Source organism: Sphingobacterium bovisgrunnientis (assembly GCF_009829085.1).
In the GTDB taxonomy this organism is placed as follows: domain Bacteria; phylum Bacteroidota; class Bacteroidia; order Sphingobacteriales; family Sphingobacteriaceae; genus Sphingobacterium; species Sphingobacterium bovisgrunnientis.
Genome location: NZ_WUQY01000010.1, coordinates 1 through 100,698 on the forward strand (window position 1 = coordinate 1; position 100,698 = coordinate 100,698).

The following is a 100,698-nucleotide window of genomic DNA, read 5'->3' on the forward strand; positions in this document are numbered from 1 at the left end:
TTGTTTTGCAACCTCAAAGTTAGCTAAAGGGTTGGTGCTTGCGCCAGCCTTTTTTAATCTTTACCGGACACTAGTGATTAATAATGTAATTTTATTAGAAATATCATCTACACATGAAGCGGCTTCTTAATTATTGGAATAAAATTAAGAACATAGGAAAGGATTCATCCTTATCTTTGTATAATATTAAGGTGCTTAATAATATTAATGCTGCGTCATTTATTTTTATACTTGTTTCATTCTCCTATGCTGTTCTAAATTTCTTTCAAGGAAGACCCTTATTGACAACGATCAATCTATCTATAACACTAAATCTTACTACAGTATTAATACTTAATCATTACAGAAAATATGATTTAGCAAAAATCGTATTATTGTTCTTCAATGCTTTTTCTCTCACTTTATCAGGATTTATTTATAAAAACCAATCAGAACTCTACTTACTAAGTGTACTGATAGCCATTACACTTATTTATAGAAATAGAAGTATCCAAATAATATCGAGTGTTATTTTAAGTGCAATATTTATTGCTATTAAATTTGTTCCGTATCCATTTGAGGTCGACTTACCCGTACAGCCCGAACGAACAATTTTAAATGTATGTGGAGGATTATTCTGTTTGATTTACATCATAATGATACAATACAATGCCCAAATTTCGACTAATAGAATAATACGCAAACAACATTTATTAGTTCAGAAAAACAATCAAAACATGAAAAAGATCCTAACGATTATCGCTCATGATGTACGTGCTCCTTTAGGATCAATTCAAAATTTGCTTTTTCTTTATAAAGAAAAGATTATTTCAAGAGAAATAGCTACTGACACTTTTGAATCTATAAATGATCGATTAACGAATCTTGACAGCACACTTGTCGAATTATTAAATTGGAGCTCCACAAGTCTGCGTCGCTCTCGGGTCGAGCCAAAAGACATTAAATTAATTGAAGCCATAGATCATTTATGTGTATTCTTAAAATCACAATTTGAAAATAAAAACTTACAAATACTGACCGATATTCCAAGTGATTTAAGTGTATTTGCAGATCCAGATCATTTAAATATTATAGTTCGAAACCTACTGAACAATGCAATTAAGTTTTCACACAATGAGGGTAAAATTGTGCTGTCTGCTAGTCAGGAAAATGATCAAATAAGATTGAAAATTCAAGATTATGGTATTGGAATTTCGGCAGAAAAAATGAAGAATTTTTTCGAAACTATTCAAACACCCAATTTAGGAACAGCAGGTGAGAGAGGCACTGGCTTTGGACTCGTACTTGTAAATGATCTTATCCAACAGAATAATGGCCATATCACTTTAAAAAGTAAATTAGGTGAAGGTTCAACTTTCATTATATTGCTACCAAAAAGTAAGGCTTTACAGCAGACAAATGTTTTAGTAACATTATAGGACACCATCTCTGTTGGAAAAAGGATCAGATAATAATAATAAAAAGAAATATAATCTACTAGATTAGTATATTTTCATTTTTTATAGCGCAATTCATACGATTTACGTATGTTTGTACTTAATTAAGAATTAATCTAAAGAGTACTTTGGGCGAAATTTTACTTCATATTCTAGTACCGCTTGTCATTTTTGGCTTCATCGCTTTGTTCACGCTATTTGCTGTGTATGCAGAGCGTAAAATTGCAGGTTTTGTACAAGATAGACTTGGCCCAATGGAAACTGGAAAATACGGCTTATTACAAACTTTTGCCGACATTCTTAAACTCCTTCAGAAAGAATTGATAAACCCTTCTGCTGCAGATAAAATATTATTTGCTGCTGCGCCAGTCGTTATTTTTGTAGCTGTATTTATTGGGTATTCCGTAGTACCTTGGGCGCCTGACTTTATTCCTGCAAATACAAACACAGGACTCTTCTTCATCATGGCTGTAGTATCTATCGATGCGTTAGGCATCTTGATGGCGGGGTGGGGTTCTAATAACAAATACTCTTTATTGGGTTCAATTCGCGCCATCGCGCAAATGGTATCGTATGAAATTCCGGTAGGATTATCTTTAATCGCTGCAGTGATGATTACACAAACCTTAAATCTAAACGCAATCGCATTCAATCAAGGAATTCTCAGTACAGAAAGTATTCATTTCCTAGGATTTTGGGATGTTTCTGAGATTGGTGGAATATTCGCTTGGAATATATTTCAAGCTCCTCATTTGATTGTTGTTTATGTCATCTTTTTTGTGGCTACACTCGCAGAATGTAATCGTGCTCCGTTTGATATTCCAGAGGCTGAATCGGAACTGATTGGTGGTTTTCATACAGAATATGGCGGTATTCGCTTTGCCTTTGTATTCTTAGCGGAATATGCCATGATGTTTTTGGTGGCTATGCTTGGTGTAGTTATATTTTTAGGCGGATGGAATACCCCCTTACCAAATATTGGTGCTTTAAAATTGGCAGATTGGACAACAGGTTTAGTTTGGGGTATTTTTTGGACTTTTGCAAAATCATTGACCATAGTAGGTATTCAAATGTGGATTCGTTGGACTTTACCTCGTTTTAGAGCAGACCAACTAATGAACTTATGTTGGAAAGTGATGATTCCAATTGCTTTTGCCTGCATGGCAATATCAGGATTGTGGCGCATATTAGTAATGAATTAAGTTGATTTTAAAAACAACAATACACGGCTTTGCGACAGCGGTAAAAGGATTACTTTTGACCGTAGGTCACCTCTTTGGAGCGAAGAAATCACGTGAAACACGCGATATTCGCCAAGCTGACTATTTTGAGAAACAAGAAGGTGTTACTACAGTGCAGTTTCCACACGAGAAAATGCCAATTCCTGAGGTAGCACGTTATCAATTAGACGTCGAAATAGATGATTGCATCGTGTGTGATTTGTGCGCAAAAGCTTGTCCTGTGGATTGTATAACTATAGAATCTATAAAATCACCTGAGGCAATAGGAAAAACATCGGACGGCAGTGTAAAACGTCTGTACGCCGCGCAGTTTGATATTGACATGGCCAAATGTATGTATTGTGGATTATGTACTGTGGTATGTCCGACAGAATGTATCACAATGACCAATCAATACGATCGAAGCACGACAAAATTAACAGATTTGATCTATGATTTCGGTGAAATGACCGATGATGAAATAACCAAACGTAAAAAAGAATGGACACGTTTCCAAGCTGACAAGGAGGCAGCGAAAAAGAAATAATGAATCTAGAAGTATTTCTTTTTTATGCTTTTGCAGCTTTAGCAATAGGTTCTTCGCTTTTAGTAGTGAGTTTGAAAAATACCGCACGTGCTTTATTCTTGTTCTTCATAATTTTATTTGCGATGGCCGGATTGTTCTTATTTGCTTTAGCGGATTTTGTGGCAATCACGCAAATTATGGTATATGTAGGGGGTGTTTTGATTTTAATGATTTTTGCTTTTATGCTGTCAAACAAAGAGCTATTGGCAGATTTACAGCAGATTTCAGGCTCTTTTATAAGTATGCCAAGTTGGCAATCCTTATTACTAGCTTTAGGATTTTTTAGCGTTATTTTACTTGGCTTGAAAGAATGGAATTATGACATGCCCGAATGGATAATGAGTAATATCAAATCCGGTGATGTCATCTCGCCCAACGATAACAATATACATCAATTGGGCATCAAGTTCATGACACAATACGTGTTGCCATTTGAGGTAATTTCTATATTCTTGTTAATGGCACTTATTGGTGCAGCACATTTATCCAGAAAGGAGGATACGCAATGATTACGTTGACACATTTTTTGGTGGTAAGTGCTTGTATTTTTTGCATCGGACTGTACACGGTTTTAGCTAAACGCAACGCTATCATGATTTTAGTCGGCATTGAATTGATGATTAATGCAGCTATTCTGAATTTTGTAGCTTTCAGCAAATACGATAAAATCAATTACGGTGGCCAAGTGTTTGCCTTATTCGCTATTGTATTAGCAGCTGCTTCTGTTGCCGTAGGATTGGCAATAATTCTCAACGTGTACAGACACTACAAAACCATTAACCCTGATAATATTACGGATCTAAGAGATTAATGCACTATCTACTTAACATATCGCCCATTACAGCAAGTATGCTAGTCGTGCTTTTGCCTTTCGTTGCCTTTATCATTCAGGGAATATTGGGTAAGAAGTCCACTTCTGGTATATTTTCATTAGTTGCTATCGTACTGAGTACAATTTTATCTGGTCTTTTTGTTTTTGCAGAGGTGTGGAATAGTACGCCCTTGCAAGCAGATTATACGTGGTTTACAATTGGTGAAAAGACATTCAGCATTGGGGTATTATTGAATAATTTGACGGTTTTAATGCAGTTTATTGTATGCATTATTGCATTGCCAGTTCATATTTATTCCAAATCCTACATGAAAGGTGATGCAGGTTTACATCGTTATTGGATGTATTTGAGCTTGTTCTGCTTTGCTATGTTGGGTTTGACCATTTCCAAAAATCTACTTGTCATGTACATTTTCTGGGAATTGGTGGGTTTTGCGTCTTACTTGTTAATTGGATTTTGGTTTACCAAGGAATCTGCCGTACAAGCAAACAAAAAAGCCTTTTTGATCAATAGAATTGGAGATTTGGGATTTTTAATCGGTCTAGCCATTCTATTCAGCACCTTTGGAACATTAGATTTAGTTGAAATATTAGGAAAAGACGGGTTATTCTTTCAAGGTATCATTGATACTAATTCGGGATTAATATCCGCAGCAGGAATTTGTTTCTTCTTAGGAGCTATGGCAAAATCAGCACAATTTCCGCTACATCTTTGGCTGCCTGATGCAATGGAAGGGCCAACTTCTGTTTCATCTTTAATTCACGCAGCGACCATGGTTGCTGCAGGGGTATTTTTATTGAGTTCGATTTTTCCATTATTCAACGGAACGGTTTTACTTATTATCACAATCATAGGCACTATAACGGCTATAACTTCCGCTATTTTTGCGTTAGCACAATACGATATCAAAAAAGTATTAGCATTCTCTACTATTTCACAATTAGGCTATATGATAGTGGCTGTAGGGATTAGCGCATGGGATGCGGGTATGTTTCACTTATCAACACACGCCTTTTTCAAATGTCTATTATTCTTGAGTGCAGGTGCAGTTATCCACGAAATGGCGCATTTGAAAGCACATAACAATCTAGATTTTGACCCACAGGATTTGCGTAATATGGGCGGACTTCGTCAATATATGCCAAAGACATTTGTGATGATGGCTATTGCTTCATTGGCATTGGCAGGATTTCCATTGACTTCAGGATTTCTGTCGAAAGACGCCATTGTGATTTCTGCTTTCGAATGGGCAATACAGCAAGGAGGAGTCGCTATTATGATTCCAATTGTTCTGGTGCTTGTCAGCATTCTAACGGCATTCTACATTGGAAGATTAATTTTCAAAGCATTCTTTGGAACCTTACGAGTTGATGTTGGTGATAAAGCACATTTGCATGAGGCGCCAAAAACAATGCTGATCCCAATGGCTTTCTTAGCTGTTTGTTCTTTATTTATTGTATTTTCTTGGAATCCCTTTTCGTATGCGAATGCTGCAATTTTAAACGGATTAGTTGTAAATTATACGTTCCCTGAGATTCACGCTTTACATACAATAATTCCAATTGTATTGACCGCTACTGCTATAATTAGTTGGTGGATTGGTTACAATTGGTATGTAAAAGGCAAGTATCCTTTGAATGCGAATAGCAGTTGGATTCATTTTACTCAAAATCAATTTGATATGAATGAATGGATGATGAAAACTTTCGTCAATCCAACGTTGAAAATCGGAAAAATCAGTTTTTGGTTTGATAAATACATCGTGGATGGCATCGTGAATGGCTCAGCTTATATTACTCGCCAAGTCAGTGCTTTGATAACATGGATTGATAAATACATTGTCGACGGTATCGTGAATGGCGTTGCTAGCTTAGCATATGAATTTGGAAATGCACTACGCACATTTCAGAATGGTCGTTTACAAAGTTACTTGGGACTCACGATGACTGTGGTTTTGATTGGAATAATTTATTTGATATTAAAATAAAATGGGATTACTCTCACTACTCATATTTTTGCCATTGCTTGCAACAGCTTTAATTTTACTGTTGCCTGCGACTATGCGCCAAAGCTATAAGTATATTGCTTTGGGAATTACGGTTGTCCAATTTGTGCTGTCGGGTTGGTTGTATAGCCAATTTGATAATGCTGCTTCAGGAATTAATCAAATAAATGGCTTTCAATTCGTGGAGCAACTTCCTTGGATACGTTTGGATTTGGGCAGTTTAGGGCAATTAGAAATTGATTATTTCCTTGGCGTAGATGGTGTATCGCTTCCATTATTGGTATTGAGTGCTTTTGTCATGCTAATGGCCATTGGGGCATCTTGGAATGTGACGAAGAGTATAAAAGGTTATTTCTCTCTGTTGATGCTGTTGAACATGGCGGTAATGGGAATTTTCTGTGCATTGGACTTCTTCCTTTTCTACATCTTCTACGAAGTAATGTTGCTTCCATTATATTTCCTAATCGGAATTTGGGGAGGTGCAAATCGTGAATATGCTGCAATTAAATTCTTTATCTATACCCTATTTGGTTCAGTATTCATGCTGTTAATCATCGTAGGTTTATATTTTTCAGTTATTAATCCAGAAACGGGCGCAAATACATTCAACATGTTGCACATGATGAATCCGAACAATTATGTGGATGGTTCATTCTTTGCTTACTTGAATAATTATTACGAAGTTTTGGGAATCCCAGCACGTATGTTGGGCTTTATTGTATTGTTTATTGCTTTTGCAATCAAAGTTCCAATCGTTCCAATGCATACATGGTTGCCGGATGCCCACGTAGAAGCGCCTACTCCAGTTTCCATTATACTTGCGGGTATTTTGTTAAAAATCGGAGGATACGGTATTATCCGTGTCTGCTTAAGTATATTTCCAGATGCAGCGGTTGACGCCAATTGGTGGTTAGGATTAATTGGTGTGATCTCTATTTTATACGGAGCACTGAATGCGTTAGCACAAAAAGATTTAAAGCGTTTAATCGCGTATTCTTCTGTTTCGCATATGGGCTTTGTACTATTGGGTGTTGCTTCCTTAACGGCGGAAGGTATTTCAGGGGCATTATTCCAAATGCTGTCACATGGATTCTTATCGGCAGCTTTATTCTTTTTAGTGGGTGTCATTTACGACCGTGTACACAACAGAAATATCTATAATTTCCGTGGATTAGCTACACATATGCCAACATATACAGGATTTGTTGCAGTAGCTTTCTTTGCCTCATTAGGCTTGCCTGGTTTCTCTGCATTCATCGGTGAAGCTTTTGTGATTATCGGAACGTTCAATGCGGAATCAGTTGGAACAGGTGTTCCACGTTGGATGGCGATTGCGGGTTCTATAGGTATTCTATTAAGTGCAGCGTATTTACTATGGACTTTGCAACGTATGTTTTTCGGACAAACACGTTTCAAAGGTGGCGAAGATTGGGCTACAGCGTTGACGGATGTCAGTGCACGTGAGCGTATCATCCTGTTCCCTACTTTGGCGTTAGCGTTATTATTAGGAATCATGCCTTCATTGGTTTTTGACAAAATGAACGCAACAGTTCTTAATTTAGTTTCATTGGTTACACAGTATCTATAATGCAAGATATCAATATACAATTACCCAGTATTCTTGACCAAGTTATCCAATCTATTCCGGCTTTCAAAGCGGAGTTGGCTTTGATATTTGCTTTCTTGGGAAGTATTATAGCGACTTTGTTTTTGGATAAAATTTGGAAGCAGAGTTCTTTTGTTATCACAATAATCGGTATTGTAACCTCATTAATTCTATCTACACAACAATTAGGAGCACCGCAGAATGGATTTTTTGGAATGCTCATAATTGATGATTTCTCGGTTTATGCACGTGGAATTATTCAAGTTGCATTATTGATTTGTGTCATTTTTATACAACAACATTTTCAGCATAAAAAATTTGGCAAAAATCTAGGTGATGTGTACAGTATATTGCTCGCAGCAGCTTTAGGGATGAATATTTTGACGACGACGAGCAATTGGTTGTTGGCGTTTATTGCTATTGAGACTGTTTCGATAAGTTCCTATATTTTGGTAGGTTATTTTTCTGAAAACAAAAAGCAATCCGAAGCTTCAATGAAATATGTACTTTTCGGATCTGTTTCCGCTGCTGTTATGCTTTACGGTCTATCCTTAATATATGGATTTACAGGAAATTTAGATTTCACCTCATTCGAACATATTCAAGGATTAATAGAAGCACCGAAAATATTATTATCTATAGCATTGCTGTTTATGTTTGTGGGAATAGGTTTCAAATTGAGTTTTGTGCCTTTCCACATGTGGGCACCAGATGTGTACGAAGGTGCACCTACTCCTATCACAACATTCTTATCTACAGTACCTAAAATTGGTGCTTTAGTTTTATTAGCACGCCTTTTTGAAGAATGGACATCTACATCATTCTTCTTCTCCGAATTGGTATTAATATTGGTAAGCGTGGCGGCAATTGTCACCATGCTAGCCGGCAATTTAATTGCCTTGCGTCAGTCGAATATCAAACGTATGATGGCGTATTCTTCCATTGGTCATACAGGTTTTCTACTGATGGCATTGGTTGGAAACTTAGCTTCGGAACCTCAAGTATTATTGTTTTACATCGCAGTGTATACGATTATGAACTTGGCAGTTTTTGGGTTAATCGATTTATTAGAACAAAAAACAGGTTCAGCACAACTGGAGAATTACCAAGGATTAGGTAAACAATTTCCTATAGTGTTTAGCATTCTTACACTATTGGGTATTTCATTAGTCGGCTTACCTCCTACTGCAGGTTTTGTCGGAAAACTATTTGTTTTTACGTCTATCTTCGATTTATTCCAATTCAACAACAATCGTTATTACTTAATTTTATTGGTTGTAGGAGCTTTAACATCGGTGATTTCGTTGTTCTATTACTTCAAAATTCCTTTATTTGCTTTCTTACGCAAAGGTGAAGAAGTAAATATATTTCCGACCACTTCTACACAAATCGTGTATATCATTTCAGTAGTTTTAGGTATTTCGACATTGGTTTTGGGCATTTTTCCTAACATCCTTTTGACATTATTTAAATAAAGACTACAGAACTTCTTAGGAATAAGTAATACATTTGTACCAACTATGATACAAAATAAAGCTATCGTCATCACCCCTGTTAAAAATTCACTAGAAAATACTTTAGTGACTATTAAAAGTATAAAAAACAGCAATCTGCATGTCGATTACTATATATATGATGATTATAGCGAGTCTGATATTTCTAAAACATTAGAAGCAAAAGCTGATGAATTAGGCTATCATTACATTCATCTGTCATCTTTGACTGACTCTCCTTCGCCAAATTATTTTACGGTTTTGAAGCATGCGCAAAAGAAAAGTATTCATCATCAACTACCACTCATTATTGTTGAGTCAGATGTAGAGGTTAACCCAGACACTTTTGAAAAATTATTGAACTATCATCAAGCAAACTCATACGCAGGAATGATCGGAGCAATAACTGTAGATTACGATGGGAAAATCAACTTTCCATATCTAAAATTTAAAGACACAAAAGAAAATATTATCGAGACGAATAGAAGTCTTAGCTTTTGCTGCACATTCCTTAGTTTAAGTTTTCTTGAGAAATTCAGTTTTGAAAATTTGGATCAAAGTAAAGATTGGTTTGATACAAGTATTTCGTATGCCTCGTTAGAAAATGGTTTTAAAAACTTTGTACTTATCAATACCCCAGTCTTACACAAACCCCATGGTAGCAGACCTTGGAAACAATTGAAATATACGAATCCATTAAAATATTATTGGTTGAAATTCACTAAAAGAAGAGATAAAATCTAACAATATGTTTATCCAATCTCCAAATGAATTAAGCTATCGACATGGAGTTCCCTTTGTCATTTGGTGCTATTGGGAGGGTGGAGAAATGTCTCAGAATAGAAAAAAATCTTTTGATTTTTTAATGCAGAATATAGAAGTTCCAATTGCATTAATCACACGTGAAAATTTGTCAAAATTTATCAAACCTGATTATCCGTTCCCGGAAGCATTCGAATATATCAGTATAGTACATCGTTCGGATTATATAAGAGCCTATCTTATGCATCACTACGGTGGTGCATGGCATGACATCAAAGCAACATTAGTGTCTTACAAATCCGTTTGGGATGAGTTTGTTGACCCGAAAATTTGGATTATCGGCCGTAAAGAAATTCAAAAAGGTGCAGCAAAAGTATTAGATGAATATGGTAATTTTATCCCAGACCATTACAAAGATTTAATAGCCGTTCCTTCTTGGGTGGCAAGGCCAAATACGCTTCTTTCAAAGGAAATTTTAGTGGGTATAGAAAATATTTTAGCGCAAAATTCAGATTGTTTAAAGGAAAACCCAGCTATTCATCCAAGAGAAAAAAAACTTCCAAAAGGCAACATTTTCAAAGAAATATTCAATATAATAAAGTTCAAATATCAGAAGAGATCAACAAAGTATCCGCTCGAATGGACTTTATTTGGTAATGTATTTCATCCTAAAATATTAAAATACAAACAACACATTTCTTTTAGCTTACCTGTAGATCAAGAAAAAAATGCGGGAATTTACCACAGAAATTAAGTAAATTAAGAAAACAAATTTATCAATTTAGATAAAGATCTATTTCTACGAAGTGGGCCATTTAAATATTTCTTGAAAAATTCGCTATGGTGCTGATTTAAATAATCTATTTCTGCCTTCTTCTTATCTGTCGACATGCTTTTGCGACGCGAAGTCGTATGTATACGATAATAGAATCCTACAAAAGGCAGTTGAATTACTTTTCCTCCATCCTTTAAAAGCTTAATCCAAAATTCCCAATCCTCGCGCACCAAAACCTTATTTTCTGTATAGCCATTTACACGCTCCCAATCCGATTTTCTAAATATGGCACTTACGTAAATTAGATTATCCATCGCAAGGTTGTATAACGAAAACTTTTTAAGACTCCAGGGCTTATTTACTTTTCCAAACTTATTGGCTTTAGCGTAAACTACTTTTAAATCGGGATCTTCGTTCAACTTACTAACAGCTTCTACTATGTAATTGTCGCTTATTAGGTCATCGGCGTCCAACGGCAAGATATATTTACCAGAGGACTGAGATATTCCAAAATTTCGCGCTACAGAAGGACCTGAATTAGCTTGAAAATAATAACTAACATTGCTAAATTTTGAACATAATAACATCGCAACTTCCTTGGAATTATCAGTGGAACCGTCATCTACTATAATTATTTCCAACTCATCATACTTTGAATTCACGACGCTTTTAACCGTTTCTTCTAAATAAAGTCCATGATTATAACAAGGAATTACGACACTTACCAACATTATTCTTCTAGATTTTGCAATTAAATATATAATAAGATTTAGTGTAGTATTTCAATTATTCCGAATGAAGCTTTATTTAAACAACCTAATACCTACAATTGATTGTAAAACTATAAATTGTTAGCGACCTTTCAAATATTTTAAATGAGTTGGATATTTTATCATAGTGATTTTAAAATAAAACACAACCTTTATTTAAGAGAGATTAATTCAATCCAATAGTAATTCAACTATTAAATATCTTTACCTTATTTGTAAGAACACTAAATACTACAAATCACCAAAACATCCCTTTTAAACACAATCCATAGCAAATTTTAATAATTGAAAATTAATAAATAAAGCAAATTATGAGTATGTTTGGAACATCATTCAATATGTTAATAAAGTACAAAATTATAAAATCCATGTAGGACAAGGTACGTGTGATTAACAAATTTGAATAAAAGTTAAATAAATTAAAAGTAGCATTATTGCCCTTCGCTGCGTTTAATATTATAAATCATGCGAATGAGAATTATATGTTATTAAGTGTACTGATTCCTAATTATAACGGAAAAGAATTATTAAAAAAAAATATACCCTCAATTCAAGCTGCATTAGAATATGCTGGAGTATCCCATGAAATAATTATAGTTGACGATTGTTCAAAAGACGACTCAATAATTTTTTTACAGCAAAATTATCCTGATATTAAGGTTGTGAAAAACGATGTTAATTTAGGATTTTCGAAAACTTGTAATAACGGAATTTCACATTGCAAAGGTAAATATTTGTTACTCTTAAATTCAGACATTGAACTTACCCCTACATATATCCAAATATGTTTGAGTCATTTTACAAATGACAGCATATTTTCTATCACAGGAATAGCTAAAGATGATAGTACTCATCCTCAAAATACAGGTATCCTTTATCGCAAAGGATTATTTACTATAAAAAAATATCCAAATCACATTAACAACGAAACGCATTTTATATCAGGCGCAAACTCAATTTATGATACGGCAAAATTGAACGAATTAAGTGGATTTAACCCCATTTATAGTCCTTATTATTTTGAAGATGATGATCTTAGTTATCGAGCGTCTCAAAAAGGTTGGAAGAGTTATTTTATAAGAGAAGCGATATCTTACCATCAAGGCTCAGTGTCGATTAAATCATCTGCCTCTAAGAAAAAAATAAAACAAATTTACTTTCGTAACAAAATGATTTTTAACCATCTACATTCTAATACCTCATATAAACTATATAACATTAAAACTCTTCTTTTCAATGTTATACCCAAAATTATTGTGGGACAATTTTGGATTTGGAAAAGCTACAACGATTACTTATTACTTACTAAAAAAAGATAATTGAATTAATTTTAATAATCTTTCACCTATGATTAAATAAATTAGAAATTAGTAATCCTTTTTTTAAAATTTAACCTTTTTTAGCATATAATGTGTAGCATTTTTGCTGATTTATACGTTGTATAATGTATAAGTAAGTAAACAAACTATAAGTATGCCGCACACTAAAGAAACAATTTTATTTGGAGCCCCTACTAACTTCGGATTTTCAGATGCTATAAAAAGTGAATTAACTTCTCTAGGATTCCTCGTAATTGATTTTTCTACGATCCAAGGCATACCTTTCAAATATAAATGTTTAGGAGATCGATTATATAATTGTTATAGAAAAACATTTTTTAATGATTATTCGCATAAAGAAAAATTAAGAGCCCAAGGTCATAAAGATCACCTAATAAGTATATTAGATACTATTCCACAATGTGATTATGGACTATTTATACGTCCTGATTTTTTTCCAATTGAGTTCATAGAAGCTTTAAAATCAAAGGTAAACACTTTGATAGGTTATCAGTGGGATGGACTTAAGCGATTCCCTTTTATTAATGACTATATACCTGTATTCGACAAATTTTATGTTTTCGATGCTGAAGATTTAAAGAATAACAGTACTTTACCTACCACAAATTTCTATTTCGATATAGCTAATCCACAAGAGTATAAACCTATAAATAATGAAGCATACTTCATTGGGAGCTACATTCCAGAAAGGATGGATCATATCATAGACTTAAAAAATGTACTGAATACTAATAATATTAAAGATAATATTATGCTATATACCAACAGCAGTAGTGAAAGAAAAGATATATTAAAGAATGGTTTAACGCATATATCCCAATTTATAAATTATAAAGAAAACCTAAATCACACACTTAAAGCATCAGTACTAATTGATATGCATAACCCTATACATCAGGGTTTAACTTTTCGGGCTTTTGAATCATTAGGTTATGGAAAAAAACTTATCACATCAAATCCAGAAATAAAGAAATATGACTTTTACCGACCTGAAAATATTTTTGTTTGGAATAGCACAAATACTAATGAATTAGAGTCCTTTCTAAATGTCCCCTATATTGATGTCGACCCTATAATTCGCGAAAAATACAGTTTTAAGAATTGGATTAGATATATACTAAATCTCGAAAATCATATCCCAATAACACTTCCTCGTAAAGAATTAGTATTTACATAATTACAAGGCTCTCATATAAAAAATTATAGCTTTATAGTGTGTACTATTTAGTCATAGTTATTTCCTTCTTTCCATCTCCAGCAATTCTTTTAATTCTTTCAATTTTTCTGGATATTTAGAAGCTAGATTATATTTTTCCCCTTGATCGATAGTCAAGTTATAAAGTTGAGGTAATTTAGAATTACCAAGCTCAATATCTGTCAATGGATTGTATTCCGAAGCATTGCTAGGCTCTATATATTTCCAATTATCTTTGATGATAGCTAAAGAATAACCTTGTTTAATATAATAAGATCTTCCCTTATCGTCTAGACCTTGCAATGTAGAAAATAATGCTTCACTATCTTTTGCGTCCATTGGATTTGGCTGCTCCAGCATTTGGGCAAATGATGCTATAAGATCAATTTGACTAAATAGCGCATTAGATACATAATTTTTTCGAATTCCCTTTCCAGCAATTATAAACGGAACACGTGTTCCCGCTTCAAAAATACTGTATTTGCCACCCCTAAAGGGTCCTGCTGATTTATGATTATTATTCTTTTCAACAGACTCATCCTGATATCCATCGTCCAATACCGGTCCATTATCACTTGTAAAAACAATAATTGTATTTTTAGAAATACCTAATTGATCCAATTGTTTTATAATCTGTCCCACAGTCCAATCTAATTGTAAGATTGCATCACCTCTGTAGCCAAGTTTGCTTTTACCTTTGAAATATGTAGCAGGCATCCTAGGCACATGTGGCTCTGTTAGGGAAAATAATAGAAAAAATGGACTTATTTTATTTTCTTCAATAAAATTTTGGGCAACATGTAAGAATGTCCCTGAGACTTCTTCGTCTACCCAACGAGCCTTGTGTCCGCCTTCCATATAGCCAATTCGACCAATTCCATTTACGATAGTATTGTTGTGTCCATGATTAGGAGATGCTTTCATTTTCAAAAGCTCGGGATTGTCTCTTCCAGTAGGATCAGCTCCTACCTCCTCAACATAGTTTACACGGATTGGATCAGATGAATCTAAACCTACTACACGATGATTTTCCAAGAAAACCGTAGGAACACGATCTGCAGTTGCAGGAAATATGAAAGAATAATCGAAACCAATTTCATTTGGTCCTGGTTTTATATCTTGATTCCAATCCTTCTCTACCGCATTTCCTAACCCCAAGTGCCACTTACCTACTATAGCAGTTTTGTATTCAGATTTTTTAAAAACTTTCGGTAATGATGTTTTATGTATTGGTACTATTAATTTAGCATCTCCAGGCAATACACCTGTTCCTTGTAATCTCCAAGGATAATTTCCTGTAATCAAAGCGAAACGAGAAGGTGTACATGTAGCAGATGTACTATGAGCATTCGTAAATCTTGTACCTTCTTTGGCCAATTTATCTAAGTTTGGAGTTTGAATATCAATCGCACCATAACTACTTAAATCCCCATATCCTAAATCATCGGCATATATAATTATAACATTTGGTTTATTACTATCAGTTTGAGCTATCAACATTTGAATTATTAACAAATTAACAATTACTAAACTTGTCCGAATAAACACCAAAATTCTTATCATATTGTGTATATAATTAAATGGTTCAATAAAAAGATTAAAACTTGTGACTTATAAATTAAAAATAGATAAAGGTTCAGGAATTTAATCAATAAGACAACCACAATGAATAACTATTATGTAAATTTATAAATATTTAAGAAATTTTATACAGATGAAAATCATTTATGCTGCAAATGCCATATATGTAATGATTTTTTTAATAGCAATGGTTACAAGATTTTTAAAAACAAAAAAGTCCAATCTAACGATTGAACTTTTATTGATGCAGAGAGGAAGGGATTCGAACCCTCGATACAGTTACCCGTATACTAGCTTTCCAGGCTAGCTCCTTCAACCACTCGGACACCTCTCTGTATAGTATATGGCGCAAAAGTAATGAAAAACGCTAAATTTCAAAGACATTATTTAAATCTATTTAGTTTCTCTTATCTTTATTAGTATGAAGACTAAAACACTCTATCTTATTCGCCATGGTAAAGCTGAAGATCATTCATTTCTGAAAAGAGATTATGAGCGAAATCTTGTACAAAAAGGGAAAGAGAGAGCTGAAATTGTAGCTAAAAAGTTAAAACAAGAACTTGTTGAAAGCAAAAGCCTAGTTATCAGTTCAAGTGCCAATCGCGCAATACAAACTGCGGAGGTATTCTGCAAGCATATAGATTATCCAATAACGTCCATTCAACAAGAGAAAGAAATATATGAAGCTTATTACAGAGAAATTTTAAAAGTAATAAATCTGATAGATGATAACATAGAAACCGTTTTGATATTCGGGCACAATCCAGGATTATCGGATTTGACAAATTATTTGTGTGATTCTTTCGTCGATCTAAAAACTTCGCATGTATCAAAAATTAGACTGCCGGAAAACTTTAATTTTAGCGAAGTCTCAGGTGGGACCTGCCATTTAGAAACTGTTATCACTGAATAATTTTCAGTACCTTCGTTAGATATGGCAAACAAACTTCAACACGAGAATTCTCCATATCTAAAGCAGCACGCACACAATCCTGTACATTGGTTTCCTTGGGGACAAGAAGCGCTCGATAAAGCAAAAAAAGAGAATAAACTCATCTTAATAAGTATCGGTTATTCAGCCTGTCATTGGTGTCATGTGATGGAACGCGAAAGTTTTGAAAATGAAGCTATCGCCGAAACAATGAATAAATTCTACGTTTCCATCAAAATCGACCGCGAAGAAAGACCCGATATCGATCAGATCTACATGATTGCAGTTCAATTGATGACGAATGCAGGAGGCTGGCCACTGAATGTGATTTGCTTGCCCGACGGAAGACCTATTTATGGTGGTACTTATTTCAAACCACACGATTGGCAAAGTGTATTATTACAAATTGCTCAAATGTGGGAAGAAACACCACAAACAGCTATTGACTATGCGGAAAGGTTGACAGCAGGAATCAACAAGGCTGAAAAACTCCCCATTGCTCCTATACCTGAAGAGTATAGCATACAAGATATTAAAACTATTATACTACCGTGGAAAGAACAATTTGATCTACGTGATGGTGGCTATCGAAGAGCCCCCAAATTTCCGCTACCAAATAATTGGCTATTTTTTCTTCGCTACGGAGTACTTGCACAAGATGATGAAACGATCAACCATGTGCATTTCACGTTAGAAAAAATTGCTAATGGTGGAATTTATGATCACATCGGTGGCGGTTTTTCACGCTATTCAGTTGATGGCAAATGGCATGTGCCTCATTTCGAAAAAATGTTATATGATAATGGTCAATTGATAGGTTTGTACAGCGAAGCTTATCAACAAAAGCCAAATTCACTTTACAAAAATGTAGTCGTTGAAACAATAGAATGGACCAAACGAGAAATGTTAGCCGACAATGGCGGATTCTACTCGGCATTAGATGCGGACAGCGAAGGCGTGGAAGGTAAATTTTATACTTTCGATTATTGTGAATTTGATGTTCTTGGCGAGAATGCAGATTTAGCACGTGAATATTATAATATTACGAAGAATGGAAATTGGTCAGAAGAGCAGATTAATATTCCATTTGTCGATTCATCAAACAACAAATTAATTCAAGATGCTGGATTTTCTGAGAAAGAATGGTATTCGTATTTAAAAGAAATTAAAGCTAAATTATTGACTTACCGAAGCCATCGCATACGTCCAGGATTAGACCACAAACAATTAACTACATGGAACGCACTTTTGCTGAAAGGACTCGTAGATGCTTACCGTGTATTTGACGATTCAGCGCATTTGGATTTAGCTTTGGGCATTGCTCATTTTATCGAAAGAGAATGCATGTCAAATGATATACTTTTGCATCAGCCCGAAGATCAGAATCGAAAAATTGAAGGATTTTTGGATGATTATGCCTTCACAATCGAAAGTTATATCGCGCTATACGAAGCTACTTTTGAAGAAAAGTGGATATACAACGCAAAAGATTTGGCTGATAAAGCCATCAAATTATTTTATGATGCTGAAGTAAAAACATTTTACTACACATCTTCTAACGCTGAAGAACTTATTGCACGCAAAAGTGAAATAATGGACAATGTAATTCCGGCTTCTTCATCCACTATTGTACGTCAATTGTACAAATTGGGTTTACTTTTAGACAATGAGGATTTCACTGCCATTGCCGATCAAGTTTTTGCTAATGTATTTCCCCACATCAAAAGCTACGGTTCGGCGTATTCCAATTGGGCTATACAGTTGTTAGAGCATCACTATGGCACAAATGAAATTGCGCTAACTGGTGACAACGCTTTAGAATGGCGTAAAGAAATAGATTCCAAGCAGTATATACCGAATAAAATTTTTCTGGGAGGAACAAAAAGTACACTTCCATTGTTAATAAATAAGGAACAATTGCTGTCAAAAGCATACCTTTGTCGAAATAAAACTTGTAGTCTTCCACAATCGTCGATTACACAACTTTTAGAATTAATCAAATAAAAACGGGATGTATAGCATCTCATAATCATTACAAAATGGCAATAGAAAACAACAACGTAGTAACGTTGAATTACATTCTTCACACAACTGAAGAAAACGGCGAAAAAACATTTGTTGAACAAACGACTACAGAAAACCCTTTAACATTTTTATACGGCGTAGGCATGATGTTACCGAAATTTGAGGAAAACATCGCAGGATTAAACGAAGGTGATAAAACATCTTTTGACTTAGCTGCAGCTGACGCATACGGCGAAAGAGACGACAAAGCGATCGCTCAATTACCTGCTGAAATGTTCCAAGAAACTGGTTTACCTCCAGTTGGCGAAGTATTACCATTACAAGATAACCAAGGAAATCAATTCCGCGCAGTAGTAGTTGAAGTAACTCCTGAGGCTGTAATTGCTGACTTAAACCACCCAATGGCTGGAAAATCTTTAAGTTTCGAAATCGAAGTATTAAACGTACGTCCTGCAACAGAAGAAGAATTGTCTCACGGACATGCGCACGGTGTTGACGGTACAGAAGGTCACTAATTAATATTGAATAGCATAAGAAAGCCGATTTTTACAAATCGGCTTTTTTGTTATTGATTATACCATAACCTACAACTTCACTGCGCGTAGCATTTCTCTTTTTCCTGGAGCACCAGGTGCTTTCTCTATCGTAAAACCTAAAGACTTCATACTTCGTTTTAGATTTCCGGTAATAGCATACGTTACAAATACCCCACCAGGCTTTAAGAATGAAGCCACATGAGCCAATGTTTCATCTGACCACATTTCGGGTTGATGAATAGCTGCAAATGCATCGAAGTAGATGACATCAAATAACTTGGAAGATGAAAACTCTAAAACCTTTGTGTGCGCAATTGCCAAAGAAATACCGTCATTTAGGTGGACTTTCTGTTTTAATCCTTGTTCATAATTTTGGATATAATTCGCCCACAGTCCTTCTGACACATATGCATTGTAACCAATATTCTCGATCACTTCTCTTTCTAATGGAAAAGCTTCTATCCCGCAATAATCCAATTTGATATTTTCAGAAATGCAAAATTCTGCTGTTAAAATAAAATTCAATCCTGTACCAAAACCTATTTCCAAAACAGCAGCTTCTGTTGCGTTTTCCCTTTCTAAATAAAACTGTAAGCCAGTTTTCAAAAACACATGTTTGCTTTCTTGTAAAGCACCGTGCTTGGAGTGGTAATTCTCTCCTATCTGTGCGTTAAAAATAGTTTTCGAACCGTCGCCTGTCGTCACAAAATCCATATTCCATATTTTTTGAGTCAAATCTAAAACAAAAAAACTATTTTAGCTTTAGATTATCTCTACATGAAAACTATTCTTAAAAGTTATAACAGTATTATATTACTTTTAGTCGGTATAACCATCGGCAGTTTGGTTGGTTTGTTCCTGCCAGATACGGTAATGTATATAAAACCTATTGGAGATATCTTCTTGAATTTACTTTTTGTTGCTGTTATTCCATTACTGTTTTTCGCAATATCGTCAGCTATCGCCAATATTGAAAGCAACGGAAAATTAGGTAAAATACTCGGCGTGATGAGTGCTGTATTTATCAGTACAATCGCTATCGCAGCGATTCTTACTATTTTCGGCTTGTGGGCATTTCCCGTAACGGCTATTAAAGACTCGAGCGCAATTACGGAAGCATTAAATTCAAATCCCGAAGACACTTGGGGCGATAAACTCGTTCGTTTTGTGAGTGTTGGTGAATTCGTAAACTTACTATCTAGACAGAATATTCTAGCCTTCGTTATATTCTCTTTGCTTATCGGTATATCAGTAAGAAAAAGTGGAGAGGCTGGGAAGCCATTTTTGAATTTCCTAATTGCAGGAAACGAAGTAATGAAAAACTTATTGACCTTAGTCATGCAACTAGGTCCAATTGGCTTGGGGGCTTATTTCGCATATCAAGTTCAATCTCTAGGTCCTGAATTATTTGGCTTTTACGCCAAACCATTAGCATTTTATTACATTTTTGGAATAGTTTTCTTTTTTAGTATTTACTCCTTGTATGCTTTTATAGCGAATGGTAATTCTGGAGTAAAAGATTATTGGCGATCCAATATTACACCATCTTTGACAGCTGTCAGCACCTGCAGTAGCTTAGCCACATTGCCAGCTAATTTGCTTGCCGCAAAGAAAATGGGTGTCCCTAATTATATTGCATCTGTAGTCGTTCCGTTAGGAAATACATTATACAAAAACGGTTCTTCTATTTCCTCTGTCCTCAAAATATATGTAGCCTTTGCTATTTTAGATTGGAATTTTTTCGAACCCACGACGATGATTACGGCAGTAGGAATTACCTTATTGGTCAGCATGGTAGCAGGTGGCATTCCCAATGGCGGATTTATTGGTGAGATGCTTATGATTTCCATTTATGGCATACCAAATGAAGCTGTCCCTGCAATTATGATTATTGGTGCGTTAGTCGATCCACTTGCTACAATACTCAATGCCACGGGGGATACAGTAGCTGCAATGCTGGTTACTAGATTTTCGGGCGACAAATTTAATAAATCGTCTATTTCAGAAGTACATTCCACAGAATTGTAAAATTGCAGCTGTATTACTATTTCAACTCAACAATATTTAATACCATACGTTAAAAAGAATAAAATCAACAGGTTACACAAAACACCCTGAGCTATTAAGAATAATTCTAAATAAATAGCTAAACTTTGTAAATTCATTCTTTCAATTACCTTTTCGTAATTTTGTAGTTGGATTAGAGAAAATTTAGTATGAAAAAAAGTTCAATCATTCTGATTGTAATTATTGCTGTAGCTATAGCAATGATTTTGGTTATCTATACAGATTCAAGTACGTATTCAACATTTTCTGAAGCAAAAGAAAAAAAGACTGAATTATACGTAGTCGGTGTATTGAATAAGGAAAAGGATTTATTCTACGATCCAGTTCAAGATGCCAACCATTTTTCATTTTACATGTACGACAACGATAGTACGGAATGTAAAGTTGTATTTAATGGTTCAAAACCCCAAGATATTGAACGTTCAGAACAAATTGTTTTGACAGGCAAAATGGAGGGAGACACATTTCATGCTTCTAAAATCTTGATGAAATGTCCTTCTAAGTACAATAAAGACGAAATGGAAATCAAAGAAGCTGTAAGCACAAGTGCTTCTTTATAGGCATATTTTTTAGCAATAATATTAATCGATGGATATCAATTACATAGGTGAAAACCTTTTGCCTGGTAAGATAGGTCAGTTCTTTGTGATTTTGTCATTTGGAGCGGCTTTATTTTCCTTAATAAGTTACTTTTTTGCGACCAAAAACCCTGATGAGAAATCATGGAAAAAAATGGGTCGTATAGGTTTTATACTCAATGCTATTTCAGTAGTTACGATAGGTTCCTTTTTGTTCTACATGATCTACAACCATATGTTCGAGTACTACTACGTGTGGTCACACTCGGATACTACGTTGCCAACACATTATATTATTTCCTCATTCTGGGAAGGTCAAGAAGGTAGTTTTTGGTTGTGGATGTTTTGGCAAATGGTTATAGGTATCGTGCTATTATTCCGTGCCAAATCTTGGGAAGCTCCTGTAATGACCTTTGTCATGCTTTGTCAGACTTTCTTAGCAAGTATGCTTATTGGAGTGGAAATATTTGGAAGCCGAATTGGTAGTTCGCCATTTATACTACTGCGTGACGCTATGGATGTGCCAATTTTTAAAGACCCCAATTATCTTTCTATGATTGATGGTAAAGGTCTTAACGCTTTGCTACAAAATTATTGGATGGTTATCCACCCTCCTACTTTATTCTTAGGCTTCGCTTCGATGATTGTTCCATTTGCCTATGCGGCAGCTGGATTGTGGACACGTCGTTACAAAGAATGGGCAACTCCAGGATTACCTTGGGCACTATTTGCTGTGATGATCTTAGGTGCGGGTATTATTATGGGCTCTTTCTGGGCATATGAAGCTTTAAACTTCGGTGGTTTCTGGGCTTGGGATCCTGTAGAAAATGTTTCTATTATTCCCTGGTTTACACTGATCGCGGCAGTACACGTTATTTTAGCTTTCAAACATTCAGGTCATGGATTTTTTACCGCTACATTATTATCGTTAGTAAGTTTTGTATTGGTAATCTATGCGTCCTACTTGACACGTTCGGGTATTTTAGGTGAAACATCTGTACACTCTTTCACCAGTTTAGGAATGTCAGGACAGTTGATAATCTTCAACTTATCGTTTCTCTTAATCATGATCGGTTTATTGATCTGGAGAAGAAAAGAACTTCCTACTACGCAAAAAGAAGAAGAAATTTACTCCAGAGAATTTTGGTTATTCATAGGCGCTTTGGTGTTGACAGTTGCCTGCGTACAAATGATTGCTACAACTTCTATCCCAGTATTTAATGCATTATTCGGAACAAAAGTAGCTCCTCCTATTGACCCTATAGCACATTATAACAAATGGCAAGGTGCTTTTGCTGTAGTCATTCTATTGTTAACCGCGATTGCACAATTCTTGAAATACAAGCGTTCTGATTCAAATAAATTCTGGGCTGCTACAATAGCTTCTTTAATTGTCTCAATTGTACTTTCTGCAGGAGCTATTTATCTGACTAAGACATACACTAACGTAATGTATATACTCATTATGTTCACAGGTATTTTCTCTGTGGTCGTTAACGTACGTATTCTTGGTGATGCCGTTAAAGGCAAATGGAAATTAACAGGCTCTGCAGTTTCACATATTGGTTTCGGTTTATTGGTTGTGGGTGCTTTAGTTGCGGCTGCAACAAACGAGGTTATCTCTGTCAATCAAAGTGGCTACATCGGCGTAAAGAATTTTGGTAAAGAAGGTGATAAGTTTACCGATCCTGGTGAAAATCTTTTCTTGACAGAAGGCGAACCTGTACAAATGGGAGAATACCGAATTACGTATACAGGAGACAGCGTATCTGCACCAAATGTGTATTACCATATCAAATACGAGAAAATTGATGAGGAAAGTGGTAAAGTGAAAGAATCATTTACACTAAGTCCATTTGCGCAAAACAATCCAGATATGGGTGGATTGATTGGTACACCTGATACACGTCACTATATTTCGCATGATATATATACTTTGATCACTGCTGCTGCGGCAGATTCACATGCTCCATTAAACAAAATTAAAAATGAAGAAAAAACTGGTTTTGAAGAATACGATGAGCCAGCAACTTATGAAGTTAATATAGGTGATACTTTACGTTACCGCAATGGAATTTTCGTAATTGAGGGTGTAAATAAAGAAGCTAAATTGGAGAATATTCCTTTGAAAGCAGACGATATCATCGTTGGGTTGAAAATCAAAGTTATTGCGGCAGATCAAAAAGAATATAAAGCGGAGCCTATCTTTTTATTAAAAGATGGTAATGCATTTGATTTTAACAAAGACGTAACAGAACAAGGTTTGAAATTCAGGTTTACGAATATAGTTCCGGACAAGGATAAATTAGAAATCATGGTTTATCAAAAACCTTTACCTGAGAAAAAGTGGATTGTATTCAAAGCGATTAAATTCCCATACATCAATTTCTTCTGGGCTGGTACTATTATTATGACTATTGGTTTCATTATGGCAATCGTAAGACGGATCAAAGAAGCCAAATCCAAACCTCAATCTGCAGAATAAAATGAATATCGTTATTATTGGTAGTGGAAATATTGCTACGCATTTAGCACAGGCGTTATATTCAGCCAATAATACGATTTTACAAGTATACAGTCGTACATTAGCCAATGCGCAAGCATTGGCTAATGTTCTAAATAGCGCAGCTACAGATGATTTAACACAAATTAATACAGAAGCGGATTTGTATATTATCGCTGTTTCCGATAGCGCTATCCATTCCGTAATAGCTGATTTACCAAAATCTTTACAAGGAATAGTTGCCCACACTTCTGGCGCAACAAACTTAGATGTGTTTGCTGATTTTATAAATTTTGGTGTTATTTATCCACCCCAAAGTATAAACAAAGCTATAGAAACAGATCTTTCCGTAATCCCATTTGGAATAGAAGGTAATTCTACACAGACTTTTGAAAAGCTTTTTTCATTAATTCAGGCAATCGCACCTAAGACATTTGCATGTACTTCGCAACAAAGGCTAGCTCTACACTTGTCTGCAGTAATCGCCAACAACTTTAGCAATGCGTTATTTTTGATGGCAAAGGAAATATTGGACAAGGAAAATTTAGACTTTGAATTGCTGAAACCTATAATTTTAGAAACAACAATAAAGGTTCAAAACCATACGCCTATTGAAACCCAAACTGGCCCTGCGCGCAGAGGCGATTTCAATATCATTGATAAGCATTTACAATTCTTAACTCAATACCCAGAGGAAAGCAAAATATATCAAGTTTTAACAGATTTTATTATTAAAAGATATACTAACTAGTCTTTTAATTACGAAATAAGCAAAAGTGCTATAAGCTGTCTGAATGCTGAAATTACTTACTAATTTTGTAGAATATTTTAAAACAAATATTAGTATATACTATAACTTCAGATTGAATCATGGCAGTTAGAAAACTAATTCTTATATCCATAATTGTAATAAACCTTATCATCATCTCCTTTGGATTAATATTCACACCAAGATGGTTTTGGTTATTAATAATTCCTATTCCATTATTAGTAGTTGCAATTTATCACAGTCTACAGACACATCATGCTATTCTTAGAAATTACCCTGTTGTAGGAGCTTTTCGCTATTTCTTTGAATCTTTTAGACCAGAGCTAAGACAGTATTTTTGGGAATCAGATACGGATGGTAGACCGTTCAATAGAAGACAACGTTCTATCGTCTATCAACGAGCTAAAAACCAACGCGAGACGGTTGCATTCGGTATGCAAACTGATCCGCAAGCAGTGGGTAATGAGTGGGTAGCACACTCCATTTTCCCTACACATATAGAAAACCACGACTTGCGCACGATGGTGGGTAATGCAGCTTGTAAGCAACCTTATAGTTTGAGTATTTTCAATATTTCTGCTATGAGTTATGGTGCATTGAGCAAAACTGCTATTACTGCATTAAACAAAGGTGCGGCATTACAGAAATTTGCGCATAATACAGGAGAAGGTGGTATTTCAAATTACCACATCAATGGTGGAGATTTGATTTGGCAGATTGGTACAGGGTATTTTGGTTGTAGAGATGAAAATGGATATTTTAATGGAGAACTTTTCGCTGAAAAAGCGAATAGACCTTACGTTAAAATGATTGAGTTGAAAATGTCGCAAGGTGCGAAGCCTGGTCACGGAGGTATCCTTCCAGCTGCTAAAAATACACCAGAAGTTGCGGCAATCCGTCACGTCATCCCGGGAACAGATGTCATGTCACCTCCAGCGCACAGTGCATTTGGCAATCCAGAGGATATGATGTATTTCATTCAAAAACTTCGCGAATTGTCGGGATATAAACCTGTAGGTTTCAAAATTTGTATAGGTGACAAACAAGAGTTTATTGACATCTGTCATGCAATGCAGAATACGCAGATCTACCCAGACTTTATCTCCATTGATGGTTCTGAAGGTGGAACAGGTGCTGCTCCGTTAGAGTTTACTGACAATATCGGTATGCCGTTATACGACGCGTTGACTTTTGTGACAACTACATTAATCAATTATGGGTTGAAAAAACATATAAAAATCATCGCTTCGAGCCGAATTGTAACAGGATTCGATTTAATGAAAGCACTAGCTTTGGGAGCAGATGCATGTTACAGTGCTCGCGGAATGATGTTCGCCTTAGGATGTATTCAAGCTTTGAAATGTAATGAAGACGTATGTCCAGTAGGAGTTGCAACGCAAAAACCGCACTTATACAAAGGACTAGATGTTGCTGATAAACATGTACGTGTTGCGCAATTTCACCGAAATACATTACGTGCAACTGTAGAAATCATGGAAGCATGTGGATTCAAAACAGTGGATGATATCAAAGCAGAAAAATTCTTCAGAAAAGTTGACGCCGTGAATACAGTAAGTTTCCACGATATATATTTCAACAAAACTGGAAAATATAATAAGAGAGAAAATTCATTCCAAAAAGAAGAATTTTTGGATGACTAAAAAAACTAAGGTCGACTTAATAGTCGACCTTAGTTTTTATTTTATATTATGAAATACTTTATCTAGAATATGTTGTGCAGCACGAAGTTCCTCCAAATTCAATCCAGCTACAGCTTCATTTAATGTAATAGTAGATTGCTTCATACCTTCCTCTTTCAGCTTACGCCCTTCTTTGGTTAAATAGATTAAGTTTGAACGACGATCCTGTTTATCATTTACACGAATAACTAACGATATTTTCTCTAAGTTATTTATTAGTCTCGTTATACTTGGTTTATCGCGAAATGTTAAATTTGCTAATTCTTGTTGCGTCAATCCTTCCTCTTGCCACAAATGATATAAAATCGTCCATTGTTCAGAAGTAATATTCAATTTTGCAAGCTTCAAGTTACGTTGAAGCCGCCGAGATATAGCGGTTGAAACTTTCCCTGTAAGGAAAGAAAAAAATTCATCTGATTGTAGTAGTTCGTCACTCATTATTTAGTAATAATTTAGGTTGCTTATGCAATTAAAGAAGAATATGTGAATTTTGCAAATTTTTATCATTTTTCAAATTAAATATTTAATATTTAATATATTTAGCTATGGAAAATTTCATTATAGTGCTAATTGCAATTGGAGGGTTAATATATAATGTATATAAAAACTATCAGAAAGAAATGGAGAAATCCAAATCTCGCAGACCGAATGTGCGTCCGCAACCCACTCCTATTCCTCCGATTCAGCAAACTATAGAAAAAGCCAAACGTCAGGAAACATATACTGCCCAAATTGAGAGAACTTATCAAGAGGAAATTCCGGCAGAAGTAATCGCTGCACAACAAAGAAGAAGGCAAAATCAAATAAAAAATCCATTACCAACACCACGTATTGAAGAGAAACAATCAGAAAAAAATGTAGTTGATTTTGATTTGAGACAAGCGGTAATTCAAGCAGCTATATTGGAAAGACCTTATAAATAAAAAATGCTCGTAATTTATTTGCGAGCATTTTTTTCAGAATATTTTTTTTTACAAAATGTTAAATTTATCGCCATCCTGCAAGAATGGAAACTGTTCTCTCGATTTTTGAAGGTCTTGCGGATTTAATGTAAAAGTATATAAATCTTCATCCTCTGGCTTGTAATATATTACATCTCCTAGTGGCGAAATACACATTGATCCGCCTGAATAATACACTTCATTGCCATCATGTCCAACACGATTTACCCCAATCACGTAAGCTTGATTTTCAATAGCACGAGCAGGAATCAACGCACGCCAATGTGACGAACGCTTGTCTGGCCAACTTGCAGTATACACCAACAAATCGTACCCATTTTCAGCATTTCTAGACCAAACTGGAAATCTTAAATCATAACAAATCATCGGACAAATTTTCCACCCCTTCAGCTGCAACATGATTCGCGATTTTCCTGCAGAAAACAAATCGCTTTCTTTCGGTGCGCCTTCTTTTGCCATGCCAAATAAATGACGTTTGTCATAGTGTACATAACTACCATCAGCAGACATCCACACAAAACGATTATAATAATTACCGCCCTCCCGTACTATAAGAGTTCCAGCTACAACACAATCAAATTTCTTTGCTGTCTCGTACAACCATCGCATCGTCATCCCGTCCATCTCTTCTGCACATTTCTCCACATTCGTCGTAAAACCAGTATTGAACATTTCGGGTAAAATAATCAAATCTGTCTTTTCACGCAAAGATGATAGGCGCAAGCTTAAATTCTGAAGGTTTTTTTCAACATTTTCCCAAAAGAGATAAGCTTGAAATATGGTGATTTTTATAGGTTCCATTAATAGGTGATTCCTTCTTTACAATTATTATATTCTAATATACTAAAATTCAACAAAAAACATAATTCTTAACCGTTATTTACTACGATTCAATAAATTATTAGACAAAATAATCAAATCTTGTTTATTTTCTGATGAAACATTTATTGCTGATAAACTATCCAAAGATTTTGACGAATACTCTCCTTTTAACGCATTTGCTTGTTCAAATATTTTATACTTGGTGTATAAATTTTTCATTCTTTCAACCTTTTCTATTCCCTCAGACTCATTCAAAGACAAAATGTTTTCAAATTCTACCAGATCATCCGAATTCAAGGCCTTTTTCAGCATAATATGTAGAATTGTCTTTTTATTCACTATAATATCTCCACCTACTTGCTTTCCAAAAGTCTCCGGATCACCGAAAGTATCTAAAATATCATCTTGAAGTTGGAATGCAATTCCGAGATTCACACCAAAATCATACAATTTTTTCCGCTCCAATGCATCTACCCTCGCAATAATCGAACCCATTTCTAAAGCACCGCCCAATAAAACTGATGTTTTTAACCGAATCATATTGATGTATTCGGACTCACTGACATCATTCCGAAGTTCAAAATCCATATCATGTTGCTGACCTTCACATACTTCCAAAGCCACACGATTGAATGTCTTTAATAATTCTGGCACCGCATGTGCTGGACATTTTGATAATTCTTCGTATGATTTAACCAATAGAGCATCTCCAGAAAGTATAGCTACACTATCATTCCACTTTTGATGTACAGTTTGCATACCACGACGAAGCGGCGCTTTGTCCATGATGTCGTCATGCATCAACGAGAAATTGTGAAAATATTCTATCGCAATAGATGCAGGAAGAACATCTTCAAGATTATCATACCCAAATAAACTTGCTCCCATAAACACCAATTGCGGACGAATACGCTTACCCGATAGAGACAGAATATAATGAATAGGATCGTAAAGATTTTTCGGTGATTCAGGTAATTGTATATTTTCTAATGCATCACTGATTTTCTCAGCATAGTACGGATTTCCAAACATATGTAGTACGTGAATATTCATACGAAGATACTATATATATTTTAACTGTTTTACAATTCCTTGTAATTTGACGGTGGTATTAATAGTATATTTGTAGAAAAAATCTCATGCGAATTTTGGTTGTCCATAATTATTACCAACATAAGGGTGGTGAAGATGTGGTGTTTCACCAAGAGGTGGAAGCTTTGAAAAAAGACCATCAAGTGGAGACTATTACTTTTCAAAATCGAAAAGGATTGCAAGGACTAGTTCAGTTTGCCTTGTATCCTTGGAACATCTTCGCCGCAGCCAAAATACTTCGAAAAGCGAGAGAATTCAGAGTAGACATTGTTCATATTCATAATTTACATTATGCGATTGGACCTTTGGTAATTCGACGATTACATCAGTCAGGATTCAAAATGGTTAATACTTTACATAACTATCGACTACTTGATCCTTCAGCAACTTTATTTGCACATGATGAAATCTTCTTGGATACGATTGACAAAGAATTCCCATGGAAGTCTGTTAAAATGAAATCTTTAGACAATTCTTTTTTCAAAACTTTTTGGGTTGCTTTCACATATTATTTACATAAGAAATTAGGAACTTGGAAGCAAATTAATAAGTATTTGGTTTTCTCCAAATTCATGAAAACCTTAATTTTAAAATCTTCCAAAAATATAGAAGAGAATCAAATTGCGTTAAAAGTTAATGCGATTGAACCAACAGCATTAAAAAATCATACTGAAAGTAATAGTTTTGTATTTATAGGTAGACTTTCTATCGAAAAAGGTATAAAAACCTTATTAGTTGCATTTGTAGATAGACCAGATTATAATCTCGAAATTTACGGAGACGGTCCTCTTATCGAAGAAGTAAAAAATACCGCAAATAATAGCAACAATATTCAATATCGGGGTTTTCAAAATAAAGAAGTATTAAATCAAGCATTAGCGTCAAGTCAAGCGTTGATTGTTCCATCCGTATGGTTTGAAGGAATGCCAATGACTGTTTTGGAGGCGTATGCAGCAGGAACTCCTGTTATTGCGAGTAAGATTGGGGTTTTAGATGAAATGATAATAAATGGGGAGACAGGCTTTCATTTCGCACCTGGAGAAGTAGAAAGCTTGATAACAATACTAGATAAATTTTCTGGTTTGTCGGATCAATCAAAACAAGTAATCAGTAAAAATTGTATAAAAGAATATAATAAAAAATATACACTGGAAAATAATATCAAATCACTTGAGATGATTTATACAACAGTCTTAAACAATAATTAAAAACGATGAGCAACATAATCATTATAGATCATTTGGGGTTGGCACCCAAAATTAGAGAAGTATTAGAAAGCATTTACGATCCAGAGTTGAAACCTGCGAATATTGTGGATTTGGGATTGGTATATGAAATAATCACGAAAGAAGGCGGTATAGCAAAAGTCGTAATGACGTTGACTGCGCCAGGCTGCCCTGTTGCGGGTGAAATCATGGACGAAGTACAACGCAAGGTAGCGGCTATTGAAGGTGTAAATGAGTCATTAGTAGAACTAACATTCGATCCACCATGGAATAGAGATATGATGAGCGAAGAAGCTAAATTAGAATTAGGTTTTCTTTAGTCTTTCTCCGCCACTGAAGCTTCCAACTCCGCTAAAGTCTTTTTGGGTTTGGGAGCTTTTTTATCTTCACCAAATAATACATTCCAAAGATTTCTTGATTCTTTAGTCAGTAATGGAGAGACAATAGATAATATCAAAACATATACTACTACGAAAGATTGAATGACAGGCAACAAACCACCTGCTTTACCAATATTTGCCATAATAATAGAAAATTCACCTCTTGCGGATAACGTTAAACCAATATCAAATGAAGCGCGCGGTTTCATTTTCGCAAAATGAGCGGCGAAATATCCAGAAGCCACATTGCAAATAACAGTAAATACTGCCGCTATAGCCGCCCAACCTACTGCACCACCTAGTGAATAAATATCTATCGAAAGTCCAAAACTAAAGAAGAACATGGCGCCAAAGAAGTCCTTATAAGGAAGAACCATTGCTTCAATCTTCTTTATATATTTTGAATCTGCAAACACTAATCCAGCCATTAACGCACCGATAGCTTCAGCAACGTGGATGGTTTCGGAAAATCCCGCTATTACAAAAAGTAAACTAAAAATGATGAGTATAAATAATTCAGATGATTTATCGTGAAGTATCTTATCGATAAAAGGAACGAGTTTTCGCCCCAATATCAAAAATGTAAGTATAAATCCAAGTGCCAGCAAAGATGTTCCTGCAACTGCCCAAACCGACGTACTTCCTGTCAAAATAAGTCCCGATAGGAACGAAATGTGCATTGCAATAAACAAATCATCAAACATAATCATACCCATGATTACTTCCGTTTCTGCATTTGCTGTACGCTTCAAATCAGTTAATACCTTGGCTACAATAGCAGTAGAAGAACTGGTCATCAGACCGCAGAGTACCATCAATTCCTTGAAAGGCAAATCCATCAACCAGCCTATAAGCAGCCCCGAAACAAAATTCAGGATTACATAAAGCGTTCCACCCGTGACAATGGATTTCCCAGATTTAATCAATCTACTTACAGAAAACTCTAATCCGAGGTAAAACAGGAGAAACAGCACACCCAGCTTACCCATAAAATCGATGAAAGGTTTACTTTCGGTAAAAGTAAGAAAAGACCAAACGCTATCCACTGTTGCCGTTACAGCCGAGATATTGATAGATGAGAGGAAATTCGCAATAAAGTCAGGATATTCCTTATTGCCTAGTAACATGCCTATAATAATAAAAAATGGAATGACAGAAAAACGTAATCTATTCGCCAGTAAACCAACTGATGCAACCAGTAAGACAGCTATTCCTATTTCTAAAATTATGATATGCGACATATTTTTACACTAATAATTCTTTGAGTAATTTGATGTTTTTTGCTTTACCTGCGATTACTAACGTTGCTCCTGGCTCGATTACATAATCTGGCCCTGGATTGATGATGGTATCCGAATCTTTGATAGCGGCAATGATAGAAGCACCTGTTTTTTGACGTACACCCAATTCACCAATGCTTTTGTTCACGCCATCATTTGAAGCTTCTACTTTATACCATTCGATGCGCAAGTCATCCAACGCGACTTCAATGGTTTCTAAAGCTTTTGGCTTGTAGGATAATCCGCCAATAATTCCAGCTACTTGACGCGATTCTTCATCGGATAATGTCATCACACAATGTGTTTCATTATCTTCGTCATCATGACGGTACAGTTCACGACGACCATCATCATGAATTACTACGACCATATTGTCACCAGCTTCTGTTTCAATCTGAAACTTTTTACCAATACCAATAAGATCACTTTCTCTAACTACTGACATAGTACTATGTTATTAGTTTTAAAACAACTGATTTATTCAAATATAATAAAAATGAGCTATTTGTTAGGATCAACTAACTTATAAGTCCCATCGTCTTTCAATTTTGGTAGTCCCATAGCCAAAGATTTGCCATGGTAAAATAAATAAATCCAACCCTCTGGAGCACCTTGTTCCCAATATTCTTTACGCTTATCGCGCGAGGCTCTTCCATCAAAATCATATTTCGCTATGAAATTTTTGAACAACTCTTCGGGCTCAGGCAATACATCTCCACCAAAGAAGAAATGTTCGCCACCCGTTTCAATATGAAAGGCTTGATGATATTCTGTGTGTCCGCCATTTATTTCGTAACGAATTTCATTATTTACAATCCCTTCTCCTTCGACTAAAGTCAAGTTTCCAGAACGTTGAATAACATCGAACACTTCCGTGCGGTAAGAAGCTGATTCCGTAGAATATGCATTCTCCCATTCGCCTCGCTGAATAATATATTCCGCCTCGGGAAATGCTACACGCCCAACTCCATCTTTAAAATCAACCAAACCTCCTGTATGATCTTTGTGCAAATGCGACATCAATACGTATTTCACATCTTCAGGTTCAAACCCCAATTTACGAATATTCTGATGAATCAATAATTCGTCCTCATCTGTACGAAATCCGAGTCCTGCGTCACACAATATTAAACCATTACTTGATTCAATCAAAAAAGGATGAACGTGAACAAATAAAGATGCTGGACGGCTTTTAGGATCATCCTTTTCAGGATCAAAAGGAACAAATTTTTTCGATGCATCAACAGAGAAGGAACCTTCGAATAAAGAATACGCTTGAATCATTCTTTTATTTTATTGTAAATATGATAGTTAGGAAACAACAATTTAATTAACAACTGCGAGTATTAGGTTACTACACCTATAAAATGTATATTTACATACAAATACTGTGCAAAGATATGCAAAAAAGGTGGGTCCTAAAACCAAAAAATAATAGCAACAAAGTTAATCATTTAAAAGCAGAACTAGGTGTCAATGACATCGTTGCAAACCTTTTGGTCAGCCGTGCTATTGACACCTTCGAACAAGCAAGACTTTATTTCAGACCTTCGTTGGATCATTTACATGATCCTTTTTTGATGAAGGATATGGACGTCGCGATAACCCGCATTGAGCAAGCAATCGGTAACAAAGAAAAAATCCTAATTTACGGAGATTACGATGTAGATGGCACTACAGCAGTCTCTGTTGTATACAGCTTTTTTCGAGCATTTCATTCCCGTATTGAATTTTATATTCCGGACCGCTACGCGGAAGGATATGGTATCTCTACGCAAGGAATAGATTATGCCGCAGAAAATGGCTTTTCGTTAATCATTGCGTTAGATTGTGGTATCAAAGCATTAGATAAAATCGATTATGCGAATAGCAAAGGCATAGATTTTATCATTGGTGACCACCATCTTCCAGGTGAAAATATTCCAAATGCTGTTGCTGTATTAGATCCAAAACGTCAAGATTGTGACTATCCGTACAAAGAACTTTCAGGATGCGGCATTGGCTTTAAAATTATCCAAGCTTTTATCAAGAAAAACAATATGGATATGGAGGCTGCTTATCAGTATTTGGATTTGGTATCCGTAAGTATTGCGTCAGATATTGTTCCCATTACTGGAGAAAATAGGACACTCACACATTTTGGTCTTAAAAAATTAAACACAAATCCGTCCGTAGGTTTTAAAGCCTTGATTGATTTATCCACCAACCGCACACGTACTTTCTCTGTAAATGATATAGTCTTTCAGATTGGGCCGCGAATCAATGCTGCTGGAAGAATTGAACATGCCAAAGACGCTGTGCGACTTTTGATTTCTAAATCTGAAGAAGAAGCTAAAAACTTTTCAATGGCTGTCGACGATCAAAACAATCTGCGTAAAGATTTTGATCTGAATATCACAAATGAAGCGCTATCCATTATAGAAGCGTCAGCAGAGAATCAATTGCGAAAATCTACCGTTTTATATAAATCAGATTGGCACAAGGGTGTAATAGGAATTGTTGCATCGAGGCTGACAGAAAAATATTACCGTCCTACTGTAATTTTAACACAGACAAATGGACACATTGCTGGTTCCGCGCGTTCAGTAATTGGCTTTGATTTATACGAAGCCTTAAGTGAATGCAGTGACTTACTCGATCAATTTGGTGGACATAAATATGCGGCTGGCTTGACCATGCGTGAAGAAAACATCAGTTTATTTCAGCAAAAATTCGAAGATGTCGTTCAAAAATCTATTAAACCAGAGATGCTTCAGCAAGAAGTAACAATCGATCTGGAAATAGAATTGAAAGATATTGATGGCAAACTTAACCGGATTTTAAAACAATTTGAACCATTTGGTCCGCAAAATGAAGCACCGGTATTCATGTCAAAAAATGTTAAAATTCTCGGCTCAGCATATATTGTTGGAAACAATCACTTAAAATTGTCTGTTCATCAAGAAGGTTCACCAAGTTTTGATTGTATAGCCTTCGGATTAGCCGAACAATTGCCATACATTCAAAATCAAAAGCCTTTCGACATTTGCTATACGATAGAAGAAAACAATTGGAGAGGCAAAAAGAATTTGCAATTAAATATCAAAGCAATCCGATATTAAAATATATTTGCAATAGCTGAAATATTAATTCATGATACTTAGAGCAGAAAATCTCATCAAAAAATACAAACAACGCACAGTTGTTAATGATGTTTCATTTCATGTGGAACAAGGTGAAATTGTTGGATTATTAGGTCCTAATGGTGCTGGCAAGACGACTTCATTTTACATGATTGTAGGTCTTATCAAACCTAATGAGGGCGCTGTATATCTGAACGATGAAGAAATTACCAAAGATGCGATGTTTCAACGAGCTCAAAAAGGCATCGGCTATTTAGCGCAAGAGGCTTCTGTATTTCGTAAGCTTTCTGTTGAAAATAATATTCTCGCTGTTCTTGAAATTCATTACCCGAATAAAGCAGAGCGAATGGCAAAATTGGAGGAGCTTCTTAGCGAATTCAGCTTGCACCGTGTACGCAAAAACCGTGGTGACTTATTATCAGGCGGTGAGCGTCGTCGTACCGAAATCGCACGTGCATTAGCCGCAAATCCAAACTTTATTCTTCTCGATGAACCTTTTGCTGGTGTCGATCCTATTGCGGTAGAAGAAATCCAGTCTATCGTTTCGAAATTGAAAGCCAAAAATATTGGCGTATTGATTACGGATCACAATGTACAGGAAACTCTTTCGATCACCGACAGAGCTTATCTCTTGACCGAGGGTAAAATCATGCTGACGGGCAAGCCAGAAGATATTGCAGAAAACGAGATGGCCCGTAAATTCTACTTAGGTCAGAATTTTGTATTACGTAGAAAAAAACTCTAACTTAAAGCTAGATTACTAACTAAGTTATGGCGCTACTCAATTCTATCTTTACTTGGATTATGCAAAAAAGAATTCATCAGATTGAACTCTTTATCAAATATCCGCACGATGTACAAGAAGAATGGTTCCAAAATTTAATTTCCGCTGCCGAAGCAACTGAATGGGGCAAAAAATACGATTACAAAAGTATTTTGACGCCTGAAGAATTTAAGAGTAGAGTACCAATAAGCGATTACGACGATTTAAAAGTCTACATCGATCGTATGATAAAAGGCGAACAAAATATTTTGTGGCCATCTGATATCAAATGGTTTGCCAAATCTTCGGGTACAACTGCAGATCGCAGCAAATTTATTCCTGTCAGTTTAGAAGCTTTAGAAGGCTGCCATTTCCAAGGTGGAAAAGACATGCTAACAATTTATTGCCATAATAAACCTAATAACAATCTTTTCACCGGAAAATCAGTTGTTATTGGTGGATCTTCGCAGATTAACAATTTTAGTCCCGATTCATATTATGGTGATTTATCATCAATTCTGTTGCGAAATCTTCCTTCTTGGGCAGAATTCATGCGTACGCCAAATTTAGAAGTCACGCTAAATCCCAATTTTGAAGAAAAAATTGAACAAATCGCTCAACTCACGATAAAAGAAAATGTGACAAGCCTTGCAGGTGTGCCGACGTGGAATATCGTGATGGCTAAACGTATTTTAGAGATAACAGGAAAAGAAAACTTATTGGAAGTATGGCCAAATCTTGAGTTTTATGGTCATGGTGGTGTAAGCTTTAAACCTTATAGGGAACAATTTAAGCAGTTGATTCCATCTGATAATATGTATTATCTGGAGAATTACAATGCTTCAGAAGGTTATTTTGGTATCCAAGATGAATCGGACTCCGAAGATTTATTGTTGATGTTGGACTATGGAGTTTATTACGAATTCCTTCCAATGGAAAATTTAGACGATGAGCATCCGAAAACTTTAGGATTGCACGAGGTGGAATTAGGTAAAAATTATGCGCTCATCATTTCTACCAATGCAGGTTTGTGGCGCTATAAAATCGGAGACACCATCAAATTCACGTCTCTATCTCCTTATCGTTTCCAAATTTCTGGACGTACCAAACAATATATTAATACTTTCGGAGAAGAAGTCATAGTAGATAATGCAGATCAAGCATTACATATAGCTTGCAATGCTACCGATGCGATTATCAAAGATTACACTGCTGGACCAGTATATTTCAGTAACAAAGATGCTGGAGCACACGAATGGATTATTGAGTTTGAAAAACAGCCTTCAGATTTCAATAAATTCTGTGAAACCCTAGACACGACATTGCGCGAAATCAACTCGGATTATGACGCCAAACGTTTTAAAAATTTAGCATTAGGTCAGCCCTTAATCCATAACGCTCCAAAGAATACTTTTTACACTTGGATGAAATCAAGAGGTAAATTGGGTGGACAAAACAAAGTGCCTAGACTAGCAAATAATAGAGATTATTTAGAGCCATTGCTGAAGCTTATTCATCAAATTTAATCTAATTTTTTTAACAATTGTTGAGCTTTTTCTCCCAGTTGTCCTTGTGCTGGAATAGTTTTTAATAGTGCAATTGCTTCCTGTTTATTGCCCAATTTTTCCAAACTTACGGCTAAATAATATTTCGCCTCATCTTTAAAAATGGAATTTCCTTCAACAATAGGTGTTAATTTTTCTTTAGATTCAGCCCAATTCTCCTCACCCAAATATGTCAAAGCTGCATAATACTGATATTGTACAACTTCGGGTTCTGCAGCAATCAGAGAATTTAATATAGCTCTAGCTTGAGAATATGATTTTTCATTATATAATTTTACAGCTTCTTCATATTGATTATTTGATTCTTGACCACGAACAATTTCAGATTGCATAACAGGCAATTCGTAAAGGGCATTGTTGGTATTGATTAAAAATAGATACCCAAATAAAAGGACACACGCAACACTTGCTACAGCTAAAAATGGTTTTATTTCTATAAAAAAACTTCTCTTCTTTTTGAAACGTACTTCTGTTTCCGCATGAAACAAAGTCTCTCTTAGATCAGTTTCATTGGATGAAAGACGTCGATTGATGATTTCATGCACTTCACTTTGCAAATGAACAAGATTTCTAAAATCAGTGTCTTTATCCATCAGCTGTTCAAATTCCAGCAACTCCTCTCCTTGCAATTGCCCTTCTATATAATCTTGTATTTTGTCTGCTAAATGTTCCATCACAATTAATTTTTAAAATAATCCGCTTTCTTTAATCTTCTTAACCAGTGATGCCATGCATTCACTTTTCTTTTTCCGAAGATAGGCATAGGATATTCCCATGGATTCAGCTATTTTCTCTTGATGTTTTTCGACCATACATCTTTTGATGATTTGCTGACAGCTTTCTCCCAAAGTGTTAAGTAAAGACATCACAGCATTCTCGCGATTTACTGTTTCCAACATCTCCTCCCAATCTCGAGTTGATTCATCTTCAACATATAATACAGTTTGTTCTAGATTTGTTACCGGCATACGTTGATTTTTCTTCAACACATTCAGCCATTTGCGTTTACATACCAAACTTAAGAAAGACCCAAAATTTGTAGTAAGCACAAAATCTTTCTTATTTACCATATGGTAAATGTCCACTAAAGATTCTTGAAAAATATCGTAACCATCATCTTCTGACCCACTATTTTGCTGAATGAGGGTAACAATTTGTTTTGAATATTTATTATATATTAATTGAATACCACTACTATTATTTTCTTTTAGGTATTGAATATATATTTGATCAATATGCATTTAATTGGCTATTACTTAGTAAATTTAATAATATTTCTAAAACTTCAATATCTTAATGAACCTAAAAATATGATGACCAAAATACTATCTATATTACTCATTTTTATTTCTAACATGTGCTATGCGCAAAATGATACTTCAACGACCCCTATCGACACATTTCAGAATAATATAGATATATACGAACAAGATGGAGTTTTTCATTTTAAGCCGATATTGAGGCCATTGGTACAAATACCTGGAGGAAGGACACCATACTACAAATATTTGTGGGATTTTGGAGACGGACATTTTAGTACGCAACCCGAACCTACGCATCAATACGCTAAACCTGGAGATTATGAAGTCTCAGTATATGCCGTCAATAATTATGATTATGGTCCAAAACCAAAAAGAACTAAGAAACCTGTTAATAATAAAAAGACAAATACAGCTATAGCTAGTGTGCAGACTAATAATTTTGAACAAAGTTTCTTTGCTTCTAATGGAATTTTTCAAATCTTCAAACTTTCGGATGCTAAACCTGGAGAAGACATTCAATTGGTTGTCGGTGTGAATACAAATGGAGAAAAAGGGAAAGTATATATTCTCTCGAATGAAAAAATAGCTGGTCTGGATGGCTTCAAACTTGTACATCAAAGCCAATATTATGCAGAAAAGATTGACACCCTATTACAGAAAGATAACCTTCACAGCATGTGGGCGTCTGTAAAGCAGTCGACTTTTACCAAAACAGGAAGTCCAGATTATGGGATTAATGAAGTTTCGAATTTCATTTCTAGCCAGCAAGCTGTTAGTTATTTTAAAGAATTGTATGGTGCATATAATTCACTTTCAGCATATGACGTGGAGCCTGCTAATGCTGAACAACAATTCTCGCTCATCAATTTGGATGTGACCGAAGATATGTTGGTCGACACGAATGCCATTGTGACTATTACAGGAGTCTTTATTCCAGAAAATGGAATAGCTAATGTACATCAAGTGGATATCCCTGTTGTAAAATCACACGATCCGAATAAAATGTCGGTAAGACCTGCGCGTATGAGCTATCGCCTACAATCGAAAAATAAGACGCTGACTTACAAAGTACAGTTTCAAAATGATGGTGAAGGTGATGCACGTCAGGTACGTTTAGAAATGTTCTTGCCACCAGAAATACGCAAAGAAACGTTCCGACTGAAATCCCTTTATCCACAATGCGATACCTGCGCGACCCCAACTGCAATGGGCTGTTACCAATATTATATCAAAGAGAATGGGGCATTAGTCTTTCATTTCAAAGACATCGCCTTACCGGGAACCGCATCTAAAACGTTAACAGATCCCGATAGCTCCAAAGGTTTTATACTTTTTGAAGTTGATATGGAAAAGAAAAAGTTCAGAAACAAATCTTTTAATTCGTACACGGATATTTATTTCGATAAGAATCCAGCTATTACGACCAATATTTCCTCTTCAAGATTTAGACAAATATGGTCACCAATTATAACCATAGGTACAGTTGCTACATTTGGTACACCAAAAGAAAACATAATGAAACAACAATTCAAACCGGGTATTCAGTTGGGGTTTGGATTAGCCCCAATGGCACCTTATAAAAAACCATTCTGGCAAGCGGAAATATACACGTCCTATTACAGTCGTAACAGTACAACAGGACGAATGGACGAAAAAGGTGTTATCTCCTTCCAAGAAAATGGACGTGATGTAAAATATGAATATCAAGCTGCTGACAGTACGGTAAATAGAGATTTTTTATCTGTACAATTACCTGTACAAATACGGTATAATATCAATTCTTGGTTTTCAATCGGCACCGGAATTGCTTTACGCAAAGATTTTAACACTAAATTCAGCAATTCAAAAAACTATTATTACGCAACCGCACAAGGAACAATTGACAATGTGTATACTGAAAATAATATCAATGTAGAAAAAGAGAATAGTGTATTAAAATATAATCCATTTTTAGATATTAATGTCGGAAGAGTTTACATGGGACCGGCGGTAGGTTTTAGACTTTCTTACGATAAGAATCAAAAAACTTATAGCGGAATTTATGGAATTTGGCGCTTTTAATCAGAATGAAGGTTAGTGTTCAAGTAAGTTTTATATTTTTTTCTTTTATTCTTTTTTGCAGGAGTTGTAAAGATGTCAACACTTCTAATAACTCATTAACCACAGCAAAGACACATATTTCTGTTGATGACTTCGAAGAAATAGCGGCGAATGAACCCTTGAAATATCTGAACAACCCCGATTCATTTTTAAATAGCCTATTTATCGATCCACAAGATGCATATGAACATGAAGCCTATTCAAATAGTTTAATTTTCATTGCTTACAACCTACGAGAGCATGGCAATATTTTTAAGAGTATTCAATATTATGAGAAAGCCTTAAATTATATAAAAAACAAGAACATACCAGACATTGATATTTCATTATACATTCTCAAGCCTCTAGCCGCACTCTATATACATGTAGATGATAATCAGAAAGCGATTACCCTCCTCGAAAATTTGTTAGATTCTTTAAAACCATCAGAGTACACTCAACATCTAGGTTTGGTCAACAATCTTGCAAACGCTTATATCTATAATGGAGAACCGCAAAAAGCAATTGATTTAATTTCCGAACAAATTAATACGATAGATTCCTCTATTACTAAGGCTTTGCTTTTTAATACACTTTCGACAGCTTATGCATTACAAGAAAAAACTCCTGAAAGCAGGACATATAATAAACATGCTCTTGCTGAATTTGATAAATATGAACTACAGGCTGACACGTTGATATGGTATTGCTCGGCGTTGAAACAGTATGCGGAACTGCATAAATCGAGTTCTGAGATTACAAAGGCTATACAAATTCTAACTCATGAATTTCCAAACACGCAATACCGTAATAAAGCAAACGCCTATTTGAGCCTTGCCGATATTTATTTTGAAAAAAATGACTTTAAAACTGCCGCCGAAACTTATAAAATCGCTTTTCAGAATTTCCAGCAGGAAAGCAAGAAATACATTTTAGATTATAAATACACCTATACATTGTTGGGACTTGCACGAAGTTTTAAAGCTGAGAATAAAGTAGATTCAGCCTTTGCGTATTACGAATGGGCGATAGAAAACGATTTCCGAACACAACAACTGATAACCAGCGATAACGATCAATTACGAAATAACATCTGGAATAAAAATATTTTGGAAGAATTGATTTCATTGTACAATAGTTCTCTAGAAATCCAAACCGAAGAAAACCGTGAAACTTTGCTGTGGTGTATTGAATTGAGTAAAGCGCGTTTGCTGATCAACGAAATCAATCGTTCTGAAAATTGGTCATTGGGGTCAGATCAAGTTAAATCCGCTATTCATCAGATTAGGCAATTGTATCAGAAGCGGGATGCAACAGATTCAGAGCAAGAGAAAAAATATATTTCAGATCAAATAACGAATTTGAAAAATGATTTTCAAATAGCCGAAAGCTATTTTGAAACAATAAATTTCAATCCTTCAAAATCTGACTTTCTCCAAAAGATAAAAGACAAAAAAAACACGTATTACAGCTTTTATATCCATCAAGATAAATCTTTAAGTATCGTCTTTACCGATCAAGGGAAATTAGCTTACAAAAGAGTAGATACTAGCATTATAGATAACTTGCTAAGCTTTAAATCCACTTATTTCGCAGATTCACCAAATGCATTCAATAACAATCCGCAAAGGTATTTGGAGAATGCTAAATACCTTAGTTTAATTTTACTCCCAAATCTTAAAAATTCAAAACAAAATATATTTCTGTCTTTGGATGGCGATTTGTACGGATTACCTTTTGATGCGTTGTACGATCAAAATTACTTAGTCCAGTCCTACAATTTTGCGTATTTGAATTCCTTTCTGTTGTTTGATTTTATCACCAATAATGCACCAACAAATGTAGAAGAGATTTCATTGCTTTATCGCACTGAGTTTCCGAATCCACTTCCATCTCTGAAGTTTGTAAATCAAGAAGTAGAGAATCTAACCACAAAATTTAAAACTTTGGCGATTTCACCTGTTAATCAAAGTGATTCAACAATTCGCAATGCCTTTGCTCGAACAAATATCATTCACATTGCCGCGCATACCATATTGGACACCGTTGAATCGCCTTATTTGTATTTGCATCAAGCCATTTCAACCGATCAATTGCGATTTTTTGAAATCAAAACACCTCTAGTATTTCTTTCTGCCTGTAATACGGGCAGTGGTATTGCCTTGCCTTCGGAAGGAACAGAAAGTATACAACGCGTTTTTATGAGTAAAAATGTGCCTTCTGTAATTTCAACCTATTGGTTTGCCAATGATGAAGTCATGTTGGAATTGACATCCAAATTTTACGATGAGTTATACACTTCCCGAAAGCCTATGTTTGCATTAGCTGAAGCCAAAAGGAATTTTATAAATCAAGCATCTCCACAACAACAAAATCCATGGTATTGGGCGAATATTAATTACACAGGTATTGGAAATGAAGTAGGCTTGAAGAAATCTTCAAACCTACTAATTGCAATTTTGGGATTTACAATTTTTACTTTTATGGGAATTATTTTATATAAAACTTATCGAGGACGAATAAAGTAAGTATATAAATAGATAAAATACCCTTTTATAAATTCAATTAATGTTATTTCATTCAAGTCTTCATCTTCCATGTCGGAAGTTATTTTTGGTGATGCTTTCATAATAGCTGGCTTTAATTATATGCTAATACTTTGATTTCCGTTCTACGATTTTCTTGATGTTGTTCTTCCGAACACTCCACACCATTTCCGCAATTGTTGACTAATCTAGTTTCTCCATAGCCTTTTGCTTCGAGTCTATTACGATTAATACCTTTAGAAACAATGTAAGCTACAGCCGCATCTGCACGACGCTGTGATAATTTTATATTATAATCGTCGTTACCTCTACTGTCAGTATGCGATGAAAGTTCAATTTTCAACGTTGGATTTTGTTGCATAATTGACACCACATTATCCAAAACAACTGCCGCGTCTTGGCGTATCGTACTCTTATCAAAGTCATATAGAATATTCTTAAGAACGAATTCCGCGTTATTTTGCAAATCGCAAACACCTAACTTTAACGTAACATAAAGCGTTTTGCTACGATCCAATCCTTTTGTTGTAACTATTTCGGTTTGCGAATAGCGCCCTTGTTGGTTTGCCACCACAGTGAAATCACTTTGTGCATTCAATTGATAAATGAATTTCCCTTCTGCATCCGATATTTGGCTCATATTTTCTTTCGACTTTGAATTTGTTAGAACAGTATTTATGTTAGAAAGGTTGCGCTCCACATTACAATCAAAAGTTTCACCTATCAATGTGAATCGTGGATCATCGTGGTATATTTCTTTGAAAATAACTTTCGAATTACCTTTAAAGTCTTCCTCACTCAAATGTAGAATAGCTGTTTTAATGCCGTTTTTCTCCCCTACTACTTCGTAATTTCCAGGTTGTACGTCTGTAATTTTTGAAGCTTGGCCATTCGCATCTGATATAGAAAGTTCGTCAAAATTTGTAGCAGTCACACGTACAGTCACACCACTCAACGCTATATTTGTCTGTTTATCTTTTACGACGATTTGTAAATCTTTAGCTTGCTCAACTGGTTTTACAATATCATCATACTTTACATTTTCTACAGTTCTCTCCGGTTTTTGGGATTTTCCAAAAACATATTTTATTCCTAAACCTGTATTGAGCGTTTGATGGACAGTATATTCCATTGTTTTAGCATCCACCATATAATGATCCACATAATCTTTTACAGCAGTTTTCGTTTCTATAGGATTAGAATCTACTGTCTCTAGCCGCTCTGAAATAAAACGACTTGGTTTGCTACCGAATTTTGTTCCGAGTGATTGAACGTAATCGATATGTGCAAATGCAGCAAAATTTGCACTAAACATATAATTAAAGCGCAGACCACCAAGACCTACCCAGGAATTTGCTTTATTGGAAGTATCATTAAGTGTTTTTTCTATTTCATGAGTTATCACTGATCCTCTTGGATCAGTGTAAGTGATTGATGACACAAATGCTGGAAAAAATTGCAGCATGATACCACCGCGTAAGTAAGCTTCCAATTGAAACTTATTTTTACGGAATTTGTAAGAAGGACCAATCGTGAACATAAAGTCTTGGAATCTGGATTTGTTCAAATAATCTGTCGACAAATATCCATTTTCAAAATGAAAAGAATCGGCCTGAGCTATCGCATTGAAAATATAACGTGCGTCCACTCCTATTCCCCAAGTGTTACCTGAGAAATATTTGTCCATAAAAAGTCCACCATGATAGCCAATTTTTGTGTTAGTATAACTTTTGTACTTGTTCAAAGGTGCGGTTGCTCCACCAAAGATTCCCATTTGAAAATCACCCTTTTCCTTTTGCTGTGCTTGTGCTAAAAATGCAAATCCAATTAACATTAATGCGAGTACAAGTTTTTTCATAATCTGATTATTTTAGTTTTATATTGTTATTGATTTCTAATGCCTTTCCTATATATCAGCAAAAAAATCACTTTGTTACCCGGCTATTTGAAATTTAAGTAAGTAGCTCTAGATTTTTTTTTTAACTTGCGTTCCAATTAAAATATATAAGAGAAAATGAGCGCGACAGAACAAATTTCAATTCGCGTAGAGCCAACAACAACATCGAGACTCTCGCAAGTAGACTTCAACAATCTTAAATTTGGACAAATCATGTCAGACAATATGCTGGTCGCTGAATACAATAATGGCAAATGGGAAGACGTCAGCATTGTGCCTTATGGTGATTTAACAATTAGTCCATCTATGTCTGCTTTGCATTATGGTCAATCAATCTTTGAAGGTATCAAAGGGTACAAATTCGAAGATGGCACTGTAAGTATTTTCAGACCAGACAAAAACTGGGAACGTTTTAATAAATCTGCATCACGTTTACAGATGCCAGAAGTTCCTGAAGAGATATTTTTAGGTGGCTTGAAACAATTATTGGATATTGACCGTGACTGGGTTCCTTCGATAGAGGGCACATCTCTCTACATCCGTCCATTTATGTTTGCGACAGAATCCGCATTAGGTGTTCATCCATCGATATCTTATAAATTTGTAATTATTACATGTCCAGTTGGTGCATATTACAGCAAACCTATTTCACTAAAAGTAGAAACGCAATATACGCGCGCTGCTGAAGGTGGTGTGGGCTTTTCGAAGAATGCTGGTAACTATGCCTTATCATTATATCCAACACAATTGGCAAATGATGAAGGTTATGACCAAATCATGTGGACTGATGCCAATGAGCATAAGTATATTGAAGAAGCTGGTACTGCAAATTTAATCTTCCGTATTGGTGACACAATTATAACGCCGCATGGAGATACGATTTTGCACGGTGTTACCAGACGTACAATCATGCAATTGGCTGAAGAATGGGGTTTCAAAGCCGAACAAAGAAAAGTTTCTGTTCAAGAATTAATTGAAGGAATAGAAGCAGGTAAAGTATCTGAAGCATTTGCTGCTGGTACCGCTGCTACCATTACACATATTGACAGAATCGGTTTTGAAGGAACAGATTATACATTGCCTGCAATTGAAGGTCGTGATTTTTCGAATAAAGTATTGGATTATTTGAATCAATTGCGCTACGGTAAGATTTCAGATCCATTTGGATGGAATTTTATTGTATAAATTGATTTTTAGCACATCATATCAAAAGTCTAGGCAAAATTGTCTAGACTTTTATGTTGTAAAGACATCGACGAAAATTCTCACCGAAAAAACCTATATTTTCACCGACTTTCCTATTTCATTGGTCTAAAAGCCATTCATGGACGTGACATTTCAACCTAACTTTGAGGTATCAAATAGAAATTAAAAGATTAAAACATAAACAACCATGAAAAGAAATTTAACAACAATCGCAACAATAGTAATGATGGTTTTATCATTAAGTTCATTCGCTAACGGTAAAGTAAATCCAAGCACGAATAACTCTTCGAAGGCAATTTTAGCAAGATATATTGACGCTTCGGTGTTAGGAAAGCAAAACATTATTAAGGAGATGTTAACAGATGATTTTGATTTCGTAAATACTTCTAGTAAAACTAAAGCTACGAAAAAAGAGTATTCAGAGTTTTTGATAAATACTGATAACTTAACTTACAATTGCGCGACTTCTTACGAAATTTTGGATCAATCGGGTAATGCTGCTATAGCTAAGGTGACAATGAAATTTGAGAACTTTACACGTGTTGATATTATCAATATGTCAAGCACAGCAAAAGGTTGGCAAATCAACCAAATAATTAGCAACTTTCTATAATTCCACAATAACAAATCGATTTAACAACAAAGGCTTCTCCGGGATGGTGAAGCCTTTTCTTTGATATAATTTAACTAACTATGGATTTTGTTTGATAATAATCCGTGTTGGAATAGGCCCAGCAATTCCTTCTTTATCGAAAGCTTTTTTAACGAGTTCTTGTGCTCCAAAATATACATCCCAATAATCAGCTTGTGTGGTATACGGACGAATCGCCAACGTCGTCATCCCATTTCCAACTTCTAATACATTAACCTCTGGAGAAGGACTTTGTAAGACTTTCGGATGCATTAACATAGCCTTGATAGCTATCTCTCTTGATCTATCAATATATGCATCTAATGCTATACCTATCTTCAAATCAACGCGAAGATTGCCATGTGTATTAAAATTTGTAATGACTCCTGTAGATAGAGCCCCTTTAGGCAATATTATAGTTTTGTTTTCTGGTGATAAAATTGTCGTACAAAAAATTCCGATTTCAGTGACAACGCCTGCTACACCTTGCGCATCGATAATATCCCCCACTTTGAAAGGTTTAAAGATCATGAGCATTACTCCTCCTGCAAGATTGCCTAATGAACCATTCAAGGCTGCTCCAATAGCTAAACCAGCACCTGCTAACAACGCTGCAAAACTTGTGATATTAACACCAAGCATACCTACAATAGCTAAGAACATCATTACCGTAAGACCAACCTTGATAAGAGAAATTAGGAATGTTTGAAGAGATACATCAAATTTGCGATGAACCATCATCTTACGACTTACACTGGCAATGCGGCTGATGATCCAACTACCAATAAGATACACCAAAATAGCCCCTAAAATTTTTGGTGCATAATCCAAGGCCATATCCTTAATTTTCAAAACATAGAGTTGACTGCTATCAAGTAATTGATTAGCATCTGGAAGATTTGTTTCTATTTGCAACAGCTTCATAATTAAAAAGTTTAATTTTTATTATAATAATCAAACTTATAGCCAAACACACACTACATAAAGTTCTGATTTATAGAAAGGTAAATTATCATCTACAATAGTGCCCTTATACGCTTATTAAACTATTTTAATCTTTACAAATTGTAGCATTTCGTCTAATTGGTGAGGTTCAAACCATGTGGTATTGCCGTATTTTTTGAACCAAGTGATTTGACGTTTAGCGTAGCGACGCGAATTTTGCTTGATTTTGTCGATAGCTTCTTGCTGAGAACAATTACCATCTAAGTAATCAAAAATTTCGGAATAGCCTACTGTGAGCATAGCAGGCTTATAACGATAGGCGGCTAAAGATTTTACCTCATCCAATAGTCCCGCTTGTATCATTTTATCTACGCGCAAATTGATACGCTCGTATAATTTCTCACGATCCATATTCAACCCAATGGTCTCAATTTCGAATCGACGCTTAGATAAATCTTTCTTTTGGTAGAAAGATATAGGATTTCCTGTAGCTTCATAGACTTCCAATGCACGAATAACACGTTGTGGATTGTCTATATCTGCAATTGCGTAGTAAGCAGGATCTATTTCTTTAAGACGGGATTTTAGAGGCTCTAAGCCGTTTTCTTCAAATTCTTTATTCAACACATCGCGAATACCATCAGGAGCCTTAGGCAAGTCATCCAAACCTTCACAAACCGCACGAACGAATAATCCTGAACCACCGACCATGATAACAACATCCTTCGTCTTGAATAATTCATCCAACAATTTTAACGCATCACGTTCAAAATCCCCCGCGGAATATTCTTCTTGGATAGAATGCGAATTAATAAAATGATGTGGTACTGCCGCTAATTCATCACTATCAGGTTTCGCTGTACCAATAGTCATTTCTCTATAAAACTGACGGGAATCAGCCGAAATGATTTCAGTATTAAAATGCTGCGCTAATAAAATAGCCGTAGCTGTTTTACCTACTGCTGTAGGACCAACCACTACGACTAAAGTTTTTTTATTTTGTTTTGTTGAAGACATCAATTAATATTCGTCTTCTCCTCCACCGAATTCTTCTTTCTCTCCTTCTTCACCCTCTTCCTCATCGTCATCCATCAAGTCGATATCATCTTCTTCATCAACACCGTATACTTCCGATGCAACATCTTCGATAATGTCATCTTCCTCGTCGTCATCATCTGTAGACACAGGAAAGTTAGCTGCTGCTGCAGATTTTGGTGCAATACCTACAGATTTGAATAATGAAGGATATTCTTTCCCATCTTCTTCTTTCAGAATTTTCACCAATTCCACATGAAAATCGTATGGTCTATCAAAATTGTAGATGTAATAAAACTTTTGGTGTGGATCATCGATAAACTTACTTAAACGAATATCTTCCATGATTAAAACACCACTTTCCTTCTTACGTGGATTTGGAAGATGCGCGATTTCTGTTCCTTTTTTCCACTGATCATTACTTACATAAAACGAGGATGAAACTTCAGCATTATAACCCGTGCTCTTATGTATCTCGTGATGTAATTCCAAAAAAGTACCTTTTGAAGGCATGTCAATATCACGATAAATGTCTTCGTAATCTTCGAAAGTAACTCTAAATCTGTAAACTGCCATATATCTTTATACGCTAAGTTAAGCTTAGTTTCTAACTATAAAATTAAAAATTATTTTGTTGTCTCTAAAGACAATATTTGCTTTGGCTCTAAATTCAATGCTTTTGCTTTGTCCAGCATAAAATTATAAGCTGCCATGCGCTCGTTAGGTATTTCACCATCCAATATCGCTTCGCGAATTGCATTTTTAATAATACCAACTTGTCTGCTCGGCCCCAAATCAAACACATGCATAATATCTTCACCCGTAACAGGAGGTTGCCAGTTACGCAAATGATCGCGCTCTTCTACATCCTTCAGTTTTTGTTTGACCAATTCAAAATTGTCACGATACTTCTTCTTTTTAAATTCGTTTTTAGTCGTCACGTCCGCATGACATAATAACATCAATGCATCGATATCATCTCCAGCTTCAAACAGCAAACGTCGAACAGCGGAATCGGTAACAATATCTTGCGCCAAAACAATTGGACGCAAATGTAGTTGAACAAGTTTTTGAACAAATTTCATCTTCTCATTCAATGGCAATTTCATCTCGGCAAACAATTTAGGCACCATACGCGCACCTTTGTCTTCGTGCCCGTGAAATGTCCAACCAATACGCTTGTCAAAACGCTTTGTGGCAGGTTTGGCAATATCGTGCATAATAGCAGCCCAACGTAACCACAGGTCATCCGACATTTCAGCTACATTATCCAATACTTCCAAAGTATGGTAAAAATTATCTTTATGACCTTTGCCATCCACATAATCTACACCATACAAATTTGCCATAGCTGGAAATACCAAGGCTAACAAACCTGTATCAAACAAATATTTGAATCCGATAGAAGGCCTTCTTGACAAAATGATTTTGTTCATTTCGTCCGTAATACGCTCTTTGGAAATAATCTGAATACGATCTTTAGTTTCTACAATCGCTTCAATCGCTTGCACATCAATCTTAAAATTCAATTGCGTTGCAAAACGAATGGCACGCATCATGCGTAATGGATCGTCTGAAAAAGTTTCGTTAGGTGCTAAAGGCGTACGTATAATACGATTTTCGATATCCGTCAATCCATCAAATGGATCTAGCAATTGACCATAAGTTTCCGAGTTCAACGAATATGCCATTGCATTGATTGTGAAATCACGGCGATTCTGATCATCTTGTAACGTACCGTCTTCCACAATAGGCTTACGAGAATCACGACGATAAGATTCTTTTCGTGCCCCAACAAACTCCACATCCAAACCATCGTACACCAACATCGCAGTTCCAAAAGATTTGTAAACCGCAACTTTAGTATGCAATCTTTCTCCTAATTTGGTTGCAAAATCTATTCCTGAACCAATTACCAAAATATCCACATCATTTTTGAATGGACGTCCCATAATTCTATCCCGCACATAACCGCCAATCACATACACTTCTGTGTTTGTCTTGTCAGCTAACTCTTTGATAATAGAAAATATCGGGTGTTGTAATTCTTCAGTCATAGCACACATATAGATCTTGCCGATCTATTTAGTTGGCAAAAATACTCAAATAAAAAGAAAAATGAGTTAAAAATATAAAGGTATTATCCCAATATGACTAATCTCTGTCTCTCGAAAGTTTGCGAAATGCCAATGGATTTTCCAATAATTCAGCTTGTTCACGACGATTTTTAACGATATGCACAGCTGTAAATATGGCCTCCATAAATGATTCATGTGATGCCAAATTTTTACCTGCAATATCATATCCCGTACCGTGGTCTGGTGAGGTGCGCACAATAGGTAATCCTGCTGTATAATTTACACCTTTGCGGCGTGCAATATGTTTAAATGGAATTAAACCTTGATCATGATACATTGCCAATACCGCATCAAATTTTTTGTAGGCGTCGCCTGCGAAAAAACCATCTGCTGGATAAGGACCAAAACAGAATATACCTTCTTCATTAGCTTTCTCCAAAGTTGGAGCTATAATAGTATCGTCTTCAGTTCCAATTACGCCATTATCACCTGCATGAGGATTTAAGCCCAACACAGCAATTTTTGGTTTTTGAACCCAGAAGTCCTTTTTCAACGATTCATTCATTAAGCGTAGTTTCTTCAGAATAGCTTCTTCCGAAATTTTACTAGCAACTTCATTTAATGGAATGTGACCTGTTACCACACCGATTCTTAATTCATCACAAACCATAAACATCAACACATCATCTGCATTGGTTTTGCTTTGCAAATATTCGGTGTGACCTGGAAAATTAAATTCCTCGCTTTGAATATTGTGTTTGTTGATAGGAGCTGTCACCAGCGCATCAATTTTTCCTGCTGTCAAATCTTCAACCGCTCTTTCTAATGAAATGAATGCATATTTACCACCAATTTCATTTTCTTCACCTAACGTGATTTTAACATCTTCTTGCCAACAGTTGATTAAGTTTGGACGCTTCGGATTTGCTTGCTCCACATCATTGATGACGTTAAAACTGAAATCATTGATATTATTTGCTTTACGATGAAATGAAGCATTCTTGGTATTGCCGTATACAATAGGTGTGAAGAAATCTAGCACACGACTATCCAAGAGCGATTTGATAATCACTTCCAGACCAATACCATTGATGTCACCTATACTAATACCAACTTTTAATTTTTCACTCATCGTTTTAGTGTTTTTCAACTCAAAAATAGAAAAAAAATAAGAAAGAAGAAGGTAAATGATTGTCAATTCAACTATAATATATGTTTCAGCCCTTATGCCGGGCAGGCAACTACTTTTTCCCTCAAAAAGTAGCCAAAAAATCGTCGCTGTACTGAGTTGCCACAATGACTCATCATCCCTGCAGTTGGCAACTCACTAAGGCGACATTTTCCGCAGAACAACTGCCATTACATTAATTTGAATAGAAACGTATCAATCCATTTTCATTTTTTTCAACTTCACGCACACACGTACTCAACATTCTATTTTTGAAAGACTACAAGAAACATAGCGAAATCTTTTTGTGGCAATGTCACAATTACTTTTTAATTTTGAGGCTTACAGGAAAATATGGGTACGGTACGCGCAAAAAAACACTTAGGACAACATTTTTTAAATGACAAAAACGCAGCTCAGCGCATTGCTGACGCGCTAGATACTTCACTTGGATTTACGCAAGTTTTGGAAGTTGGTCCTGGTATGGGCGTATTGTCTGATTTTCTACTACAGAAAGAGGATTACGAGACTTTTTTGATTGATGTCGATGACGAATCGATTGAATATCTTGCCGATAAATATCCTCAATTAGGTGACCGCTTGATTCATGGTGATTTCTTACAACTAGATTTCAGCAAATATTTCGGTGAGAAAATGGCTGTTATCGGAAACTATCCTTACAATATTTCTTCTCAGATTCTATTCAAAATCTTAGAAGAAAGAGACCGTGTGGTTCAAATGGCGGGGATGTTTCAAAAAGAAGTTGCCGAACGTTGTGTAGCCAAACCGGGAAGTAAAGAATATGGAATTCTATCTGTTTTCTTGCAAGCATATTACGATGTTGAATATTTGTTTACTGTAAAGGCTGGCGCTTTCAATCCTCCTCCAAAAGTTCTTTCGGGTGTAATGCGTATGACCCGCAATAAAGTTACTGACTTAGGTTGTGACGAAGCCATATTCTGGAAAGTAGTGAAAGCAGGTTTCAATCAAAGACGTAAAACGTTACGAAACTCCCTTTCTGGTGTTATCGCAAAAGACAAAATGAGCGACAATCCATTATATGAATTACGTGCTGAACGATTAACCGTACAGGATTTTGTAGCCTTGACGAATGAGATAACCAACACAAAATAAACATGCAAATCGAAACTGAATTCGCGATAATTGGCGGAGGCGTAGCAGGATTAACAACAGCTATCGGTCTTAGACAGTTAGGTCGTGAATTTGTAGTTTTTGAACAAGCAAAAGAGCTAAAAGGCATAGGCGCAGGTTTTGGATTAGCAGCTAATGCTATGCAAGCTCTAGATTTATTGGGTTTGAAGCAGGGTGTAGAGAAAATTGGATTTTATACCAGTTCTTTTAATATTTTGGATCAGCGTGGTAATATCTTGTTAGCACCCGACACCAAAAAACTTTCACAACAATACAATCAAGATAATTTTACGATTCATCGCGCGGATTTACATTTCTACCTACTCAACCAAATACCAAACGAAAAAATAATTCTAGGAAAAAAAGCCATACGTTTCGAACAAACTGCTGATATAATCACAGTTTCTTTTGATGATGAAAGTACTGTAAAGTGCAAATATTTACTGATAGCGGACGGCGTTAAATCACCATTACGTCAACAGCTCCTACCGCATTCTACGCCTCGTTATTCGGGTTATACTTGCTGGCGCGCTACCATTGACAATAGCAGTATAAAGTTAGACAAAGGTTCTGAAACTTGGGGAAAAGATGGTCGTTTTGGTATGACACCTTTGGTCGGTAATCGGATTTATTGGTATGCGTGCGTCAATAGCAAGGCGAATAATGCCATTTATAGAAATTATTCGGTAAAAGATTTAAAAACACATTTTCAAGATTACCATACCACGATTCCAACCATTCTCGCCGAAACCAGAGATGTAGATTTGATTTGGAATGACATCATCGACATTAAACCCTTGACACATTTGGCGTATGGTAATATTTTGCTTTTAGGTGATGCTGGACATGCTACGACGCCAAATCTTGGTCAAGGTGCTTGTCAGGCGTTGGAAGATGTTGCTGTCTTAATGGATGAATTGAAAATAACAGATTCCGTAACGCAGGCATTTCGTAAGTTTGAAAATAGGCGTTTGAAACGCACAAAATATATCACAGATACATCCAAAAGAATTGGCGAAATTTCGCAATGGGACAATCCACTTATGGTTTCTTTCAGAAATACCATTATGAAATTACTACCTGCACGCATTGCACAATCGGGATTAGCACAACTTTTGTCTGTGGATTTTATGAAAATTGGCAAATAACAATATGAATATTCTTATCGTTGACGACATACACGAGATACTTTTAGAAAAGTTTGATAAGGCTGGAATTACTTACAATTACCAACCTAATATCACTCGTCTAGAAGCGGAAAAAATCATTTCTAACTACTCGGGTTTGATTATTCGTTCCAAATTTCAAGTTGACCAAGCTTTCATTGATTTATCCCCAAGCCTACAATTGATTGGACGGTCAGGTGCAGGTATGGACAATATCGACGAAGAATATGCTATTGCAAAATCAATACAACTTTTTCCCGCCAACGAAGGAAACTGTGATGCCGTGGGTGAACATATGATTGGAATGCTCTTAAGTCTGATGAATAAACTCAATCGCGGTAATGCTGAAATTCGTCAAGGTCAATGGAAACGTGAAGAAAACCGTGGGTATGAGCTCAAGGGTCGAACTGTCGCTTTGATTGGTTATGGACATAATGGGCAAGCTATGGCAAAAAAACTTTCGGGTTTCGATGTAAAAGTCATTGCATACGATAAATACAAAACAGGATTCTCAGACCAATTTGCTACGGAAGTTTCGATGGAAGAAATCGTTAAGCAAGCTGATATAGTTAGTTTTCATATTCCGTTGACACGTGAAACCAAAGGTTTGGTGAATGAAGAATACCTTTTTCATTTCCGCAAGCCTATTTTCTTTCTGATGGGTGCAAGAGGTGGAATCGTCCATGTTCCTGCTTTGTTGAAAGCTTTGGATGCTGGTAAAATAATAGGTGCTGCTTTAGATGTACTTCCAATTGAGAAATTCCCCGCCTTAGGCGAGCAAGATTGGTATCAAGCTTTAGTTTCGCGCGATAATGTTATTCTAAGTCCACATGTAGCAGGTTGGACTTTTGAAAGCTACTTTAAGCTTTCGGATATTTTAGCGGATAAAATTATTAGCTATTTGAACACTAAATAAACAGAATAAAAACTGAATCACTAATACCAAATCCAACAAATATACATTCAAAAAACTATTCTGCTCTTTAAATATTTTGGTTTTGAAAAGTATCAACACCAAAACATCACATACTATTAAGCCTATTTTGATGTCGCTTGAAGTAGGCATGGCTAAAACCAATAAAATGTGCACCAAACCTAACATGTAGCAAAGATTCTGCGCCTTTACCTGTCCCAAAGCTAAAGGAACAGTTTTCAAATGATAGTAAGAGTCTTGCTTCATGTCCCGTATATCAAATGGTAACGTGACCAACAGAATAAATAAAAATTTACAACTCAGCACATAAAGTAAGCTTGTCCATTCTACAGCTTGTAAATTGTTGCTGTGCTCTATATTAACCAATCCTACAGTACTTAACGACCAAATTAAAGCAATATGAAAGACCTTGATATAAGGCACATGCCGAAAATTTTTCCATTGCCCATGATTTTTCAATATTGGCAACGCATAAGCCAAACTTAAAACTCCTATAAAACCTAAATATACAAAGGTATGAAAATGAATTTGCGTCAGTGTGTATAATAACAATAGTGAAGCTATTGCATTCAGCGTCCAAAACACATGCATATTTCCGAAAATCCAGCGCGTACGCTCATAAGGAGATGTCTTATGGTCATTTGGCTTTGAAATCCAAATGCTCAAATTATAAAGCAACAAAGTCGCTGAGAACTCTAAAATAACAACATTGAAATTGTAAGGAATTTGAAAAATCAAATAACTCAAGAGCACTTGTGCACCTGCTGCCAAAGCAATCAAGAGATTCGTAAATACGATAATTTTCCAAACACCCATATGTGATTTCACGACATAAATTTATTCACTTTGACACAGATAATTACTAATTATATACTGTTTTTATTCGCTTTTAATATCTAAAAAAATTAAATTAGCCTCTATATCAGGCGTTTTACCACATTGAATAAATGAATGTCTGAAATGGATAACTAAGTATAATAAGAATATAAACCTATAGAAATTTAAGCGTAAGAGAGATGAGTTTTCAATTTAAAACTTTTGAAGAGTATCAGGACACTTATAAGAGAAGTGTCGAAAATCCAGAGGAATTTTGGGGAGATGTTGCAAGCAACTTTTTTTGGAAAAGAAAATGGACTAACGTCCTAAATTGGAATTTTACAGAACCAGACATCAAATGGTTTGAAGGTGGTAAATTAAATATTACCGAAAACTGTCTTGATAGACATATTTACAAAAACGGCGATACGCCAGCTATTATTTGGGAACCTAACGACCCATCAGAGGCACATCGTATATTGACGTACAAACAACTTTTGAGTAAAGTTGAGCAATTCGCTAACGTCTTAAAAAACAACAACATCAAAAAAGGTGACCGTGTGTGTATTTATTTACCGATGGTACCTGAATTAGTTATTGCTGTATTGGCGTGTGCACGTATTGGGGCAATTCACTCTGTTGTATTTGGTGGATTCTCCGCACAGTCTATCGCAGACCGTATCAATGATGCTGAATGTAAATTGGTCATCACGGCAGATGGTGGTTTCCGTGGTAATAAAGTGTTAGAACTAAAAACTATTGTTGACGATGCATTAATGCAATGTAAATCAGTAGACAAAGTAATCGTATTGACACGTTCTCGTACGCCTATCTCGATGTTGAAAGGTCGTGATGTATGGTGGGAAGATGAAATCAAGAAAGTAGAAACACAAGGAAACCCTGCATGTCCTGCTGAAGAAATGGATGCTGAAGATACATTATTCATTCTTTATACCTCTGGCTCGACTGGCAAACCTAAGGGTGTTGTGCACACTACTGCTGGCTACATGATTTACACGGGCTATACATTTGCTAATACATTCCAATATCAACAGGGTGAAGTTTATTTTTGTACTGCTGACATAGGTTGGATTACAGGACATAGTTATATAGTATACGGACCACTTTCACAGGGGGCTACTTCATTGATGTTTGAAGGTATTCCAACTTTCCCAGATGCGGGGAGATATTGGGATATCGTGGACAAATACAAAGTAAATATTTTATATACTGCACCAACAGCTATTCGTTCGTTGATGGCTTTTGGTGATGAATATGTAGATTCAAAAGATTTATCTTCATTGCGCGTATTGGGTTCAGTGGGCGAACCGATCAATGAAGAAGCTTGGCATTGGTACAAAGACAAAGTTGGTAAAGGGAAATGTCCAATAGCAGATACGTGGTGGCAAACAGAAAATGGTGGTCATTTAATTACTCCTATTGCAGGTGTGACTCCAGAAGTACCAGGCTATGCATTATTACCTCTTCCAGGTGTACAACCATGTCTAATGGATGAGAATGGAAAAGAGATTGAAGGAAATGATGTTTCTGGAAATCTTTGCATCAAATTCCCTTGGCCAGGCATGTTGCGCACCACTTGGGGTGACCACGAACGTTGTAAACAAACTTATTTCTCTACATACGAAAACATGTATTTCACAGGAGATGGTTGTTACCGTAACCCTGAAGGCTATTACCGTATTACTGGTCGTGTAGATGATGTATTGAATGTTTCTGGACACCGTATTGGTACAGCGGAAGTTGAAAATGCGATTAATATGCACTCCGATGTTGTAGAATCTGCGATTGTAGGTTATCCGCACCCAGTAAAAGGTCAAGGAATATATGCCTATGTTATTGCAAATCATCACATCGATGCAGACAAAACACGTCAAGATATTTTGCAAACAGTGACACGTTTGATTGGCGCTATCGCAAAACCTGATATTATCCAATTCGTATCCGATTTACCAAAAACGCGTTCTGGAAAAATCATGCGTAGAATTTTGCGCAAAGTAGCTGAAAATGATTTGGGAAGTTTGGGAGATACTTCTACATTACAAGACCCTACAGTGGTTGACAAAATTATTGAAGGAGCTCAAAATTTAAAAAATAAATAAAACAGAGAGGATAGCCAAAAGCTATCCTTTTGATTTTTAAACTTTTATTAAAATAATGTATATTCGTATACATTATACCTAGTATGCAAAAAATCTTTTATCTTCTCTTTATCGTATTTCTAATTTCTTCATGTAAAGATGATGATTATGAAGCACCATTTGTTGAAACAAGTTATAAAGAAATCAAAGACACAACGTATGGGTATCATATTCGTCACAAGTTAGATTTGTACTTACCAGAGAATAGGAATATCAATACTAAAATTATTGTAATGATACATGGAGGAGCATGGATTAGTGGTGATAAATCAGAATTGAACGAATCAATCGCTTCCATAAGAGAACTAGATCCAACGATTGCAATTGCTAACATAAATTACCGCTACATCGATGGACAATCCGTTTTTATAGAAGACCAAATTACTGATGTAAGTAAGGTTATTTCTTTTATTTTAGAAAACACCGCAAAATTTAACATAAGCAATAAAATAGCATTGGTAGGTGCGAGTTCTGGCGCACATCTATCCATGATGTATGCGTATAAATATGATACATCGAAAGTTATCCGTTCTGTTGGAAATTATTTCGGACCATCACGACTTGACGCAAAGGAATGGTATGATTCTTACAATTTGGGATTATTCATTAGCGTTGAAGATTTACTTTATCCACTTTTTGGGAAACCATGGAATCAGGATTTATACAGCTCTTTTAGCCCATATGCCAGTATAAATGCAAGCAATGGAAAACCAACAATTTCATTTCATGGCGCTTTAGACCCTGTAGTTCCCAAAGACCATTCCAAAGACTTGGATGCTAAACTCAAACAATTATCTATTCCATCCGAATACCATGAATATCCAAATTCTTTCCATATTCTTTTCGATTCAGACTTGGCAGATTCATATCCAAAACTTCTCAACTTCATAAATAAACATTGGTAATTTAAGACACAAAAATTCAAAAATCGACAATTTATCGCTTCAAAAACCACGTAATTTTACTATTTTTATGGAATTCGTAAATCCATAATAAATTGTAAATGCTATTAACAGTATTATCAGGATTAATATTTTCACTTGTTTTAGTTTTTTTTGGAAGGCAATTTAAAGCCAAATGGAGTATTTTACTCCCCATACTTCCTACACTTTTATTTCTCTATTTTGCTTACCAAATCCCTTTGATCTCTAGTGGGAGCACATTGGTACAACAAATAAATTGGGTACCAAGCCTAGGTATAAATTTTAACTTTAATCTGGATGGATTATCCCTATTATTCGCTGTATTAATAACAGGAATTGGTGCTTGTATTTTCTTTTATGGGCGCGCTTATCTTAAGGGACACGCCTACTTTGATCGATTCTTTGGTTACTTGATGCTATTTATGTCCGCTATGTTGGGCGTAGTTCTTTCCGACAATATTTTATTGTTATTTGTATTTTGGGAACTCACCAGTATCAGTTCGTTTTTCTTAATAGGATTCAATAACGATAGTGCCGATTCACGAAAAAGTGCATTAACAGCGTTAGGAATTACAGGATTTGGGGGATTTTTCTTATTGCTAGCACTTGTGCTGATGGGAAATGTTGCTGGAACTTATACTATTTCAGAACTAATCGACCATCGCGACGTTATATTAAATCATCAATTATATCCTTTAATAATCGGATTATTGTTTGTTGGGGCTTTTACTAAATCAGCACAATTCCCATTCCATTTCTGGTTGCCAGGAGCGATGAAAGCACCAACTCCAGTATCTGCATACTTACATTCTGCAACGATGGTAAAAGCTGGTATTTTTATACTGGCAAGATTTACACCGATTTTGGGTGACCATGTTTATTGGAATACAACATTAATCGTAGTTGGTGGAATAACGATGCTTTATGCGGCTATTCATTCGCTATTCAGAATTGATATGAAAGCTATTTTGGCTTATTCGACGATATCAGCCTTGGGCGTATTGACCTTTTTATTGGGTTTGGGCACAAAAGAAGCGATGGTCGCAGTAGCTGTTTTTATTTTAGCACACGCACTTTACAAAGCAACTTTATTCATGGTGACGGGTATTGTTGATCACGAAACACATACACGCGATATTACCGTACTTTCGGGACTTCGGAAAGTACTTGCACCTGTGGCGTTAGCTGGAATTCTTGCAGCATTATCAAGTGCTGGATTACCCTTTATTACGTTTGGATTTATTGGCAAAGATCTAATTTACGAAGCTACTTTACATTATAGCCTACCAGAATGGGTTTGGATTTTGACAGGCTTGGCTGTAGTAACCAATATTGGTTTGGTGGCTGCAGGTTTTATGGCAGGTATAAAACCATTTGTTGGTGCTCTTCCTCAAGAGTTTGAAAAAGTCCATTTACCATACAAAGCAATGTGGATTCCACCACTGATATTGGCGATTGGTGGCATTTTCTTCGGGATTTTACCTGCATTTGCTGGTGATTACCTTACCACTGCTGCTGCAAATACTATTTGGGGACAAGACACAGAATCACACTTAAAAGTATGGCATGGGTTTAACACGGTTTTAATATTAAGTCTTATAACACTTGCGCTAGGTGCACTAATCTATTGGATTAACAAACCTAGTTTGTCAAAGCTACAAGCTGTTGAGAAATTAAATAGCATCTCCCCTCAACGTATTATTACGGGCTACGCGAATGATATATTAAGATTTTCCGAATGGTATACAAATCTATTTCACAATGGGTATTTGAGATCGTATCATCTGAAAATTATTCTTTTTGCGGAAGCATTAATCGCATATAGACTTTGGTTGAGCGGACCTATCAAACTCGATATTTGGACACTAACCTATCCAGATTGGTATGAGATAGCAATTGTTATTATATTAATTGGTGCGGTTTATATTGTGGTCACTACCCCATCCCGATTGACAGCTGTAGTAGCGATGAGTGTCATCGGGTATTGTATCTGTTTGATATTTGTGATTTATAGTGCGCCAGATTTAGCGATGACACAATTTACAATTGACACATTAAGTACTGTACTTTTTGTATTGGTATTGTATAAACTTCCTCCATTCATCAATTTAACAAGTAAAGCGGTATTGGTGAGAGATGCTTTTGTAGCAGCGGGCTTCGGTATTATTTTATCGTTAGTTGCTTTGAAAGTGTGGTCAGAACCTATTTCTGCAGAAATATCAGATTTCTATGGAGAAAATGCTTATTTATTAGCAAAAGGTAAAAACGTTGTTAATGTAATCTTAGTAGACTTTAGAGGCATTGACACGATGTTCGAAACTGTGGTATTGAGTATCGCAGCAATTGGGGTGTATAGTTTGATTCGTTTACGCTTAAAATCTACGGAGAAAGAATAATATGAAGAGTCCTATATTACAATCTGCAACAAAATACTTGCTCCCGATTTTACTTTTGTTCTCTGTGTTCTTATTACTACGTGGACACTATTATCCTGGTGGCGGATTTGTCGGTGGGCTCGTTGCGTCTATTGCTTTTGTGTTACATAGTTTCGCAAATGGTACAGAGTCTACAATGAAAATTTTAAAAAGAAAACCGCTATCACTGATCCCAATAGGATTGGGCACTTCTGCATTGAGCGTAACCATTCCTTTATTATTAGGCTATCCGCCTATGACAGGATTGTGGTTTGAAGAGCCTATTCCTTTTATAGGAATGATTGGTTCGTCTTTATTTTTTGATTTAGGGGTGTATTTGGTAGTTATTGGTGTGGTCTTAACAATCCTATTTACCATTTCCCTTAATAATTTAGAAGAGAAAAATTAATGGAGTTATTACTTATCATATTAATAGGTTTATTGTATTCCGCTGGAGTCTACCTCATTCTGCGAAGAAGTATGGTGAAACTCTTGTTGGGAATTATGTTTTTGGGAACAGGAGCTAATATCCTCATCTTTTTATTGGGAGGTATTACTAAAGGAAAGCCTCCTGTGATCGATGAAGCTGCTAAAATGTTTCAAGATAATTATGCAGATCCGATTCCTCAAGCCTTAATATTGACGGCGATTGTAATTAGTTTCGCTTTGACAGCATTTGCTATTGTATTACTCAAAAGAGTATATGCTTTGGTTGATTCAGATGATTTGGACGATTTAAATACACCGGAGGAGGAAGATATATGATTGATAACCACATTTTAGGTCCGGTATTTATACATTTATTCACCGCCATCCTACAATTAATTACGTGGCGAAAAACCGTTACACAGCGTTTCATAAGTGGAATAGGCTCATTCCTAGGTGTACTTGTTTCTATACGTTTGTTGTCAAAAGTTTACGATCAAGGCATTCTGACATTAAACGCTTCCAACTGGGATGCGCCATTCGGAATTGTCTTTGTCGCCGATTTATTAAGCAGTACCTTGGTATTAATAACCTCGATTGCGGGATTGGCCGTATCGTTATTCTCTTCAACTGGAATCAATAGACAACGAATGCTCTATGGCTACTTCCCTATTTTCCATTTCTTGGTAATGGGTTTGAACGGTGCGTTTTTAACAGGTGATATATTCAATTTATACGTGTGGTTTGAGGTTATTATTATATCTTCTTTCGTCTTAATGACTTTAGGAGGCCGTAAAACACAGCTCGAAGGTGCCGTAAAATATATGGCTCTCAATATATTAGCCTCCACATTTTTCTTAACAGGAATTGGTATTCTGTATGGAATCACAGGATCATTGAATATGGCTGACCTTTCGCAAAAGATTAAATTGGTCGATAACCAATTCTTGATTGGTATTACGTCTACATTCTTTTTAATGGGTTTTGGTATTAAATCTGCCGTATTCCCGTTATATTATTGGCTTCCATCCTCCTACCATACGCCTCCTTCAGCGGTAGCTGCTACCTTTGGGGGTTTGTTAACCAAAGTCGGAATCTATGCTATGTTGCGTGTATTCAGTTTGATCTTTATACCAGATGAATTCACTCGCAATTTGTTAATGGTATTAGCCGTGTTAACAATAATAACAGGAAGTTTGGGTGCTTTAATCAAGCTTAATATTAGACGTCTGTTTTCGTACCTTATCGTTTGTCATATTGGTTTTATGCTCGGTGGTATAGGTATGTTCACTAAAGTAGCATTGATGGGAACTATATTTTATTTGTTCCACGATATCTTAGTAAAAACAAATATGTTTTTGATAGCTGGATTGATTCGTCAAATGCGTGGCACAATGGATATGAAAGTGTTAGGAGGAATTTATGCGCAATATCCTAAAATCTCCTTACTTATCGCCCTTATACTATTTTCTTTGGTAGGCATTCCGCCATTATCGGGATTCTGGCCCAAAATATTTTTATTCAAAGAAGCGTTTAATTTAGAAGAGTATGCATTTATTGCTGCATTAGTATTGGGTAGTTTTGTGACTTTATTCGTCATTGCACGAATGTGGTCAGAGGTATTTTGGAAAGATATTCCGGCAGGTGCAGAAATCGAAGATAAATTCGAACCCATGCCTTTAGTCAGAAAAATATTATTGGTATTGCCTATTGGCTTGTTGGGTGCAATCACGATTTACGTAGGGTTAAATGCGGAGGTTATAGTTCAATTGGTCGATAAGATTTCGGATCAATTGATAGACACTTCAGCTTATGTTGAGGCAGTATTAGGTAAACAAAATTAGTAGTATGATTAAACAGTTTTTGATGAACTTACTGCTATCGTTCATTTGGGTAGCACTAACGGGATCCATGTATTATACCAATTTTGTTTTTGGTTTTATGCTAGGATTTGGGATTCTTTGGATCATGAATCGTACGGATGGCGATAGAAGTTACTTCTACAAAGTGCCGCGTATTATTAGTTTTGTGTTTTATTTTATTTGGGAAATGATCAAAGCAAATGTACAAGTTGCGTACGATGTAATGACACCTAAATATTTTATGAAGCCTGGAATTGTAAAATTTCCGCTGAATGCGAAAACCGATACAGAAATTAATTTGCTATCTACAATGATCTCACTGACACCAGGCACTTTGATTGTGGATATTAGCGATGACAAAAGGACAATGTACATCCATGTGATGTATTTGAATAATCCAGAGAAATTTGTGAGGGATATGAAAACAGGACTTGAACGTAGATTATTGGAGGCTATACGATGACATTAGAAGCATATTTCGATTATTTTATACTGCCCGTACTGACGATTTCAGTTATTCTGGTATTCATAAGACTAATCAAAGGTCCTAAAGTAGTGGATCGTGTAATTGCGCTGGATTTGATAATTACGATTGGTATAGGAATTATTACGATTTTCACAATACGTTCTAACCAGAAAGTATTATTGGATGTTGCGATAATGTTGGCGCTTATTGCATTTTTGGGAACAGTAGCCTTTTCGTTTTACATTGAAAAAAGAGAAGATGATTGATATTATAATTGGTATTCTAAGCACAATAGGTGCTTTGTCTATATTTTTTGCGTCTTTGGGTATTCTGCGTATGCCAGATTTTTACCTGAGGCTCTCTGTTACGGTAAAGGCAGCAACGATGGGCGTAGGTTTACTCCTGTTATGTGCTGCGATAATATTTCCCGACATTTCAGTAAGTACTAAAGCCATTGCCATAACTTTTTTCTTAATTATCACCTCGCCAATTGCTGCGCATATGATAGGACGTGCAGCATACTTCACAGGTACGCCATTGTGGAAAGAGACAATTATTGATGAGTTGAATGGCATGTATGACAAGGAAACTCATGAGTTGAAAAATGAAAAACAAGTAAATATGGCGGAAATATGTGGAGATGAGCCCGATCAAATCGCCGATACCGAAGAAGAAACTAAATAGAAAAGTCAAACTTAAAGTTTGACTTTTCTATTTAAACCGCAGCTCTTAAGTTTTGAATTTTAGTTTTTAACGTAGGATAAACAAATACAGCACTCAATATAATGATCGCTCCAGCGTAAAATCCAACACTCATTTTCTCTGTACTACCAATAAAAAAGAACGCAAGTACAATCCCGTAAACAGGTTCTAAATTGGTCACTAAAGCTACCGTGAAGGCAGACAATTCTTTCATGACGGCCACACCTAATACATACGCCAGCGCTGTACAAATACTACCCAATATAAACAAGTAGAAAAAGTCTTTACTTGACAGAATCATGTGCTCATTAAATTGTCCTGTAACCAACAAAACTATTGATACGCCTATAAAAGCACCAATCATTTCATATTGTGTAATAATGCTGGGACTCGTTTTTTGCACCATTTTTCCATTTAGAATAGAAAAAATACTTGCGCACAATGCTGCGCAAAGTCCTAATGATATGCCCAACCAATATTGAAATTCGAATTTGAAAATTAGATAAATACCAAAAATGATTACAATTCCCACGATAATATCACCAATAGACAATTTGCGACGATAAAATAATGGTTCAAGAATCGAAGTAAACAGTGTCAAAGATGATAAAGTAACCAGTGTAACCGAAACGGTCGACACCTTGATTGCTTGAAAAAACAATACCCAATGCAAGCCAACCAATAAGCCCACCCCCATAAACTTTAAGATATCCTTAATGGGGACTATCATCTTTTTTCGAATGATAAAATGATACCCAATCAATGTAATCGCAGCGATAAGAACGCGATACCACACCAATTGAAGTGCGGGTGTAGAAATTAAAGATCCAAGGACGCCCGTAAATCCCCAGATAAGCACCGTAAAATGTAAAATAAACAAATTACGATTGCGCGTAAAAAAAATCATAGATAAATTATTTTGGAGCTTTTTTGAGCAGAATAATCGTTAACACTAAAAATATAATGCTTGGTGTCAGGACGGCTAGTAATGGTGGAAAACCGCCTTTCAAAGCAAACATTGTGGTAAACTGATTCAATACTAAAAAGGTAAAACTCAACCCAATACCAATTCCTAAACTTAAACCAATACCTCCACGTACTTTTTTGGATGACAATGCAACCCCCATTAGTGTCAATATAAATGCAGCAAATGGACTAATCCAACGTTTGTATTTTTCCAACAACATGTCCGTCATCAATCCCGTACCCCGAGTTTCTTCCTTTTCAATTCGCTCGTTCAGTTCCTTCGTGGTCATCGCCGTAAAGGCATTCTCATAGATCTCAAAATCACGAGGAAGCATATCCAATGTGGTGTCTCTCTTATCGCCTTTCTCCATCTTCTCCTTCAGTCCTGTGATAATACGATTGGTATAATTTTCAATTCGCCATTTACTCAACGTAGAATCCCAAACCACACGATCTGCCATCAACTTTTCCGTCATTTCAATACCATCAAACTTCTCCAATACGAAATTATACCCCACAGCTGTTTTGGTATCAAAATTCTCAATGAATACATAGGTATTGCTGTCGATCTGCATGTGTGTAGAAGTCGTATTCGTACTTACTTTATGCGGTTTGACATAGACATTTTCAAAATTCACCTTGATGCGATTGGTTGCCGGAAGAATCCAGAGATTGGAAACTAGGGTAAAACCAAAGATGATTGCAGCACCATAAAGATATGGACGCAACATCCGATTGAAACTCATTCCACCATTCAAGATTGGAACTATCTCCGTTTGATCCGCCATCTTAGAAGTGAAAAATATCACTGCAATAAAATTGATTAGCGGCGTCAACATATTCAAGAAAAAGGGAACAGATCCTAATGCATAATAACGCAACAAAACATCTGCAAAAGATGCCTTGTTTTTGAGGAAATCATCCAATTTCTCCGAAATATCAAAAATCACGATAACGACAATGAATATGGCTACCGTAAAGACAAAGGTAGTCATGTACTTCTTGAAGATATAGCGATCTATAAGATTCATTGATTCAAAGTAAATAGTAAATATTGAAAACTAAAAATATTTACAGACGTTGTCCTAATATTTTCACCATTTTCTCTTTCCAATCATAGAATGTACCTTCTATGATTTTCGCACGTGCTTGTTTTACCAACCACAAGTAAAAATGCAAATTGTGTAAAGACGCAATTTGTGCACCTAATATTTCTTGCGAACGAATAAGATGTCTCAAATAAGCTTTTGTATATACTTGATCCATCATCAAGTCGCTTTCTGCTTCGATTGGCGAAAAATCATCTTTCCACTTTTCATTTTTGATATTAATAATACCATTTTGGGTGAAAAGCATTCCATTACGTGCATTACGTGTCGGCATCACACAATCAAACATATCAATACCTAATGCGATATTTTCTAAAATGTTGATTGGCGTACCTACCCCCATCAAATAACGCGGTTTCTCTTTAGGAAGAATATTCGTCACAACTTCGGTCATCGCATACATCTCTTCAGCAGGTTCACCCACCGAAAGACCGCCAATAGCGTTACCCTCGCGCTCAAATGAAGCGATTACTTCTGCTGATTTCGCACGCAAATCTTTATATACCGAACCTTGAACAATCGGAAACAATGTCTGATCGTAACCGTACAATGGATCTGTGTTATCAAAACGATCGCAACAACGCTTCAACCAACGGTGTGTCATATCCAATGAACGACGCGCGTAATTGTAATCACACGGATATGGTGTACACTCATCGAATGCCATAATAATATCCGCACCGATGACACGTTGCGTATCCATTACATTCTCTGGCGTAAATAAATGTTTTGATCCATCTACATGCGAACGAAATGTCACTCCTTCTTCACGAATTTTACGTACTTCTGTCAAGGAATAAACTTGATAACCTCCTGAATCCGTTAAAATAGGCTTATCCCATCCATTAAACTTATGCAGTCCTCCAGCTTTTTGAATTACATCCAACCCAGGTCTCAAATACAAATGATATGTATTGCCCAGAATAATTTGGGCTTGAATATCGTTAACTAATTCATGTTGATGTACAGCCTTAACTGTTCCAGCGGTACCCACAGGCATAAAAATTGGAGTTTCTATTGTTCCGTGAGCTGTCTCTAATACCCCTGCACGTGCACTGGAAAGTTTATCTTGAGCTTTAAGCGTAAATTTCATATTTGTATTAAAATCAGGTGCAAAAATACTATAAAATTCTTAGCCTACCTCATAGGTTGAATTTTATTAGTAATTCTTAACGCTTTTCTGATACTTTTAGCAAATAACGTTCTATCTTTGAATCTCCATGATGAATATTGATTTACAAAACATCGAAATTTCTTACGTTTTATACGCTATTCTTGGCATACTTTTCCTTATCCAACTGTATTACATATTATTTGTATACAGCAAGTTAGCAATGTATAAAGTAAAATCGCACAAAGAGAGCCTAAGTATGAAACCGGTATCTGTAATCATTTGCGCACATAATGAAGAAAAAAATCTAAAACAATTCTTACCAAGCATCCTAAACCAAGATTATCCAGATTTTGAAGTTATCGTTGTGAATGATTATTCGACAGATGAAACCAAATGGATTTTGGAAGATTTCAAACGTAAATATGCTCATCTCCATGTTGTCGACATCAAAGAACATATTCGTCTTAAAAATTCGAAGAAATTTGCACTTACATTAGGTATTAAAGCTGCTAAACATGAAGTATTGATCATGACGGATGCAGATTGTGAACCACAAAGTAATCAATGGTTAAAAGAGATTGCTGGAGCATATGCTGAAGGAAAAGAAATCGTTTTAGGTTATTCTCCTTATTTCAAAAAAACAGGATTTCTCAATAAATTAATTCGTTTTGAAACCGCCCACACCGCGATGAGTTACCTCTCCTACGCACTCAAACGCGACGCTTACATGGGTGTTGGACGTAATTTATCTTACCTCAAATCTTTATTCTTTAAAGGAAAGGGGTTCAATGCACATATGCATATCAAATCGGGGGATGATGATTTATTTGTCAACCAAAATGCGACACGTCACAACGTAAATATTGCTATCCATCCCGATGCGCATATTTATTCCAATCCAAAAGAAACTTGGAAAAGTTATTACAAACAAAAAGCACGTCATGCAGGAGCTTCGGTTATCTACAAAAAATCCCATCAGCGTATGTTAGGCACGCAATTGATCTCGGCATTTGCTTTTTATGTTATGCTAATAGTTTGTATCGCTTTATTTCCTTCACTGTGGTATATTGGTGTCAGTGTGTTTTTTTTACGCTATATTTGCCAATTAATCGTCTTTTCGTCGATTTACAAAAAATTAGCAGTGCGAGATTTGCTAGTTTGGCTTCTCGTTTTAGATGTCTTTTATTATTTTTACATCTGTCTCAACGGGGTTTTTAATCGTAAAAAGAAACAAAAATCTTGGTAATAGCTTTTCTTTAACAAGCTATTAAATATTCAAAATTAAATTAAGGAATCGTGAATCCATCAGTAGATATTATATTCAATTATTTCCCACGTCTTACGGAAAAACAAAAAGAGCAGTTTAGCAAATTGGCTGAAGTATACCCTTTTTGGAATGACCAAATCAATGTGATATCGCGTAAAGACATCGATAGTCTTTATTTAAAACACATTTTACACTCTTTGGGTATAGCTAAGTTTGTTCAAGAATTCACACCAGGAACCCGTATTCTAGATGTTGGTACGGGAGGAGGTTTCCCAGGTATTCCGTTGGCGATTATGTTTCCAGAAGTGCAGTTTCACTTGGTAGATTCTATTGGAAAGAAAATTAAGGTTGTTCGCGAAGTTGCTGCCGCAATTGGTTTGACAAACGTGGAAGCTGATCATATTCGTGCAGAACAGTTGGACGAAAAATATGATTTTGTGGTCTCGAGAGCTGTTACACGCTTGGCAGATTTCACGCCGTGGATTCGCAATAAATTCGAGAAGAAGGATAAAAACGGAATTCCAAATGGTATTCTTTACCTGAAAGGTGGGGACCTAAAAGAAGAAATAAAAGAATCTAAACTAAAAGCTGAATTGCATCCCCTGTCTTCGTACTTTAAAGAAGATTTCTTCGACACAAAATATGTGGTCTACGTACCGATGTAAAATAACAATAGCTTCTTAAAAAGAAGCTATTGTTATTTTACATGTTCCCATTTCGGCAATTTCATTCGTTGATGAATCTTTTCTGTTGAATCCCGATAGATACGCATACATTTTACGACATACTCTAATTTCTCATAATAAGTGGCATTTTCTAAAAAATCAGGTTCTGGAAGAAAATACATTTGAAAATAGAATAGAGAATCGCCTCTCAAATCAGTCAGTTTTACTGTTAAAGGTTTCCACAAAACTTCCGTCCTATCGATGTCGTATTCATTTTTGAATAATTTCATCAGTCGTCGAGAATTTTTTCCTTTTTTACTGAAATGGCTATATACTTTATTAATATTAATAGCTATGCCGCCAAGAGGATTTATTCCTACTGGATTTTTATTATCTCCCCACATATAGGCTGTGCGATATTGCTTCTTACGAGCTGCATATTTCTGATCTGGCGTAAGACCTTTGTTAATCCCTACAGTATCGATTTCTAACATGTCTCTCTTTACAGTGTCCTGAATTGAATATTTCATAATTGAAATACCATTTGGCTTGAAACTACTCAAAAAGAGTAAGCAAAAAGTAATAGAAGTTATAAAGATAGCCTTCATAAAAAAACGGGTTGCATCTGTTAAAGATACAACCCGTATAAACTGACTTCTAGTTATTTAACTTTAATTAACCACCCAACTCCTTAGATATCTCAACACCGATCATATTCACTTCTTCGTCCATCCCAAAAAGAGGTAGACCTGTTTCTGGATGTAACTTCAGCCAAGTGGTATCGGTATCTTTTATTATCTGAACATATTCTTTACCGTCTTTGAAAATTGTATAGGTATCTTTTTCATCTGGAAAAACAGAATAAACGATTTCTCCAACCTCTATATCAAATGGTTCTTGCATTTCCATAATTAATGTAATTTAAATAGACAAAGGTAATATTCCTGTCAAGAAAAAGAGTCAAAGGTTTGGAATAAAAAAAAACTAATCCTTATATTTAGCGCACCAGTTATGAATATTCTTGAGAAAATCGCATTGACCAAAATCAAAGGTATTGGCCCAAAATTGAGCCGTATTCTATTGGCATATAATGGATCCGTCGAAGAAATTTTCAGAAGTTCTAAAAAACAGCTTTTAGCCATCCCAACCATTGGGGAAGTCTTAGCAGAAAACATCGTTTCGAAATCCTATCTCCAAGAAGCTGAGGATGAGTACAATTTTATCCAAAAGCATGGAATCGAAATCGCTTGGATAGAAGATAAAAACTATCCAAAGCGACTAAAAAATTCTGATGATGCACCTATCTTACTTTATTATAAAGGTACAGCCGCACTAAACCCGACAAGAGCAATCAGCATAGTGGACACACGCAACTCTACATCCTACGGCAAACGAATTTGTGATAAGTTTATTCAACAACTCAAGCCCTATGATGTACAAGTTATCAGTGGTCTAGCCTATGGAATTGATAGTTTTACACACCGTGAATCCTTAAAAAATCAAATTCCAACAATTGGTATTTTAGGTCATATACTAGACAGAATTTATCCATCTACCCATCGGGAATTAGCCTCTCGCATGCTAGAAAATGGCGGATTATTAACAGAATTTCCGTCAGGAACAAATCCAGATAGACAAAACTTCCCCATGCGCAATCGCATTATTGCTGGATTGGCAGATGTGACTATAGTCGTAGAAGCAGCACTAAAAGGAGGAGCATTGATAACTGCTGAAATTGCCAATACGTACAATCGAGATGTATGCGCTTTTCCGGGTGGAATTGACCAAGAATATTCTGCCGGATGCAACTATCTGATTAAAACAAATCGCGCACACCTAATCAGAAATACAGATGATTTAGCATATTTGATGAATTGGGAAAAAGAGGATAAAAATAAAACTGCTAAACAATTGAAGCTTATCCCTGAAAACATGACCAATGATGAGAAGAAAGTCTACGATCATATAAAAGAAAATGGTCAAGCAAGCATCGACGACATTAGTCTATATTGCGATTGGCCACAAAGCAAGCTAGCAATAGTATTGCTCGAAATGGAGATGAAATCACTTATCGTCTCTCTACCTGGAAAAACATATAAATTAATCTAACCTTGTATAAACACCTATGACAACAGAAACACAACAAACCAAAGGCATTTGGAAAGTTATTGGGGCTTCCTCACTTGGAACGCTCATTGAGTGGTACGACTTTTTTATCTTTGGTAGTTTATCTATCGTAATTTCAACCAAATTTTTCCCTGCTGACAATCCTACAGCAGCCTTTCTTTCGACCTTAGCAACTTTTGCAGCAGGATTTGTAGTTAGACCGTTTGGCGCATTATTTTTTGGCCGCCTAGGTGATATTATTGGAAGAAAATACACTTTTATGGTCACATTACTGCTGATGGGTGGGGCTACTTTTCTTATTGGCTGTATTCCGAGTTATGAAACGATTGGTTTTTGGGCACCCGTACTAGTTCTTGTACTAAGATTACTTCAAGGTCTTGCTTTGGGAGGCGAATATGGTGGTGCTGCGACTTATGTAGCTGAGCATAGTCCCAAAGGTCAACGTGGGTATTGGACATCTTGGATTCAGACAACAGCAACATTTGGATTATTTGTATCCCTAATTGTTATTCTTATCACCCGAACTTTGATGAGCGAAGAGCAATTTGACGAATGGGGATGGCGTGTACCGTTTTTATTATCTATTGCAATGGTGTATGTTTCCTATTTGATTCGTAAAAATATGGATGAATCACCTGAATTCAAGAAAGTGAAAGCAGAAGGAAAAACTTCTAAAAATCCACTAAAAGAAAGTTTTGGTAATAAATACAACCTTAAGTTCGTGTTGCTGGCTTTATTTGGCGCAGCGATGGGACAAGGTGTGGTATGGTATACAGGTCAGTTTTATTCTATGAGTTTCATGAAAACCGTCATGCATTTGCATACGGATCAAGCGGATATGATATTAGGAATTGCACTCCTTTGCGGAACGCCATTTTTTATTGTATTCGGATGGCTATCAGATAAAGTTGGTCGCAAATGGATTATGCTAACTGGGATGGCGTTAGCGCTATTGACGTATCGTCCAATCTATGAGCAAATGTATCAATTGACAAATATTGAAAATAAGATAGAACTCGTTGATCAAAAAGAAGTAAGTAAAGAAACGATAGAAAAAGATGATAAGCTAGTTTCGCAAATCATTACACAGCGTGTATATAACGACGGTACAATCACGAAAGAAATCATTACTAATCAACCAGAGAGTGAAATCAAAAAAGATTTACACGGGCATCCTATTGTTCAACAAAAAACTACAGTTCATCTATCTGGAATGAACTATGTATTCTTAATTCTACTAATTTTTATTCAAATCATATACATTACATTAGTGTATGGACCAATTGCTGCCTTCTTGGTAGAAATATTCCCAGTTAAGATTCGCTATACCTCGATGTCGCTTCCTTATCATATTGGTAATGGTGTATTTGGAGGATTATTACCTGCAATATCAACCTATCTAGCCACTAACGCACAAACCATAAACGATGCTGAATATTATTTAGCAGGATTATGGTATCCAATAATTATATCAGCCGTATGTTTTATTATCGGCGCATTGTACATTAACAAGAATATTTACGCTAAAAATCAATAAAAATGGAATCTATAAAAAAGATATTAGGAATAGTTTGGATTATATTAGCCATTTTGACAGCGTATTTCTGCATTGTACAATTTGGTTTTCCTAAACTGCAGACAGGTCTCCAAGAAGATCTAGTTTTTGGGATAATAATTGTGTTTGTTTTGACACCAATAGTCTCCATTGGATTGGGAGTTTTTGGATACTTTGCCCTAAAAGGCGAATTCGACGACAACAAAATGTAATTTTTCCAACTGAACATCAGCATGATAGGAAGATAAGAGCGATTTACTTTTGAAAATCTCAAAATTTTCCTACTTTTGTGGTGGGTAAGTCCTTTACGACCAGCTCCCTTTGACTCCCCCAGGATGGGAACATAGCAAGGGTATTAGGTTGAGCGGTGCGATAAAGGGAGCTTGCCCACTTTTTGTTTCTATACTTTTCTACTTCCCCAAAATCCTTCATCACTTTTAGCCTTTTAGTTTTACTTTTAGCATATCTTTTCGTTTATTTGTAGTTCGAACAAACACGATTATATGAGTTGGTTTAAAAGAAATAAAGCAGGGATTAATACTGCAACAGCAAATAAAAAAGAGGCTCCTGATGGGATGTGGGACAAATGTCCTTCGTGTAAGAAACCTCTTTTGAATCTAGAACAAATCGAGAACAAATACGTGTGTCAATATTGTGATTACCACATCCGCATTGGTTCTGCAGCATATTTCTCTATTTTATTTGACGACAATCAGTTTACAGAATTATTCCCTAATTTGACAGCTGGTGACCCTTTACAGTTTATTGATAGCAAGCCTTATCATGAGCGATTGGTAGAAAGTCAAAAGAAAACAGGTCTTAAAGATGCTTTGCGCTCGGGACATGGTAAATTGAATGGACACGAAATCGTGATTGCTTGTATGGACTTCAACTTCATCGGTGGTTCGATGGGTTCGGTAGTCGGCGAGAAAATCGCTCGATCAATAGATTTTTGCTTGGAACATAAATTACCATTTATGTTGATTTCAAAATCTGGTGGTGCGCGTATGATGGAAGCTGCATTTTCGTTAATGCAAATGGCTAAAACTTCAGCTAAATTAGCTTTATTGAGCCAAGCTAAATTACCTTATATCTGTTTATTGACTGACCCTACTACTGGAGGTGTAACAGCTTCATATGCGATGTTAGGCGATATCAATATCGCTGAACCAGGTGCTTTAATTGGTTTTGCGGGCCCTCGGGTCATCAAAGAAACAATTAAGAAAGATCTTCCGAAAGGTTTCCAAACTTCGGAATTCGTATTAGAACACGGTTTCCTAGATTTTATCGTAGATAGAAGACAACTTAAAGAAAAAGTTTCAACTTTCTTGAAGTTGGTAAAATAACAACTTACAACAAAGGTCATTCACATGGAATGACCTTTGTCTTTTATAATAAACCTAACTCTTTCAATATTCGTTCAGGATTATTCAGAAAAAACTTAGTCAGACGGTATTGGTCAGTATCTTCATAAGCTACTTTTTGGATTCCTTTTTCATCCAATTGCCAAATTTCAGCTCCGGGATATGCCAACAAGATTGGCGAGTGTGTTGCAATGATAAACTGAGATTTTTGTGATAACAACTCCTTAAACCGTACCATCATATTCATTTGCCGAGATAAGGAAAGTGCCGATTCAGGTTCATCTAAAATATATAATCCATCACCCCAGAATCTATTGTGCAATAATGCCATAAAACTTTCCCCATGAGAACAATGGTGCAGAGAATGTCCATATGCTCTTTCTAAATAACCGTCACTATCACCATATAGTCTACTCACCTCACTCGCTACGTTATAAAAACTTTCTGCGCGCAGAAAATAACCATCCTTATTTCGCCACGCTGTACGTGTAATCTTTAAATCTTCAAATAATGCGGAATGGGAATTCATCGTTTCGAAATTAAAATTTCGACTTCCTCCTTCGGGATTAAATCCTGCTTGAATAGCTATGGCTTCTACTAATGTAGATTTGCCCATACCATTCTCGCCCACTATGAATGTAATAGGGTTCGTAAATTCTAATTCAGTAAGGTTGCGAAGAGCCTTAATATTATAAGGATAAGCCTTTCGTTCCCTTTTCGGTTTTAGGTTTCTTATTTTGGATATATAAATCATTATTTAAAAACGATATGATTTAAATATAGCTACAAAATATTATTCCACTATATGTATCTCCAAAAACTCCAAAGCTTTCTTTGTTTTAAATAGTTAATATTATTCTGATTCGCATAAGCTTCACGCTCAAAAGAAATATTACGATAAGCTTTATCAAAGTTTCTGTGTTGGAAATAACGAACAATAAATTCTGCTAAATACCAGAAATAAAAAGGAATAACTACCAATTCCAAGGCTTGAATCAAGTGAATTCGCTCGTGGTTAAGCAAAACATTATCAACTTTCAGCCCTGCTCTTCTTAAAAAAATAAAAGGAAAAATCGTAATCGCTTCAGCCTTACCAAATGAAAAAACTTTAGTCCAAAACTTACTTACAAATACTTTACCTTTCATGAACTCAATTATAGATGAAAATGTACAACAATTATTCCTAACTTTAATATTTGCGACATAGGTTGTATATTTGTTATCTTTAAGAAAAACACGTGCGGGTATGCCTTACAAAGAACGAGAAATAAATAAATTGTACTATACAATGGGAGAAGTTACTGAAATGTTCGGTGTGAACGCTTCTCAAGTTCGTTTTTATGAGCGTGAATTTGACATTCTTCAACCTAAGAAGAATAAAAAAGGAAATCGTCTTTTCACGCAAGAGGATATTGCAAACTTGAAAATCATCTTTAATTTGGTGAAAGACAAAGGCTATACACTACAAGGTGCTCGTGAATATTTGAAAACAAATAAATCCGAAGCAAAAGAGAACCAACGTGTTGTCGATTCTCTAGAGCGTCTGAAATCTTTCTTGATTGAAGTTCGCGATAGTTTGTAAACTATCTGTTTGCTAATTCAATCACTTCCAAATTTTCTATTTTTCCAGCATTTAGCTCAAAACGCATTAATGTTCTTACTGTGTGCCAACCGTGCTTTCCAGCAGCGCCAGGATTAAGGTGTAATACTTGCAATTTTTGGTCGTACTGTACTTTCAAAATATGTGAATGTCCACAGATAAAAAGTTTCGGTGGATTTTTGATAATCTCAGCTTTTATTAATGAAGAATATCGTCCTGGATAGCCTCCTATATGTGTCATCCACACATCTACCCCTTCACATTCGAACCGTAGATGTTCAGGACAGTGCAACTGAATAGTTTTGTTATCTATATTACCGTACACTCCACGGAAAGGTTTGAAAGCTTCTAATTTCTCGACTACATCGTACGAACCAAAATCTCCTGCATGCCAGACTTCATCACAATACTTGAAATGGGTAAAAACCGCATCATCCAAATAGCTGTGTGTATCGGAAATCAATCCTATTTTTTTCATAGTGTTAAAAAGCTAAAAAGAATGGTTTTAATATTGTTCGGTATGCTTCAGAATAAACACTCTTTTCTTGGTAAATCACAAACTCTTCCTTCTTAAATGCTTCTGTTGTTTGTCTACTAAGTGAGATTATATTTCTAATAACATCCGAATCCGAAAAGGATTTTATAGCAACCAACTTGATCAAATGCAATCCCTGACGCTTACCTTCATTAATGACGTATTCGGCTAATTCATTTGGTAGAATCAGATCCAACTGACCTTTGTCCGATAAATTTGTCTTAGCAAAATCTAAAAGTTTTTTAAAAAAATCAAAATCTGCGTGACGAGCTATTTTTTTTCGTGCATCCGGATTATGCAATGAATTGGTATAAAAAGGCGGATTACTTACAATTAAATCATATTTATTAGCCACTTGCAAATCTTCGAAAGACCCTAAATTTCCTTGAATACGCGAAGCAAAAGGGGAATTCTTAAAATTGTCAAGCGAAGTCTGGTATGCTTCTATATCAATTTCGACAGCGTCGATATTTGCATCCTGAAAACGCTGTGCTAACATTAGCGCAATTACACCCGTACCTGTTCCTATATCCAATATGCGATAAGGGTTATTTGCTTGTACATACGCACCCAACAATACACCATCCGTATTGATTTTCATCGCACATCCTTCCTGATTTATTTCAAACTCTTTAAACCTAAATACTGATCCCATGTCTAACAAAGGTAGCCAATTTACAATTTAAGAACTTGAATTTAATGCATACTTTAGTATAAAATAACCAATATGAAATTACAAATCATCCTTGCATACTTACTTTTTTCAATTACGTCCATTCCAGTAATTTATGGTCAAAATGCCTGTGAAAATATTATAACCATAACGGTAGAAAAATTACCTCAACTCTTGAAAAACAATGACTATCAGGAAATCGACAACAAGCTCAACACAATCGAAGCGACCTGTGGCCTTTCGGAGTTCACCCTACGAACGCGTATTATTTACCAAATCATAAACAGAGAAAACTCACAGGAAAATCGTCAAAAGTATCTTCGTAATAGATTTGATCGGATACTTATTATTCGTTGGGACGATTCCTATCTATCAGACCATCAAGAAATTTTTCTTGCGCACAAGAAAAATTATGAATATATCCCAATGAGACATCCCGTAGATTCACTCTTAAAAATCAAAGCCTCATCCATTTTAAATTCTCTAAGCTATAAGGATATTGATATCGAAGAAAAAGCTTTATTGTATCTATTCAAAGATGATATTGAGACGTATACTAGTATAACTGAAGCACAATACAACGAGAAGAAAAAAGTAGAAATGCGTTCTAAAGAGGCTGAGAACAAATATAAATCTACATTTGGTTTGCATACAGGGGTATTTATGCCTCTTGGTGAAAATGACTTTTTTGGAAAATATGTTACAGGGGGTGTTTCTTATATGGGTCCATTTTCTAATGACTTTGTTCTTGACCTACACTATAAATTTAGAGTTCACCCCAAGTCTCGTGTATTTGATTTTAGATATAAAGACAACATAAGGGAAGTAGACGCTATTACCAGTCATGTCATATCCATAGGAGCGGGATATAAATTATTGGATAAGAATAAATTTATTATTTTACCAAAGGTAAATCTTGGGCTGGGTTTTATATGGACAGGATTATCCGAAAAAGAATATGGAGAGGACGATGAAGGCAATGAAACTGAAACTCTAAGACTACGTAATGTAAATACCCTGCACTCTACTATCGGAATTACCTTTATGAGGCATGTATACGATAATATTTATTTTGGATTTGAGAGCAATTTACACTTAATTCCTTACCAATGGGATAGCCGCTTGCAATCACCTATCCCATCCAAATATGCTTCGCTAGAGTTTTTTGTACGTTTTTAGCTTTTTAATACACGTTGAATTTCGTCTAATTTCATCAATGCTTCGACTGGAGTCAATGTATTCACATCCAGATTATTCAACATGTCACGAATTTTCTCCAAAACTGGGTCATCAATTGCAAACATTTGCAATTGATGCGCTTGTTTTTGTATTTTGCGCATACTGTCTTTGATTTTCTCACCGCCTGTACGCTCTTGCTCAAGACGCTTCAATATTTCCGAAGCACGACCTATTAATTTAGGTGGCATACCTGCCAATTTAGCCACATGAATACCAAAGCTATGCTCTGAACCTCCAGGCATTAACTTGCGCAAGAAAATCACTTTGTTGTTCAACTCTTTCACGGTGACATTGAAATTCTTTATGCGTGGCATCGAATTATTCAGCTCATTCAATTCATGGTAGTGCGTAGCAAATAAGGTCTTCGCTCGTGCGGATGGATGATTGTGTAAAAATTCGGCTATAGCCCAAGCAATGGAAATACCATCATATGTGCTCGTACCACGGCCAATTTCATCCAATAAAATCAATGAGCGATCTGAAAGATTATTCATGATGCTTGCAGTCTCGTTCATCTCCACCATAAAAGTAGATTCACCAGAGGAAAGATTATCCGAAGCACCAACACGCGTAAATATCTTATCCACCAAACCAATAGAAGCTTCCTTTGCAGGTACAAAAGATCCAATTTGCGCCATCAAGACAATCAAACCAGTTTGACGAAGTAAAGCTGACTTACCCGCCATATTAGGACCTGTGATTATTATGATTTGCTGTGTATCAGGATCCAAATACGTATCATTCGTGATGTAATCCTCACCTATTGGTAAGTTTCGCTCAATCACAGGATGACGACCACCTTTAATATCCAAAATTTTAGAATCTGAAATTTCGGGCTTGACATAGTAATTTTTCTGCGCGATAGTGGCAAAATTCAAGAGCACATCTAATTTTGCAATTAATTGTGCATTGAGCTGAATGGGCTTTATGTATTCCGATATGGAAACTAGTAATTCGCCATAAATTCTATTCTCAATGACTTGAATTTTTTCTTCAGCACCTAAAATTTGATCTTCATATTCCTTTAGTTCTTCAGTAATATAACGCTCTGCATTAACTAGCGTTTGCTTACGAATCCAGCCTTCAGGAACTTTATCTTTGTGTGTATTGGTCACTTCAAGGTAGTAGCCAAACACATTATTGAATGCTATTTTTAAGGAAGGAATACCTGTTGCTTCGGCTTCACGCTTTTGGATTTCTAACAAATATCCTTTACCACCAAAAGCAACTTTTCTCAACTTATCCAAATCTGCATCTACACCATCTGCAATTACATTTCCCTTATTCAATAATACAGGTGGTTCTGCATGAATCGTATGTTCAATTTTTTCACGGATTATAGTGCAAGTATTCAACTGCTCTGAAATCATGCGTAATGATTCTGATTCAGCTACATTTGTTAACTGTTTAAGCTTTTCAATAGCATATAACGAGCGCTTCAACTGCGTAATCTCACGAGGATTGGCTTTTAATAAACCTATTTTTGAAATTAATCGTTCTAAATCACCTACTTGTTTGATTTCTCGAATTAAATCTTCGCGCAGTTGTGTATTTTTATAAAAATACTCCACCACATTTAATCGCTCTTGAATAGACTTGCGGTCTTTCAGGGGCATGACAATCCAACGTTTCAGCAGACGCGCACCCATCGGCGATGAAGTATCATCCAACACATCCGACAAAGTAATCGCATTCTCATTGGGTGAGCCAATCAATTCTAAATTTCGAATTGTAAATCGATCCAGCCACATGTAGCGATCTTCCTCAATTCTAGAAATATGAGAAATATGTTGCAGATTACGGTGTTCCGTTTCATTCAAATAATGCAATGCAACACCTGCCGCCACTATCCCAACTAGCATCCGGTCAATACCAAAACCTTTGAAGGAATTAACTTCAAAGTGTTTTAGTAAAGTTTCGGTAGCATAATCACCCGAATATGGCCATTCGTCTAAATAATAGGTATAATAAGAAGAGCCAAACTGCTCTAAGAATTCTTTAGATTGCTTTCTTGACATTATTACTTCGGTCGGTTTAAAACCTTGAAGTAATTTATCCACATAATTCACTGACCCTTGCGCAACTAAAAATTCGCCAGTTGAGATATCTAAAAATGAAACGCCGACAATAGTCTTATCAAAATATATAGATGCTAAATAATTGTTGGATTTTTGCTGAACGATATTATCACTGTACGACACACCTGGCGTAACCAATTCGGTAACTCCACGTTTCACAATAGTTTTAGTTTGCTTGGGATCTTCCAATTGATCACATATTGCTACGCGACAACCCGCACGCACTAATTTTGGCAAATAAGTTTCCAACGAGTGATGCGGAAAACCAGCGAGTGCAGTTTCAGACTCAGTACCATTTCCCCTTTTGGTTTGGACAATACCCAAAATTCCGGCAGCTTTGATCGCATCTTCACCAAAAGTTTCGTAAAAATCGCCTACACGAAATAACAATAATGCACCTGGATATTTAGCTTTGATGCTATTATATTGCTGCATTAGAGGAGTTTCTTTCTTTGCCTTTGCCAATGGAAAATAAATTTTAGTTGAAGCGTAAAAATAAGATAAAACCCGTGATTTGGCAAGCGCTAATAAAGCTTTAATTTAAGCTAAAAACCGTGGAAAAATTATTAATTCTTTTATTTTCTTAATATTTTTTCCATTTTTTTTCCCTTTGCCAATTCATCGACTACCTTATCCAAATAACGTACTTTTTGTGTCAATGGATTTACTATATCTTGAATCTTATAGCCACAGATACTTCCAGTTATCAAATGTGCATTTTCATTTAGCTTTGCAGATTCAAAAAATTGTTCAAAAGTTGATTTATCCGCTATATGTTGTTGTAATTCTTGTTCAGAAAAACCAGTCAACCAACATATTACTTCGTGCAGCTCAGCAATTGATCTATCTTTTTTTTCGACTTTAGTGACATAATGTGGATAAACAGAAGCAAAAGTCATTTTAACTATGCGTTCATCATGATGGCTCGTATCTTTCATAGGCTTTGTATTATTGAAATCAACAAATTACTAATAAGAAATTTATTACTATACAAGGTACAATTCTTCATGCAAATTGTACATTTTTTCTTTAGGTTTGCATGAAAAATACCGTATCGCATAGTTATGGCTATCAAAAGAACAAACTCCACCACAGTACGTAAAAAATCGAACAGCAGAAAATCACCAGTTAAAAATTGGTGGCAGAATACTGTCAAATGGACTTTAAGAATCATTTTAGGATTTTTCGCGCTCACTATATTTTGGGTTATTGCTCTTCGATTTATAAATCCACCAGTGACTTATTTGATGATCAAACGCGGATTTGAATGGAAAGCTGCTGGCAAAGGATTCAAAATTGAAAAGGATTGGCTGGATTATGAAGAATTGTCAACGAATCTCAAAAAGGCTGCTATTGCGGGAGAAGATGCACATTTTATGACGCATAATGGATTTGACACGAAAGCCATCATGGAAGCATTTGAAAAAAATCAAGATGGCAAGCCACTGCGAGGTGGTTCTACCATATCACAACAAACAGCTAAAAATGTATTTTTATGGCCCGAAAGATCTTGGGTACGCAAAGGTTTGGAAACCTATTTCACTGCATTGATTGAAATTTTTTGGTCTAAAAAAAGAATATTAGAAGTATATCTGAATGTTATCGAGATGGGGCAAGGTGTTTATGGAGCAGAAGCGGCAGCACAATATTATTTTAATAAATCTGGCAAAAGCTTATCCAAAAAGGAAGCGGCATTGATAATAGCTATTCTTCCAAATCCACGCAAATGGGATGCACGTAGACCTTCTCGCTATGTTAACTCTCGTGCGAATAGCATCGTGAGATATTTAAATCATTATTCGGTACCGGAGTAAAAAAAAAAGGGAGCTTTTTAGACTCCCTCTTTATACTTTATAAAATCTCTATTTCATTAACTTACATTTTTCTTAAACTTCCATAATAGAAATTTGTAGGTTTATCAACTTCTATTAATCCCCCAATATTACTCACCGATGGGTCATTACTTTGTATATAACTCAATTTAAATTTTTTACTTGTACTACCAGGAGTTATAAAAAAGTCTCGAATTGGAGCGAGCTGAGTAGCACGCGCTGAGAAATTAGAATCGTAAATTGGATTCGACAATACTATTTCCCCCTCTTCACTCATTTTGTAATCATATGTTGCGAGTCCAGTAGCATAAGTTGTTCCATTTGGCTTCACTTGATTTTGAATACCAACCTCCGCTTTTGTTGCGCTTGTTAATTTAAAATAACATTGAAGAATATGACGAGCAGGATTCATAGCATCAAATAATCCCAACGATCTTTCATATGTTGCATTGAAATCGCTTATGATTCCAAGAGGTAGCACACGATTAATATGAATCGCATTATAGGTTTTATTGTATGCAAATAGTGTTTCTATAGGAAGGATTGGTTGCGTGTGTTGACTAATTTTGAATTTTTCATTATTAATATTATAAACGTAAAAGTCCTGTCCCTCTAGTACTCCTTTGATAAAAACTTGATCTCCAACTGTGATGGGTACATTAAAATTCACCCCCCCCAATTCATAGTTAAATTTCCCTGTAACACTTACAACCGAACCATCAGTGTGTACGTATTGAAATACCACACCTTTAGTAGTAGTCAATACAAATTCCATTAAATTACTTACTCCACTAACATTCAAATAATTGTTTTGATGACTTGAAAAGTAATTATTAACAGAATTCACAGAGTTCGTATAGCCGCCTTCTAAATATTGCTTTTGCTCTGCCTCAGATAATTTTACCAATGTTAGATGATTAGAATATCGCTTTCCTTTTAAAACTATAGAATTATCTTCTATGGATACTAACTCAAATTCAACGTCACTTTGTAACCCATTACCAGAACTTCCTCCGTTTACTGATGGTGTAGGGTCCTGCAGCAAAGTGATATAATTGTATGTATCAAATATTAATGCAGCATTCATCGTCCACGTCACTCTATATGTTGATTTTTTTAGAGTATTTGATGCAGCTGTGGAAAAATCAGAAAGCATCTCTATAGTTTGATCTTCTTTGAAATTCATATAGAAACCATATCCTCCAGATGAATTTGTATTGAGCGATGCCTTCCATCCATATGGTGATGAAAGCAGCTCTGATTGTAATGCTGTTAACAGTTCGCCAACCTTTTGTTCGGGTGATTTATCAAATATATATTCTATTTCACTTTTATTACAGCTAGTAAATGCTAGTATAAAAAGCAAAAATATCCATAACTTTTTCATACAATTCAATATTTTAATTTAATACAATAGGACCATAGAAATAATTGGAAGCATCATCCTTTAATTGAAATCCAGCAAATTTTCTTAGATTGGCCAATCCAGCACTAACTGGCAACCAATCAGATACAAATTCATTTGCAGTAAAATAATCAATTAGTGGCTGCCACCCTTGAATTACAGCACGACCGTTATTATATTGTGTCTGATCGATACTATTAGGAACATAAGTAAAACGTATATTTCCATCATTTTGGTAAATGATGGTAAAATCATAATTACCTTGCAAATCAGAAGTTCCAGTAGCTGATCTATAAAAAACCTGCAAGATCATCTTATTTGCACTTTCAAATTGTATGGCAAATCTTTCAGGATATCGACCTGCTGAACCGTTGATGTTTTGTGCTAGCTTAGTTACGACATCATTCCAGACAGTTCTAAAATTTTGTGATTCACCAAACTGTATATAATGTGATCCAGTCTTTAAATCAACGGTTATTGTCTTTAGAAAACCATTTTTAAGCTGATGTAACACTGTTTCGGTAGGATCATTATAATTTTTATTTAAAGCTAAATACATCTCATATTGCAACTCTCTAAAGTCAATATTAAAAAATTGTTTAAAATAATCGACTACTATAGCCTCTTTACGCTTTAATTTTACTTTACCCTCCTCAGTGGATGAATTTGCATATCTATCATAATAAAGCTGTCCTTCCACCAGTAAATGTGCAATGGTTTCAGCAAAATCTTCAGAGAATTCGGCTCTCGCGTACGGGGAAATAAAACCTAAATTTTTTGCTTCATCTGCAGATTTACCTGTCCAATCAGATGTATAATCTCCGGGCGTAACCAATTCAAAAGAAGGAGGAATAACAAATAACTGATTCAAGATGTGCGCAAACTCATGATGTATTGTACGTAATCTTCTTTTAATATTTAAATGATCACCTTCATTTAACGTATTTAAATTATACAATACTATTCTTCTACCAGCGTCAGCTGTACCTAAAGTTTCTGTTCCATTCGAATTATAGACTGTAGATCCAAAAAATACAAATTGTTTCGGAGCATATTTACGGATGAAGGTTTTTCCTGCAACTTTTTCATACACTTTCAAAAAACCATCTAAAACCATTTCTGCGGTTGGCTGTACACGATCTACATTAGGAGGCGAAACATTTTTTGCGATATCACTCATCGACCTGTTAAATCGATAAACAATCTCAATATTATAAGGCTTAGTTAGGGTTTCATCTATCCAATGATCCAATTCCCCTCTGACAAAATTATCAGGATTATAATTTGATAAATCTACGTCTAGATTACTAGAACTTCTTGTACAAGAAGATACTATTCCTATTAATATTATTAATATAATGTGAAATGATATATTTTTCATACTTCTATTATCTAGGATTTAATTCAATATTTGACAACTTTACTTCATTTGGTAGTTGAAACATTCTTCTATTATCATCTGGACCTAAAGTTTCAAAAGTTTCGGTTCCATCGAAATCAATAAAATTGTGTACTACAGGTATACGATGTCTTAAAATATCTAACCACCTCATACCTTCGGTAATAAATGCCAATTGTTTAAACTGAAGAATAGTTTCAATTAGTGCCTTTTCACCATCATCCTCTGGCAAATTAAAATATGCTTTTGCTTTATCTATTGTCACACGATGATTGTTTGCGTTATAATTTTCAATTCTAACTGAAGCAAACTGATTGATATCTTGTAGAGCTTGAACAAAATTTTTCTTTCTGACATAAGCCTCAGCTCTATTAATTAATGCTTCATCAGCAGTAAATAGAGGCACCATGATATATGGCTGTCCTGTATTAGAAGCTGGGTTAGTAACATACCAATATTCATTGAATTTTCTCGTCCAATAATGATTACTACTAGAGTATGACGACCCATTCCATCTAAATGGAACTCCTGCCACTGTATTTCTACCAAAAAGATTTAAATAAGTTGTTCTTCCTAAACCAAATCTACTATAGTATCCTGTACCTTGCCTTTGATATATTGAATAGGTATGGGCTAATAATAAGTTATAATTCTTATCGGCTTTAGTATATTCAGTTTGTCTTATTTCTGATGCTTGATCTTTTAATGTAGTTGCTTCAGGTCTCAAATTACCAGTAAAATCTCCATTTTGAAATACTTCATTTGCATGACTTATAACTTTGTCCCAATCACCCTTGAATAGATAAAAACGAGCAGCAAAAGCATTAGCAGATGAGTATGTAAAATGATATTTAGGGACTGACCATTTTCCTCCATTTAACAATTTAATGCCATCTTCTAAATCTTTTTGAATTTGATCATATACCGACTGTACTGTTCCACGACTATATGTTTTTATCGCAATCTTTTCTGGCTCATTTACATACGGTATCCCGGGACTATCATTCTGCCCGCCGACAACATATGCCTTTGCAAAAAAAGTAACTAACATAAAATGTGAATAAGCTCTTGCAATTAAAGCTTCTCCTTTATATGGTAATACTGAGTTATTAAAATTACCTTTTTCAATTGCCTCAAGTGCTTGATTAGCTGCTGCAATTGCGGTATAACACCCATTCCAGTATTGCGTAGGTGTATTATTACCATTACCTGGAACATCTTCCCATTGATAAAGAGCAACATAAGGCTCTAATAAAGGTGCTCCAATAGATGGTCCTTTATCATTTACATTATCTGAATAGGCTTCAGCCATCGCCTGATTTCCATACATTGGATATGCAGATGCTACTAATTTTGCTACTTTCTCTACAGTATTAATCTCTGTACGCATATCTGGAGCTTGATCCAAATATTTCTCACAGGATGAAAAAAATATAGAAATCGTTATTAATATATATATATACGTTCTCATTATAATCAATTTAAAAACCTAACTTAAGTGAAAAAGTGTATTGCTTTGGAATTGGCATCGCTACACCGCCATTATTAAAAAACTCAGGATCTGCACCATTAAGCTTTCTATCAGAATAAAGTAAAGCAATATTATTACCTACAAGAGAAATCTGGGCTGAATTAAAATGAAGTTTACTTAAAAATTTAGCTGGAATTATATAAGATAGAGAAACTTGCTTCAATCGAATGAAATCTCCATTAGCGACACGTTCTGTGGAATAATTATAGTTGTTGTACGTATAAATTGCATCAACTGGAGTCCTACCATCCGAACGCAACACGAGACTATTTCTTACATATGGGTCGAGCAAAGAAGGGATATTTGTGAAAGATTCATCACCAGGAGTTAACCATCTATTTACCATATCTTTCGATATAGTTTGTAAGTCAGTATATTGCACATTGTAATCCGGCTGAAGTCTTATAAAATTTCCTTTTGAAAATGTTAACAAGCCAGATAAGGAGATATTTTTATAAGAGAATTGATTAAAGAAACCGCCAGAAAGTGTCGGGTCAACAGGTCCATGATATTTCAAATATTGAATATTCTCACTTCGTGTATCGACATATGTATCCTTAACTCCCTCTAATCCTATAAATGTTGGATAGCCATACTGAGGATTTAGACCATCAAATTGAATAGAAAATAGTCCTCTTTGCGAATATCCATTTACAGCAGCTCCTTCAGCACGCACTAAAGTCCATATATTCTGATTAACATCTAATCTTGTAATCTTGTTCGTATTGTGAGCAAAATTCAATTGTGTCCTCCATCTAAATCCATCTTCAATTTTAATTGGATTACCAGCCACCGTTACCTCCACACCATTAGACTCCATATCGGCATAATTTGTGAGTTTTGTATATTGACCTCCGATGCCTGAAGTTCTGATTAAGCCAATTAAATCAAAATTTTTGCGCTTATACCAATCAACTGTAACATCAATTTTATTATTAAATAGTGATAAATCAGACCCTATATTCAATTCATACAATTTCTCCCAAGTCAATTCTGAATTTTCCAAACTGCTTATTGCAACAAGAGATTCTTTTTCATCTTCATAAGGTCTACGAGCAACTTGATTGTAGAATATGGCAGTGGAATTTCTTGCAGCACCAAGACTTGCAACAAGACCGTACGTAGCACGAATGCTTGCGCCAGAAATAACATTATTATCTTTAAAAAACTTTTCTTGATCTATATTCCATTTTCCTGAAATATTCCATGTGGGTAACCATCTCGCTACTTTCGATTCGCCCAATAAATTCGATCCATCATAACGCGTTGTAAAATTTACAGCATATCTGTCTTTATAAGCGTACGCCCCTCTTAACATACCTGCAACAAAACGCTCATAATCATATCCCATACCAAAATATGGATCTCCACCCTCAATCATTTTCTTGAAATAACGATAATTAGGATTAACTAATCCACCATTTTCAAATTGATATCCGACCCCATCATAATCCGAATTTTGTCTATCGGTTTGTCTTATTTCAAAAGACCCAAAGACATCCATAATATGAGAATCATTGATTTTTTTATTGTAATTCAGGTTATTTCTGAAATAAAAGTTCTTCAAATTATTCAGGGTAGTATTGAAAAATCCTCCATCAGGAATTAATACAATTGGAGGGTAATTAGGGTTATCAGGATCCTTATACAAGAATCTATTTTGATCAGCAATCGTATGATCTTGATTTGCTTGGTAAGATTTTATTACGTTTGAATTTTCTTTTATAAAATGTTGTCTTTCCGTACGTGCGTTACGATAAGCACCATCTACCGAATACATTAATTGGGGAGTTATCTGATATTTGATACCGGCTTGCAACTTCACATCAATCATACCCAATGTCAAATAATTATTGTCTAATTCATTCAATATATTAAATGACCCATAATTTCTGACGAAATACTCTAAATCACCATTTTCATCATACGGTGTTATTAAACGACTGGTATTTAAAGCATAAGAATAAGGGTTTATATCAAAATCTCGTGAATATGAACCATACACAGGATCAGACATTCGAGTCATCGTCCCTGGCGCCTTTTGGTCGCGAATGGAGGTATTAACTAAAAATTCAGCTGTTAATTTATCATTCAATTTTACAGTATTTCGTAAATTTCCAGTATATCGTCTTACATTATCTCCCATAGTCTGACCTGAATCATGTGTAAAACTCGATGAGAAATATGTCTGTGATCGACTAGTACCTGAACTTACACTCAAGGAATGCTCCTGCAACAGAGAATTTTTGAACAGAATATCAAACCAATCTGTATTAGCTTGCGCATAACGAGTTAAAAATTTAAGTTGGTCATCTAATGTATTATTTAAAGCATAAGTTTCCGTCACTTCGTCATACTCATACATTTTGTTATACATTTTATAAAATATACCACCTGTAGATGCCCTAGAAGCAGAGCTATGATTAAAGTACCCTTTATTTTTTAATTCAATCATAATTGACATTTGCTCCGCAGAATTCATGATATCAAACTGATCATAGTTTGGTTTCAAATAAGAGGTTAATGTATTTGAATAATTGAATAACGGCTTCCCATCAGTATTTCGACCTTTTTTTGTAGTAATAACAATCACGCCATTCATCGCTCGTGCACCATACATAGCTGTAGCAGCGGCGTCCTTCAAAATAGTAAATGATTCTATATCGTCAGGATTGATACCTGCTACTGATGATCCGATTAAGGTATTTGCATCGCCTGTTGATAGCGCTTCATTAGAAATATTAACATTATCTTCTAATATAATACCATCAACAACCCAAAGAGGCTTATTATCTCCAGATAAAGAAGTGGCTCCTCGAACACGAATTTTCGGTGCTGCGCCAAATGTACCTGATACGTTTTGTACAGACACACCAGCGACTTGACCTTCAAGCATTCTTGAAACATCAGGTATGCCTGGGCGCTCTGCATCTTTAGCACTGACTTTAGCTGCAGCACCAGTAAATAATTTACGATCTATATTCTGGTATCCTGTGGCTACTACTTGTACTTCTTCTATACTTGACTCTACAGTAGAAAGAGTTATTTTAATATTATTTAAGTTAGTAATACTTAATCGTGTTGATTTGTAACCTAAATATCTTGCCTCAATTGTATTTCCTACATTAGCTGGGATTTGGAATTTACCATCTTTATCAGTCATGCTAGATGTAGATGTTCCTACCACAGTAATAGATACGCTAGCCAACGAATTTCCTTGATCATCTACGACAATGCCCGAAGCTCTTGTTTGCAAATTTTTCGTGGATGTATTTGGGTTTGCTATTACGCTTACTAATATTGTATTTGATACTAGTTTATACTCGAAAAGATCCTTAGAAAGGAGCTTGGATAGAACTGTTTCTAAAGACTCATCTTTAACATGTAGAGATATTTTGGATACTTTGTTAAGTACTTCATCATTATACAAAAACTTATAATGGCTTTGCGATGCAATAGTTTTAAATACATCTTCCAATTTCGCATTATTTACATTAAACGAAATGGTTTGAGCAGATGTATTTGCGGAAACAAATTGTAAACTAGCCAAGAAAATGAAAATAAAAACTTTCATATACAGCAAGGTTTGTTTGAGAATAAAGGACTTCTCCTTCGTCTCCTTTAAGAAATTGTTAATCATACATTTGTTAAGGTTTAACATTAAAATTTAGTTAGTAAATCATTTTTACAGGAATTTTGGCGCATTCCTCAGTTCAATTTTTAGGTAAGGTTTTTATTCATAAATTCAATAGGTTTTTAAAGTAAATAATATCAGTTAGAGGTATTAATTTCATTTTTTCCATAGCATAAGACCTGTTGCGAGATCTTAAAAAAGAATTTAATAAGCAGTATTAATTTATAAATCAACACTTTAGATTAGCATATTTTCATTACATTTGTTTTGGTTTTTGCATTAAAAACTAGTTAGTAAATCAATTTTAACAGGAATGTTGGCGCATTCCTGTTATTTATTTTCTACATTTAAATTTTCTCCTTCAATACTCACATGAAGACCTGAAATAAATTCTAACATTTTTTTAACTTCTTTCAAAGGAACGTCTCTTCTCATTTCTCCAGAATATGTATTTTTATTTTTAGATACATCTGCATCAACATGTACTTTCACTCCATACCAATCTTCTATCTGATTTGCAATCCGATTTATTGAATAATTATTGAAATAAAACACGTTATTTTTCCATGCCAAATCAGCATTCAAATTCGCTCGAGTCACTACAAACTCATTATTTCTCCATAATCCGCTAGTATTTGGTTCTAAGATTTGTTCTATTTGCTCTTTCACTAATTTAACTTTGCCCTCTACTAGAGTTGTTTTGAAAGATTTGGCAGAAGAAATTACATTAAACTTAGTACCTAAAACTTCTACTAATCCATTCTGAGTTTCTACAAGAAACTTGCTGTTCTTATATTTTGCTACTTCCAGATAAATTTCTCCCGTTAGTAATTTTATCTTACGATCAGCATTTGATTTAGTAGGAATTTGAAGTCTTGAATTTGCATTTACCCATATTTTGGATCCATCAAACATAGCAAACTGAATAATCTTAGCTTTAGGAACTATTAATTCATAAAACGACTCCTCGTCATCATAATCTTTATCTTCAACAATATTTTCTTCATCAAAGGCAATTGATCCATCCTCGTTTAATACAAAGGAATGATCAAGTGTAACCTGTTCGCCGTTTGATTTAACGAGTATAGCCCCTGTAGTTGCTGGTAATATTTCTCCAGAAACATTTCGCAAAACTTTCCCTTCAGCAAGTGAACTTAATTCAGGTTCTGACAGCGTATTATACTTAAAATAGTATAAAAACGAAACACTAAAAAGTACAATAACGACCGATGCTGCAAGTAAAAATCTCATATAATTAATTTGAAATATATTAGATTTACCTTTTTCAATATGATAGGCTATATTTTCCCAAGCTGCTTGTTTATTAAATGAATTGTATATTATCAAATCTCCTTCAAGAGTGTTAGAATTCATTAAATCATCTAAAACTTGTTGATTTTCTTTAGATTCTGATAACCAGGAATGCAATATTTTTAACTCAGAATCACTGCATTCGTTATTTAAATATTTAGCTAATATTTTAGACAGGTTAGTTTCTTCTTGGTTCATATATAAATAAGAAACCTAACACAATAAAAGGGGTGACAAAAAAAATTATTTTAGTAAAAAAAGAAACACCAAGAAATATTCTGGATTTAATTTCGATTGAATGTATTTAAGACCACGAAGTTTTTGAGTCTTTATCGTATTAATACTAATGTTTAATTTTGATGCGATTTCTTTAGATGATAATCCATCAAGATAGTATAGCCTAAAAATTTGTTGACAGGCACTAGGAAGGTTAGAGATTAATTTATTCACCTCGGCAATGGCCTCCGTTTTAATCATTGCATTATCAAAATCCAAATAAACAATATCTTCAAAAGGCGTTAGTTCGTGATATTTTGATTCTACTTTTGCACGTCTATGCCAATTCAATATGCTATTCTTCACAGAAGTATACAGAAATGATTTGTAGACATTTTCATTTGGAGTGATTGTATCAAATTTGGTAAACAAGGTCAAAAAAGCTTCTTGTACAAAATCTTCAGCCATTATGTGATCGCCTAAAAGCGTATAAGCAAAGAAGCAAAGATTTTGGTAATGCTTATCGAATTCTTGTTTAACAGATTTGGCTGTAGACATCGATAGATTTATTTTTAATATTTACACAAACATAACGATTTATTAAAATATAACACACACAGACTTAGGAATTTCTATCATTTTGTAGTTTTCTTTAGAAAAATTTTTTCCTACATCTAAAATAGCAATATCATTTGAATTTTGGTTAGATATAAGCATTTTATTTTCATTTGGGGAAAAATTTAAGTTTCTAGGAGAATTTCCGTGTACGGAAGAATATTTTTCAAATTTTAGAAGATTATTCTCTTCGACTTTAAACTTGAAAATAAAGTTTGCTGAACCTCTATTGGTAGCATAAATGTATTTCCCATTACTACTAATTTTTATATCTGCTCCTCCATGTTCACCCTCAAACGCTTTAGGAAACATTGGAACTATTTGCTTAGAAATCCAATTAGAATTTGAAAATTGAAACACCTCAATTTCACCAGTTAATTCCAACACACTGTATATAGTATTTTCATCCTTTGAGAATGTCAAATGTCTTGGTCCACCACCAAGCTTAGTCTTAATCTCACTTATTTTCTTAAGTGAATACTTGCCATCTACATGCTCAATTCCAAAAACATATATCAAATCTGCACCAAGATCGGACACAAAAACTTGCGATCCGTTCTTCGTAAAAAATGCAGAATGCACATGTGATTGCTTTTGACGCTCTTTATTGATACTCGAACCTTTGAATTCTACCAAATCTTCCATCTGCTTGATACTTCCATTTGCATTCAGCGAGAGTAATGCTAACGAACCACTTGAATAATTTGACACAACTGCTAACGGTTTATCTGGACTTAAAGATACATGACAAGGATGCATACCAGCAGTTGAGGCTTGATTCAAGATAGTATCATTTTTCAAGTCGTAAGCTGTTAACATGCCATTTGTATCTTCATTTACTGCATATAGTATATCGCCATTTCTTGCAAGAAAGGATGGATTACTCATGGCAATAGTTTTTACAAACTTGGCATTACCAGATTTTTCTTCGAAATCATATACGTATACCCCCTTACTCTCACTTCCACTGGTATAAGTTCCTACATACATTTTGTACGTTTGTGCATTTAACGTATTCATATCAATTAAAACAGTTAATACACACAAAAGGATTAAGAGTGGCGCAGAACTTTTCATAGACTCGTTAAATTTCGTTAAATAGATTATTAGCTTAATTCAAAACAGTATATTCGCAGGTATTGATATATTAAGCTTAATATATAAGTAAGATAGTATTATTCATTTGAATAAATAATGCTTTTATAAATTATTCTAATATTTTTGTACCATAAATTTTGACAAACAATTTAATGAAAAAACTTTTTGGAATACTTTTTATTCTAACGGTATATTTAAATACTTTATCGGCACAAGAAAAATTAGTAGATCGCATAATTGCCACAGTAGGTAATGCAAGTATCTTGCAATCCGATTTAGAAATGGAATACACACAATTTTTGGCACAGGGCAACAAACCTGATGACAAAGTAAAGTGTTATATTCTGCAACAATTACTGACACAAAAACTTTTGGCTCAACAAGCTGTAATTGACTCTATTGAAGTTTCAGAAACGGAAGTGGACGATCAGTTGAATATGCGTATAAGATCTATGGTACAACGTGCAGGTGGAAAAGAACGCTTAGAAGAATTTTTAAACCGTTCTATTCTCCAGCATAAAGAAGAGATGCGTCCTGCTGTTGCTGAACAGTTAAAAGGAAACAAAATGCAAGGTCAGATCGTCTCAAAAATAGATGTAACACCAGAAGAGGTTAAGAGATATTTCAATGGTTTAAATACTGACAGTCTTCCTTATTTCAATACGGAGATTGAGTACGCACAATTGGTAATTGATCCTGTTTTGACCAAAGAAGAAAAAGATCAATTTAGAAAGAAAGCTGAAGGTTACCGTCAACAAGTATTGAATGGATCTGACTTCGGAACGATTGCAAGACTATATTCTGAAGACGGCTCAGCACCATATGGTGGAGAATTAGGCTTTAATACCCGTGAAAATTGGGTGAAAGAATTTTCTGCAAATGCATTTAGATTGAAAAAGGGTGAAATTTCTCCAGTGTTTGAAACACAATTTGGTTTTCACTTTTTACAAGTGTTAGAGCGTAGAGGTGAAGAGGTAAACGTGAGACACATATTGATCAAAAAACAAGCTACCATAGAATCCCTAAATCGTGCTAAAGTAAAAATAGATAGTATAGCTAATTTAATTGCTACTAAAAAATTGAGTTTTAATCAGGCTGCTTCCATCTATTCTGATGATCAAAATACAAAATATGCAGGAGGTATAGTATCTAATATGGAGGACCGTTCCACATTAATCCCTGTAGATCAATTGGACGATGTCGAAGTATTTAATGCCATTGACCCATTGAAAGAAGGTGAAATATCGAAACCAATTGTTTATACAGATAAAAGATTAGGCGAAAAATCATACCGTATTTATTACTTACGTTCGAGAATCCCTCCACATAAAGCGAATATGGAACAAGATTTTGCCAAAATCAAAGAAGCTGCAAGACAAGATAAAGTAAACCGAACGCTGAGCGAGTGGTTTGAAACACGAAGAGAAACAACTTATATAGACGTGAATCCAGAATTCATGTCATGTGAAGAGTTAAAAATTTGGACAAAACCGACTAAAGAATTAGCGAGTAAATAACAAAAAAAGATGAGGCTTGAATATATTTTCAAGCCTCATCTTTTTTATATATCAAAAAATATCAACGTTCAAACATCATTTCAAGAATCACTCGCCATTGGAAATCATCTTTCAATTGCCAAACACGAATGTAGTTAAATTTGACTGCTTTATCCTTCGTGTGTATTGTCGCAGTTCCTTGTGAATACGCATACTCACCGCTATACGCACGACCAACTTTTAAAGGCTCAGTTACGATGTCTATACGCTGCTTTTTGATGAAGTTAACGACATTAGTCTTACCTTCAATTTCGTTTTGCCACGGATAATAAAAGCGAACCTCATCCGCCATAAATTCTTTATATGCAGCCTCAGTATCACGTTTTGATATAGTTGAAAACAATTGATCTGTTGATGATATAATATCTTCTCGTTGTTTTAATCGAACTTGTGAACGATGCTTCAAATACCAAGAATCATCAGGCTCTTGATAGGTTAAATCTTTAGCTTTCTGTTTTCCGTAATTCTCTACTTCTGCGCGAAGATCAACTTTCCACACGCCTTTCTTATCACGTTTCCAAATCGTTAAATACTGACCATAACGTTTAATAGCGCCAACTTTTTGGAATTCTAAATTTCCAGAAGTCACACCAAATTCCAAACTTTTGGAAACCAAAGCAAAATTTGGCTCCCAACTCAATACATCAGGTATATTGGGTCTATTATTTAAATAATTAAAAGCATTGACCTCCGAAGGCACATAAAAAGATGAAGTCTTATCAATAATAGATGAAAACGCAGCATGAGGCCCTTCGGCTTTTGCTATAATAGCAGCATTGCGATCCGCTGTGATTAATCCACCTACTTTTTCAGGCAGCTGAGCAAATAATACTTGGCCAGGAATCAAAGCACATGCAAAAGATACGGTTTTAAGAATTGTAGAATACTTCATCAAAAATCATTTGCAATCTCCTAATCAAATCTTATTCCAAAGTGTGCCGTCTTTGCTATCTTTTAATTGAATACCAATAGCATTTAGTTCATTACGAATTTTATCCGAGGTAGCGTAATCTTTATTTGTCTTGGCTTCATTGCGTAATGAGATAACTAATTCCATCAACTTGTCGACACTTTCATTATCAGCACCCAATTGATCGTCCTTTAATCCCATAATATCGAAAACGAAATCATTTAATAATGATTTGATTTTCATTAAAGTCGCTTCATCTACTTGCTGCTTTCCATCGTAGATCGAATTAATCAAACGTACCAATTCAAATAATTCTGCAATTAATACAGGTGAATTAAAATCATCATCCATTGCTGCATAACAGCGCGCTGTCAAAGCATCCAAATCCACATCAATATTGGACTTAGATGAAGGAACAATCTTCTCTAATAACGCAATAGCATTCATCAGACGTTTGTATCCCTTCTCCGCTGCATCTAAAGCATCATTAGAAAAATCCAATGTACTTCTGTAATGCGCCTGCAACATAAAGAAACGCACCGCCATCGGCGAATAACCCTTATTCAATAATGGATGATTCCCCGTGAACAATTCACCTGGCAAGAAACCATTGCCTGCAGACTTGGACATACGCGCACCATTTACAGTTAGCATATTCGTATGCATCCAGTATTTTGAAGGCGTGGTATGATTACAAGCTTGCGATTGTGCTATTTCATTCGTGTGGTGCGTAGCAGCCAAATCCATTCCACCACCGTGGATATCAAATTGGTCACCCAAATATTTGCGACTCATCGCCGAACATTCGATATGCCAGCCTGGAAATCCTACACTCCAAGGAGCTGGCCAACGCATAATATGCTCTGGCTTTGCTTTAATCCACAGTGCAAAGTCTAATCGACCTCTCTTCTCATCCTGACCACCTAATTCTCTTGTATTATTTAATAAATCTTCAAGATTGCGATTGGTCAAAATTGTATAATTGTGTTCTTTGGTGTATTTGTCAACATCAAAATAAACCGTACCGTTTACCTCATAAGCATAACCATTTGCAATGATTTGCTTCACCATTTCGATTTGCTCGGAAATATGGCCCGTGGCAGTAGGTTCAATGCTTGGCGGCAAAGTGTTGAACAAGCGTAACATATCATGGAAACCAATCGTATATTTCTGCACGATTTCCATTGGCTCCAACTGTTCTAATTTCGCCTTTTTAGCGAATTTGTCATCGCCTTCATCATTATCACCTTCCAAGTGACCTGCGTCCGTAATATTACGAACGTAGCGCACTTTATACCCCAAATGAAGTAAGTATCGGAATATTAAATCAAATGAAACGAAAGTTCTACAATTTCCTAAATGTACATCACTATAAACAGTAGGACCACATACATACATCCCTACAAGATTTGGATGTATCGGCTCAAACTTTTCTTTTTTACGTGTTAATGTATTATAAAGTACCAGATTGTGTTGCATATAGAACTCTAGCTTGCTTGATTTATTAAATTATTTTTGTCTGAAATATACTTGAATAGGAACACCCGTGAAATCAAAATTCTCACGTAATTTGTTCTCTACATAACGTTTGTACGGATCTTTGATATACTGTGGCAAATTACAGAAGAAAGCAAACATTGGTGCTTTTCCTGGCAATTGCGTGGCATATTTCACTTTAATGTATTTTCCTTTGATTGCTGGCGGCGGGTAATTTTCAATTACACCTAGCATAACCTCATTTAATTTCGAAGTAGGAATTTTTTTCGTTTTGTTTTTATGTACTTCCATCGCAACTTCCACTACTTTGAAAATACGTTGTTTCTCTGTCACTGACGTGAAAATAATGGGCACATCCGTGAAAGGCGCAATTTTTTCTCTGATACGCGCTTCGAATTCTTTCATTGTTTTGTGGTCTTTCTCAATGGTATCCCATTTGTTGATCACAATTACAATTCCTTTTTTATTTTTCTCCGCCAAATGGAAGATATTGATATCTTGTGCTTCGATACCGTCATTCGCATCCAACATCAACACTACCACATCCGAATCCTCTAATGCACGAATTGTACGCATCACCGAGTAAAACTCTATATCTTCGTTTACTTTACTTTTACGACGAAGACCTGCAGTATCCACCAGCAAGAATTCGTGACCAAACTGATTGTAATGTATTTTGATGGTATCACGTGTCGTACCTGCGATATCCGTTACAATATTACGATCTGTACCTAATAAAGCATTCGTTAATGAAGATTTACCTACATTCGGACGACCCACAATTGTTACTTTTGGCAAATAATCTTCTCCTTCCTCTTCTTCTGGCTCCGGGAAATGTGATACTACCGCATCCAATAATTCTCCTGTACCCGAACCTGTCGCTGAAGATACATTGTATACTTCTCCTAATCCAAACGCATAAAACTCGGAAGAATCATGGTGCAATTTAGCATGATCTACTTTGTTGGCAACTACATATACCGGCTTTGGCGTACGACGCAGTAAATCTGCAATCTCGTCATCCAAATCTGTAATACCAGTTTTCACGTCCACCATAAAGATGATTACAGACGCTTCTTCAATAGCGATATGTACTTGATCACGGATTGCTTCTTCGAAGATGTCGTCCGAACCATGTACAAAACCACCCGTATCTATTACGGTAAATTTCTTACCAATCCACTCGGCTACCTCGTAATGACGATCTCGTGTCACACCACTAAAATCATCAACGATTGCCTTTCTACTTTCCGTAAGGCGGTTAAATAAAGTCGATTTTCCCACATTCGGGCGACCTACAATTGCAACAATGTTTGCCATATTTTTCTAAATAAATTAATCTCGCGCGTTACCATCCCGGCAACTCATTTCAAAATGAAATATAAGGCACAAAGTTACATAAAATAGATTGTATTATTTTCAGGGAATTGACAATCGGATAGGAGGAACGGGATTAATTCCCGTTCCGACCTTCCACAGCACCGTACGTACCGTTCGGTATACGGCGCTTCCCTAAGTTGTAACACAAACTCGCTTGTATTCTGCTAGTAAAGACGGGTATCCCAGGTGTTTAAGATAATCGTTGGAAAGAGTGGTTGACAGTATCCAACTT

Annotated in this window: 91 protein-coding genes, 1 tRNA gene and 1 other RNA gene; 53 read left to right on the forward strand and 40 right to left on the reverse strand. The window is 35.4% G+C overall.

From position 1 onward, the window contains the following. The first annotated feature begins 716 nt into the window (after positions 1-716). The 10 genes from GOQ16_RS06635 to GOQ16_RS06680 all read left to right on the forward strand — a co-directional run bounded on the left by GOQ16_RS06635 (position 717) and on the right by GOQ16_RS06680 (position 10,695). Positions 717-1,418 (forward strand): sensor histidine kinase, encoded by a 702-nt coding sequence (locus tag GOQ16_RS06635; protein ID WP_160068577.1) that lies wholly within the window; start codon positions 717-719, stop codon positions 1,416-1,418. Positions 1,419-1,564: 146 nt separating this feature from the next. Next, a complete protein-coding gene (nuoH, locus tag GOQ16_RS06640) occupies positions 1,565-2,638 on the forward strand; it encodes an NADH-quinone oxidoreductase subunit NuoH (protein ID WP_149913191.1) in 1,074 nt (357 codons plus the stop codon). A 4-nt stretch (positions 2,639-2,642) separates the two neighbouring features. Beyond that, the gene (locus GOQ16_RS06645) at positions 2,643-3,203 is read left to right on the forward strand and encodes a 4Fe-4S binding protein (RefSeq protein WP_160068649.1); all 561 of its coding nucleotides are present in this window, start codon (positions 2,643-2,645) and stop codon (positions 3,201-3,203) included. After that, positions 3,203-3,751: an NADH-quinone oxidoreductase subunit J family protein gene (locus GOQ16_RS06650; RefSeq protein ID WP_160068578.1), complete on the forward strand. Its 549-nt coding sequence runs from the start codon at positions 3,203-3,205 to the stop codon at positions 3,749-3,751. The genes GOQ16_RS06645 and GOQ16_RS06650 overlap by 1 nt, the downstream gene beginning before the upstream one ends. After that, a complete protein-coding gene (gene nuoK, locus GOQ16_RS06655) occupies positions 3,748-4,053 on the forward strand; it encodes an NADH-quinone oxidoreductase subunit NuoK (protein ID WP_149913193.1) in 306 nt (101 codons plus the stop codon). Before GOQ16_RS06650 ends, nuoK begins: the two co-directional genes overlap by 4 nt. After that, complete coding sequence (gene nuoL, locus GOQ16_RS06660) at positions 4,053-6,062, forward strand: NADH-quinone oxidoreductase subunit L (protein WP_160068579.1); 2,010 nt, start codon at positions 4,053-4,055, stop codon at positions 6,060-6,062. The genes nuoK and nuoL overlap by 1 nt, the downstream gene beginning before the upstream one ends. Before the next feature lies 1 nt (position 6,063). Beyond that, entirely contained in the window at positions 6,064-7,668 is a 1,605-nt protein-coding gene (locus GOQ16_RS06665) for a complex I subunit 4 family protein (protein ID WP_160068580.1), read from the forward strand. Beyond that, positions 7,668-9,161: an NADH-quinone oxidoreductase subunit N gene (locus GOQ16_RS06670; protein WP_160068581.1), complete on the forward strand. Its 1,494-nt coding sequence runs from the start codon at positions 7,668-7,670 to the stop codon at positions 9,159-9,161. Before GOQ16_RS06665 ends, GOQ16_RS06670 begins: the two co-directional genes overlap by 1 nt. A 45-nt stretch (positions 9,162-9,206) precedes the next feature. After that, positions 9,207-9,923 (forward strand): glycosyltransferase, encoded by a 717-nt coding sequence (locus GOQ16_RS06675; protein ID WP_160068582.1) that lies wholly within the window; start codon positions 9,207-9,209, stop codon positions 9,921-9,923. A gap of 4 nt (positions 9,924-9,927) precedes the next feature. Next, entirely contained in the window at positions 9,928-10,695 is a 768-nt protein-coding gene (locus GOQ16_RS06680) for a capsular polysaccharide synthesis protein (RefSeq protein ID WP_160068583.1), read from the forward strand. A gap of 5 nt (positions 10,696-10,700) precedes the next feature. Here the strand turns inward: GOQ16_RS06680 and GOQ16_RS06685 are convergent, their stop codons facing one another. Beyond that, positions 10,701-11,447: a glycosyltransferase family 2 protein gene (locus GOQ16_RS06685; RefSeq protein ID WP_160068584.1), complete on the reverse strand. Its 747-nt coding sequence runs from the start codon at positions 11,445-11,447 to the stop codon at positions 10,701-10,703. A 521-nt stretch (positions 11,448-11,968) separates the two neighbouring features. On the opposite strand from GOQ16_RS06685, the gene GOQ16_RS06690 reads away from it, so the two are divergent. Then, positions 11,969-12,805 carry a glycosyltransferase family 2 protein gene (locus GOQ16_RS06690; RefSeq protein ID WP_160068585.1) on the forward strand — a complete coding sequence of 279 codons (837 nt, stop codon included), beginning with the start codon at positions 11,969-11,971 and terminating at the stop codon, positions 12,803-12,805. Between the two features lie 154 nt (positions 12,806-12,959). Then, positions 12,960-14,003: a WaaS/CpsH family glycosyltransferase gene (locus tag GOQ16_RS06695; RefSeq protein ID WP_160068586.1), complete on the forward strand. Its 1,044-nt coding sequence runs from the start codon at positions 12,960-12,962 to the stop codon at positions 14,001-14,003. A 57-nt stretch (positions 14,004-14,060) separates the two neighbouring features. On the opposite strand, the gene GOQ16_RS06700 is transcribed toward GOQ16_RS06695, so the two are convergent. Both GOQ16_RS06700 and GOQ16_RS06705 read right to left on the reverse strand, forming a co-directional pair. Continuing rightward, positions 14,061-15,584 (reverse strand): sulfatase-like hydrolase/transferase, encoded by a 1,524-nt coding sequence (locus GOQ16_RS06700; RefSeq protein WP_160068587.1) that lies wholly within the window; start codon positions 15,582-15,584, stop codon positions 14,061-14,063. Between the two features lie 265 nt (positions 15,585-15,849). Next, positions 15,850-15,936 (reverse strand) — tRNA-Ser (locus tag GOQ16_RS06705). 87 nt (positions 15,937-16,023) lie between these two features. Between GOQ16_RS06705 and GOQ16_RS06710 the strand changes: the two genes are divergently transcribed. From GOQ16_RS06710 to GOQ16_RS06720, 3 genes are read left to right on the forward strand one after another with little or no spacing between them, the layout of a single operon-like run. After that, positions 16,024-16,515, forward strand: coding sequence for a SixA phosphatase family protein (locus GOQ16_RS06710; protein ID WP_160068588.1), 492 nt, complete (start codon positions 16,024-16,026; stop codon positions 16,513-16,515). 21 nt (positions 16,516-16,536) lie between these two features. Then, entirely contained in the window at positions 16,537-18,537 is a 2,001-nt protein-coding gene (locus GOQ16_RS06715; RefSeq protein WP_160068589.1) for a thioredoxin domain-containing protein, read from the forward strand. Between the two features lie 35 nt (positions 18,538-18,572). Further along, the gene (locus tag GOQ16_RS06720; RefSeq protein WP_149913205.1) at positions 18,573-19,073 is read left to right on the forward strand and encodes an FKBP-type peptidyl-prolyl cis-trans isomerase; all 501 of its coding nucleotides are present in this window, start codon (positions 18,573-18,575) and stop codon (positions 19,071-19,073) included. 69 nt (positions 19,074-19,142) lie between these two features. Here the strand turns inward: GOQ16_RS06720 and mnmC2 are convergent, their stop codons facing one another. Further along, positions 19,143-19,808 carry a tRNA (5-methylaminomethyl-2-thiouridine)(34)-methyltransferase MnmC2 gene (gene mnmC2 / locus GOQ16_RS06725; protein WP_160068590.1) on the reverse strand — a complete coding sequence of 222 codons (666 nt, stop codon included), beginning with the start codon at positions 19,806-19,808 and terminating at the stop codon, positions 19,143-19,145. A 63-nt stretch (positions 19,809-19,871) separates the two neighbouring features. On the opposite strand from mnmC2, the gene GOQ16_RS06730 reads away from it, so the two are divergent. The 5 genes from GOQ16_RS06730 (at position 19,872) to GOQ16_RS06750 (ending at position 26,672) form a co-directional block, all read left to right on the forward strand. After that, the gene (locus tag GOQ16_RS06730) at positions 19,872-21,122 is read left to right on the forward strand and encodes a dicarboxylate/amino acid:cation symporter (RefSeq protein ID WP_160068591.1); all 1,251 of its coding nucleotides are present in this window, start codon (positions 19,872-19,874) and stop codon (positions 21,120-21,122) included. A gap of 188 nt (positions 21,123-21,310) precedes the next feature. Continuing rightward, complete coding sequence (locus GOQ16_RS06735; RefSeq protein ID WP_160068592.1) at positions 21,311-21,721, forward strand: cytochrome c maturation protein CcmE domain-containing protein; 411 nt, start codon at positions 21,311-21,313, stop codon at positions 21,719-21,721. 28 nt (positions 21,722-21,749) lie between these two features. After that, positions 21,750-24,224 carry a cytochrome c biogenesis protein CcsA gene (gene ccsA, locus GOQ16_RS06740; protein ID WP_160068593.1) on the forward strand — a complete coding sequence of 825 codons (2,475 nt, stop codon included), beginning with the start codon at positions 21,750-21,752 and terminating at the stop codon, positions 24,222-24,224. A 1-nt stretch (position 24,225) separates the two neighbouring features. Further along, on the forward strand, positions 24,226-24,993 hold the full coding sequence (locus GOQ16_RS06745) for a Rossmann-like and DUF2520 domain-containing protein (protein ID WP_160068594.1): 768 nt from the start codon (positions 24,226-24,228) through the stop codon (positions 24,991-24,993). A 119-nt stretch (positions 24,994-25,112) separates the two neighbouring features. Next, positions 25,113-26,672: an FMN-binding glutamate synthase family protein gene (locus GOQ16_RS06750; RefSeq protein ID WP_160068595.1), complete on the forward strand. Its 1,560-nt coding sequence runs from the start codon at positions 25,113-25,115 to the stop codon at positions 26,670-26,672. Between the two features lie 36 nt (positions 26,673-26,708). Here GOQ16_RS06750 and GOQ16_RS06755 read toward each other — a convergent pair whose 3' ends face one another. Beyond that, complete coding sequence (locus tag GOQ16_RS06755; protein WP_160068596.1) at positions 26,709-27,149, reverse strand: MarR family winged helix-turn-helix transcriptional regulator; 441 nt, start codon at positions 27,147-27,149, stop codon at positions 26,709-26,711. A gap of 107 nt (positions 27,150-27,256) precedes the next feature. Between GOQ16_RS06755 and GOQ16_RS06760 the strand changes: the two genes are divergently transcribed. After that, positions 27,257-27,634, forward strand: coding sequence for a hypothetical protein (locus tag GOQ16_RS06760; RefSeq protein ID WP_160068597.1), 378 nt, complete (start codon positions 27,257-27,259; stop codon positions 27,632-27,634). A gap of 48 nt (positions 27,635-27,682) precedes the next feature. Here the strand turns inward: GOQ16_RS06760 and GOQ16_RS06765 are convergent, their stop codons facing one another. Together GOQ16_RS06765 and GOQ16_RS06770 are read right to left on the reverse strand one after the other, a co-directional pair. After that, positions 27,683-28,474 carry a nitrilase family protein gene (locus GOQ16_RS06765; RefSeq protein WP_149913214.1) on the reverse strand — a complete coding sequence of 264 codons (792 nt, stop codon included), beginning with the start codon at positions 28,472-28,474 and terminating at the stop codon, positions 27,683-27,685. A gap of 75 nt (positions 28,475-28,549) precedes the next feature. After that, positions 28,550-29,548 (reverse strand): polyprenyl synthetase family protein, encoded by a 999-nt coding sequence (locus GOQ16_RS06770; protein ID WP_240140971.1) that lies wholly within the window; start codon positions 29,546-29,548, stop codon positions 28,550-28,552. An 86-nt stretch (positions 29,549-29,634) separates the two neighbouring features. On the opposite strand from GOQ16_RS06770, the gene GOQ16_RS06775 reads away from it, so the two are divergent. Further along, complete coding sequence (locus tag GOQ16_RS06775; protein WP_160068598.1) at positions 29,635-30,795, forward strand: glycosyltransferase family 4 protein; 1,161 nt, start codon at positions 29,635-29,637, stop codon at positions 30,793-30,795. Positions 30,796-30,800: 5 nt separating this feature from the next. Next, positions 30,801-31,133 (forward strand): metal-sulfur cluster assembly factor, encoded by a 333-nt coding sequence (locus tag GOQ16_RS06780; RefSeq protein WP_160068599.1) that lies wholly within the window; start codon positions 30,801-30,803, stop codon positions 31,131-31,133. Here the strand turns inward: GOQ16_RS06780 and GOQ16_RS06785 are convergent. The 3 genes from GOQ16_RS06785 to GOQ16_RS06795 are packed head-to-tail and all read right to left on the reverse strand — an operon-like array spanning position 31,130 to position 33,757. Continuing rightward, positions 31,130-32,434 (reverse strand): cation:proton antiporter, encoded by a 1,305-nt coding sequence (locus tag GOQ16_RS06785; RefSeq protein ID WP_160068600.1) that lies wholly within the window; start codon positions 32,432-32,434, stop codon positions 31,130-31,132. The two genes, GOQ16_RS06780 and GOQ16_RS06785, sit on opposite strands and share 4 nt — an antisense overlap. Before the next feature lie 4 nt (positions 32,435-32,438). Next, on the reverse strand, positions 32,439-32,918 hold the full coding sequence (locus GOQ16_RS06790) for a cation:proton antiporter regulatory subunit (RefSeq protein ID WP_149913219.1): 480 nt from the start codon (positions 32,916-32,918) through the stop codon (positions 32,439-32,441). Positions 32,919-32,974: 56 nt separating this feature from the next. Beyond that, positions 32,975-33,757: an MBL fold metallo-hydrolase gene (locus GOQ16_RS06795; RefSeq protein ID WP_160068601.1), complete on the reverse strand. Its 783-nt coding sequence runs from the start codon at positions 33,755-33,757 to the stop codon at positions 32,975-32,977. A 116-nt stretch (positions 33,758-33,873) separates the two neighbouring features. Here GOQ16_RS06795 and recJ point away from each other — a divergent pair, with 116 nt between their 5' ends. The 3 genes from recJ to GOQ16_RS06810 are packed head-to-tail and all read left to right on the forward strand — an operon-like array spanning position 33,874 to position 37,884. Further along, positions 33,874-35,574 carry a single-stranded-DNA-specific exonuclease RecJ gene (gene recJ / locus GOQ16_RS06800; RefSeq protein WP_160068602.1) on the forward strand — a complete coding sequence of 567 codons (1,701 nt, stop codon included), beginning with the start codon at positions 33,874-33,876 and terminating at the stop codon, positions 35,572-35,574. Between the two features lie 31 nt (positions 35,575-35,605). Continuing rightward, entirely contained in the window at positions 35,606-36,340 is a 735-nt protein-coding gene (lptB, locus tag GOQ16_RS06805; RefSeq protein ID WP_160068603.1) for an LPS export ABC transporter ATP-binding protein, read from the forward strand. 26 nt (positions 36,341-36,366) lie between these two features. After that, complete coding sequence (locus tag GOQ16_RS06810; protein WP_160068604.1) at positions 36,367-37,884, forward strand: GH3 auxin-responsive promoter family protein; 1,518 nt, start codon at positions 36,367-36,369, stop codon at positions 37,882-37,884. Here GOQ16_RS06810 and GOQ16_RS06815 read toward each other — a convergent pair. Both GOQ16_RS06815 and GOQ16_RS06820 read right to left on the reverse strand, forming a co-directional pair. Continuing rightward, complete coding sequence (locus GOQ16_RS06815) at positions 37,881-38,597, reverse strand: tetratricopeptide repeat protein (RefSeq protein WP_160068605.1); 717 nt, start codon at positions 38,595-38,597, stop codon at positions 37,881-37,883. The genes GOQ16_RS06810 and GOQ16_RS06815 overlap by 4 nt on opposite strands. A 12-nt stretch (positions 38,598-38,609) precedes the next feature. Continuing rightward, positions 38,610-39,164, reverse strand: coding sequence for an RNA polymerase sigma factor (locus GOQ16_RS06820; protein ID WP_160068606.1), 555 nt, complete (start codon positions 39,162-39,164; stop codon positions 38,610-38,612). Positions 39,165-39,233: 69 nt separating this feature from the next. Here GOQ16_RS06820 and GOQ16_RS06825 point away from each other — a divergent pair, with 69 nt between their 5' ends. Together GOQ16_RS06825 and GOQ16_RS06830 are read left to right on the forward strand one after the other, a co-directional pair. Next, positions 39,234-41,246, forward strand: coding sequence for a PKD domain-containing protein (locus tag GOQ16_RS06825; RefSeq protein ID WP_160068607.1), 2,013 nt, complete (start codon positions 39,234-39,236; stop codon positions 41,244-41,246). 5 nt (positions 41,247-41,251) lie between these two features. Beyond that, a complete protein-coding gene (locus tag GOQ16_RS06830; protein ID WP_160068608.1) occupies positions 41,252-43,792 on the forward strand; it encodes a CHAT domain-containing protein in 2,541 nt (846 codons plus the stop codon). A 112-nt stretch (positions 43,793-43,904) separates the two neighbouring features. Here GOQ16_RS06830 and GOQ16_RS06835 read toward each other — a convergent pair whose 3' ends face one another. Next, complete coding sequence (locus GOQ16_RS06835; RefSeq protein WP_160068609.1) at positions 43,905-45,668, reverse strand: OmpA family protein; 1,764 nt, start codon at positions 45,666-45,668, stop codon at positions 43,905-43,907. A 156-nt stretch (positions 45,669-45,824) separates the two neighbouring features. Between GOQ16_RS06835 and GOQ16_RS06840 the strand changes: the two genes are divergently transcribed. Next, on the forward strand, positions 45,825-46,892 hold the full coding sequence (locus GOQ16_RS06840) for a branched-chain amino acid aminotransferase (RefSeq protein ID WP_160068610.1): 1,068 nt from the start codon (positions 45,825-45,827) through the stop codon (positions 46,890-46,892). Positions 46,893-47,100: 208 nt separating this feature from the next. Then, positions 47,101-47,526 (forward strand): nuclear transport factor 2 family protein, encoded by a 426-nt coding sequence (locus GOQ16_RS06845; protein ID WP_160068611.1) that lies wholly within the window; start codon positions 47,101-47,103, stop codon positions 47,524-47,526. A 78-nt stretch (positions 47,527-47,604) separates the two neighbouring features. Here GOQ16_RS06845 and GOQ16_RS06850 read toward each other — a convergent pair whose 3' ends face one another. The 5 genes from GOQ16_RS06850 to pdxA all read right to left on the reverse strand — a co-directional run bounded on the left by GOQ16_RS06850 (position 47,605) and on the right by pdxA (position 52,734). Then, entirely contained in the window at positions 47,605-48,468 is an 864-nt protein-coding gene (locus tag GOQ16_RS06850) for a mechanosensitive ion channel family protein (RefSeq protein ID WP_204987440.1), read from the reverse strand. Positions 48,469-48,585: 117 nt separating this feature from the next. After that, positions 48,586-49,506 (reverse strand): tRNA (adenosine(37)-N6)-dimethylallyltransferase MiaA, encoded by a 921-nt coding sequence (gene miaA / locus GOQ16_RS06855; protein WP_160068612.1) that lies wholly within the window; start codon positions 49,504-49,506, stop codon positions 48,586-48,588. A gap of 3 nt (positions 49,507-49,509) precedes the next feature. Continuing rightward, positions 49,510-50,100, reverse strand: a complete 591-nt coding sequence (locus GOQ16_RS06860) for an IS1096 element passenger TnpR family protein (RefSeq protein WP_160068613.1) — start codon at positions 50,098-50,100, stop codon at positions 49,510-49,512. Between the two features lie 50 nt (positions 50,101-50,150). Then, a complete protein-coding gene (locus GOQ16_RS06865) occupies positions 50,151-51,581 on the reverse strand; it encodes a CCA tRNA nucleotidyltransferase (RefSeq protein WP_160068614.1) in 1,431 nt (476 codons plus the stop codon). Positions 51,582-51,678: 97 nt separating this feature from the next. Then, on the reverse strand, positions 51,679-52,734 hold the full coding sequence (gene pdxA, locus GOQ16_RS06870; protein ID WP_160068615.1) for a 4-hydroxythreonine-4-phosphate dehydrogenase PdxA: 1,056 nt from the start codon (positions 52,732-52,734) through the stop codon (positions 51,679-51,681). A gap of 390 nt (positions 52,735-53,124) precedes the next feature. On the opposite strand from pdxA, the gene rsmA reads away from it, so the two are divergent. Genes rsmA through GOQ16_RS06885 form a run of 3 tightly spaced genes read left to right on the forward strand, consistent with a single transcriptional unit; the run spans position 53,125 to position 56,004 of the window. After that, a complete protein-coding gene (rsmA, locus tag GOQ16_RS06875) occupies positions 53,125-53,904 on the forward strand; it encodes a 16S rRNA (adenine(1518)-N(6)/adenine(1519)-N(6))-dimethyltransferase RsmA (protein ID WP_160068616.1) in 780 nt (259 codons plus the stop codon). Positions 53,905-53,906: 2 nt separating this feature from the next. Further along, entirely contained in the window at positions 53,907-55,070 is a 1,164-nt protein-coding gene (locus GOQ16_RS06880; protein WP_160068617.1) for an FAD-dependent monooxygenase, read from the forward strand. A 4-nt stretch (positions 55,071-55,074) separates the two neighbouring features. Next, positions 55,075-56,004, forward strand: a complete 930-nt coding sequence (locus tag GOQ16_RS06885) for an NAD(P)-dependent oxidoreductase (RefSeq protein WP_160068618.1) — start codon at positions 55,075-55,077, stop codon at positions 56,002-56,004. On the opposite strand, the gene GOQ16_RS06890 is transcribed toward GOQ16_RS06885, so the two are convergent. Further along, on the reverse strand, positions 55,966-56,838 hold the full coding sequence (locus GOQ16_RS06890) for a UbiA prenyltransferase family protein (RefSeq protein WP_160068619.1): 873 nt from the start codon (positions 56,836-56,838) through the stop codon (positions 55,966-55,968). The two genes, GOQ16_RS06885 and GOQ16_RS06890, sit on opposite strands and share 39 nt — an antisense overlap. A 200-nt stretch (positions 56,839-57,038) precedes the next feature. Between GOQ16_RS06890 and acs the strand changes: the two genes are divergently transcribed. The 9 genes from acs (at position 57,039) to mnhG (ending at position 65,772) form a co-directional block, all read left to right on the forward strand. After that, a complete protein-coding gene (acs, locus tag GOQ16_RS06895) occupies positions 57,039-58,958 on the forward strand; it encodes an acetate--CoA ligase (RefSeq protein ID WP_160068620.1) in 1,920 nt (639 codons plus the stop codon). A gap of 83 nt (positions 58,959-59,041) precedes the next feature. Further along, entirely contained in the window at positions 59,042-59,902 is an 861-nt protein-coding gene (locus GOQ16_RS06900) for an alpha/beta hydrolase (RefSeq protein WP_160068621.1), read from the forward strand. 98 nt (positions 59,903-60,000) lie between these two features. After that, positions 60,001-62,316, forward strand: a complete 2,316-nt coding sequence (locus tag GOQ16_RS06905) for a putative monovalent cation/H+ antiporter subunit A (RefSeq protein WP_160068622.1) — start codon at positions 60,001-60,003, stop codon at positions 62,314-62,316. A 1-nt stretch (position 62,317) separates the two neighbouring features. Further along, on the forward strand, positions 62,318-62,743 hold the full coding sequence (locus GOQ16_RS06910) for a Na+/H+ antiporter subunit B (protein WP_160068623.1): 426 nt from the start codon (positions 62,318-62,320) through the stop codon (positions 62,741-62,743). Beyond that, complete coding sequence (locus GOQ16_RS06915) at positions 62,743-63,099, forward strand: Na+/H+ antiporter subunit C (RefSeq protein ID WP_149913246.1); 357 nt, start codon at positions 62,743-62,745, stop codon at positions 63,097-63,099. The genes GOQ16_RS06910 and GOQ16_RS06915 overlap by 1 nt, the downstream gene beginning before the upstream one ends. Further along, positions 63,096-64,604 (forward strand): proton-conducting transporter transmembrane domain-containing protein, encoded by a 1,509-nt coding sequence (locus GOQ16_RS06920; protein WP_160068624.1) that lies wholly within the window; start codon positions 63,096-63,098, stop codon positions 64,602-64,604. Before GOQ16_RS06915 ends, GOQ16_RS06920 begins: the two co-directional genes overlap by 4 nt. 4 nt (positions 64,605-64,608) lie before the next feature. After that, entirely contained in the window at positions 64,609-65,085 is a 477-nt protein-coding gene (locus tag GOQ16_RS06925) for a Na+/H+ antiporter subunit E (RefSeq protein WP_149913248.1), read from the forward strand. Beyond that, positions 65,082-65,354 (forward strand): monovalent cation/H+ antiporter complex subunit F, encoded by a 273-nt coding sequence (locus tag GOQ16_RS06930; RefSeq protein WP_149913249.1) that lies wholly within the window; start codon positions 65,082-65,084, stop codon positions 65,352-65,354. Before GOQ16_RS06925 ends, GOQ16_RS06930 begins: the two co-directional genes overlap by 4 nt. Beyond that, complete coding sequence (gene mnhG, locus GOQ16_RS06935) at positions 65,347-65,772, forward strand: monovalent cation/H(+) antiporter subunit G (protein WP_149913250.1); 426 nt, start codon at positions 65,347-65,349, stop codon at positions 65,770-65,772. Before GOQ16_RS06930 ends, mnhG begins: the two co-directional genes overlap by 8 nt. A 31-nt stretch (positions 65,773-65,803) precedes the next feature. Here mnhG and GOQ16_RS06940 read toward each other — a convergent pair whose 3' ends face one another. From GOQ16_RS06940 to tgt, 3 genes are read right to left on the reverse strand one after another with little or no spacing between them, the layout of a single operon-like run. Then, positions 65,804-66,697 (reverse strand): DMT family transporter, encoded by an 894-nt coding sequence (locus GOQ16_RS06940; RefSeq protein ID WP_160068625.1) that lies wholly within the window; start codon positions 66,695-66,697, stop codon positions 65,804-65,806. A gap of 7 nt (positions 66,698-66,704) precedes the next feature. Beyond that, a complete protein-coding gene (locus tag GOQ16_RS06945) occupies positions 66,705-67,787 on the reverse strand; it encodes an LptF/LptG family permease (RefSeq protein WP_149913252.1) in 1,083 nt (360 codons plus the stop codon). A 40-nt stretch (positions 67,788-67,827) separates the two neighbouring features. Further along, positions 67,828-68,958, reverse strand: a complete 1,131-nt coding sequence (gene tgt, locus GOQ16_RS06950) for a tRNA guanosine(34) transglycosylase Tgt (protein ID WP_160068626.1) — start codon at positions 68,956-68,958, stop codon at positions 67,828-67,830. A 127-nt stretch (positions 68,959-69,085) separates the two neighbouring features. On the opposite strand from tgt, the gene GOQ16_RS06955 reads away from it, so the two are divergent. Both GOQ16_RS06955 and rsmG read left to right on the forward strand, forming a co-directional pair. Then, entirely contained in the window at positions 69,086-70,225 is a 1,140-nt protein-coding gene (locus GOQ16_RS06955) for a glycosyltransferase (protein WP_240140972.1), read from the forward strand. A gap of 50 nt (positions 70,226-70,275) precedes the next feature. Next, positions 70,276-70,911 carry a 16S rRNA (guanine(527)-N(7))-methyltransferase RsmG gene (gene rsmG / locus GOQ16_RS06960; RefSeq protein WP_160068627.1) on the forward strand — a complete coding sequence of 212 codons (636 nt, stop codon included), beginning with the start codon at positions 70,276-70,278 and terminating at the stop codon, positions 70,909-70,911. A gap of 32 nt (positions 70,912-70,943) precedes the next feature. Here the strand turns inward: rsmG and GOQ16_RS06965 are convergent, their stop codons facing one another. Both GOQ16_RS06965 and GOQ16_RS06970 read right to left on the reverse strand, forming a co-directional pair. Further along, the gene (locus tag GOQ16_RS06965; RefSeq protein WP_160068628.1) at positions 70,944-71,441 is read right to left on the reverse strand and encodes a hypothetical protein; all 498 of its coding nucleotides are present in this window, start codon (positions 71,439-71,441) and stop codon (positions 70,944-70,946) included. A gap of 145 nt (positions 71,442-71,586) precedes the next feature. Next, positions 71,587-71,820 carry a hypothetical protein gene (locus GOQ16_RS06970; protein WP_149913256.1) on the reverse strand — a complete coding sequence of 78 codons (234 nt, stop codon included), beginning with the start codon at positions 71,818-71,820 and terminating at the stop codon, positions 71,587-71,589. 102 nt (positions 71,821-71,922) lie between these two features. Between GOQ16_RS06970 and dprA the strand changes: the two genes are divergently transcribed. The 5 genes from dprA to accD all read left to right on the forward strand — a co-directional run bounded on the left by dprA (position 71,923) and on the right by accD (position 75,939). Then, positions 71,923-73,020 (forward strand): DNA-processing protein DprA, encoded by a 1,098-nt coding sequence (gene dprA / locus GOQ16_RS06975; RefSeq protein WP_160068629.1) that lies wholly within the window; start codon positions 71,923-71,925, stop codon positions 73,018-73,020. A 16-nt stretch (positions 73,021-73,036) separates the two neighbouring features. Beyond that, positions 73,037-74,575, forward strand: coding sequence for an MFS transporter (locus GOQ16_RS06980; protein ID WP_160068630.1), 1,539 nt, complete (start codon positions 73,037-73,039; stop codon positions 74,573-74,575). 2 nt (positions 74,576-74,577) lie between these two features. Then, entirely contained in the window at positions 74,578-74,805 is a 228-nt protein-coding gene (locus GOQ16_RS06985) for a DUF6814 family protein (RefSeq protein WP_149913259.1), read from the forward strand. 82 nt (positions 74,806-74,887) lie between these two features. Next, an RNA gene (ffs, locus tag GOQ16_RS06990) (signal recognition particle sRNA small type) lies at positions 74,888-74,985 on the forward strand. A gap of 111 nt (positions 74,986-75,096) precedes the next feature. After that, on the forward strand, positions 75,097-75,939 hold the full coding sequence (accD, locus tag GOQ16_RS06995; protein ID WP_160068631.1) for an acetyl-CoA carboxylase, carboxyltransferase subunit beta: 843 nt from the start codon (positions 75,097-75,099) through the stop codon (positions 75,937-75,939). 43 nt (positions 75,940-75,982) lie between these two features. On the opposite strand, the gene GOQ16_RS07000 is transcribed toward accD, so the two are convergent. Then, positions 75,983-76,711, reverse strand: coding sequence for an AAA family ATPase (locus GOQ16_RS07000; RefSeq protein WP_160068632.1), 729 nt, complete (start codon positions 76,709-76,711; stop codon positions 75,983-75,985). A gap of 47 nt (positions 76,712-76,758) precedes the next feature. After that, entirely contained in the window at positions 76,759-77,103 is a 345-nt protein-coding gene (locus GOQ16_RS07005; RefSeq protein ID WP_204987441.1) for a hypothetical protein, read from the reverse strand. Positions 77,104-77,203: 100 nt separating this feature from the next. On the opposite strand from GOQ16_RS07005, the gene GOQ16_RS07010 reads away from it, so the two are divergent. Beyond that, a complete protein-coding gene (locus tag GOQ16_RS07010; RefSeq protein WP_149913262.1) occupies positions 77,204-77,539 on the forward strand; it encodes a MerR family transcriptional regulator in 336 nt (111 codons plus the stop codon). Position 77,540: 1 nt separating this feature from the next. On the opposite strand, the gene GOQ16_RS07015 is transcribed toward GOQ16_RS07010, so the two are convergent. Both GOQ16_RS07015 and GOQ16_RS07020 read right to left on the reverse strand, forming a co-directional pair. Beyond that, positions 77,541-78,035 (reverse strand): metallophosphoesterase family protein, encoded by a 495-nt coding sequence (locus tag GOQ16_RS07015; protein ID WP_160068633.1) that lies wholly within the window; start codon positions 78,033-78,035, stop codon positions 77,541-77,543. 4 nt (positions 78,036-78,039) lie between these two features. Further along, on the reverse strand, positions 78,040-78,747 hold the full coding sequence (locus GOQ16_RS07020) for a tRNA1(Val) (adenine(37)-N6)-methyltransferase (RefSeq protein WP_160068634.1): 708 nt from the start codon (positions 78,745-78,747) through the stop codon (positions 78,040-78,042). A gap of 72 nt (positions 78,748-78,819) precedes the next feature. Here GOQ16_RS07020 and GOQ16_RS07025 point away from each other — a divergent pair, with 72 nt between their 5' ends. After that, positions 78,820-79,944, forward strand: coding sequence for a hypothetical protein (locus GOQ16_RS07025; RefSeq protein ID WP_160068635.1), 1,125 nt, complete (start codon positions 78,820-78,822; stop codon positions 79,942-79,944). Here GOQ16_RS07025 and mutS read toward each other — a convergent pair. Beyond that, complete coding sequence (mutS, locus tag GOQ16_RS07030) at positions 79,941-82,547, reverse strand: DNA mismatch repair protein MutS (RefSeq protein WP_160068636.1); 2,607 nt, start codon at positions 82,545-82,547, stop codon at positions 79,941-79,943. The genes GOQ16_RS07025 and mutS overlap by 4 nt on opposite strands. Before the next feature lie 110 nt (positions 82,548-82,657). Next, complete coding sequence (locus GOQ16_RS07035) at positions 82,658-83,020, reverse strand: DUF2200 domain-containing protein (protein WP_160068637.1); 363 nt, start codon at positions 83,018-83,020, stop codon at positions 82,658-82,660. 126 nt (positions 83,021-83,146) lie between these two features. Between GOQ16_RS07035 and mtgA the strand changes: the two genes are divergently transcribed. Then, a complete protein-coding gene (gene mtgA, locus GOQ16_RS07040) occupies positions 83,147-83,896 on the forward strand; it encodes a monofunctional biosynthetic peptidoglycan transglycosylase (RefSeq protein WP_160068638.1) in 750 nt (249 codons plus the stop codon). A 61-nt stretch (positions 83,897-83,957) separates the two neighbouring features. Here mtgA and GOQ16_RS07045 read toward each other — a convergent pair whose 3' ends face one another. The 7 genes from GOQ16_RS07045 to GOQ16_RS07075 form a co-directional block, all read right to left on the reverse strand. Beyond that, on the reverse strand, positions 83,958-85,301 hold the full coding sequence (locus GOQ16_RS07045) for a DUF4302 domain-containing protein (RefSeq protein WP_160068639.1): 1,344 nt from the start codon (positions 85,299-85,301) through the stop codon (positions 83,958-83,960). Between the two features lie 13 nt (positions 85,302-85,314). Further along, on the reverse strand, positions 85,315-86,700 hold the full coding sequence (locus GOQ16_RS07050) for a substrate import-associated zinc metallohydrolase lipoprotein (RefSeq protein WP_160068640.1): 1,386 nt from the start codon (positions 86,698-86,700) through the stop codon (positions 85,315-85,317). 7 nt (positions 86,701-86,707) lie between these two features. Further along, positions 86,708-88,189, reverse strand: coding sequence for a RagB/SusD family nutrient uptake outer membrane protein (locus GOQ16_RS07055; protein ID WP_160068641.1), 1,482 nt, complete (start codon positions 88,187-88,189; stop codon positions 86,708-86,710). Between the two features lie 10 nt (positions 88,190-88,199). Next, positions 88,200-91,823, reverse strand: coding sequence for a SusC/RagA family TonB-linked outer membrane protein (locus GOQ16_RS07060; protein WP_160068642.1), 3,624 nt, complete (start codon positions 91,821-91,823; stop codon positions 88,200-88,202). A gap of 390 nt (positions 91,824-92,213) precedes the next feature. Next, positions 92,214-93,392 (reverse strand): FecR family protein, encoded by a 1,179-nt coding sequence (locus GOQ16_RS07065; protein WP_160068643.1) that lies wholly within the window; start codon positions 93,390-93,392, stop codon positions 92,214-92,216. Positions 93,393-93,437: 45 nt separating this feature from the next. Further along, a complete protein-coding gene (locus GOQ16_RS07070) occupies positions 93,438-93,968 on the reverse strand; it encodes an RNA polymerase sigma factor (protein ID WP_160068644.1) in 531 nt (176 codons plus the stop codon). A gap of 42 nt (positions 93,969-94,010) precedes the next feature. After that, the gene (locus GOQ16_RS07075) at positions 94,011-95,045 is read right to left on the reverse strand and encodes a lactonase family protein (RefSeq protein ID WP_160068645.1); all 1,035 of its coding nucleotides are present in this window, start codon (positions 95,043-95,045) and stop codon (positions 94,011-94,013) included. Between the two features lie 230 nt (positions 95,046-95,275). Between GOQ16_RS07075 and GOQ16_RS07080 the strand changes: the two genes are divergently transcribed. Further along, a complete protein-coding gene (locus GOQ16_RS07080) occupies positions 95,276-96,640 on the forward strand; it encodes a peptidylprolyl isomerase (protein WP_160068646.1) in 1,365 nt (454 codons plus the stop codon). Positions 96,641-96,701: 61 nt separating this feature from the next. On the opposite strand, the gene GOQ16_RS07085 is transcribed toward GOQ16_RS07080, so the two are convergent. The 3 genes from GOQ16_RS07085 to der are packed head-to-tail and all read right to left on the reverse strand — an operon-like array spanning position 96,702 to position 100,406. After that, positions 96,702-97,571 carry a DUF4440 domain-containing protein gene (locus GOQ16_RS07085; RefSeq protein ID WP_149913275.1) on the reverse strand — a complete coding sequence of 290 codons (870 nt, stop codon included), beginning with the start codon at positions 97,569-97,571 and terminating at the stop codon, positions 96,702-96,704. 24 nt (positions 97,572-97,595) lie between these two features. Further along, positions 97,596-99,068, reverse strand: a complete 1,473-nt coding sequence (gene cysS / locus GOQ16_RS07090) for a cysteine--tRNA ligase (protein WP_160068647.1) — start codon at positions 99,066-99,068, stop codon at positions 97,596-97,598. Positions 99,069-99,098: 30 nt separating this feature from the next. After that, entirely contained in the window at positions 99,099-100,406 is a 1,308-nt protein-coding gene (gene der / locus GOQ16_RS07095) for a ribosome biogenesis GTPase Der (protein ID WP_160068648.1), read from the reverse strand. Positions 100,407-100,698 lie beyond the last annotated feature (292 nt).

Bases quoted from the DNA above. Each gene is read 5' to 3' on its own strand.
- GOQ16_RS06635 (WP_160068577.1), top strand. From the start codon at position 717: ATGAAAAAGATCCTAACGATTATCGCTCATGATGTACGTGCTCCTTTA.
- GOQ16_RS06650 (WP_160068578.1), top strand. From the start codon at position 3,203: ATGAATCTAGAAGTATTTCTTTTTTATGCTTTTGCAGCTTTAGCAATA.
- nuoK (WP_149913193.1), top strand. From the start codon at position 3,748: ATGATTACGTTGACACATTTTTTGGTGGTAAGTGCTTGTATTTTTTGC.
- nuoL (WP_160068579.1), top strand. From the start codon at position 4,053: ATGCACTATCTACTTAACATATCGCCCATTACAGCAAGTATGCTAGTC.
- GOQ16_RS06665 (WP_160068580.1), top strand. From the start codon at position 6,064: ATGGGATTACTCTCACTACTCATATTTTTGCCATTGCTTGCAACAGCT.
- GOQ16_RS06670 (WP_160068581.1), top strand. From the start codon at position 7,668: ATGCAAGATATCAATATACAATTACCCAGTATTCTTGACCAAGTTATC.
- GOQ16_RS06675 (WP_160068582.1), top strand. From the start codon at position 9,207: ATGATACAAAATAAAGCTATCGTCATCACCCCTGTTAAAAATTCACTA.
- GOQ16_RS06680 (WP_160068583.1), top strand. From the start codon at position 9,928: ATGTTTATCCAATCTCCAAATGAATTAAGCTATCGACATGGAGTTCCC.
- GOQ16_RS06685 (WP_160068584.1), bottom strand. From the start codon at position 11,447: ATGTTGGTAAGTGTCGTAATTCCTTGTTATAATCATGGACTTTATTTA.
- GOQ16_RS06690 (WP_160068585.1), top strand. From the start codon at position 11,969: ATGTTATTAAGTGTACTGATTCCTAATTATAACGGAAAAGAATTATTA.
- GOQ16_RS06695 (WP_160068586.1), top strand. From the start codon at position 12,960: ATGCCGCACACTAAAGAAACAATTTTATTTGGAGCCCCTACTAACTTC.
- GOQ16_RS06700 (WP_160068587.1), bottom strand. From the start codon at position 15,584: ATGATAAGAATTTTGGTGTTTATTCGGACAAGTTTAGTAATTGTTAAT.
- GOQ16_RS06710 (WP_160068588.1), top strand. From the start codon at position 16,024: ATGAAGACTAAAACACTCTATCTTATTCGCCATGGTAAAGCTGAAGAT.
- GOQ16_RS06715 (WP_160068589.1), top strand. From the start codon at position 16,537: ATGGCAAACAAACTTCAACACGAGAATTCTCCATATCTAAAGCAGCAC.
- GOQ16_RS06720 (WP_149913205.1), top strand. From the start codon at position 18,573: ATGGCAATAGAAAACAACAACGTAGTAACGTTGAATTACATTCTTCAC.
- mnmC2 (WP_160068590.1), bottom strand. From the start codon at position 19,808: ATGGATTTTGTGACGACAGGCGACGGTTCGAAAACTATTTTTAACGCA.
- GOQ16_RS06730 (WP_160068591.1), top strand. From the start codon at position 19,872: ATGAAAACTATTCTTAAAAGTTATAACAGTATTATATTACTTTTAGTC.
- GOQ16_RS06735 (WP_160068592.1), top strand. From the start codon at position 21,311: ATGAAAAAAAGTTCAATCATTCTGATTGTAATTATTGCTGTAGCTATA.
- ccsA (WP_160068593.1), top strand. From the start codon at position 21,750: ATGGATATCAATTACATAGGTGAAAACCTTTTGCCTGGTAAGATAGGT.
- GOQ16_RS06745 (WP_160068594.1), top strand. From the start codon at position 24,226: ATGAATATCGTTATTATTGGTAGTGGAAATATTGCTACGCATTTAGCA.
- GOQ16_RS06750 (WP_160068595.1), top strand. From the start codon at position 25,113: ATGGCAGTTAGAAAACTAATTCTTATATCCATAATTGTAATAAACCTT.
- GOQ16_RS06755 (WP_160068596.1), bottom strand. From the start codon at position 27,149: ATGAGTGACGAACTACTACAATCAGATGAATTTTTTTCTTTCCTTACA.
- GOQ16_RS06760 (WP_160068597.1), top strand. From the start codon at position 27,257: ATGGAAAATTTCATTATAGTGCTAATTGCAATTGGAGGGTTAATATAT.
- GOQ16_RS06765 (WP_149913214.1), bottom strand. From the start codon at position 28,474: ATGGAACCTATAAAAATCACCATATTTCAAGCTTATCTCTTTTGGGAA.
- GOQ16_RS06770 (WP_240140971.1), bottom strand. From the start codon at position 29,548: ATGAATATTCACGTACTACATATGTTTGGAAATCCGTACTATGCTGAG.
- GOQ16_RS06775 (WP_160068598.1), top strand. From the start codon at position 29,635: ATGCGAATTTTGGTTGTCCATAATTATTACCAACATAAGGGTGGTGAA.
- GOQ16_RS06780 (WP_160068599.1), top strand. From the start codon at position 30,801: ATGAGCAACATAATCATTATAGATCATTTGGGGTTGGCACCCAAAATT.
- GOQ16_RS06785 (WP_160068600.1), bottom strand. From the start codon at position 32,434: ATGTCGCATATCATAATTTTAGAAATAGGAATAGCTGTCTTACTGGTT.
- GOQ16_RS06790 (WP_149913219.1), bottom strand. From the start codon at position 32,918: ATGTCAGTAGTTAGAGAAAGTGATCTTATTGGTATTGGTAAAAAGTTT.
- GOQ16_RS06795 (WP_160068601.1), bottom strand. From the start codon at position 33,757: ATGATTCAAGCGTATTCTTTATTCGAAGGTTCCTTCTCTGTTGATGCA.
- recJ (WP_160068602.1), top strand. From the start codon at position 33,874: ATGCAAAAAAGGTGGGTCCTAAAACCAAAAAATAATAGCAACAAAGTT.
- lptB (WP_160068603.1), top strand. From the start codon at position 35,606: ATGATACTTAGAGCAGAAAATCTCATCAAAAAATACAAACAACGCACA.
- GOQ16_RS06810 (WP_160068604.1), top strand. From the start codon at position 36,367: ATGGCGCTACTCAATTCTATCTTTACTTGGATTATGCAAAAAAGAATT.
- GOQ16_RS06815 (WP_160068605.1), bottom strand. From the start codon at position 38,597: ATGGAACATTTAGCAGACAAAATACAAGATTATATAGAAGGGCAATTG.
- GOQ16_RS06820 (WP_160068606.1), bottom strand. From the start codon at position 39,164: ATGCATATTGATCAAATATATATTCAATACCTAAAAGAAAATAATAGT.
- GOQ16_RS06825 (WP_160068607.1), top strand. From the start codon at position 39,234: ATGATGACCAAAATACTATCTATATTACTCATTTTTATTTCTAACATG.
- GOQ16_RS06830 (WP_160068608.1), top strand. From the start codon at position 41,252: ATGAAGGTTAGTGTTCAAGTAAGTTTTATATTTTTTTCTTTTATTCTT.
- GOQ16_RS06835 (WP_160068609.1), bottom strand. From the start codon at position 45,668: ATGAAAAAACTTGTACTCGCATTAATGTTAATTGGATTTGCATTTTTA.
- GOQ16_RS06840 (WP_160068610.1), top strand. From the start codon at position 45,825: ATGAGCGCGACAGAACAAATTTCAATTCGCGTAGAGCCAACAACAACA.
- GOQ16_RS06845 (WP_160068611.1), top strand. From the start codon at position 47,101: ATGAAAAGAAATTTAACAACAATCGCAACAATAGTAATGATGGTTTTA.
- GOQ16_RS06850 (WP_204987440.1), bottom strand. From the start codon at position 48,468: ATGAAGCTGTTGCAAATAGAAACAAATCTTCCAGATGCTAATCAATTA.
- miaA (WP_160068612.1), bottom strand. From the start codon at position 49,506: ATGTCTTCAACAAAACAAAATAAAAAAACTTTAGTCGTAGTGGTTGGT.
- GOQ16_RS06860 (WP_160068613.1), bottom strand. From the start codon at position 50,100: ATGGCAGTTTACAGATTTAGAGTTACTTTCGAAGATTACGAAGACATT.
- GOQ16_RS06865 (WP_160068614.1), bottom strand. From the start codon at position 51,581: ATGACTGAAGAATTACAACACCCGATATTTTCTATTATCAAAGAGTTA.
- pdxA (WP_160068615.1), bottom strand. From the start codon at position 52,734: ATGAGTGAAAAATTAAAAGTTGGTATTAGTATAGGTGACATCAATGGT.
- rsmA (WP_160068616.1), top strand. From the start codon at position 53,125: ATGGGTACGGTACGCGCAAAAAAACACTTAGGACAACATTTTTTAAAT.
- GOQ16_RS06880 (WP_160068617.1), top strand. From the start codon at position 53,907: ATGCAAATCGAAACTGAATTCGCGATAATTGGCGGAGGCGTAGCAGGA.
- GOQ16_RS06885 (WP_160068618.1), top strand. From the start codon at position 55,075: ATGAATATTCTTATCGTTGACGACATACACGAGATACTTTTAGAAAAG.
- GOQ16_RS06890 (WP_160068619.1), bottom strand. From the start codon at position 56,838: ATGGGTGTTTGGAAAATTATCGTATTTACGAATCTCTTGATTGCTTTG.
- acs (WP_160068620.1), top strand. From the start codon at position 57,039: ATGAGTTTTCAATTTAAAACTTTTGAAGAGTATCAGGACACTTATAAG.
- GOQ16_RS06900 (WP_160068621.1), top strand. From the start codon at position 59,042: ATGCAAAAAATCTTTTATCTTCTCTTTATCGTATTTCTAATTTCTTCA.
- GOQ16_RS06905 (WP_160068622.1), top strand. From the start codon at position 60,001: ATGCTATTAACAGTATTATCAGGATTAATATTTTCACTTGTTTTAGTT.
- GOQ16_RS06910 (WP_160068623.1), top strand. From the start codon at position 62,318: ATGAAGAGTCCTATATTACAATCTGCAACAAAATACTTGCTCCCGATT.
- GOQ16_RS06915 (WP_149913246.1), top strand. From the start codon at position 62,743: ATGGAGTTATTACTTATCATATTAATAGGTTTATTGTATTCCGCTGGA.
- GOQ16_RS06920 (WP_160068624.1), top strand. From the start codon at position 63,096: ATGATTGATAACCACATTTTAGGTCCGGTATTTATACATTTATTCACC.
- GOQ16_RS06925 (WP_149913248.1), top strand. From the start codon at position 64,609: ATGATTAAACAGTTTTTGATGAACTTACTGCTATCGTTCATTTGGGTA.
- GOQ16_RS06930 (WP_149913249.1), top strand. From the start codon at position 65,082: ATGACATTAGAAGCATATTTCGATTATTTTATACTGCCCGTACTGACG.
- mnhG (WP_149913250.1), top strand. From the start codon at position 65,347: ATGATTGATATTATAATTGGTATTCTAAGCACAATAGGTGCTTTGTCT.
- GOQ16_RS06940 (WP_160068625.1), bottom strand. From the start codon at position 66,697: ATGATTTTTTTTACGCGCAATCGTAATTTGTTTATTTTACATTTTACG.
- GOQ16_RS06945 (WP_149913252.1), bottom strand. From the start codon at position 67,787: ATGAATCTTATAGATCGCTATATCTTCAAGAAGTACATGACTACCTTT.
- tgt (WP_160068626.1), bottom strand. From the start codon at position 68,958: ATGAAATTTACGCTTAAAGCTCAAGATAAACTTTCCAGTGCACGTGCA.
- GOQ16_RS06955 (WP_240140972.1), top strand. From the start codon at position 69,086: ATGATGAATATTGATTTACAAAACATCGAAATTTCTTACGTTTTATAC.
- GOQ16_RS06965 (WP_160068628.1), bottom strand. From the start codon at position 71,441: ATGAAATATTCAATTCAGGACACTGTAAAGAGAGACATGTTAGAAATC.
- GOQ16_RS06970 (WP_149913256.1), bottom strand. From the start codon at position 71,820: ATGGAAATGCAAGAACCATTTGATATAGAGGTTGGAGAAATCGTTTAT.
- dprA (WP_160068629.1), top strand. From the start codon at position 71,923: ATGAATATTCTTGAGAAAATCGCATTGACCAAAATCAAAGGTATTGGC.
- GOQ16_RS06980 (WP_160068630.1), top strand. From the start codon at position 73,037: ATGACAACAGAAACACAACAAACCAAAGGCATTTGGAAAGTTATTGGG.
- GOQ16_RS06985 (WP_149913259.1), top strand. From the start codon at position 74,578: ATGGAATCTATAAAAAAGATATTAGGAATAGTTTGGATTATATTAGCC.
- accD (WP_160068631.1), top strand. From the start codon at position 75,097: ATGAGTTGGTTTAAAAGAAATAAAGCAGGGATTAATACTGCAACAGCA.
- GOQ16_RS07000 (WP_160068632.1), bottom strand. From the start codon at position 76,711: ATGATTTATATATCCAAAATAAGAAACCTAAAACCGAAAAGGGAACGA.
- GOQ16_RS07005 (WP_204987441.1), bottom strand. From the start codon at position 77,103: ATGAAAGGTAAAGTATTTGTAAGTAAGTTTTGGACTAAAGTTTTTTCA.
- GOQ16_RS07010 (WP_149913262.1), top strand. From the start codon at position 77,204: ATGCCTTACAAAGAACGAGAAATAAATAAATTGTACTATACAATGGGA.
- GOQ16_RS07015 (WP_160068633.1), bottom strand. From the start codon at position 78,035: ATGAAAAAAATAGGATTGATTTCCGATACACACAGCTATTTGGATGAT.
- GOQ16_RS07020 (WP_160068634.1), bottom strand. From the start codon at position 78,747: ATGGGATCAGTATTTAGGTTTAAAGAGTTTGAAATAAATCAGGAAGGA.
- GOQ16_RS07025 (WP_160068635.1), top strand. From the start codon at position 78,820: ATGAAATTACAAATCATCCTTGCATACTTACTTTTTTCAATTACGTCC.
- GOQ16_RS07035 (WP_160068637.1), bottom strand. From the start codon at position 83,020: ATGAAAGATACGAGCCATCATGATGAACGCATAGTTAAAATGACTTTT.
- mtgA (WP_160068638.1), top strand. From the start codon at position 83,147: ATGGCTATCAAAAGAACAAACTCCACCACAGTACGTAAAAAATCGAAC.
- GOQ16_RS07045 (WP_160068639.1), bottom strand. From the start codon at position 85,301: ATGAAAAAGTTATGGATATTTTTGCTTTTTATACTAGCATTTACTAGC.
- GOQ16_RS07050 (WP_160068640.1), bottom strand. From the start codon at position 86,700: ATGAAAAATATATCATTTCACATTATATTAATAATATTAATAGGAATA.
- GOQ16_RS07055 (WP_160068641.1), bottom strand. From the start codon at position 88,189: ATGAGAACGTATATATATATATTAATAACGATTTCTATATTTTTTTCA.
- GOQ16_RS07060 (WP_160068642.1), bottom strand. From the start codon at position 91,823: ATGAAAGTTTTTATTTTCATTTTCTTGGCTAGTTTACAATTTGTTTCC.
- GOQ16_RS07065 (WP_160068643.1), bottom strand. From the start codon at position 93,392: ATGAACCAAGAAGAAACTAACCTGTCTAAAATATTAGCTAAATATTTA.
- GOQ16_RS07070 (WP_160068644.1), bottom strand. From the start codon at position 93,968: ATGTCTACAGCCAAATCTGTTAAACAAGAATTCGATAAGCATTACCAA.
- GOQ16_RS07075 (WP_160068645.1), bottom strand. From the start codon at position 95,045: ATGAATACGTTAAATGCACAAACGTACAAAATGTATGTAGGAACTTAT.
- GOQ16_RS07080 (WP_160068646.1), top strand. From the start codon at position 95,276: ATGAAAAAACTTTTTGGAATACTTTTTATTCTAACGGTATATTTAAAT.
- GOQ16_RS07085 (WP_149913275.1), bottom strand. From the start codon at position 97,571: ATGAAGTATTCTACAATTCTTAAAACCGTATCTTTTGCATGTGCTTTG.
- cysS (WP_160068647.1), bottom strand. From the start codon at position 99,068: ATGCAACACAATCTGGTACTTTATAATACATTAACACGTAAAAAAGAA.
- der (WP_160068648.1), bottom strand. From the start codon at position 100,406: ATGGCAAACATTGTTGCAATTGTAGGTCGCCCGAATGTGGGAAAATCG.